Raw genomic sequence first — 115343 nt, 5'->3', positions numbered from 1 at the left:
CCAGGGCATATATGGTTTCAGTGATGGCTCCGCCGATGGATATGATCCGGTCGGGAGAATCGGCGAACGGCCTGCCGGATTCTGAAGCCTCCGCATGGACTGCCTGAGAGACAGGCAGCATGAAAAGTGTCCATAGCAGGAGCCTTAAGCTGTGGTGCTTGTTTAACATGAAGCACGCTCCGAGCCCGTTACATCGAGGGATGCGAGCAGGCTCCTCCAGGACGCAAGTTCTTCTTGTCCCGGTTTGCGTTCACCAAAGAGGGTCAGTATCAGCTCGCGGTCTTCATTGAAACACTCCAATGATGATACGACACCATCGGCAGTGGGGCGGCGGACAATCCAGCAACTGTCTATCTCCTCCGTATTCAGGTGAAGGTTGAAATCAGGATCGAGAACATTGAACCAGGGACCCTTCCGCAACAGCCGGTGAACTGATCCGGTATGAATTTGAACAATACCGCCGTTACCGACAAATACCATGATCGACAGTTGTTGTTCCGCGGCTTGGCTTATTGCCTCCTCGACAGTGTGTACCGGTACTTTCAGGGCATAGTCATCACCCACCAGCGTCAGAGCTTCCAGGCGATCGATACCAAGCTTGTTGAGCATCGCGTTAAAGTGATGCACATCTTTAAGAGATGACCACGGGGTACGAAGCTGTTCTGTGGTGACCTGTCCGGCACCCGGGTAGGTCGGCGGTACTTTGGATTCAGGAGAGAATTTCGGTGCATTCTGCGCGCGAAATTGCTCAATCCAGTTCTGCCAGGCGTCCATGTCGGTATTATCTGTGGCGTAGACTTTGTGAATGGCTTCACCTTCACCGTCGAAAAACTGGATGCTGTGGCGGCATCCGCTGTCATCGCCATTTTTCTTAGGCTTGTCCTTTACTGCAACCGCCACTCGCCAGTGCTTGAAAAAGGTACGCAGATCGATCTCGCCCAAACACAGACCCATGGCGCCGTTACCTGAAACCTTAAAATCGGTATAGACCCCGTGACGTTCGTGAACCACCTGATCGTTACGGGTCAGAGCCATCACCCGTCCGACGGATTGCAGGGCAATCAGCATGTCACCAAAATCTGCTTTCAGTGGTGTTATCTGGTGTTCCAGGCCGGTCAACAACAACTCAAGTTCGCATACTCCCAGTTGTCTGGCGGCGTTGCGGATTCTTAGCCGGGGTTGTTCCTTACGCAGCTCGGACCAAGCTGCTTTGAGGTTTGCCGGCTGTTCCAATACTGTACTCATGAGGCCTCTCCCGGTTTACTCTTCAATTGCCATAAAACGGATGTTGGGGTGGCCGCTTACGCCGGTATCCGAGTAATAGTTGGTGATTTGCAGTTTGTATTTGGCGGCGGCATCGTCATTGGCGTCGGTATCGATCACATAGACCCGGTAGTTGGGCCAGATCTTGTGTTGTCCGGACAGGTCGTAGGCATACCAGGTATTGTTCTCGAATACACCAGCGCTGGTATCAGTACCATAGTAGGCTGTTATATCCCGTCCGCCGGAGGCAATAGGGGCGGTGGCGTTATTGTATTTGGTATCGTCAAACAGCTCAGTAAAGGCATATGGATCTCCCAGCGCGCCACCATTCCCGCTTCCGGACACTCCGCTGTTGGTCCACAGGGTCCAGTTGCGGCCGTCAATTTCTATCTTGAGATCCCAGGAGTCCTGAGTTTCGCAATCCACCGTCGCATCAGCGTCAAAGTCGAAGCAGGCAGTGCCACCGCTGACCGGAACGGTTGCATTGAATGTGGCACTACTCGTGAAGCTGTTTGCAGCTGCGCTCTGGACGTCGAATTCAAAGGTTACGTCGAGATTCCCTCCCGGAACGTAACTCAGGGCTGAGGCATAAAAGCGTGCGTAGCTGTTGCCGGTGTTGGAACGGAGCAGCCAGGCATTCCGGGTGTTCACACTAATGCTGTGGGTGGTCATGTTGTAGGTAAACCAACCCATGTCCAACGTCATGCCACTCAAGGTCCCCGGTATGGCAATGGCGCTGCTTTGGGCATCGGAAGAGAATGTCAGACCGCCGATATTTACACCGGCCAACAGATGCTCTTCTTCAGAGTTTGGTGTAGCGTTCAAAAAGACGTTGGCATTTGGGTCACCACCAGCCGTATAGAAATCATTCTGGGATACCGCCAGAGCGCCCTCAACGTGACCCGGCCCGGAAGACCCTCCGTTCATCTTGATCGACAGACGCCGGAATGCGATATGCCAGGCATTGGAGGTCTCCGCCTGAGCGTCGGTCAGTGCCACCACCTTGCCGGTATCGAGATTGAAGTAGGTATAGGTATCGTTGGCGCTGGCGTCGATGATGACGGAGCTATAAGGCTCGTTTTCATTACCATTGTTCGTCTCATCGTTCGCCAAAGGCGAATTTCCGCTGGAGCACCCCACCATGAGTATGGCCCCGGCCAGTGAAAGCGTCGGCAGGAGATGTCCGGTGGAGGTCGGATTCATTGGAAAGCGCAGGTTTCTATCAGCCATGATAATCAGCCTTCTGTTAGTCATTTGAGTTCATTTTGTTGTTTAGCCCTCGACACGTAGTCCGAGGTAGAAGAAACGACCTTCCTCCGGCCTTTTGTCCCTGTCGGCCTGGGAGAAATCGCGTTGGGTATCGGTCACATTGTCGATGCCACCAAATACGGTAAATGTGCCGTAAACCGGCTGGCTCAGTTTGATATCCAGCGTTGACCAGTCCGGAGATTCCAGACTATTGGTTTCATCGGTGTACTCTTCACTCTGGTATACCCCGTTGAGCAGCAACTCTGTCAGCCATTCGGGGTGTTGATACTTGATCCCGGCCTTGATCTGATGTCTCGGCCGGTTGGGTAGGGTGAGACCTGTGCGTTTGTCTTCACTTTCCAGAAAGGTGTAACCACCATTGATACGCCACTGAGGATTCAGAGGATAAGCCGCTGACAGTTCCACTCCGCGGGTTTCGGCTTCGGCGATATTGATATAGCTGTAGATGGCGACATTATCAGAGTCTGTATGGCTGAAAGCTGTCTCGATCAGATCGGTAATGTCGTTGTAGAAGAAATTGATATCCACATAAGCGCCTTTTCCGTTATTCGCGCCAAAACCCAGTTGCAGACTATTGGATGACTCCGGTTCCAGGTCTGAATTTCCCTGAACCATGTAGCCGATCTGGCTGTGATCGAAAATGTAGTAGCGTTCCTTCAGATTGGGGACCCGATAACCCCGGCCCACACCGGCGCGGGTAAACAGGTTCCAGCTTCCGGCTTTCGTGATTTCCTGGCGCAGATTAAGTTTGGGAGCCACATAATTGCCAAAGCCGCTATCGTGCTGCCAGCGAATGCCGGGTATCACTTCGAGTTTGTCTGTGAGGAAAAGGTCGTCCTGGATAAACCACTCTATGCTTTGACGATCAGTTCCGGGGTCCACCTCTGCAACACCTTCCTTGAACTGCTCGAGGGATTCATAGAAGTATTCCAGGCCACTGGTAAGAAAATGTTCTTCCCACACCAGATTGGACCACTCCAATGTCGTACGACGAGTTTCAAACTCCGCGGAGCGGTGATCCTCTTTATCAGCGGTTGAGACAATATCCTGATAGGTATCGTTTTCAAAACTCTCGCGGAACAGACTGCCTTTCCACTGGCCGCTGTTGCTGTCCACATTAAATCGACCGCCCAGTCTTATCCGGTCAGCATCCTCATCCTTGATTTTGGGAATGATTTTGCCACCGGTGTTGGCGATGGTCTGACTGTTGAGGTCTTCCTTGTACAAGTCTGCATAGATCTCATAACGCTGGGTCTCTGTGGGAGTCCACCCTAAACGTCCGCCTGCGGAATATCTTTCTCCTTCAGCCCCCTCCGTTGTCCAGGTACCGGGGGTTGCATCGAATCCTTCACTGGTTCTCACATCCAGATTCAATACGCTGTACCACTGTGAAGTGCCGGAGCTGATACGACCATTCAATCTGCCGGCGGCAAATTTGGCGGCCGCTCCGTCAGGATTGTCTTCCCCGTAGCTGCTGCCTTCTGCCAATGCTTCGTAATGCACTCCCTGATCCGCAGGCCGGGTAATAATGTTAATGACTCCACCCATCGCGGAACTACCGTAAAGTGCAGAGGTTGCCCCCTTGACGACCTCAATGCGCTCGATGTCCAGGCTACTGATCTGAGTGACATCGACGCTGGAGCCGGTGCTGGCCGCGACCGGCTCGCCGTCGATCAATACCTTGACCCGGTTGCTGTCCAACCCTTGCAGCCAGACTTCATAGCCACTTTTCCCATGAATACGTTTGAGCATCAGTCCGGGAATATCTTCCAGGGCTTCTTTCACGTCTCTGGCATGGTTAGCTTTGATGTCCTCGCGCGTAACGACTTCCGTTTTCACCGGTGAGTCAGATAGCAGCTTTTCTGACTTTGTACCGGTGACGACTACCGGGTTCATATCTACTGCATTAGCAGGGGATACGGTCTCTGCTAACAGAACTGGACTGGCCGACAGAACTAGAGAGAACTGCAGCAAGGAAATTTGCTTCTTCACGGAATCACTCAGAAAATTCAAATCAGTAAATGAGAATCGTTATCATTAAACGAATATTAATAAAGGAAGTCAATAATCATTCGCAAATGAGAATTTATGTTATTTATAAGAGCTTTGTTATTTAGAAGATTGGTGACATGTTGGGGCTGGTGTTATGAAGAGTTGGTGATATGAGGAAAAGCAGGGAGTGATGATAAAAACGTCGTAGGCGATGAGAAGTATTCGATGGAAGCCACTTAATGAGAGGTGGGGGTAAGAGGTTCTGGAGGAATAGAGGTAATGGGGAGGAGATATATTGGGGAGTATAGATGATGGGGAGTATAGATAATGGAGGAGACGTGTCAGGTACCGGTGTAGCAGAGATTGATTGCTCGCCATTGCATCAGCAGTTTGTGGTAACTGCAAACATCCTGGTAAGGATCCTGATTGTCCGGGTGCCTGAGAATGGACTCAATGAGGAGGACGATCTGCTGAGCGGTTGTTGCGCTGTGATGGCGCAAATAGCTACGCAGCTGAAAGCTGAGTTGCAGCTTTAGAAGCTCGATCGAATGATGGGGAACCGAGTGATGAGGCATGAGCACTCCTCTGCGCCGACAAATCGCTGTTGAACATTTGAGAATAATTATCATTGGCATCTATGGGTGTCAAGATCGAATATGGCGTCTTTATGAGTTAGATCAGGAAATGTAAAAATTTGAATTTAATTGTTGCAAATGAGAATCGTTATCAATAAGATCTGTTCTGCATCGTCCCTGATACTAATTTCATACCCGTGCGAGAAGGTATTACCTACGTAAGAGGGACGACTGACGAAATTCAAGGATGAACGCCGGGCAGGGAAGCCTCTCTTCATTCGCCCAAGTTGAAAGTGCAAAGGAAATGAACATGAAATACAGGATGGAGCCGACAATGGGTAGCAATAGTTCTAATTCAGATTCTGAATTTCCAGCCTGGTACAAAAATATCAGGCCCGGCTTACCAGAGATAGCTGTGAGTGCGGTTGTGCTGGTGTTTTTGGCACTTGCCGCGATGTGAGTCGCTACAAAGTCGGATTCTTTTCTACCCTTTCAACGTAAGGGGCTTTCCACCTGCTGACTCAATTAATGATGTTGACTTCTTGAAACTGGAAGTCAAATTTTCCACCCGTGATCTGTCAAAAGGTCAGCTTTTGACTTAAGTCAATTCCATAAGAATGCAAATAAGTATGATTCTCATTAATTTGAAGTTGATGAGAGAGACCGTTACATGCATTCTGCTTTTTCTTTGTTCCGTTATGGTGTGATCCCGGCGATAGCCCTGGTGACTGCGGGTTCTGTGCAAGCACTGGAATACCCTATTGGCGAGCCTCAGGAGGTCAGTGGGCTGGAAATCGCAGCGGTGTATCTGCAACCGGTCGTTATGGAGCCTGCCATGGGGTTGCCGGCCAAAGAAGCGGACATTCACCTGGAAGCAGATATCCAGGCCCTGGAGGACAATCCCAATGGTTTGGTGGTCGGTAGTTGGGTGCCTTATCTGGGGATCGAGTTTGAGCTGACCAAACAAGGGGATGACACCCCTATCAAAGGCGAATTCCATCCAATGGTCGCCAGTGATGGCCCGCACTATGGCTCCAACATCAAGCTGAATGGGCCGGGAAAATACCATCTTACGTTCCTGATCACCCCCCCGACCACCCATGGGATGAGCTTCATGCGTCATATCGATCGTGAGACCGGTGTGGCGGAATGGTTTGCTCCGTTCAAGGTTGAATATGATTTTGTCTATGCCGGCATCGGCAAGAAAGGAGGCTACTGATCATCATGCCGAAAAGCCTGGTTATCTATGTCCTGCTGTTGCTTGGTGTCGCTTTCCGGGCAGGGGCCGCGTTACCAGAAATAGAACTTGAGTTGCAGGATGGAAAGTTGATTCCGGATCGATTGGAAATTCCTGCACGGACCCGGGTCAAAATTATTCTGCGTAACACGGGGCAATCTGCCGCTGAGTTCGAAAGCCTGCGTTTGCGACAGGAAAAGGTTCTGGGGCCGGGCGTGACGTCGTTTGTGGTGATCAATCCGCTGAAGCCCGGGGAATATGAATTCTTCGATGAGTTCCATTTACCAGACGCCAAGGGCGTGATCGTCGTCAAGTAGGAGTCTATTGTGGAGCAGGCTATTTTTATCGTCTGGCGTGAAAGTGTTGAAGCATTGCTGGTGATCGGCATCCTCTACGCCTGGCTGAGTCACCATCAGCGCAGTGGTCTGCGCTACCTGTACCTTGGCGTGGTTGCCGGAATCGCACTGGCGGCAGTATTGGGAATGACGTTGCTTGGGTTACAGCAACTGGTTGACGGTCTTTGGCAGGAGCTGTTCGGCGTCGGCATGTTGTTTGTTGCTGCCGCGCTGATTGTTCATATGGTGTTCTGGATGCGCCGTTACGGTGGCGGTCTGGGAAAACAGCTACAGGACCAGGCGCTGGCAGCGGGGGATGGCTGGGCTCTGGCGATGCTGGCTTGTCTGGCGATTGGTCGTGAAGGCTCGGAGACCGTTATATTCCTATATGGCATGAGTCAGGTACAAAGCAGTATGGGTGACTGGCTGCAGTTTCTGACAGCTATCGGAGCAGGAATCGGTTTGGCGGTGATCACGTGGGCATTGCTGCAACAGGGAACACGTCTTTCCTGGAAGCTGTTTTTCCGCTTTAGCGAGATCATGCTGCTTTTGCTGGCGGGTGCTCTGGTCATCGGAGGCACTGACCGGTTGATCGGGCTCGGGCTGATTCCGGCCGGTATCGACCCTGTCTGGGATACGTCTTCGTTCATTGACGACACTAGTCGAATGGGGGGCATTCTCGCGGCGCTTACCGGATACCGGGCCTATCCTGCATTGACGACTGTTGCCGCCTTTGTTGGTTACTGGATGTTTACCTTGTGGCGATTGAGAGCGGTAAGCCCAGCAGGGCAGAATCGCGCATGACCGCCGAACGCATCATGGCCACCTGCCTGGAAGATGAGCCTCCCAGGTCGTTTATCGAGCGAGCGGGAATATGGTTACGTGACCATCGCTCTGTGATCCAGAAAATTCAATGGGCGGTGGTGTTGCTTTACGCGGCTCTGGTTATCGTGCCCGCCTTCCTTCCTCTTCCTGCCTACTATGCCCATATCTGGGACAACCTGACGCTGTTTGCCCAGTTTTTGTTTTGGGGAATCTGGTGGCCGTTTGTTCTGATCAGCATGGTGTTGTTCGGCAGAGTTTGGTGCGGAGTATTTTGTCCTGAGGGCTCCCTGAGCGAATGGGCCAGCCGCCATGGGCAGGGACGGAGCATTCCCCGCTGGATGCGTTGGCCGGGCTGGCCTTTGGTGGCATTTATCATGACCACGGTATACGGGCAGATGATCAGTGTATACCAGTATCCCAAGGCAGCCCTGCTGATACTGGGAGGCTCCACCCTGGCAGCGATTGTGGTGGGGTTCCTGTTTGGCCGGAATCAGAAGGTCTGGTGCCGCTACCTTTGCCCGGTGAGTGGCGTATTCTCGCTGCTGGCGAAGTTATCCCCAGTGCATTTTGTCGCAGATTCCGGTCAATGGGCACGTTACCGGCAGCAGCATCAACGGCTGCCAAAGGTTCAATGCCCAACCTTCCTGCCACTAAAGCAGTTGGATAGTGCCAGTCCCTGCCATATGTGCGGACGTTGTGCCGACCACCGGAGTGCTATTCAACTCAAGGTGCGTCCTCCCGGCTCTGAAATTTCCAGTGGGGCCACTGAGGCAACCCATTGGGATTTTCTGTTGGTGGTGTTTGGTCTGTTAGGTGTGGCGGTGGGGGCTTTTCACTGGAGTGCCAGTCCCTGGTTTGTCACATTGAAGCAATCTCTGGCTATGGCGTTAATCGAGAATGATTGGATCTGGCCACTGGAAACCCATGCCCCCTGGTGGTTGTTAACCAATTATCCTGATCAGAATGATGCCTTTAATCTGCTCGATGGCGCGGCGTTATTGATCTATATCGCGGCAACCACCTTGGTTTCCGGCGGCGTGTTGAGTCTGTGCCTGGGGTTGGCAAACCGGGTGATAGGAAGATGGTCGTTCCAACGTTTATATCATTTGAGTCTTGGCCTGATCCCGCTGGCAGGTGCCGGAGTATTTCTCGGCTTGTCCGCTTTAACCGTCACCTTGTTGCGTGCGGAGCAACTACCACTGTTTTGGGTGCAGGATGTGCGCGGATTGATATTGGTCGGAGCTGGTGGCTGGAGTCTGTGGCTGGGCTGGAGGATGCTCGGCAACCATGTCAGTGGGTTGCCCAGAGCGACCGCGATGCTGGGATACGCGGTCACGGTCGCCTGGTCGATGCTTGTATGGTGGTGCCTGTTCTTTTACTGGTGAGGGAGTTCAGGATCTGTTAGCAGATCAATTGAACTCCTCCATAAAATCCAGGTTGAACTGATGGCGGACCATGTTTCTGTGGCTGGCCCAGAGCTCAGCGATCTTCTCCTGATTGCATTTCTGCCGATCCACCAGAACACGGGTTTTCAGCTCACCTACTGGCTGTGTGGTGGGGCACTTACTGAACACGAACTGGTTGCTGATCAGATCCATAAAAGGACCGGATTTACTGGTCGGCATGATGAAGATCAGCTGTAACCCCAGCGTCTTGGTAAGGTAATTGATGACTTCACGGGAACGGGTTTCATCCATTTTCGAGAATGCCTCATCAACCAGCACCATACGCAGATGGTTGTCACCCTCCCCAAAGCGGAAAGCCGAGGTAATCGCCGCCGAGCGAATAATGTAGGCCGGTGTTTCCAGCTGACCGCCACTTCCGGTTCCGTATTGCGATAATGGAATCCGCTGTTTGCCTTCGGGTTCTTTGTAGATTTCGTAGTTACGGTAATTTCGATAGTCCGAAATCCGCTCCAGTTCCCGCATGGCTTTTTGTTCGTCATCAGAGAGCAGCATGCCCATCATCCGGTCGCGAACCTTGCTGGCTTTTTTGCTGAGTTCCGCATCAAACAGGGTGGAGCTTTCTCCCAGATTGGGCAGGCTGATGACTTCTTTAAAGAAATCCCAGTATTCCTTGAACTCCGGTACCCAGGTCCAATCGAAGCTGAAGGACTCCCGGTCGGCCCCGAAACGGTGATGCTCCAGTTCCCGGTTCATATCCTCCAGGATCTTTTTACCGTCGTTGATGGCTTGGTAAATGGCATGGCACAGGTGAGTGACGAAGGTATTGTTGAAGGTGGCCTTCAACACCGTCAGCTTCTCTTGCTTCTCCACCAGGATGTTGTTCTTCAGGCGGTTACGGATCATCTCGGCTTCGCGGCAGACTTCACAGATCCGGGTGAAGAAATCCCGGTTATGCAGATGGTTGTAGTCCGGCATGTAGGCGATCTGATCACCAAGCTGACTGCTCTGGTTATGTTCAATGAGCTTGGATTCAAACTGGCGGGCCAGGGATTCGATATTGCTTTGCGACTCCTGAAGTTCCAGATGGAGCTGGTCGCTGCGGATACTCTCCGCCTGGTCATCTGCCTGCTGCAGGCGTTGCTCGAAATCGAAGTCAGGCCACAAAGAAACCAGGGAGCGCAGGTTATCTTCTTTCTCATCCTGGGCTGACTCTGATGTATCCTTGGCATCGCTGAGTCGCTGGCATTCGACTTCAATCTGCTTAAGCTCCGCCAGCAGGCCGCCTTCACGTTTGATCAGGCCTTCTGTTTTTTGCCGCAGGGCTTTGTCCTGGGCTTTGAGGTCAGACAGTTCCTCTTCCAGTTTCTCAAAATCACTGAGATCCAGTTGAGACAGACGCTCCTCCGCTTCACGGAGTTCCCGGTGCAGACCGAGCATGGCCTTGAGGCGATCCGCATAGGTGAGCGGCTTAATCTGATCTATGGCCGCCAGCAACTGTTGAAGATGGCGATAATAATCCGCTGCCTGCTGATGTTCCTGGCGAATCTGTTCCAGCTCCCGCTGCTTGGCTTCCAAAGCCCTTTCCCGTGCTTCCTGGCCGAATACCAGTTCACTGTCGTCAAGGTCGCAACGGAACATACTGTAGGCGCCGGAGCCCAGGCCATTCGCGGTAATACCGCGACGGGTCATGCGTAACTCTTCTTCCGATTTGACTCTGACCACATTGCCGTAGCTGGCGGTCAGGAAATATTTGGCAGTGGCATGAGTGAATTCCATCACATTGATGACGGATGCCTGGTCCAGCTTCATCCTTTCACAGTCCCGGCGGGCCTTCTCACCCTGAATAACGCGGGCACCGTTACCGCCTTTCATATTGCGGACGATTCGAATGGCTTCTGCTTCCCAGTCCGGGTCCACAATAATGGAGTAGCGGGCACCCCCGATATATCCTTCGATGGCTTTCTGCCAGTTGGAATCTTTAACTTCAACAAAGTCACACAGGACACAGGCGTCTGCCTGTGGGCACTCCCGTCGGATGGCTTCCAGGGCCATTTTTACCTGATAGGGATAGGTGACCTGACGTGTTTCCAGGCTGTCGATTTCCGCCTGCTTTTGCAGCCTTTGCTGTTCAAGCTTCTGATTCAGGCTTTCCCGCCGGTGCAGCATTCTGCCCACCTGATCCCGCAGGCTGGTGCCGTCAGCGCGCAGGTCTCCATCGTGCCAGTAGCGCTGCCACTGGTTGGCCTTCTGCTGGATTTGGTAAGCCTGATCCAGATGGTTTTCCAGTGGTGCAATATCCACCCAGTCTTTGCCGAGCAGTGTTGCCAGATCAATCTTGCCCGACTGCCGCATCTGTACAAACTGCTGGGCGTGAAGCTGAAGCTCCCGCTGTCCCAGCGCCGGCAGCTCATTGAGTACCTTGAGGTCTCTCAGCAATGCCTGAATCTGGGCAGTGGCGTCGAAAGCCTTGTCCAGTTGATGATTTTGTTCCAAGAGTTGTGGAGCCTGCTCGTGCAACTGCCGGTTGTGCTGGCTGATGAGTTTTTCCAACTCGTCTTTTTGCTGCAGAGGCTGATGGCCCATGCGTGACGCGGTCAGTTCCAGAAGGCGTGATTCTACTTGTTGGTGACGCCCTTCCAGGGTCGCACGTTCATCCAGATTGGATTGCTTCTCGTCTTCCAGTTCCTTTTGTCGCTTTTTCGCCCCAAGGTAGGCTTGCTGGTCAGACAGATACTGGTGCCGGGCCATAATGTATTGCCAGACATTCAGATCGATCCAGGAATGGATGTAACTTTGTCCATAGGCATTCGCGTCCGACAGTATCTGGATCGCATTCTTAAGCCGGTTGGCTTCACTCTCCATGCCGTGGATGGTTTTCAGCAGATCAGACACCGAACGAATCGCTTCGCCCAAATCCTTTTTCTCCAGGATCTCATTGGCCACAAAATCGTTGATGCTCTTGACCGGTTTGTAAGCCATAAAGCGGGAGAACGCTTTGGCCGCATTGAGGGCCTCGCGCTCAGAGAGTTCGCCGGGTTTGCCTCGAACGATGGCATACAAGCGCTTCAGATAAGCCTTTTTGGTGTCGTACTGCTCGACATCATGGTTTTTTCGCAGACGGGAGATAATTTTTTCCAGCGGCACGACATGGGTGTGACCCTGTTCATTTTCCACCAGGAAGTCACTGAGGTTCAGTTCAGCATTCGGCACGATCAGGAAGTTCAGCTCCATCTGGCGGGCAACCGCTTGATGACCGGCCTTGTCCAGCTGGGCTCTGGTACAGATCACGGCGGTAAAAGGCGCTGCCGTTTCACCCTGGGTCGGGTGAAAGCACACGGCGATATATCCGTCGGTAACACCCAGACGCGCGTAACTGCCGTCATCACACCCCAGAACATAGGACGCCAGTGTCCTGACCTGCTTGCCGCCGCGGCCCCGCTGGGTGGTCTCATCCTGTCCGGGGTTATAGGTAAACAGATAGTCGTGGGCTGCCGTCAGGGCGGTTTGTATGGCATCCGCGGCGGTGGTTTTACCGGAGCCGTTTCCTCCTGAAAGCAGATTGACCGGGCCAAATTCAAATTCGGTGTTAGGAATGTTGCCCCAGTTCACGAGGATAGATTTTTTAAGAAACATAGAGACCGTTCATAGAGTATTGATAAGTCACGGGAGCGTGATCAGATACGGGATTGCAGGAATTCGGACAGAGTCGAAATTTCATCGCGCTATTGTAGTCGTAATGACGGGTGTGACCAAGAGGTGATTGGTTTCCGCTTTTTTGTTTAAGTGACAAATTGTGCGTCTGCAATCACCGGTATGGATGATCAAGGTTCAGTCGGGCCTAGCTCGCATCATGGAATATGATGCCCATGGCATACCGATTCCCTGATCTCAGGCGACTTACTCCGTGTCGCATGTTCACTTTATAAACTCCTCTGGTTCCCTGTACAGGCCTGTGATGTACCGCAAACACCACGGCATCTCCCTGATTGAGCGAAACGACTTCCGGCCTGGATTGCATTCGGGGGCGTTGCTCGGTCATGACGAACTCGCCGCCGGTAAAATCTCTACCCGGTTGGGATAGTTGCACTGCCACCTGCAGGGGAAAAACATGGCTTCCATACAGATCCTGATGCAGGCAGTTATAGTCTCCGGCCTGATATTTCAGTAGCAATGGCGTTGGGCGACACTGACCGACGTTGTGGCATTCGGCCAGGAAGTCATCCAACTGCTCCGGATAACGGGATTCCACTCCCATGGTTTGGTTCCAGCGATTGGCGATCGGGACCAATTTTGGATACAGGCCTGCGCGCAGTTGATCTACCACCGAGGGCAGGGGATATGAAAAATACTGATACTCGCCCAAACCAAAGCTGTAGCGCTGCATGACAATTCTGCTGCGAAACAGCTGTTCCTGGGCATAGAGTTCCTGAAGCTGCCGACAGAGATCTGAATTGAGCAGGTTTTCAAGGACGCTGTAGCCCTGACGGTCTAATTCTGTGGAAACCCGTTGCCAATCGATCTCTGCCACTGTGGTTAGCAGATCGGTGGCTTCAGTGCGTGGCAGCGATTCGACTTCAGCACTCATAATGCTGTGCTCCCTTCGCTTTCCTTATCCAGAAGTGCCTGTTTGCGCTCGACTCCCCAGCGGTATCCGGACAGTGCCCCGTCATTCCGAACAACCCGATGGCATGGAATGGCGACCGCCAGTGTGTTGGCCGCACAGGCCTTAGCGACGGCGCGGGCCGACTTCGGTGAACCAATGCGATTGGCGATCTCAGCATAGCTGGCGGTTTCACCAACCGGGATCGACTGGAGTGCCTGCCAGACTCTTTTCTGGAAAGCGGTCCCTCGAATATCCAGAGGCAGGTTCAGGCCGATGCCCGGAGCCTCAATAAAGCCGACCACTTTGGCGATGATGCCTTCGAAAGCTTCGTCTCCTCCCACAAGGTTGGCCTTGGGAAATTGGTCCTGCAGCTCCCGGGTTAACCTGTCCGGATCGTCGCCGATAAGAATGGCGCATACACCCTGGCCGCTTTGGGCTACCAGAATGGACCCCAGACTGCACTCACCCACGGCAAAATGAATATTGGCCTGGTCTCCCCCACGGCGATAGTTTCCCGGTGACATGCCCAGAATATTCTCGGAACGCTCGTAGAAACGGCTGTTGGCATTGTAGCCGGCGGCATAGATGGCATCGGTAATCGAGTCGCCCTGATGAATATTTTCCCGCACCCGTTTTTCCCGCTGCGCCAGGGCGTAGGCCTTCGGGGTCAGGCCTGTCATTTTTCTGAACAGGCGATGAAAATGATATTTGCTCATGCCCACTTGCTCAGCGAGTTCTTCCAACGTTGGGATAGTCTCTGCAGTCTCCAGCAAGCGACAGGCATGGGTGATTTTGCCGGCCTGTTGTTCGGTGATGGATTTTGTTGCCGGGTGGCAGCGTTTGCAGGGGACGAAGCCTGCCATCTCAGCCTCTTCTATAGAGTCAAAGAAACGAACATTTTCCAGTTTGGGCAGCCGGGATGGACAGGTGGGGCGGCAATAAACACCGGTCGTGATCACCGCATAGAGAAAGGTTCCTTCTGCTGCCGGGTCACGGTTCTGCACCGCAATCCAGCGGCTGTCCTGTTCTGTGAGCTGCTCTTTTGGTTGGAGGTGGGAGGTTGGTTTTGTCATCGCCAGGTTCATGATGATTCCCTACTGTTATTGCATGGTACATCAAACATAAACAGTAGGGGGAAAGAGGGCTCTCCGAACCTTGCTTTTAAATTCTAAAAAGCCAGACCCGACGTCTGGCTTGAATAGTCAGCTGAATGAGTTCTGTGGTGCTAGGCTATATCGGAATTCGCGGGCTCTTCTGTGATGTCGTCCGGCTCTTCTCCACGCAGAACGGCCAAGGCTTCGTCGCTGACAAAATTGACGATTTGCGGACGAATCCGGATCCAGCCTTCGCCGGCATCCAGGTTATCTTCCTGGTTATACTGAATCAGGCGTAATTGGCGAATGCGTTTGAGCAGATTGCGGCGTTCAGTCAGGTTCTCCGGCAGACTGCGTTGCAGCAGGTTCTTCATGGCGATCGCCAAAGCCTCAAAGCTGAGAGTCACTGCGCCGTCATCATCCACCTGACCTTCTCGCAGAGCTTTGTCATATTGGCTGCGCAATACCAGTACCAAAGCCACTTCCTGCTGATTGAGTCGAGCCCTGAGGCCGCTGTTGAACGGCTGATTCACCTCATCGCCCAGCCCTGGCACTTCGGCCCCGGGTGGGTAGGCGCGGACATAATGGAACTGGCGGTCATGCAGCACCCGGATTGCCATGATGCTGAGAAAATCGTCCACCAACGTGTCGATGCGCAGGTAGCGGTCGTATAGCCCCTGTTCCACCTGACTTTCATCCCGGCAGATGATGCTGTAATCCAGTAGTCGCAATACCAGTTCGGTAAATTCGCTGAGTTGCAGACCGCGACGGTCCAGTTCCTGTTCGAGCGTTTGGCTGATAATCATGATACTTAGGCTTCGCCGGATAAATTGTCTGGTGTTTTAGAGCGGACTTCGATGATGAAGTCATCCGCTTGATGTAGATAATCGTTGGTGAGGGTATGACCTGTGGGTTCGATAATGAATTCGTAGTCGCTGGAATTTCCATTGACCGAGGCCAGTTCAATCACATGTGTTGCTGCCAGCAGGTCAGGGGCCGCTTCGATTTTCAGGTTTTTGGTATGCAGACGCTGGCCACCGGAAAGGGCTCGCAGCATAAAGGAGCGGGTATTATCGTCGTGAATGACGAATGCCTGATCCAGTGCATTGCGGATAAACAAATCTTTCCTGGCTCCCTGGTCCAGGTCTTCCAGGTCTGCCACCCGGGTATCCACTTCCAGCTTACGGCGGCCTTCCCGAATCACGATTTGCCTGGGGTCTATCAGGCCGACCTGTAAGTTGGCCATCATCTCGCCCGCCAATTGCAGACGTCGGTTCTGTTCATTCAATGAAGCCTTGGTGAGATCCTGGCATACCTGCACCATGTCGTTGTGGCGTTGGCTGGCAAGGTAACTCATCTGGCGAATGATGATGTCCGCCCGGCGGGTAAAGTTGCGCAGTGCGCCGCGAAGAGCCGGCAGCATGATCTCACAGGCATTCGACAAACGTGTTTCGATTCCGTCCAACAGGCTCCAAAGCAGCGATTGGCCGACTTTCACCTGACCGGGTAATAGTTGGCGCAGCTTGGCTTCCGCCTGGGCTTTGCTGGATTTGGGCAGAGACCGGATTTCCAGTATGAAGCCGGTAATCTCATCCCGGTGTTTTTCCACCGAATCGGCGGAAAGACGAACAGACAGATCAGGTTGAAAGCGCTTGTCCATGAAGTCAAAAAACTCGTCACTGGCTTTTTGAATCAGTGCCGTGACTTCAATTTCTTTCACCAGCTGGCGTTTGCGCTCTTCCAGTTCTGTGATGATGTCTGTGAAATCGCTGATGATACGTTCTGAATACTCGTAGGCATCCAGCAGATCATGCACTTCCCCTTCATCCAGAAACGCCCGCAAGGCATTACGCGTGTTGCGCGTATTGCGGTGACGGGTACGCAATGATGACCCGCTGAGCTCGACAAAAGGTTGGGTAAACAAGCGTCCTGAGCGGGTAAAGTGGTAGCGGGCCTGCAGGCTGACTTCATCAACCTGCACCTCCAGCCAGCCGTTTTCCACAAGATTGTTGAGTATCCACAGTGCTTTATCCCGATCGCTACGGAAACGACTCTTGCTCTGGGAACCGTCGTCAATATCCGGCGAAAATTCACTATCTTCGGCAAAAAGTCCTAATTCATTCTCGAAATCGAGTTCAGGGGCGCGGGCCAGGGCTGTCTGAAAGAGTTCCAGCATCTGTTCCTTACGCAGGGCGTGCCCGTAATCTGCCATGCTGGTATAAAAACGCAGGTACAGCAGCTTCAGGCATTCAACCACCATTTCCCGGTACTTGCTGGTTAACGGACGAAAAAACTGCGCCCGTTCCGGGTGGAAAAATACGTTGTCATTCGATTCTGCCAGATCGGCAGAAACAGGGCGTTGGGGAGAGGATGGTTGAGACATTCAATTGTGCAGGGCTGTGGGCGAACTAAAGCGCCTATTATAGGCGCTTTGTCAGGAAATCCTACCGCTACTTTGTAGTCGTTGGTTAACTGCTTGGTTTGCCTTTGGAAGCTGGTGTTTTTACCGGGTGCCGGAGAGGCACCTGTAGAGCTTACTTCAGGAAAAAGAATGCAGACAGCGCGGCAAACACTATGACAAAACCTATCACGGTATACAACAGTACACCGCCGCCACCGCTACTGGTCTTCTCGGGGGCACTATAGGACGGCTGTTCAGAAGGTTTGGCCGTTTCCGGTTTGGGAGCGGGTTTGGGACGCGGAGCTGCCTTGGCGGCTTTTGCCTGTGCAGGTTTTGACGATGCCGCCGCAGGCGCGCCGATCGAGCCGGGCCGTACAATGGTCAGATCTGAATCATCAATCGGTCCCGTGACGGTGAAGTTCACCACATCGAAGCGCAACTTGTCGCCGGGTTTGGCTCGACCCTGGGTTATCCGTTCACCGTTGAGGTAAGTGCCGTTGGTGGAACCAAGATCTTTGATCAGCAGATAACTGCCCGCTACGGTGAGTTGAGCATGTTGGCGCGACAGGTGGGATACCGGTACGGTGATATCACATTGTTCATCCCGGCCGATAATGACGGATTCCTTGATGGGGTAGAACGATTGTGAGGCCCAACTGGCTGTGGCCTGTAATCCCCATTCATTATGTTCCTGAACCAGAGGTTCTTCGGGCTTGTGTTTGTGCTCGGCAGATGGGTGGACCACTTTCAACTTGGTCTGCCCCAACTGGATCACATCACTTTCCTGGATTTTGACGGCTTTGTTAACGCGCTTGCCGTTTACGCCGACCAAATACTCGGGTTTCAGGTTGAGCAGGTAGAGTTCATCGTCCTTCAGGCGAATTTCTGCGTGAAAGTCTTCGATATTTGGCTGGTCGATGACCACGTTATTGTCGGCGTGCTTGCCAAACCGCAGGCGAGGTTCGACCAACCAGATACTTTCCCGGCTACCGTCAACAAATTGAAGCTTTAACATTTGGCCATCTGCCTCTAGTACCAATCCTGATAAGGGAGGGGCGAGAAATTTTATCCTGCCGTGATTTTTACTTACCAGAAAACTAATCTGGTCTCAGCATATACCGCGATAGGATAAATCCTTCAGTACAACAGTATAGACCAGGATCTAAATCTGAAAACCCATCTATACTGAAGTAATTAGTTAAAATCAAAAAATTTTTTACTCCCAAGATCAGGGATTTGGAAATAATGCAGTCAGCTTTTGCCACCCACATGGGGCAACGTCGACAAAACCAGGATAACGGCCTTTTGGACTCCAGTTTGGGGCTCTATGCCGTCGCGGATGGTGTCGGTGGTGGTGACAGTGGCGAGGTCGCCAGTGCCAGTGTGTGTATGTCGCTTTATAAACAGGTCGTCCAGGGAATAGATCTGGAAGATGCCATTCATCATAGTCACCAACTATTAATGCGTGACCATAGCGGCGGTGAGCGCGGGTATGCCGCCTCCACCATTGTTGCCGTCAGGGAAAATGGCAGTCATTTGCATTTGTCCTGGGTAGGGGACAGCCGGATATATTTGCTCCGCAATGGTGAGTTGAGTCAACTCAGTGAGGATCATTCGCTGGTGGTTCAGCAAAGCAGCAGACTGACGCCCGAGGAAAGCTACCGTATGCGCCATGTGCTTACCCAGGCGGTAGGTGCGGCAGGCGAAAATGGGTTGCAGGTGGATGTCAGGGACGTGGACCGTCAGCAGGGCGATCGATGGCTGCTGTGCAGTGACGGATTGCATGGCGTGGTCAGTGATGCCGAATTGTTAGATTTTCTGAAGGCAGATGGTACAGTGCAGGAAGTCGCCAACCGTCTTGTCCAAAAGGCACTGGACAACGGTGCGGATGACAATGTGACAGTTGTGGTGTTGGACGACGACGAGCCTGTATCAGATGTTGCACGACAAGGAGATGTAATGAATCCCGTGACAGACGATATTCGCAGGGAAAGCGTCAATACGCCGCAACGCCCCTGGCATTACATGGTACTGGGAGGAGTGCTGGCATTGTTGCTGTTTTTGGCAATGATCTGGGGGCTTTGAGACATTGGGTTTTTTGAACAGTTGGGGTGTGAATTGAAACTGTTAGGGAAAGGCGATATCTGATCATGGCTTGGCAGGGGTATAAAATCGTAGGAAAACTGGGAGAAGGTGGAATGGCCACAGTTTACAAGGCCATTCAGGAATCTTTGCAGCGTCCTGTCGCCATCAAGATCATGGCGGCCAATTTAAAAGACCACCCGGAAATCAAAGAACGTTTCGATAAAGAATCTCTTATCATCGCCCGGTTGGCGCATCCTCATATTATTCACGTGATAGACAAAGGCATGACCGGTAAAGGGCGGCCGTATTTTGTCATGGAATATGTGGAAGGCATGTCCCTTGAGGATGCCATCAATCGGGGCAAGCTGGATTTTGCAGCCAAGATAGACACCATGGTGCAGGTTTGCAAAGCGCTGGCCTATGCCCATAAGAACGGCGTTATTCACAGAGACATCAAACCCGGCAATATTCTGATCGATAAGGAATGGCAGGTGCGCATGGCCGACTTTGGTATTGCGCACTTTTATAACCCGGAGGCCGGAGATACCCTGCATACCGAAGCAGAAAGCGTTGTGGGTACTTCTGCCTATATGGCGCCGGAGATACGGGTTAATCCGGAAGCCGCTTCAGTCGAGAGTGATGTTTACGCTCTCGGAATCACCATGTATGAACTTTTCACCGGGGTCTGCCCTCAGAACAATATTCCGCCACCCCGGAAGTTTGAGCCTGACATACCGCCGGGATTGAATGACCTGATCATGCGTTGTCTTGATCCTGATCCGGCAGAAAGGCCCTCTTCAGCCAATGAGGTCAAGAATACCCTGTTGCATCTGTCCCAGGGAGGGCACTTAAGTCGGGCACAAAAAGAACGGGCGGCGTCTAATTCCAAAGGTCTGGAATCGCAGTTTTCTCTTTTGGATGTGTTGAAGGAGAACAAATACTGTTCGGTTTATCTGTATGAGGATCTGGCCAAGAAGAAGCTGATGGTGGTGAAAAAGCTACCGGTGGACGCGCAGGGACTCAAGGAAAATAAGCTGCTGAGCCGGCTGACTCATCCAACCATCGTTCCTATCCTGGGTCTTTCCTATAACACTGAAGGGGTGACCTTGATATCCGAGTATCTCAATGGCGGTTCGCTGGCTGAGCAGATGCTGTCACCAGTGGATGAGTTAGCGATGATGGAATGGGCGTACCAGATTGCTGATGGTTTGGCCTTTGCCCACCGCAACCGGATTTTTCACGGCAACCTGCGTCCTAGCAACGTATTATTCGATAGTGAGCGTCAGGTAAAACTAGCCGATTTTGGTTTGAAAACCCATTACCTGGATTCCGAAGAGCCTAACTGGTATGAAGACCCCAAGGCCCAGGGAGCTTCGAGGGACCTATATAGTCTGGGGGCAATCTGCTATCACGCGTTAAGCGGAAATCCTCCTACATTTCGCAGCAACAGGCTGGTTCGCAGCAAGCGTTTTACGGAATTGTCACCCAGAGTGCAGGAGGTTGTGTCACGACTGCTTGATCCCCAGGAAGATAAACGTTATCCCAATGGCGATATCGTGGTGGCGGATCTGAAAGGCATTGTCAAAAAACTCAAGGAAGAGCAAGCCGAACAGCAGACCAGGGAGCTCAGGAGGAAGGTCAATAAGGCCGCCGCCGAGGTTCGCAAACAGGAACGCCCGCCGATCCGCTGGAAGGCATGGATATTTCGTATCCTAGTGTTGGCGCTGATAGCTGAAGAGGTGGTTTATGGCTATGGCTATCATTATCTAAAGCCCCATGTTCTCCTGTATGTGGAAAAACTGAAGGGTACTGACGCCTACATTGAATGGTCCGGCCAGGGGAAGGACGGTAAGTTGAATTGGTAGTGAGAAGTATCGCTATCGACTGCTCACTAACCAAGTCCTGCCTGAAATAACGCCTGTCGAATGAACACTCAGGCACATTTGTCCAGAGCCTGTGGGGCCACATGACGAATTGCCGTCACTTCGATTAATTTATCTATCTGACTGATCAGATTATTGATCGAGCGGTGACCTGCCACCGAGAAACTCGCCTGATAGAACTCACCCTGCATTTCCAGTTGCAGATCCTGCACCCTGTATCCGCGTACTCTGATCATTCGTAAAAGGCGCTCAATGGCACCGGTCTGGGTGCTGAACTGGCATTGCAACTGGTGGATCTCTGCGGGAGTGTTCATGGTTGTATACCTTCTGTTTGTCTTTGGGGGTTCTGGCTATTTGATTAGTCTGTTTATCCGGTTGCTCTAGTTATCCTACGGTTCCGACCTGTTCGGTATTTCGGGAAGCCGGCTCAATCATTTCATCGTTACCTGCGCCTGGCTTAACGATCGGCCACACGTTGGTATCCGATTCAATGCAAACGTGCAGCAACATGGCCCCAGGGTAGGCGAGTAGTGTTTCAATACCGCGTCGCATCTGATGTCTTTGCTCAATTTTCAGAGAATGTAATCCAAAGGCGGACGCAATGTTGGTGAACTCCGGATTGTCGGATAAATCGATTTCGCTGTAGCGCTGTCCGTAAAACAGCTCCTGTTGCTGTCGGACCATGCCCAGACGCTGATTATCCAGAATGACAATTTTTATCGGCAGGTCGTAACGCATGATGGTGGCCATTTCCTGCAGATTCATCATGAATGAGCCGTCCCCGGAGATATTGATGATTTTGGCGTCAGGCCGGGCAAACTGAGCTCCCATGGCCGCCGGGAGACCGAATCCCATGGTTCCCAGCCCCCCACTACTAAGATGTTGGCGGGGATGGTCGAAGTCCACATACTGTGCTACCCACATCTGGTGTTGTCCTACGTCACAAGCGATGACGGTATCGCTTGGGGCCAGCCGGGACAGCAGGTCCAGAAACTCGGGGCCGTCGATTGGCGCCTGTTCGTCAGGACTGGGAGTGGGAATAAAGCCTTTGCATGCTTTCAGCTCCTGGCAGTGTTGCCGCCAACTATCAATGGGTAACCGGTCGTTGAAATGGTTTTGCATTTGCTGCAAGAGTTCAGGAAGCTCCCCGTGCAATGAACAATCGACCGTCTTTATTTTGTTGAACTCGCTGTGGTCAATATCCAGGTGAACGATCCGGGCGTTGGGTGCAAAACTGGTGGCTTTCCCTGTCGCCCGGTCATCGAATCGAGCGCCGACGGCTATCAGGAGGTCGCAATCATTTACCGCTTCATTTGCCGCCCGCGAGCCGTGCATTCCCAGCATACCGAGATTCAGTGGATGATTTTTACCCGGGTTGCCGATGCCTTTCAGAGTCACTACCTGGGGGATACCCAATTCATTGGCAAAGTTCCGCAAGGCTTCGATGGCGTTGGCGGCAATAACTCCGCCACCGCTGTAGAGCAGGGGCTTTTGTGATCCGGCTATCATGGCGGCGGCCTGGGCTATCAACTCGCTGGTGCTGATGCCTGGTTTAGTACCCGTTTGATCGGCCTCCTTGGTATGAATCTCAACGGAGAGGTTCTGCAGCAGGATGTCCTTGGGGATATCAATCCATACCGGGCCCGGTCTTCCGCTGGTCGCCAACGATATGGCCTGCTGCATGATTTCGGGTAAATCATCTGCAGACTCAACCAGGTAAGAGTGCTTAACGATCCCCAGAGTCATGCCCAGGATGTCGGTTTCCTGGAAGGCATCTGTGCCGATTAATCCAGCAGGCACTTGCCCGGTAATCACCAGCATGGGGATGGAATCCATGAAAGCATTGGCGACACCGGTGATTAGGTTGGTGGCACCGGGACCGGAGGTGGCAACGCAGACCCCCAGCTGTCCTGAAGCTCGGGCAAAGCCATCAGCAGCCAGGGCGGCTGCCTGTTCGTGACGGCAGAGAATGTGTTCGAGGGATGAATCAATTAAGGCGTCATAAAGTGGCATGATACAGCCACCGGGATAGCCGAAGATGGTTCTGGTTCCGTAAGCTTCCAAAGCGTTGATAATTGCTTGCGCGCCGTTCATGGGTCTACCTGTTTATGCTTTTATGTCTGCAATGGTTCTTTCCGCCTGACCCGGGGGCATAAAAAAACCCCCGGTTCTTTCGAAGCGGGGGTTTTCTGAAGTCTTACTTTATTTTTGATTCAGCAACGACAACCCCCGCAATGGTACGACGACCACCACGACTAGGTTGACGACTAGAATCAGGTTTTGCTTCATGGGTTTAAACTTTAGTTACCGTAAAAAATAAAATCGATGAGGCTGAAATATAGTCGTATTTCCCCTGGTTTGACAACCCCAAAGTGCAAAAAATGCTCACGTTGTCAGATTGGAATAAGAACGTGATTAAACTAACAAAAATATTATTGATAAACATTCTCATTTAGATTAAGATCTTTTCAGTGTTTGGTATTGACCATGTTTGGTTAAACATATCTGGTTAAATAAGTATCTACAGAGGATATGCATTCATGTACGTGTGCCTGTGTAAGGGTATTACCGACCGGGATATTCAGCGGGAAGTTGAAAACGGTGCCCGCCGCCTGAAAGACGTTGTTAACAAGCTTGGCCTGGCCAAGGATTGTGCACAATGCGTCACGGTTGCACGCGATGTATTTGAATCTCTCAAGTCCACAGTGCGTGAAGACATGTTTTACGCCGCATCGGTCCCAGCGCCCACAGCTGCCTGATCTCCGAACAGCAATATATCTATGACGCTATTCCGCAATGGAATGGCGCTATATCCTGAATCCATTTCTTTATCCTACCCTTAATGTAAGCAACTAATGTAATCAACATCACCCTCTGCTGAATAACAATCATAGGGGAAGGTATGTCTGTTTCCGAAAAGCCCGTCATCTGGATTACCGGTTGTGCCAATGGTGTTGGTGCACAGTTGGTCAATCACGCCATTAGTCAGGGTTATCTGGTGGTGGCGACCGATATTGATCTGCCAATGCTTGAGATCCGCTGCCGACAGTCAGAATGGCCAGAGGATCAGGTGTTTCTGTCTCGCCTTGATGTGCGGGCGGAAGGCGAGTGGGGGGAATTGTATGATTTGCTCATGCGCAAGTGGGCCCGCTTGGATGTTCTTATCAACAATGCCGGTGTGATTCGACCGGGTTTTCTGAAAGATGTCCCCAGTCAGGATCTGGATTTTCATCTGGATGTGAATCTCAAAGGAGTGGTTCTCGGTAGTCAGATGGCTGTGCGCCATATGCTGAAGACTGATGCCGGCCATATCATCAATATTGCTTCACTGGCTGGTGTTGCGCCGGTTCCCGGTTTGGGGTTCTACAGCGTCAGTAAGGTGGGAGTACGTGCATACAGCCTGATTCTGGCCCAGGAGCTGGCTGAGACCGGCATCGATGTGACAGTGCTTTGCCCGGATTTGATCAAGACAGCAATGTATGATCTGCAGCTGGATTATCCGGAAGAAGCTGCACTGACTTTTTCAGGTGGTCGTGCCTTAACTGTCGAGGAGATTGCCGCTTCGGTGTTTGGCAATATCCTCAGGCACGCACCACTGGAAGTGGCGCTGCCTGTATACCGAGGTTGGCTGGCCAGAATTGCTAATCTGCTGCCAAGTTCCGCAGTGTGGATGTCCCGTCGTTTACGCAAAAAAGGACGTGAGCGGATTTTAACCGTTCGTCAACGGGGTTAATGATTCGCCTGCAGGTAATCGGAGACAAAGGCGAATTCATTCTGCATGGCTTCCTCTGTCTTGCCGGCGACAAACTCTGCCAGTTTTTTTCCAACGATGGGAATTTTGCAGTCAAACTTCAGGGTGATGAGATGGGTGCAACCTTCACCGTCCGGGATCAGTTGAATATCGCCCGTAATAGTGACGGGAACACCTTCGATGGAAACCTTCAATTGGGCGTTATAACCCTGGGATCCATTATATTCCCAGCTTTCCTGCTGGATGAGTGTATTCCAGTCTGCAATGAATTTTTTCAGCATTGCCGGGGCTTCTGCCGGAACTTCTCGAACCACTTTAAGCTGAAAATGCTCTTCTGATTGTGCACACTGCTGGATGTCTATGTTGCGGGAGCCGAGGAATCGCTGTTTTTCCTCGATATGCCTGGGGTTTCCATAGGTTTGATAAACGGTCTCTACACTGTAGGGAAAATGATATTGTCCCTTGATGTTCATCCAATACCTCTTCTTGTTTCAAAGATTTTCTTTTTATGTAAGGGCAGGTGTCTGCTGTTGTGCTTGCATCATGCCTGTATACGACGACGGACTGCCTGATGGTGCCCGGGAACCATAGCAGCACTGGGGGAGAACTGACAACGAGGGATCTTCGGCTTTGTTGCCTGGGTCGCAAGCCTTTGCAATTCAGCTTGACCAATGGGGGAGTGTGTGAGCACCAACCCACCGGATATTGACCGGGTGGGTTGGTGCTAGATCGCTATCAGGCGTTTTGCTCGGCCGTTTGGGAAGCAGTTGATTCCGCTTCGGACTGCACTTCCGTCAGAGCCATCGTGATCTGTTTCTTATCCATATCCACTTGGGTGATAACCACTTCAACAGGTTGCTCCAGGCGGTATTGATGCTTGTCGCCAATGTGCTGGAAGTAGGTGCCATCGAACCGGAATTTCTCTTTCAGCTCGCCCAGGTTGATCAGGCCTTCAATACCGGTGTCATTCAGTCGTACCTGGAATCCGGCACCGTTAGTATGTTGTACGGTACCCTGCAGAGGTTTGCCTGTCAGAGTCTGGGCAAATTCACACTTCAACCAGTTCTCTGCGCCGTTAACCGCATTACGGCCGTTGCGCTGAGCTTCCTGCAGGCGCTCCACCATACGTTCATTGATGCTGGGGCTTTTGCCGCTATTCAACGAAGCCTTGATCAAGCGGTGGACAGTCAGGTCCAGGTATTTCCGGATCGGGCTGGTGAATGTGGTGTAGGACTCCAGTCCCATCCCTGCGTGGGGGGCGGGTGTCCGGCTCAGTGTTCCCCGGGCCAGCAACCGGCTGGCAATCGCTGCCAGAGGGAGTTCGGATTTCTGCACTTCTTCGCTTTGCATCAGAGTCTTGAGACCCTGCCATTGCGTTAGCACGCTGGCGTCGAAGCCAGGGCACTGTTCACTCATGATCTGTTGGATCTGTTCAATCCTTTCTTCCCGGAATCCACTGTGAGCCATATACAAGGCCGGCTTGCAGTGTTCGGCAAGGTAGGCCGCAGCACACCGGTTGGCGGCGACCATAGCTTCTTCCACCACACCGTGGGCGGCATTGCTCACTTTGAGAGCGATATCGGTGACTTTCTTGTTGTCATCCAGTATCAGTCGGTATTCGGGGCGGTCTGGTGTAATCAGGCAATCCTGCTGACGGCGTTGACGCAGGGCATCGGTGACAGCCTTCAATGTGGATAGCTGATCAGAAAATTCGTGGGAGCTCTCTTTTCCATCCAGAACGGATGCGACATCTTCGTAGCTGAGTTTGGCCTTGCTCTTGATGACCGCTTCTTCAATGCGGCTGCTTTCAATGTTGCCATCCGCTGAAATCTGCATGGTGCACATCAGTACCAGACGGTCTTCACCGGCCAGCAGCGAGCAATAATGGTTTGCCAGCCGGGGTGGCAGCATGGGAACAATACGGTCCGGGAAGTAGTGTGTTGCGCCAAGACGACGTGCGTATTTGTCGATATCACCGCCTTCTTCCACCAGACTGGCCGGATCAGCAATCGCCACCTGTAAAGTCCAGCCGCCATTTTCCGCAGCAGCGGCATGAAGCGCATCGTCCATATCCTGGGTGGTTGCTGCATCAATGGTCAGGAATGGCAATTCACGATAATCCACACGGCTTTTTGCCTGTTCTTCGAGAATTTTCTGTGCCCGTTTTTCGTCAAACCGTGCGGGGTTTTTGGCATTCAGGTTGAATTTGGCCAGCATGTAGTCAACGGGTAATCCGGGCTGACCGTCTTTACCGATAATCTTTACCACCTCGGCCTGGGGTTTGCCTTCCTTGAATGGGTGTTGCAAAACCCGGCACAGAATGTAGTCGCCAACCTCTGCCTGCTTCCGCTTTTTGGGCGGGATAAAAATCCAGCGGCTCAAACCGTTAAGATCCGGATCGACAAAATGTCCATTGCCGCGAACCAAATAGCGGCCGACAAAATATTTCAGCTCGCTGTCCAGGCATTCCACTACCTTGGCGACATCGCGACCTTTCTCATCCTGGCTCACTTCCGCCAGGACTTTATCCCCCGGGAAAACTCTTTGCATTTCGTCGGGATTCAGAAATGCCTCCCGCCCTTCTTCCATAGTGACAAACCCAAATCGGCCTGGGCTGCCTTTCACAATACCTTCAAAGCGGTTGTTGGCTTCACGCAGATCCTGTTTGAATTGCTTGAGTTGTGACAATACGTCGGAATTTAACATGGGGAAATGGACACTCTGAATCTATGGACGAGAATTGAAAAAATTGCTCTAGCCTTTCACGGTTTGCGGATCGCACACGTGTCAATTACTGGGAATTTACCGGTGCGAGTTCATAACACGGCGCTCATGTTACTCTGAATAAAGCGGGGGATAAAGTCTCTGAAGCCTTAAATGGCGCGCATATCATGTAAATAAAAGCTTCAAAATGTGCACTTTCCGGCATTAAAAACGATAGCCTTACTCTATATTAAACGAGTGTTTGAATTTCTATTTGGCCGGGATAGGCGTCGAAATTCAAGATAAAAATAACCTCAAAGAACAAAAACTGAACCCAGCCGGATGCCATGTTCGGCAATACGGTGGGCTAAATATAACGATAACAGTTTAATGGAGAACTCTCATGACTGGTGGCATCCGTCGTGCGCTATTGGGCCTGGCGCTTTGTGTGACTGCGGTTTCTGCACAAGCCGCAGAAAAGCGAAACTTCTGTATTTTTGATCCTCTTGGGGCGACCGGTCCCATTTTTAACCTGACCAAAGCAACCAAAGTGAAGGCGCTGGGTTGGGGATATGATCTGGACATGAGTGCTTACACGGATGAAAAAATCGCGTCAGATGATTTTAAGGCCGGACAGTGTGATGCCGTATTGCTGACAGACGTGCGTGCCCGCGAATACAACCAGTTTACCGGAACCCTGGTAGCCGTCGGCGCGATTCCCGGATACAGCGAGCTGGAGACGGTTATGCAGACTTTGGCCAGCTCCAAAGCGGCCAAGCTGATGCTGGAAGGTAAGTATGAGATTGCCGGTATTGCCCCGGCAGGTGCGGTATATGTTTTCCTGCGGGATCGCACCATCGATAAAGTGGAAAAAATTCAGGGCAAGAAAATCGCCACGCTGGATTATGACCCGGCGGCAGTGACCATGGTTCGTCAGGTGGGGGCTTCGGTTGTCAGCGCGACGACTTCAAGCTTTGCAGGAAAATTCAATAATGGCAGCGTGGATGTGGCCTATGCGCCCGCGGTCGCCTACACCCCGTTGGAACTCTATAAAGGCCTGGAGCCAGACGGTGGGATCTTCCACTACAATTTTGCGCAAATGACTTTCCAGGTAGTGGTCCATGCCGATCGCTTCGACCGGGAATTTGCCCAGAATATGCGTGAGTATTATCAAAGCCGGTTTGCTGAATTCATGGAAATTGTGAAGAAAGCGGAAGCGGAAATTCCTGATACGACCTGGGTTCGTCCAAGCCGCGAAGACGCCGAAGGTTTCGACAATATGTTGAAGGAAGTGCGTATCTCCCTGAAGGAAGATGGTATCTATAACCCTAAAGCGTTGAAGCTGATGCTGAAAGTGCGCTGTCACGCTGACCCGACCAAGGCTGAATGCGTTGACGGCCGCGAGTGATTGGATAATCCTCGAACGCTGAGAAGAACCGGCCAATGTGCCGGTTCTTTCGTTTAAAGCGGCCTTATTTCTCGCATTGAGCCTTGATATAGGCTTCAAAAGCGTCTTTTATCCGCAGGAACAAAGTACCCTGGGACGATTTGAGTTTCCTGCCATCCAGCTCTGCGACCGGAAGCAGCCCGGCGCCACTTCCTGTCATAAAACAGGCGTCTGAACTATAGACATCGTAGGTGGTCAGTGAGCGCTCCTGCACCTCAATATCTAGCTGTCGTGCCAATTTCATCACCGTGGCGCGGGTGATACCGCCCAATGCACCGTCGCTGCATGGTGGCGTCAACAAAGCACCATTCAGTTCAATAAACAGGTTTTCGGCCGTGCCTTCAGCAATGCACCCTCTTTCGTTAAGTAGGATGGCTTCATCGGCATTGGCCGCGTTGGCTTCGATTCTCGCCAATACCGAGTGCAGGTAGTTCAGGCTTTTGACCCTGGCATCCAGACCTGATCCTGTCATGCGTCGAATAGTCGAGGTAACCAACTTCATTCCTTCTTCCCTGGCTTTCTGGCTGGCAAGGCTAAGCTGGTCAACGATGATAAACAGGTTCGCTTTGGGGCAATGACGGGGATTCAGGCCCAGGTTTCCTGCACCCCGGGTGACCACCAGGCGCAGATATCCGGATGGCTCTCCGTATTGGCTGATCAATGTCTCAATCGCTGTTTCTATTTCTTCCAGCGTATAGGGCAGCGTCAATTGGATCGCAGTGGCCGAATGCTGGAGACGCGCGAGGTGCTGATCCAGGTGAAGAACCCGCCCATGATAGTACCTTAGGCCTTCGAAAATACCGTCACCATAAAGCAGTCCGTGGTCCAGGACCGGGATAGAGCATTCGGTGGTGGGTTTGATTTCCCGGTTCATCCAACACAGGCTGGTGGCGGTCATTATTGTTCTCCTCAGAAGTAACCAATAAGTAATAGGGGACGGACGTTGTGGATAAATGTTCTAAGCAACCAATAGCGAATAAGTGGCTAATAGCTAATTAGTAACCAGTAGCGATAAACAACAAATTGAAAGTATGCGTGGCTGTTAGAAATCGATATAGATAAAGAAAAATTAAAAAAAAGCGGTACAGTTTGGGGTGGTCTGTTACTTTGTGATGGAAAATACGGAGGAAAGCATGGTGGAAGAGGAGACGAGAGTGCTTTGAAGCGATACGAACTGGTAGCTGAGCAGATAAGGGAGCGCATTCGGGAGGGAGTGTACTCGGCGGGGCAGCGCATTCCTGGGACCCGGGACCTTGTGCAGCATTTCTCTGTCAGTGTTTCCACCGTCATGTCGGCTCAGCGGTTGCTCGAACGTGAGGGCTGGGTGGAGGCGCGCTCACGTTCCGGTTATTACGTCCTGGCCCGGTCTGATTCCGGGCGTCAGCCGAAGGCACAGACGTTCATACCCAAACCGATACTGGTATCAGATCAACGCATGATTATGAAGCTGGTGCAGACGGTTCAGGATCCGTCAGTCCTTGCGTTGGGAGCAGCAGTCCCGGATGTTGAATATTTTCCGCGATTGGCGTTACAGAGGGCCTATCGCAGTGCGCTGCGGCAGCAGGGCAAGCGTCTGGACCAGTACAGCTTTCCACCAGGTATTCTCGAGTTACGTGAAGCATTGGTATCACAGATGGCGGATGCCGGTTGTCCGGTCGGGCCGGAACAACTCACGATCACTGATGGTTGCCACGAGGCATTGAGGCTGGCGTTAAGATCCGTCACCCAGGCCGGGGATGTGGTGGCTGTCGAGTCGCCCACCTACTACGGTGTATTGCAGCTTATCAATGCCCTGGGGCTTAAGGCGCTGGAAATCCCGACGGATCCACAATTGGGAATCAGCCTCAGTGCTTTGAAACTGGCGTTGGATCAATGGCCGGTGAAAGCCGTTCTGGTGATGGCCAATTTCAGTAATCCAACCGGTGCCACTTTGTCTGATCAGGACAAGCTTGCCCTGGTGTCCATGTGCCAGCAGCGGGAAGTGCCCCTGATAGAGAATGATGTATACGGAGAATTGGGGTACAGCGCTCTGAGGCCAAGGGCTCTGAAGAGTTTTGATGATAGTGGCCAGGTACTCTACTGTGCCTCGTTCTCCAAGACCGTATCCCCGGGGTTACGGGTTGGCTGGATCGCAGCGGGTAAATGGCTGGAGCAGGCAAACTATCTGAAGTTTACCAGTAGCCTGGCCACAGCCACCGTACCGCAGATGGCATTGGTCAGTTATCTGAAGGATAGCGATCACAAGCGGCACCTGCGGCACTTAAGCCAGCAATTGCAGGTTCAGATGGAAAAAGCCCGGCAGTGGGTGCAGGATTATTTTCCGGAATCCACCCGAGTTACCCGACCTGCCGGAGGCTTTGTTCTTTGGGTGGAGCTGCCTCCGGTGTATGACAGCGATCGTCTCTATCACCTGGCGTTACAGCAGGGAATCAGTATTGCTCCGGGAAGCCTCTTCAGTCCTTCGGGAAAATACCGTCATTGCCTGCGCTTGAACTGCGCCATTCCTCAGGAAAAATTGCAAAAGGCGTTGTATCAGCTGGGGCAAATTCTGTCCCGGTACGACGGCAGCTGAATTACCAGCCATAACCGAAGGTGGGATCGACGAAAAACATCAATCCGGTAAAACAGGCCAACATCAGAAAACTACTGATAAAAGCATGGAATCCTGTTTTGTAAGCCCCTTCTTCATCCTTTTTTATAACAAAGCGGTAGATGGCCATGCCGCATAGCCCAAGAATAAACAGGGATACTACGGCAAAGCCCCCATTGATGACCTGCATCTTCAGGATAAAGTCCTCGCGGGCTGCTTTAGCTTCGGGAGTTTCATCGGCGTACTCAATAAAGGCCCCGGGGATCAACGGGTGGGCATTGATTTCAATGGTATGGTAGTAGAAAGGCCAGAAGCGTCCACAGCGGGCCAGGATAGGCTCATCAACCTTCTTCGTGGTCAGCGCATTTGCTGCAAACAGGGGAGCCCCACATTTCTGAAACTCGAGGTTGATTTCATCAGGCGTGTTCACCTGTACGCTGCGTTCAACACTGACAGGTGACCAGCCGGTCAGATTGAATAGGGTATATTCCAGCAGGCTTAACCCGTAGGCGATGCCCGCATACATAAACACCAGGAATAACAGACGCCGTAGTACGCTGGCGTGCTTGGAAGTGGTTTCAGTCATGATGGTTGATTCTCGTTGTTATTTTAATGATGAGCCCATCGCTCTGTTGCGCCGATACGTCAACAGATCCTGGAATCAGTGCTCTTGAAATGTATAACGCCATGGAGATAAATCCAATGCGGCTTTGGTTGCAAGAAATGTCTCTCTGGCTTACCAACTGCCTCTCCGGCTCACCAACTACCTTTGGAGTCCGAGCTTTTGATGCCAAGGCTTGCTCCGGTGGCGTCTTGCACAATGGGGCAGTTAACCACAATGTCGGTGCGGTGTATGGTAACCAGTTGCTGCTCTTCAGCTTCCAGAATGGCCTCTTCCGACGTGAGCTGGTGAGGGGCTGTGCCGGGATTCCAGTGGACCTCGTAGAGTAACCACAGTGGGCTGTAGTGCGTGTTTTCGCTTTGAGGGCCAAATGGTTCGGGGGCTGATGGGAAAACGCTTTTAAAGTTGGTTCCCGGAAATCGGTACACGCGTTCGATGGCAGTTTTCAGCCCTGGTGGTTTGGGGTAAGAAGGAAGCGCATCGCGCAGTCGGGGGGCATAAACAGCATTCATTTTGACGGCCATGTCGTGATCGGACACATCAGTGGTGATGTAGTAAACCTTTTGATCTTCAAACCAGCCTTGTACCAGCGGCAGCGTGATTGTCTCTTTACCACCGTTGTATTGACCGAGGCTTTGGCATCCTGACAGGACAAATATCAGGGCTGCCAGTAGTATTGGATATTGTTGGGGAAAGCGGGTTCCTTTCATGGTTTATCACACTCCTTGCGTTCCATGCTCATATTCGTCCATCTGCCAACGCCCTGTCGGAAGATCTATCAAGGTATAAGAATAGACCATATGCCATCCGACGGGTTCCACAGAAGTGGTCACCGTTGAACAAGAACCACCTTCAGACGTGTGAGAACCTCATAGATGCGTGAGGGACCTGCCTACAAAACGCTCTGCCGTATCCCTAGACTTACCGCGGGCATTTCAAGATAATGGCGGCGTCGTCGGTTTGGCGCTCAAAAAACATTCAGGCCTCAAGGCGAATGTTAAGGAGTGCCGCAAGGGAATCCGGAAAAGCCGGAGCTGTCCCCGCAACTGTCAGCGAAGAATCGGGTTCGTCAGACACATGGTCTCATCAGTACGCCCTGTGCAGTAAGTCACTGTCAGAATGATGGGAAGACTGATCCCGGTAAAGACCCGCAAGCCAGGAAACCTGTCGTCGGCCCATCTTCGAGTCCGGAAACGGGGAATTTCCGGGTCAATGACAATCAACATACGGTGTTGGCTGCTCTGATCATGATTGGTTGGCCGGCCTAATGGGTCCTATGCCCCTTATCTCTTCTCATTTTGGAATGGCAGCTTTGCTGCTGTGGAGCCTGACGGGAACTTCAATGGCCCGGGCGGCAGATGTCATGTCCGTAAACCAGTGTGTGGATCAGATGGTTGGTTATCTGGCACCAGATCGGCTGAGTTCCGTCACCTGGTTGAGTCATGAACAAACCAATCTCGAAATTTTCCCGCTGTTGAAGGCCATCCCTGCCAACCATGGCGAAATCGAAGAGGTGATGAACCTGCAACCGGCAATGATTATTGGCGGTCAGTTCGGTGCGCCCGGCCTGAAAAGCCTGGTGAAAAAATTTGGCTACGACTGGCACGAGCTGTCACTGCCGCAAGACCTTGATGCTTTATATCGTAATTGGGAACAACTGGGCGCATGGCTGGGCCAGGAATCCCGTGCCCATGACATGGTTACCCGGCTACAAACCGGACTGGGTGATATTCAGAAGAATCTGGCCCCCTTGAATATTCAGGCGATGGTGGTGAATGCCAACGGTTGGGTGGCGGGGAACGATAATTTTCAGGATGCCTATTTAAGGGCTTTGGGACTGAGCAATATTGCAGCAGAGAGAGGCATTCAGGGCTGGGGGCAGGTCAGTCTTGAGCAATTGATCTATTGGCAGCCTGACCTGATTATCGTACCGGACAGTCTGTTTGGTGGTCAGGCCCGGGCGACACAATGGATGGATCACCCGGCATTGAAAAAGGTGCACAGCCGGTATCCCATGGTCAAGGTAGACGCCGGTTGGCTGAGTTGTGGAACTCCGGCATTGTTGCGGGCCGCTAAAGAGATTCAGCGCCATATTCTTCAGCACGAGAATAATCCATCGGCTTCTGTATTTATTCATCATGTTGTGAACAAAGAGAGTGATCATGTCACGTAGCCTTCTGTTGACGACTCTGACAATGGGGCTACTGGCTGTGATGGCGGTTTCCCTGATGACTGGCCGTGGTGCGGGTCTTACCTGGCCGGGCTGGGATTGGCAGAGCCAACTGATTCTCTGGGAGATTCGCCTGCCCAGGACACTTTTAGCAGCGATCTGCGGAGCGGTGTTGGGAATGGCTGGTGCTGTCCTGCAGGGCTGGCTACGCAATCCACTTGCAGATCCCGGCGTGTTGGGAATTTCTTCCATGTCAGCACTGGGAGCGGTGATGGCCATGTATTTTGGTCTGTTCACAGTGAGCTGGATGGTTCCATTGGCCGGTATCCTTGGGGCCATAGCCGGTTTCTGGATTCTGATCACTCTGATTGGCAAGGAAAGCGGCATCCTGCTGATTGTCCTTGCCGGAGCGGCACTGAATGCCTTCAGTTCGGCGATGACCGCACTTATGTTGAATCTGGCACCCAATCCATTTGCCATGCAAGACATGCTGTTCTGGCTAATGGGATCTTTTGAGCATCGATCCCTGGAACATTTATGGTTAATTGCCCTCCCTGTTCTGATAGGCATGACCTTGCTATACAGATTATCTCCCGCCTTGGATGTCATGGCTCTAGGTGAGGATACGGCTCATTCTCTCGGTATCAGTGGTCGCCGGGTTCTGTGGTCTGTTGGGCTGGGTACCGCTCTGGCAGTCGGCGCTTGTGTGTCCGTCGCCGGGGTGATCAGTTTTGCCGGGTTGGTCGTGCCCCATTTACTGCGTCCCCTGACACAATGGCAACCACGGCTGTTGGTATTGCCAAGCGCTTTGGCTGGAGCATTATTGCTGGTATGCGCGGATGTTCTGGTGCGTATGCTGCCGCCCGGGCAGGAATTGAGAATCGGCGTGGTCACGGCCTTGTTAGGCGGGCCGTTCTTCCTCTGGCTGCTAAGGCACGTGCGTAGGGCAGAGGTGGAATTGTGAGCCGGAATCGGGAACTTCTACTGAATAACGCCAGCTTTGGATATCGGGGGGCTCCGGTCATTGCCGACGCCACTCTGCGATTTCGCGAAGGCTGTGTGACCGCGATACTGGGCAGTAACGGGTCAGGTAAATCCACATTGATGAAAGGCATTCTGGGGCTGGCGGATTGTTTGAATGGCCAGATCAGCCTGGATGGCAGGGATCTGCGACAACTTTCTGATATGGAGCGCGCCCGAACTCTCGCCTATCTTGAGCAGCAGGCAGACTGCCACTGGCCCATGCCGGTGGAGAAAGTGGTAGAACTTGGACGGTATCCCTATCGCCATCATCGACTGCCGGCACAGGATCTCCAGGCCATCGACAGGGCAATGGACATTGCCGATGTCAAGGCCATGGCGGGTCGCAAGGTATCCCAGCTGTCGGGTGGAGAGCGCACCCGGGTCATGCTGGCCCGGGCGCTGGCGGTGGATGCCCCGATATTACTTGCCGACGAACCGGTGGCTGGGCTGGACCCCCAGCATCAACTTTCAGTCATGCAGCATCTGCGCTCGTGGTCCAGTGATGGAAGAATCGTACTGGTGGTGTTGCATGATCTGAATCTGGCTCTGAAGTACTGTGATGAATCAGTGTTGGTGACGCCGGACCGGCAGTTAATCAGCGGTCCAACCGCCCAGGTGGTGAATGAGGAAAATGTCCGCAGGGCATTTGGGGTTCGGTCCCTGGTGGGAAGCCATGAAGGCCAGCCGTATATTCTCCCCTGGGACGTGGAGTCATGCTGACTGCGGCATCATCAAGATGGGGGCCGCCATGGACACTCTTTTCTTGCCTGCTCACGTCCTTGATGGCTCATGGGCTATTAGCCTATTGGTTGGAATCCAGTCCCTTCATGTTAACAACCGAGGGCAGGGAACAAGCCACTATTGAGGTGGCGTTGGCGTTCAATCAGGCTGGGAATAGCGGAGAGCAGAGTCCGATAGAGGAAGATCAACGATCCTCCATATCCGAAAGCCCTGCCTTGAAAGAAACAGTACCGGAAGCTGCAACCGAACCTGCAACTTCGTCGGAACCGGAGGTTGCTCGTTCTCATGAGACATCTGCTCCTGATGACATAGCTGATCGCAGAAACAAGGTCCCGACGGAGGAACCGAAACATTCTCAAAATGCTTCCGCTGTTTCAGAGGCTCCAGTTCAGGAACCTGTCAAAGTAAATGAAGCCCAAAGCAACAAGAGCCCTGAATCGGAACCTCAGATTCAGAGTGCCCATTCAGAGAAAACAGATTCTGGGGATAAGGTCGAGTTACCGGCAGAAAGCCTTGATCAAAGCCTGAACCTGTCACCTCAGGAGAGCTTGAAACGGTCACCTCAGGAAAGCCTGAAACAGGCACCACAGAAGAGCCTGGCGAATTCCGAATTCAGCAATAAGCGATTATCTGAAGAAGCCTTGGGAGAATCACCTGAATCTGCAGCAACTGGTCAGTTGTCTGCGACATCTGTTGCGCCCGCCGAGCCAAGATATGTGATGGGGTCGCCTCTGACGCCGAAACCCGATTACCCGCGCATAGCCCGCAGTAGAGGTTGGGAGGGGGAAGTGATTATCGCTTTGACCATCGCCGATAGCGGACAGGTTGTTGATGCGGAAATACACCGATCGAGCGGTTATGCCATTCTGGATCGTAAAGCGCTGGAGACGCTGCAGCAATGGCGGCTGGCAGCGTCTTCAGAAGGTTCTGGGCAGATTCTGGTGCCTGTCAGATTTGAGCTACATTGATTCAGATGTGAACAACATTGAACCAGATCTGAACAACATTGCAGGACTGTTGAGTTTTAGTCCTGAGTCCGGCGCTGCATTTGCTCGCTGAAATGGTACCCGTCTGAGTCGCTTTGAATCAGATCCTGCAGCAATGACAGGACTACTGCCAGTGCTTTTTCCACGCCTGAATTATGCTGTGCCAGCTGCAGCATGATCTCTTCATCGGCATTGTGATAAACCAATGCCGGTCTTCTGACCGGATGCTCTCCCTTGAACAGGGCTTCCCGCAAACGATAGAGTTCTTTGAAGCAATCCGCAGACTCCGGCGGACGTCCCAGAATCAGGCTGACCCGCTCACGCAGATGTTTCATGTCCTGATCGTCGCTGGTGCCCACCAGCATTTCCAGTTGGTTGCCCACCAGCATTGCGGTACGAGCGCCATAGCGATAGCGTTGCTGGGCGATTTTGAGCAGATCGATCAATACCTTGTTGATGGTGGTGATTGCCGTGTTACGTTCGCTGGTACCGGCCTTGTCAAACCAATTCCATACTTTCTCAAATTCCAGCTCCTGCAGCTTTGGCCAACCATGTTCTGTAGCGCTGAGCCACGCATCGTAGAAGGCTTTTGAATCGAAATCCTGTGCTTCGAAGCGGTGTGCCTGCTTACCTGCGAAGCGGGTGCTGAGGAATTGGCAGGAACCGGGCAATGCCAGGTTCATCCCCAGCAGTAGTTGCTGAATAAATACGCTGGCAGCATGGTAAACCGAGTAGGGTTCTGTTCTTGCATTGAGCGCCTCTACCGTAATCTGGAGTTCGCTGTTGATGGCAATACTGCTGTCCGCAGCATGCATCTGACGGTAGATATCAAAGCTTTCGTTACTCTTTTGCGCCGCTTGCATCAGGTTGATTAACGCACTGGCATCCAGGCTGATCCGGTATTCGCCCAGCTGCCCCCGATATGGGTCTTCAACCACAAAGTCACGGGCAGTGAAGTAGCCCTCCACCAGTTGCCACAGGGAAATAATTTTGGCGGTGGATTCCACCCCGCCGCTGGGAATGGCATTGTGGATCTCAATGGTAATGGTTTCTGTGGTCTGCATTGATTGAACTCCGGATCAATCTGATTATTCTCAATAGCCCCTTGTCCAGGGACAATCTGCTGCACATGTTAGTGCCTGATTAGCAGGAAGCAAGTGAAACGGCTTCAATGCTACGCTCGTTATTGGCAGCAATAGAGCTGATTTCGTCCCAGGTAAGTAGTTTCTCTTTTGCACCTTTATACTGCAATACGGATTCCGAGTTGGTCATGGCTAGGTTTAATGCCGCCCGAATATCCAGCCCCCGGATGATGCCTGCGGTGAACGTTGCGGCAAAGGCGTCACCCGCACCGGTGGTTTCACAAATTTTCAAATCCTGGGTCGGGGTGCCGTGGTAGCAGTGCTCGCGGTCATAGACCCAGGCTCCCCGGGAGCCGTCTGTGATGACAAAATACCGGCAGGGGAGTTTGGCCATTGCCTGCATCAACTCAGGAATCTCAGGCGGGGAATTGGGATCCAGGCCAAGCAGCTTACAGGCCTCTTCCCGGTTCATGACCAGCAGTGTGACGTTATCAATCAACGGCTTAAGCTTTTCATATCCCAGCGCGGCCTGATAGTTACTGGGGTTGAAGGCGACGTTGAAATGTTTGTGGGAAACAATGTCTATCACAGTGTCAAAGCTGTCTTCCAGCATGCTGGAAATATATAGCCATTGGGTATCCAGTTCTGGCACCTCATTTTTGTACAGCTGATCATTTGCCCCTTTGTAGGCGAGGATGGAACGGTCGTCTTCAATACTGTTCAGAATCACGGAAAAGCCGGTCTGACCACCTCGTGGTCCGATAAATTCCACACTTTCACGAGAGAGTTTTTCCAGCACGAAGTCTCCGGCAGCGTCTGCTCCGATTTTTCCCAGAAACCCGGTATTCAAACCCAATCGTGAAAAGGCGACTGCCGTGTTGGTTCCTCCACCGCCGGTAGTGGTATTCAACTCCTTGATCAATAGTTTGCTGCCCAAAGGGAAGGCGATGAGTTCTTCATGGCTGGTGCGGGTGTCGATCTTGATAAGTTCTGAATCTGTATCAGCAAAGTGATCGACGGTTGCGCTGCCAATGGTCACCACGTCAAAGGGCATGTTGGTTTTCCTTGTGTTGGTTGGAAGAGGTCGGAAAAGTCCGCTGCTTTAATGTCAATTTCTAACACTCCGTGCCGTCTAAAACCAGTATTACCTTTCAATGTTACGAGCATAGTCTGATGCAGCGCAGCGGACCTGACATATGTCAAACATCCGGATATATGTGGGGCGATGACCATCCTATCGGATGGCTAGTGAAATAGGCGTTACCAAAAGGTCGAACGGGGAGTGACCAAAAGAAGGCGGTTGATGAAAACCGATGCTTCGCGGTGAACTGATGGCTGGTTTGAACTGCTGATGGTTCGTTGTGAACTAAAGAACACTTGCGCCTACTTCGAATATATTAAATATTTGTACTTTGAGTTGAATTCCAGGATTTCAGCGAGGCATAGACGATTGCCTTGGTGCGAAGGGGGCAGAAGGTTATCAATAAACATCATCATCGGATAATAACAACAATATGGATTGTGTGGGGTTGGTTGGTCTCTTTTTGTACTATGGCGGCCGGAGAGCCACAGCAGCTGAAACTTTATACCCAGGAGTTTCCGCCTTTACAGTTTCTCACGGAGGACGGTGAGCTCTCAGGGTTTGTGGTAGAGACGGTTCAGGAAGTCATTCGAAATATTCAGCCTGACAAGTCGATAGCCATTTCCAGGCTTGAAGTTCTTCCCTGGAAGCGAGCTCTGATGCTGGCAGAAATGGAGCCCAATATTCTGGTTTTCTCCCTTTCGCGTACCCCTGAGCGGGAAGACAAATATTACTGGATTGGGACGGTGGCGCCCTACAGCCTCTCCTTCTATACACTTGCCTCCAGGCATGAGATCAATGCCGTTACACCTGAAGAATTAAAGGGACACGGCTATCGGATCGGCAGTCAGATAGGCAGCAGCCTGGAAGAATATCTAGCCACCCATGGATTCGGAGTTGAGGGTGATTCTTCCTTTATTGACAGCATTACTGAGAACCAACGCAACATTGCCAGGCTTTATCGCGGCTTTGTGGATTTGATTATGTTTTCTGACTACTCGGTGAGACATCGTGCCTGCGATCAGGGATTGAATCCGGATCAGCTGAAAAAAGTGGTCGGCGTGTCTGAACTCTCCAGCGAACTATGGCTGGTGGCCAGTAAAAAGACCTCATTTGATATTGTTCGCCGGTTAGAAGATTCGTTGCAGGAAATTAAGCGTAGCGGGCGCCACAAAACGTTGATGGACAAATATTTCGCTAAATGGGCCAAAACCGCCTGCAAGTGAAAACAGGCTGAAAGTGGGTCACGACAGTCATTGGAGTGTCCCGGCCGGGATATTCAGCCGGGATGATTCTGTTTAGGGATGGTTTTGTATAGGGAGGATCAGACTGTCAGGCCGCCGTCGAGCACTACAGAATGGCCATTCATAAAACTGGATTCGTCAGATGCCAGCCAGGCAAGTGTGCGGGCAACTTCCAGCGGCTCGCCGAGGCGTCGCATGGGGCTGGCGCAACGAATGCTGTTGGCGGTTTTCTCGTCCATCACTTTCAGCGAGCGCTGTACCATGGGAGTGTTTATGAAGCTTGGGCAGACAGCATTGATGCGAATTCCCATGCGGGCATATTCCAGGGCAGCGCTTCGGGTCAAACCGATCACGCCGAATTTACTGGCTGAGTAGGGGGCCAGTGTGGGGGCTCCTTTGACACCAGCAACAGAGGCAAGGTTGATAATGTGCCCATGTCCTTTGGACTGCATGATCTTGATTTGTTCGCGCATGCACAGAAAAATTCCTTTCAGGTTGATATCAATCACCCTGTCGAACAGATCGTCATCGCAATCTGCCAGACGAAGATTGTCATGCTCAATACCGGCACTGTTAATCGCACAGTCCAGGCCCCCGCAAGTGTCCAGAACAAACTGGTGCAGGGCTTTTACCTCGCGGGTATCGGCGACATTGGCCGCTTTAAAGTGAGCTCTTCCTCCCTGTTCTTCAATCAGTGCCGCGACCTGTTCACCGTCTTCGATATTGATATCCGATAACACCAGTTCAGCACCGTGCTGTCCCATCAGTAGTGCGGTTTCTCTGCCGATCCCTGAGGCTGCGCCTGTGATCAGTATGATTTTGTCCTGCAGTGAATAAGCCATATTAGTCCTCAACTTTAAGGAGCAGCGGCGCTCCCATTCCCGGCCGTGTTACGGGTCTTTGATGGTGAGTTAGCTTGGCAGGGGAAAGTCAGAAATAGAATTGGCTAAATTGACACAAACTATGTCGAAATGGTCGTCGGTGTATCTGAGTGTGACGGGTGGGGAACCCGCATCAGGTTCCGTACCCGGTTTCTTCCAGATGTTGGCTCCATTTTTTTAAATCCTGCCGCTCATCCAACTGCCACGGATGGAAATCCCTACGCAGGTATTTCAAAAGCTGAGGCAGGCATTTTCTGATAACACCGGGTTTACCCCACAGATAGTTCAACCCCTTCAGCCAGGTTTTCAGGCTCCAGAGTTTGCCCTCCGTTTTGAGCATGCTGCAGGTATTGAGGAAGGTGTATTTGAAGAAATTATAGGTAACCACAAAGAAGACAATGAAGCGCACTTTGTGGATGCCGATCTCACTCTGGTAAACGTCAAAGGCAACGGATTTGTGTTCAATTTCTTCGATCGCATGCCAGCGCCAGAGTGCCTGCATCCGGGGGCTGGCGCCGTGGAGCCAGTCCGGGTTATTCAGTAAGCCATGTGCCAGTACCGCAGTGTAGTGCTCCGCCGCACAGGTGCCGGCCAGACGAAGATGATTTCGCTTGCTGTAAACGTAGTCCATATGCGCACTGAAACGTTTATCTATGGCATCTAAGTCATAGCCCCGTTGAGCAAGGGCTTCGTTATAGGCTTCATGCTCTTTGCTGTGCAGCCCCTCCTGGCCGATAAAACCGCGGATATTTTCCTGTAGTGCGGGGTCTTTTACCCGGTCGCGATAATTACGGACAGAATCAATAAAATGGCGTTCTCCGCGGGGAAACTGTAGTGACAGTGCGTTAAAGAAAGCGGTTTTGAAGGCGTCTCCGCTGTGCCATAGAGTGGCGAGATCTTCCTTCACGTCAAAATGCAGGTGTCTGGGTCTGATCGTTATAGACTCAGGGGTTTGGTTTGCTGATGAGCCCTTCGCGTGTGCGAAACTCTGATCGTTGTTAATTTTTTGCTGGGCTGACATAAGCATGGACATCCTTCTTCCGGTACCGGTAAAGTTGACATGGTTCACTTTACCCAATTTAGTATGATCCAGTGGTGAACAACAGGTTGCAGATTATTAATCAACAAGTCATTGTCTGTCATGTTTGAAAATGCTGCAGCCTGAGGTGGTTTAAAGTAACTGTTTTCAAGTAGCTGGTTTAACGTAACCGCTTTAAAGTAACTAGAGGCTTTCATAAACCACAAATGGATACCCATAAACATAGCCGCAGGATAATACAACGACCAGTTATTTTTAGCTGAGGCAAAGTTTCCGGGATCCGTCTGACAGTTCGACAACAATAATAACGGCTGACGGGATGCGTGGACATTACATAAATGCGCTCATTGACGTTCTGGAAGAACTCGGTGTAAATCGCCGGGAGTTTCTGCTCAGGTGTCATGTTGAAGAGTCTGAACTGACCAGTGACACCTTGCTGGATCCGGACAGAATCCGGGCCGTTACCGAAACTGCCGTTTCATTGTGTCCCGGGCAGACTTTGGGGCTGGAGGTAGGGCGACGTCTTAATATCAATACGCACGGTCCGCTCGGGTATGCCGCCATGGCCAGTGCGACCTATGCGGATGCGTTGGGAGTCCTGTTAAAGTATTACAAGGTGCAGGCCCCACGGGTCCGGTTTGATATCCGGGACAGGGACGGGTGGATTGAGATTCAAATTGACCCCAGCTACAGCATCGATTCCCAACCCTGGCTGACCACGGAATTTCTTGTCACCAGCATCTACTGCTCCACAGAATTTCTGTTGAGTGGACATTTGACCGGTATTGAAGTCTGGTTCAGCTATCCTCCCCCGCCGCATGAAGCACAGTATTCGCAGATATTCAGGGTGCCGGTAAAGTTTCGTCAGCCGTTTTCCGGTATGTTGATTTCCTCCGAAGTTGCCCGCTATCCACTGCCGTCAGCCGATCCCGCGATGGCTCAGTTGTTTGCCAAGCGCTGTGAAAGTATGCAGCAGATGCTGGCACAGGATAACCTCCCGGATAGAATTCGCCAGATACTCTTTGTCAGTTGCCCTGATATTCCCACACTTTCAGAACTGGCGGAGCGGCTTCACGTCAGTGTCAGCACTTTGCATCGGAAATTGTCTGATAACGGCCGCAGCTATAAAGATCTGGTGGCAGAGGTAAAGCAGCAGCTGGCCAGGCAACATTTGGAAGCCGGGGAATTGACTATTGATGAAATTGCCCATGTACTGGGCTTTAGCGATGCGTCGAATTTCCGCCGGGCCTTTGTTGGTTGGACGGGGATGACACCAAGTCAGTATCGGGATTCAATCGAGTAACCCTGGCGCTTCGGAAACTGCGGACATGCCGGTCATAGCTCAGGTTAGTATAGTATTACCAAATCTTCATGGATTCCCGTTGGTGGAGCGGTGGTAATAAGCTCTTCGCCGGCAGATCAGGCCATTGTGGCCACAAACAGGAGGCAACTCATGGAATTTATAAAAAAAATACCCAAACGATCCGTAACAGAACGATCTGTGACAGGAAGCAAGAGCAGATGGCTGACGTTTATGTTGACTGTCTTTGCGTCCACGGCGGTTGTATCCACTTCGGTGCAAAGCGCGGCTATCCTGGAAGGTGATCGCAGCGTTCCCGCAGAGGCTCGGCAGGGCATGGTGGTGACCAGTCATTTTCTGGCGACTGAAGAGGCATTGAATGTCCTGAAAAACGGCGGTAATGCGGTGGATGCGGCAGTCACTGCTGCTTTCGCGCTGGCGGTAACCCAGCCACGTTCGGGGAATATTGGCGGCGGCGGCTTCATGCTGATTTCGTCAGAAAAAAGTAAGGATGTGACGGCGATCGATTATCGGGAGAAAGCGCCTGCAGCTGCAACCCGGGATATGTATTTGAATGCCGAAGGCGAAGCCGATCCTGAACTGAGCCGTTTCTCCCATTTGTCTTCCGGGGTTCCGGGAACTGTAGCCGGTCTGGCGCTGGCGCTGGAAAAATATGGCACCATTTCTCTGGAAGAAGCTCTGGCGCCTGCTATTCGTCTTGCCTCTGAAGGTTTTGTCGTCACACCCAGGTTCAGTAATGGTATCAAGGACCGGGAAGAGCGCTTAAGAAAGTTTGATTCCAGCCGCAAAGTATTCTTTAAGGCGGATGGTTCTTTCTATGAGCCGGGGGACGTCTTTGTTCAGAAGGACTTGGCCGCGACTCTGACCCGAATTGCCAAACAGGGGGTCAAAGGATTCTACGAGGGTAAAACCGCTGAGCTCTTGGTCGCGGAGATGCAACGCGGTGGTGGTCTTATCACGATGGAAGATCTCAAGAGCTATCAACCGGTGGTCAGAAAGCCGGTTCATGGAACCTATCGCGGCTATGATATCTATTCCATGAGCCCACCTAGCTCAGGTGGAGCCCATATTGTTCAGATTCTGAATATTCTTGAAGGCTATCCCATCAGTGAGTACGGCCATAATTCGGCCAAGACCATACACCTGATGGCAGAAGCAATGAAAAGAGCTTATGCCGATCGCTCCAAATATCTGGGAGACACGGATTTTGTCGATGTACCACTGGCGGGGCTGACCTCAAAATCCTATGCCGAAGAGCTACGCAAGCAGATCAAGATTGATCACATGACCCCCAGCAAGACCATTAAGCCTGGGAATCCTGTTCCGTATGAGAGCAACGAAACCACTCACTTCTCAGTTGTGGATAAGTTCGGTAATGCGGTATCCAATACCTACACCATCAACTTCAGCTACGGCAGTCATATTGTGGTGGATGGTGCCGGATTCCTGCTTAACAACGAGATGGATGATTTCAGTGCCAAGCCCGGCGTGCCTAACGCCTATGGTCTGATCGGGGGAGAAGCGAACAAAATTGAACCGGGCAAGCGGATGTTGAGCTCCATGTCTCCTACCATTGTGAAAAAGGATGGCAAAAACTTCCTGGTGACCGGCAGCCCCGGCGGATCCCGTATTATCACCACAACGTTGCAGGTGATTATGAATGTTATTGACCATCACTTGAACGTGCAGGCAGCCGTCAATGCACCACGCATCCACCATCAGTGGCTGCCGGATGAAATCCGTATTGAGGAGGGTATCAGCCCGGATACGATTGAATTGCTTGAGGGGCTTGGGCACACCGTTACCCAGAAATCGGCCATGGGAGCGATTCAAAGCATTATGGTCGGTGACGACGGCATCTTCTACGGAGGGGCTGATCCAAGGCGCAGCACATCATCAGCCATGGGCTTTTAAGCTTAATAACAAGCCCCAATAAATTGATACGCCAGGATCCAGATCCTGGCGAAATCGCAGAAGCCCCCTAATTCCCAGGTTGAACTCTAGGGATCAGGGGGCTTTTCTTTTGGCCAGCATTGATCGGGGAATATTCTTCAACAGCTTTCCAATCATGCTCCAGGGATAGACCGGTACGGTCGACACTGTGACTTCCTTCTCAATCAGATTGGCCATGATGCCGGCACCGGTGTTCACATCTATCAGAAACGGTCTCTTTTTCAACATGTTGTTCAGAGGCGTATCAATGTAGCCCGGGTAAAGTGTCGTGACTTTGATCGGGGTGTGGTAGAGCTCCGTGGTGAGGGCATCCAGATAGGTGGCGATCGCCGCTTTGGAGGCACAGTAGGCGGCAGAACCCGGCATCCCACGATAGGCCGCAACGGATGAGATACCAACAATATGACCACTATGCTGTTTTTTGAAAATCTCCACTGCAGCATCTATGGTCGCCATGGCTCCGGCGACATTGGTCTGTATGATGGCAAGGTCCTGGTTCAAGTGGCCACTGCCAACAAATGAACCTCCGCCGATCCCCGCATTGGCGATCACGATGTCGAGTTTGCCGAGGCTGTCACGGAGGTCCTGGATTACTGGCTTGATCTGAGCTATTTCGTTGACATTCAGTGCACGGCATTCCACCTGAATGGAGGGATGGGTTGCCTGGATTTGGGCGGCAAGCGATTCAAGGGCTTCCAGACGTCTGGAAACCAGTCCCAAATGATAGCCCCGTCGGGAAAATTCCAACGCAAGAGCTTTGCCGATACCGGAACTGGCTCCGGTGATCAGAACCGTTTTGGCCATTATCAGGTCCCTGTCAGTAGATCGATCTAAATAACCACAGGAAAACTACTTGCGTCGCCCTTGCTGTGTCAGAAGCCAGCTAAAAGTATTCGTTTATTCTGCATAAACGGCACTTCTTCGCCAACTTATTCCTTGTATCAGCCATGGCGACCTTTCCAGAGGCTACCGAATAAGTATGAACAGGCCCTAAGTTATCGATATGAGAGACACGGGTGCATGGGCCGCTCAGCCCTGAGTAACCTCTAGTTTGGCCCTGATAAATTCCGGATGGGGCACATAGAGTAGCTCGGCGGCTTTACGGATAAAGTGTTCCTCATATTTGTCCAGCTCTCCATCAGCGTAAGCCACTCGCCAGAGGTTCACAATAATCTGGTACTTCTGGGAAGGAGTACAGCTTTCGTGAATCAATGAAGTAAACTCATACAATGATGTAGCATGCTCCGCCGTATGGCTGGCGGCTTCAACAACCCCTTTGACTGCTTCAGCTGACAGATGAAAGGTGGATGCGACATAGTCCTCGACGACTTTTAGCTCGCTGTCATCAATGGATTGATCCACTCTTGCCAGTTGAATCAGGAGTGCTGCTGTGACTTGCTCAAGGGCCGGTTGGTTCAGCGGCAACTGGTCCTGAGTGATGAGTTGATCAATCAGGTTTTTCAGACTTTTCAGCATATGTCGTCTGCCTTAAGTTTGATAGCCATTGAACCCACGACGTAACATCGCAACCTGTCTTTCCTGTCCGAACTTTCCTGTCTGACGTAGTATCCTTCAGGCAGGAAAGCGAAAACATTGTTGCATAAGTCACCAAGCGAGCCAATGCTACAGACTCTCTTAATTTGAAACAATTTGTATAACGCTATTCATGAACGGCATAGATGCCGGGCTGCTTTTCTGTTGCCGTTGCCGGTATCAGATAGCTGGCGAATCTGGCTCTTCTTCCAGGGACCTCCATGCCGGGGACGTTTTCTCCCGCAGGCATTCCTGGAACCGCAAGTCCTTTGGCCTCAGGCTTCTCTTCCAGAAAGCGTCGGATATCCTGGGCCGGCACGTGGCCTTCGAAAACATAACCATCCACTAATGCGGTATGGCAGGAAGCAAGCCCGGGGTGCAGCCCGACTTTTTGCTTGATGGCGTTCATATCATGGAGATTATGAACCTCGACATCGAAGCCCGCCTGTTCCATATGCTTGACCCAACCCTCGCAACAGCCGCAACTGGGAGACTTGTAGACGGTCATGGTTTCGGCAGAGGAGGTCTCTGATATCCCTAACATGGAGGCTCCGAGCGCAAATGAAAGGGCTAATCTGGATAAAAGTGGGCGATTCATTGATTTCTCCCTGTATTTTCATTGGGGTATTTCCCCATGAGCAAGGCAAGCTGATCCCGGTCTGAAGCTAATCTCTGGTACCGTGGATCAACCGTTTTATTAAAACGTATTCAGCATAGTTGTGACAGTTGTCAGCAATTAAATAAATTTCAGGGTTCCCTGGTACATCTGCATCTGGCAGGTAAATCGATAGTCTCCTGTAGGTTGTGCCGGGAGCTGTATCGTTTTGGTCTTGCCCAGCGGCAGGTCTTCACTGATGTCCAGATCAGCAAAAACCACTTTCTGTGCACATGGACTCGGATCCTCTCTCAGAAAACTGAGCGAGATAGGCTTGCCCGCCGGGGCTTCTATAACGGCTGGTGAATAGACCCCGTTGGCTACCTTGATGGTAATTTTTCCCGACTCGGCCTTAGTCCCCTTGCTGGGCTTGGCAAGCCAGAACCAGTAAATGACAAAAGCCAATAGAGCCAATCCGATCACATTGACAAGAAGCGTATTCATGAACGTTGACCTCCGGTTGCAGACTTCTGATTACTGGTCTTGAACAGACGCAGGCGATTAGCGTTGCTGACAACGGTGACTGACGACAGGGACATGGCCGCTCCCGCCAGCACCGGGCTCATCAAAATGCCGAAGATCGGGTACAGCAGTCCGGCAGCAATGGGGATCCCAAGTGTGTTGTAGACAAATGCCCCAAACAGATTTTGTTTGATATTTCTGACGGTGGCCTGGGAAACCTCGATAGCGTCAGCCAAGCCGTGCAGGGAGCCACGCATCAGGGTAATATCCGCCGATTCTATGGCGACATCGGTTCCTGTCCCGATGGCAAAACCGACATCGGCCGAGGCGAGTGCGGGCGCATCGTTGATGCCATCACCGGTCATACCGACCTTGTTGGCTTTATTGCCTGAAGTGGTTCTTGCCTTCAGATCTTCAATAACGCGGGCCTTGTCTTCCGGCATAACTTCCGCAATGACCTCATCCACACCTACCTGGTCGGCAATGGCGTGAGCTGTCTTTTCGATGTCTCCGGTCAACATAATGACTCGGATACCGCGGCTCTGCAGACGTTGAATGGCAGCTTTAGAATCAGGCTTAACCTGATCAGCAACCCCGATAACACCAGCCACGGCTCCGTCCACGGCAAGATAGAGAGGGGTTTCACCACGCTCGGACATACGGTTGGCAGCTTCTGAAATTTCCTCGATATTGATGTCGTTCTGCTTCATCCAGCGCTGGTTCCCCAAGAGCAGCGCTTGAGTATCAACCACGCCTTTTACGCCAAGGCCGGAAGCCGTATCAAAGTCACTGACAGGAAGAATGTCCTGCTTGCGGGACTTCGCCGCTTCTACCACGGCAAGCGCCAGAGGATGTTCAGAAACTTTTTCCAGGCTGGCCGCCAACTGCAGAACCCGGGTCTGATCCAGCGAATCAACAGCTGAGATCTCGGTTACTGATGGGTGTCCCTGGGTGATGGTGCCGGTTTTGTCCAATACCATGGTGGTAATTTCGCTGGAGACCTGTAACGCCTGTCCATTGCGAATCAGTACGCCGGCTTCTGCTGCCTTTCCTACACCAACCATGACCGACATGGGCGTCGCCAGGCCCAGGGCACAGGGACAGGCAATAATCAGTACTGTCGTGGCCGCTACCAGCATGTGGGCAATTTTGGGCTCAGGACCGATGTTGAACCAGATTAGCGCTGCAATCACCGCGATACATAACACAACAGGAACAAACACTGCTGAAATACTGTCGGCAAGTCGTCCAATGGGGGGCTTGGCATTCTGGGCCTTTTTCACCATGGCGATAATGTGTGCGAGCGCCGTATCTTTGCCGACTTTAACGGCTTTATATACGAGGGAGCCAGTTTGATTGATGGTACCTGCCGAGACTTGGTCTCCCGCTTTCTTTTCCACGGGAATCGGCTCGCCGGTCAGCATGGACTCATCCAACAGGCTTTTGCCTTCTGTGACTTCTCCATCCACGGCAATCCTTTCTCCGGGCCGTACCCGGATAAGGTCACCTTTCAGTACTTTCTCGACGGAGATCTGGACGTCTTCGCCATCACGGATGACCGTGGCGGTCTTAGCCTGCAGGTCCAGCAGGCGCTTAATCGCCTGGGAGGTTTTTCCACGGGCTCGGATTTCCAGGGCCAGACCCAAATTAATCAGGCCGATAATCATGGCGGAGGCTTCAAAATAAACATGTCTGGCAAGTTCTGGGATCAGGCCCGGAATCGCTGCTACCGCCATGGAATAAATCCAGGCGGCGCCAGTACCGGATGCGATCAGAGTATCCATGTTGGCCGAATGGTTTTTAAAAGCTTTCCAGGCACCGGTATAGAAGTGTCCGCCTGAAATGGCCATGACCGCCAGGGTGATCAGTCCCATTGCCAGCCAGACTATCTGACTGGAACCGGGCTGAACCATCATTTCACCACCTAACAGGCCCCAAGCCATCAGCGGAATACCCAGCCCGAGAGCCAGCCACATGTTGCGGATCAGCTTTCGGTAATACTTCATTTCCTCGGCTTCACGCTCTTCCTGGGCTTTGCCCTCGTCTTCTATTACAGAAGCGCCATAGCCTATGTCCTCAACGGCCGCGATCAGCAGCTCACACCGGGCGGAGCCTTCGACCTCTGCTGTCCGGTCAGCAAAATTGACAGAGGCTTTCTCTACACCCTCTACCGATTGCAGAGCCTGCTCGATTTTGCGTACACAACCGGCACACTTGGCGCCGGTGATATTCAGCTGAGTGGTCACCTTACCGCTGTTCATTCTGATCTTCCTCCCAGTGTTCGATTAACTGGCAGATGGTATGTCCATCCGGGTTTCCGTCCGGCATGGAACTCCAAACGGACATGGCGTCTTTCATGTGGTCTCTGAGTGCCTGCAACTCTTCTATCTGCTGTTCCACTTCCTGAAGTTTGTTTTCAAACAGGTCACGCACCATGGGGCAGGGGGAGTGATGCTGCTCAGACTGCTCCAGAATGGAGGTGATCTCTTTCAGGGTGAACCCCAGTTGCCGGGCCTTTTTGGCAAACTGGAGCCGTTGCAGGTCTTCCCTGCTGTATAACTGATAGCCGTTATGACCATCCCTGGTAGGGGACAGCAGCCCCTGACGGGTATAGAAGCGGACAGTATCCGCTGTCACCCCCGCTTGTCTGGCAAGCTCACTCACTTTTAATTGCATGGTCTGCTCCTGTGGAAGCTGATCAGAATGAGTCTCTGCACTCTCTTTCACCCACTTCCGTACTCTTTTTCATCCACTTCCGTACTTTCTGTCATTCACTTCCGTACTTTCTGTCATTCACTTCCGTTCTCTCATTTAAGCTCAGTTTAAAACCTATGAGTTAGACATAGGTCAAGAGGAAAATGAATGTCGTCTGAACATTCAGAAAGAGAGTGCCGGAACGATGCACAATTTCGTGCGTAGTTATTCTGTTTGGTGCGGTTATGTGGATTTTAATGGTGCTTTTTGGGAATTGGGCATTGCACCAACATGGTGACTATCTGTTTTGAATTAATTTAACCCAATGAAAATCATGATATTTTTAAATCTCTGGCACAGAACTTGGTTTTACCCTGTCAAAACTAGAAGACGGAGTAGACCATGAAATTGACCACCTCATTAAAACAACTGGCCAAGGGGATAGCCTTATCTCTTTGTGTTGTTGCTAGTGCTCAGGCAGTGGAGCCGGAAAAAGAAGAGCTTAAGTTCGGGTTTATTAAATTGACCGATATGGCTCCTCTGGCGATTGCCTATGAAAAAGGGTTTTTTGAAGACGAAGGGCTTTATGTTCAGCTGGAAGCCCAGGCGAATTGGAAGGTTCTGCTAGACCGGGTCATCACCGGTGAGCTGGACGGTGCCCATATGCTGGCCGGTCAGCCTCTGGGAGCAACGATCGGTTTCGGTACCCAGGCCCATATCATCACCGCGTTCAGCATGGACCTGAATGGTAACGGGATTACGGTTTCCAACGATGTCTGGGAGGCCATGAAAGAATATATCCCCATGGAAAATGGTAAACCGGTTCATCCGATTAAAGCGGCTTACCTCAAGAAAGTGGTGGATAAGTACAAGGCTGAAGGAAAGCCATTCAAGATGGGGATGGTATTCCCGGTGTCCACCCACAACTATGAGCTGCGTTATTGGCTGGCGTCCGGGGGCATAAACCCTGGCTATTATGCTCCGAAAAAAGGGGACATCTCCGGCCAGATTGATGCTGATGCATTTCTCTCAGTAACGCCACCGCCGCAGATGCCCGCGACCTTGGAAGCCGGAACCATATACGGCTACTGCGTTGGGGAGCCATGGAACCAGCAGGCGGTATTCAAAGGTATCGGGGTTCCCGTCATTACCGATTATGAGATCTGGAAAAACAACCCGGAGAAAGTATTCGGTGTTTCCAAGGAATGGGCCGACAAATATCCACAAACCCATATTGCTGTTGTCAAAGCAATGATCCGTGCAGCCAAGTGGCTGGATGACAACAACAATGCCAACCGTCCCGAAGCGGTCAAGATACTGTCTCAACCCAATTATGTCGGCGCAGATTACGAAGTGATTGCAAACTCCATGACAGGCACTTTTGAATACGAGAAGGGAGATAAACGTGAAGTCCCGGATTTCAACGTATTCTTCCGTTACAACGCGACCTATCCATATTATTCCGATGCGGTTTGGTACCTGTCCCAGATGCGCCGTTGGGGCCAGATTGCAGAGCCCAAGGATGACAGCTGGTTTATGGATATCGCCAAGAAAGTCTACCGCCCTGACATCTATCGCCAAGCTGCCGAAGAGTTAATCGCCGAAGGCAAATTGAGTAAAGCGGATTTTCCTGACTTTGATAAGGAAGACGGTTTCCGCCCACCGCAAACAGAGTTCATCGATGGGATCACTTTTGATGGACACAAGCCCAACGAATATCTGAACCAGTTCAGCATCGGTCTGAAGGGTGACGAAGTCGTCAAGTAATCACTCACTTATCGTCCTGGCCCATGGCTGAAGACATTTGTCAGCCATGCCGGGATCGGGAGGCAAGCACATATGATCGCACGAGTCGCGCAGAGTCTGGAAAATATTGAATGGGTTGCACCCTGGCTGCGGCTGTTCAAAGGCGAAAACCCGAAAGAGCAGGTGAACGCAATTATAAGAGGGATTGGTGTCCCCATCCTGGCGTTTGTTCTGTTTCTCTGGATCTGGGATGCATCGGCATCGCGGGTGGAAACCTCATTAGGGACTGTTCCCGGTCCGGTCCAGGTATGGCAACAGGCAAAAGGACTGTGGCAGGAACATCTCGCAGAAAGGGAGAAGGCGGATGCCTTTTATCAGCGCCAGGAAGAGCGTAACGCCAAAAAGCTGGCCAAGAATCCGGACGCAGAGGTCAAGTGGCGGGAATATCACGGTCGCCCGACCTACATCGACCAGATTTATACCAGCCTGTATACCGTATTTGCCGGTTTTATCCTGGCGGTGGTCATCGCGGTGCCAATCGGTATTGTCTGCGGTCTCAGCAACACCATGTATACCGCAATCAATCCATTGATACAGATTTTCAAGCCGGTTTCCCCTTTGGCCTGGCTGCCAATTGTCACCATGATTGTCAGTGCGGTTTATGTCTCTGATGATCCCTTGTTTGAGAAGTCCTTTGTCAATTCGGCGATCACCGTCACCTTGTGTTGTATGTGGCCGACGCTGGTGAATACGATTGTGGGTGTTTCAGGGCTTGATAAGGATCTGATCAATGTCAGTCAGGTATTGAGGCTGCCATGGTTCACCAAGGTAAGAAAGGTGGTTCTGCCGTTCGCTGTGCCGATGATCTTTACCGGTATGAGATTGTCCCTTGGCGTGGGTTGGATGGTGCTGATTGCCGCAGAAATGCTGGCGCAGAATCCGGGGCTTGGAAAGTTTGTGTGGGATGAGTTCCAAAACGGAAGTTCCAACTCATTGGGACGCATTATGGTGGCAGTGTTCACCATTGGTTTCATTGGTTTCATCCTCGACCGGATTATGCTCGCAATACAGCGTTCAGTTTCCTGGGATAAAACGGTCGCGGTTCGTTAGCGGCCTGTGTGGGCAAAGATGCATCGCGAAAACGCACTAAACAGGCAAGAAAATTGCTGCCTGAAATAGGCCTCACAATTTTCCGCAGCAGCGAGGCTTTCGATGACATCGAACAGCAGCGTATTAGTTGATTCGAATGGCAACGTATTAATTGCTCGAACGGTAACGTATTAATTGAAAGGAGGACAGCAGATGTCCGCTGAACACCTGATTATCGACCACATCAGTATCGAATTTGATTCCCCCAAGGGTAAATTCAAGGCCTTGGATAACGTTAACCTGAAGATCAAAAAAGGGGAGTTCGTATCCCTGATTGGTCACTCAGGGTGCGGAAAGTCCACGGTGCTCAATATTGTGGCAGGCCTGCTTCAGTCCACAGAAGGAGGTGTGGTTCTGGAGGGTAAAGAAGTTAACGAGCCTGGGCCTGAGCGGGCCGTGGTGTTTCAAAATCATTCTCTGCTGCCGTGGCTTACTTCCTATGAAAATGTGGAGCTGGCGGTGAAGCAGGTCTTCAAGGGTAAGAAGTCCAAGGCTGAAATGCGGGAATGGATTGAGCATAACCTGCGCCTGGTGCATATGGAGTATGCCATGCACAAGAAACCCAGTGAAATTTCCGGTGGGATGAAGCAGCGTGTCGGGATTGCCCGGGCGTTGGCAATGGAGCCGACAGTGCTGCTGATGGATGAGCCATTCGGTGCTCTGGATGCGCTGACTCGTTCGCATCTGCAGGATTCGCTGATGGAAATCCAGCGAGACCTCAAGAACACGGTCATTATGATCACTCACGATGTGGATGAAGCGGTCTTACTGTCAGATCGCATCGTGATGATGACCAATGGACCGGCAGCAACAATCGGCGAAATCCTGGACGTTGACCTGCCTCGCCCTCGCAATCGTTTGGCACTCGCAGACGATTCACACTACAACCATCTACGGGCTGAAGTGCTTCGGTTTCTGCATGAGCGACATGGTAAGAAGGAATTGGATAAAAAACCTGAATCCAAAGCCGGGGAAGAAGCGAAGGGGCTGGATTCTGACCGGGAAGCCGCCTGAGATACCCGGGAGGGATTCTTTATGGCCCTCCCGGAAATTGCGGGTAGTTTTGTTCGTTAAGGGGCTCTTCTGCTCGCAAAGTGGGGCGGAGGGCTTCGTGTAGCTGTAGCTAATGTAGTGGGCGGATGAATGCGGCGATAGGTAAAAATGCGGATTTAACAAAAATTCATTACAGGTAGATAATTATCTGTTTTTCGTTTTGAAAGCTCAGCGTATTTGCTGGCCTGACAGCTTGTTTCCCTACTAAATATCACCCTTTTCTGCCTTGATCTATATCAATATTAACAATTGTTAATTTGTCAGAATCCCCCATCTTTCCAATAGAATTGCGTACGGCCGAGATCTTTTTGAGGGGGAAATGGGCCGTAACACTAGGGTGTGCTGTCACATCTACACCTGTTCCTCACTCCCCTCCAATCGATTCGCCTCTCGGGTACAAGCTACCTTAAATACATTTTTCACAGCTATGGGAAGGGCCTGATTGTGTCTACCAATGCTACTTCGCCGGCGAGTAAGAATAATCTTTCCATCAAGAAAGTTCTGATCGCCAATCGCGGGGAGATCGCTGTAAGGATCGCCCGCGCTTGTAGGGAACTCGGAGTTCGTTCAGCGGGAATCTACACCGATGCTGACCGCTATGCGCTTCACGTTAAAAAAACCGACGAAGCTTATTTTGTGGGAGACGATCCCCTGCAGGGGTACCTGAACCCCCACAAGATTGTGAATCTGGCGGTGGAATCCGGCTGTGATGCGTTGCATCCCGGCTATGGTTTTCTTTCTGAAAATGCTGAATTGGCTGCTATTTGTGAGCAGCGGGGTATCAAGTTTATCGGTCCCAGTTCTGAAGTGATCAGTAAAATGGGAGACAAAACCGAAGCCCGTACCAGTGCGATCCAGGCTGGTGTACCGGTCACACCGGGAAGCGAGGGAAATCTTGCTGACGTGGAAGAAGCCGTTACCTGTGCTGCAGAAATCGGCTATCCGGTGATGCTGAAGGCGACTTCCGGGGGGGGGGGGCGTGGTATTCGTCGTTGTAATGACGAAAAAGAGCTGCGCGCCAACTTTGGCCGCGTGATCTCTGAAGCCACCAAGGCTTTTGGTCGGGCGGATGTGTTTCTGGAAAAATGTATTGTGGATCCTCGCCATATTGAGGTTCAGGTGCTGGCGGATTCCAAAGGCCACACTATCCACCTGTATGAACGCGACTGCTCTATCCAGCGCCGTAACCAGAAACTGATCGAGTTAGCGCCTTCTCCACAGCTCAATGAAGAGCAGCGTGACTATGTTGGTCAACTGGCGGTCAAGGTGGCGCGGGAAGTGGGATACGAAAACGCCGGAACGGTGGAATTCCTGCTAGACCACGACGACAGTTTCTATTTCATGGAAATGAACACCCGTGTTCAGGTAGAGCACACGATTACCGAAGCCATTACGGGTGTGGATATTGTTAAAGAGCAGATCCGTATCGCTGCGGGTGAAGCGCTGCGCTACGCTCAGGAAGATATAACTCACCGAGGCTTCGCTGCCCAGTTCCGAATTAATGCGGAAGACCCGAAAAACGGATTCTTGCCCAGCTTTGGTCGTGTCAGCCGGTATTACTCCCCGGGCGGCCCCGGCGTGAGAACCGACGCGGCGATCTACACGGGCTACACGATTCCACCCTACTACGATTCCATGTGCGCAAAATTGATTGTGTGGAATATGACCTGGGAAGAGCTGCTGGAGCGGTGCGAGCGGGCACTGGAAGACATGCAGATCTTTGGGATTACCACCACGATTCCATACTACAAACAGATTCTGCAGCACCCTGAATTTCAGGCTGCAAAATTCAATACCGGGTTTGTCGAAGCGCATCCCGAACTGACTCACTATTCTGTTAAGCGGCGTCCCGAATCACTGGCGGCCGCATTGGCTGCAGCTGTGGCAGCCCAGGCAAGCCTTTAAGGGAGGATGAACATGACACGTACTATTCAGCTCACTGATGTGGTTTTACGCGATGGGCATCAGTCACTGATCGCAACCCGGTTGCGCACCGAAGATATGCTGCCGGTGGCAGCCAAGCTGGACCAGGCTGGATACTGGTCGTTGGAAGTCTGGGGCGGCGCCACCTTTGACGCCTGTGTGCGATTTCTGAAAGAAGATCCGTGGGAGCGTCTGCGCGCGCTGCGCAAGGCGATGCCGAATACCCGTCTGCAGATGCTGCTGCGAGGGCAGAACCTGTTGGGTTACCGCCATTACTCGGATGATCTGGTGACGGCATTTGTGGAAAAATCTGCGGAAAACGGTATTGATGTATTCCGTATTTTTGATGCCCTGAATGATGTTCGTAACCTGGAAACTGCCATTGCCGCCACCAAGAAGGCGGGCAAGCATGCCCAGGGCACTATCTGCTATACCACCAGCCCTGTGCATAAGGTCGAGGCGTTTGTTGAGCAGGCTAAGCGCATGGTGGATATGGGGGCGGACAGTATTGCCATCAAAGACATGGCGGGGCTGCTGACTCCCCAGGTGACATTTGATCTGGTGTCTGCTCTCAAACAGGATCTCCAGGTGCCGATCTTCCTGCATTCACACTACACTTCCGGCATGGCCTCCATGTGTCAGTTGAAGGCGGTGGAAGCTGGAGTGGATCATCTGGATACCTGTATTTCCTCCTTTGCCGGGGGAACCAGTCATCCTCCCACTGAAACCATGGTCGCTGCGCTGCAGGCAGCCGGTTATCAGGTGGATGTGAAGCTGGATATGCTGGGCGAGATTGCTGACCACTTCCGTGAAGTCCGCAAGAAATATCACCAGTTTGAAAGTGAGTACAACGGCGTCGATACCAATGTGCTGATCAACCAGGTTCCTGGGGGCATGATGTCCAACCTGGCCAATCAGTTGAAAGAGCAGGGTGCGCTGGACCGCATCCGGGATGTCTTTGCTGAGATTCCCAAAGTTCGTGAAGATCTGGGCTTTCCGCCGCTGGTGACGCCTACATCGCAGATTGTCGGTACCCAGGCTGTGATCAACGTTCTGACCAGTAAGCGCTACGAAACCATTACCAATGAAGTGAAGCGCTACCTTCAGGGCTGGTACGGCGCGGCGCCGGCAGAAGTTAACCGTGAGCTGCAAAGTGCGGCGATTGGAAAAGAGGATGTCATCGATTGCCGTCCTGCTGACCTGCTGAAGCCGGAGCTGGAAAATGTGGCGTCTGAGATCAGTGGTATTGCCAAGTCTGAAGAAGACGTTCTGACCTATGCCATGTTCCCGGAAGTTGCCAGACCTTTCCTTGAAGGCCGTAATGCGGGCACTCTCAAGCCAGAGCCTTTGCAGCCTAAGGCCACGGCAGCCGGTGCTTCTGTTGCGACAGAGTTCAAGATCATGGTTCATGGTGAGACATACGATATTCATGTCACCGGTGTCAGCCCTCATGGCGACAACGAGCGTCGTTTCTATATGACGGTTGACGGTGTACCTGAAGAAATCGCGATCGAGTCTACCGGTGAATATACCCGTGGTGGCGGCGAAGGTAAGCGGCCACAAGCAGCAGGCCCAGGAGATGTATCAGCTTCGATGCCGGGCAATATTGTGGATGTCCTAGTAGCGGAAGGTCAACAGATTGCCGCCGGTGAAGCGGTTCTGGTCATTGAAGCCATGAAAATGGAAACTGAGATCAAGGCGGCCATATCCGGGACTGTGAAAGAAATCCTGGTGAAAAAGGGAGATCGGGTCACCCCTGGCGAGTTGCTCGTGCAGATCGACGCCGGTTAATTTCGGTTGTAGATCACTTCGGCACAGGGAAGTGCCAGCGTATTATGTGTTCCCGGATGGCTATTCGGCCATCCGGTCCAGCAGACGATTCACTTCGGTGGCAAACTCCGGTCCCGCATCCTCTTGCAGAAAATGCCCTCCCTTGAGAGTGACATGGGGTTGGCCTTTAGCGCCGGGGACACGTTCCTGAAAGTAGCGGTCTCCACCTCGCATAATGGGATCTCCATTACTGAAGGTGGTCAAAAATGGCTTCTGCCATTGCTGCAGTATTCTCCAGGCCCTTTGATTTTCCTCCGCGCCCAGGGCATCGGGCTCCGTGGGTACCAGCCTGGGGAAAGCCCGGGTTCCGGCCTTGTAACGTGAGCTTGGGAATGGGGCATCATAAGCTCGACGTTCGTCCTCGCTCAGGTTTTTAAAACAGCCGGAATTGACGATTTTGGAAATAGGAAACCAGGGGCTGTAGACCGCAAAGGCCCGCCACGCCTTGAATACAAATGGAACTTTCTGTTCGCCTGTGGGCAGAAAACCGTTACCAACGACAATAGCCGCAAAGCGATTCGGCATCAGGGTGGCCAGCCTCAATCCAAGCAAGGATCCCCAGTCCTGGCATACCAGACAGATATTCTGTAAATCCAGCTTGTCGACAAACTGTCTTAACCATTCAACGTGACCGGCATAACTGTAATCTTCCATTCGTGTGGGTTTATCTGATTTACCGAAACCAATCAGATCCGGTGCGATAACCCGATGTCTGGCACTGGCACAAATGGGAATCATATGGCGGTAGAGGTACGACCAGGACGGCTCTCCATGCACCATGAGGACCGTAAACCCGGATTCGCCCGAGCCCTCATCCACATAATGCATCCGCAGTTCCCCCAACTGCAGGTAGTGGGGAGAAAACGGGTAGTCTGTAAGGTTTTCAAAGCGCTCTTCAGGTGTTCTTATTATGTTCATGGCGGCTCCTCTTTGAAATCTGAGGCCTGGCCATATCACGCCAGGACCTGTTCACACTAATTCAATGCGGTAGTGGACTCAACGGGACGATGAGGGATATGTGCGCTGGTTCAGGCGGGGAACGGCAGTATGTTTTCCAGTCCCTTGCCGTGCTGGATCATGGCATCCAACTCTTCTGACATGCGCTTTCCTGCATCCAGTACTTTTTGCCAGTAGCGAATCCGGGTGTCGGCATCCAGATTTTTAAAATCATTACGGTCTGATATTTTCTGGTAAGGAAGACTGGACACCAATTCAGCGGATGGTGTCAGCAAAACCACATTGTCATAGCTCTGTGGCGATACCTTGCGATACCCCAAACGCTTGTCAAACCAGCCGGGAGTCACCGTCCGGGAAAAATGCGGATAGAGCATCAGGCCGTCATATTCATGAAAAGGCAGATCAAAGTGGTAGTCGATGATTCCACCGTCCCGGTAAATGCCTTGTGGTGCGCCCTCAATATTTTGTATCCCCTGTAATACCAAAGGAATTGATCCGCTTGCCAGCAGAGCGTCTTCTACATTCTCTGCCGTTAGTTTCGCGTACTGGGTATTGAAATCGTTGAACTGATAGTGGCTTTGGGATCCGGCATGAAAAATGACCCGCTCGAAGAATCGACCCAGCCAGGAACGGGATATCGCATTTGCCGTTGCTGCCAGTGCCAGGCCGGCAGTCTGAAGAAGAGGGGCTTCTGAGGCGACTGGTCCATGGCAGCGGTTGGCCAGTATATGCGTATGGATCATCGGGTTTTCTGCGATGTCTCTGGCGCCGTCTGAACCGAGCATGTGCTGTACCATCAGACGGGCCTGATCGGTGATCTGTTTGACACTTGGCTTTGCGGTGTAGGTTTCGTGGGAGTAGTAGTCCGCCAGTCGAGTGATGGCAGCGACCGGGTCCCGTTGTCCGAAGCAGGCCATTTGCCAGGCTCCGGCTGAAGACCCCAGGGTATGCAGTGGGGTTGTCCGTCCCTGAAAAAACTCTCCAAACAGGTAGCAGTCCAGTCCAAACAGAATGAACCACTTTGGCCCTCCGGATGCGGCGGCCATTCCGCTGAAGAGTTCCTGCCGGAAACCTTGCTCCAGGAGCATTTTACGGGCCTTGTTTCCGGCAATAACGGTCAGGGATGAACTCATAGACTTCACTCAGATTTAAAAACGCGAAATCATGCCACTCATTATGGCGGGCAACAAGCGCGTGGCGGAATCGACTCAGAGAAAGGCCGACTTGGCTGTCTGCATGTCCAGCTCGGAGTCCAATACCCGCTCCAGCTCATTGAAGTCGATAGGTTTCATCAATATCCGGTCAAACTGTATTCCCAGTGATTCGGCTTCAATCTGGGCGTTAATGTTGGCCGTTACTACGACAACGGGTGTATCCACCAGATAGGGTTGTGACTTTAATCGTCGATAGACTTCGTAACCGGTTACGCGGGGAAGGTTGAGGTCCAGGAGAATAATGTCGGGTAACGTCTGGGCCGCCACCTCGAGTCCCTGATCCGCGTCAGTCGCGGTAAGCAATTTTAATCCGGGAAATGATGAAAGGTATTGTTCCAACAGTTTCAGGTTCGTCTGGTTATCGTCAATGTAGAGGAGTGTTTTGGCGTCCGGCAGAGGCTCAATGGAGATAGGCTTGCGGTCGACATTTTCCGGCGCGAGAACTTCCTTCACCGGGAAATCCACCCAGAAACGGCTGCCTTCATCTTCCGTGGACTTGAAGCCGATCTCCCCACCCATCAGCATGACCAATTGCTGACACAGTGCCAGGCCTATCCCTGTTCCTTCGATAGTGACGTCATCAGCGAGACGTTCAAAGGGTTGAAACACCTTGCTCTGGTCCTGCTTTCTGATCCCGATACCGTTATCGATGACTTCAATACGCAGGTGGTTATCCCTTTCTCTGCGGCGTAATTCAATTTTGACCCAGCCATCCTTGCGGTTGTATTTGATGGCATTGGTCAAAAGGTTGGTGAGCACCTGTTTGAGACGGGTGTGGTCGACTTCCATAAGATAGTCAAAACGGGTGACAGGCGCATGCAGGGATATGTTTTTCTCGTAGGCGAGCCGATTCACCAGTTTGAAGCACTCATTGATCACTGTCATGACCGAGCAGGGCTCCATACTGATGCCGAGCTGGCCGCTTTCGATTTTTGACAGATCGAGGATGTCATTGATCAGGGAAAGCAGGTGCTCGCTGGCGGTATAAATTTCTATCACATTATCCAGGTGCTCCCGGCTGAGATTCTCATCCTCCATTTTGATGAGCTGGGCAAATCCCATGATGGCATTGAGCGGAGTACGCAGCTCGTGGCTCATATTGGATAAAAAGCGACTCTTGGCTTCACTATTGGCCTCTGCCCGGCGGCGATGGAATTCAGCTTCGGCCCGGTTCTTTTCGGCCCGTTCGATCATCAGGTACAGGAAGATAAAGCCCAGTAGTGAGAGTAGTGCCAGAACCCCCAGTAAAATTTCTGTCGACAGAAATACCGCGGACAGTTGCTTGCGGTTCGACACTATCTGTTCGATTTTGTCGTAGTTGATTTGCAGAGTGAGTTGGTGAGAGCGGTCGAGAAGCGTTTCCAACGCCTTTTCCAGTTGATCCAGGCTATTGGGTTCTCCACTCATGGCCCGATTAACTAAGGGATCAAGGTTCTCTGCCTGGCGAATAATATTCTGGAGCAATTTCTGGGATTTGGGGAGCTGATATATCGCGTCCAGAAACTCTCCATGTTTGAACAGGTCGGTACGGCTAAGTAACAGAGCGTAGCGCAGGTCCAGGTGGGGGAGAATCTCCGGTGTCTGCCTGGCCCGTAAGACGGTGCTGAGCGTCTGGTAGGCCTCGACTTCTATCTGATGGGCCGGCCATGTAATGTCGTCTTTTGCAATTCTGACTTCCAGTGTGCTCTCGCGCAGGTCCATGATCGTAAAGGTGACACTTAAGCCGAGGCATATCAACGTCAGAACAAATACTGCACCCAGGAATATCCTTAATCGGGACAAAGTTGGCACTCCATTGATCTATTGAAAAGAAAGGCGATCTAATTGCCAGATGCATCGTTGATAATAGGTTTCGCTGACCAGCTCAGTATGGTCGTCAAATGGGTAAATCACAAAAATCGGCCCTTTTTCCCGCACACTGATGGTTTTTCCGTCAATTCTGGTTGCCAGTACCACATCGAACTTTTCGAAATCCTCCAATGGAATGTTGATACTGTAATCATTCAAGGCTGTCGCCTTAACCTGTTCTCCACTTGCACCGAGCAGTTTTACCAGATCTCTGGCCAGAGGCCCGGTAAACTTCCGTGGAGCATCATACCAGGGAGTTGAAGTGGTAATCGAAAATTGAGGCAGGCTGTCCAGCATCGTCAGGTCCAGCTCTGCTGCACCGTCGGTATTTGTATTGGAAACCTTTCCACTGACCGTCAGTAAAATACGGCCGGCCGGTGACTCCAGCGGTGCTGACAAGGCCGACAGGCTGGCCATGAGCAAAAATATCAAAAACAGGATGTGGCGGTTAATAGGTTTAGGCATTGGTACCCTTGATATTATTCGTGTAAAGCTTGCATCCTCTAATAATAGCTACAAATTCTCAGCATGTAGTGGCATGAGTATCTGAAGCAGGCGATCAAGTTCCTTTAGTGTTATTTTAGGTTGCCGACACCGATAATGGTACGTTTATAAGGAATGGTTCTCCACCTTACCGGCCAACTCGCCCCAAGGGAATACGATTCGAACAGGATAAACTACAATGATGACACTGGTAATTGGTAATAGGAATTATTCTTCCTGGTCGCTTCGGGCATGGTTGGTGCTGCGTCATAGCGGTATGGATTTCGAAGAAAAATGTATCGCCCTGGATACCCCCGGTTATCGTGACCAAATATATCGATTCTCTGATGCCGGTCGGGTTCCGGTTCTTATTGATGGGGAGCTGACCGTCTGGGACTCCCTGGCCATTGCTGAATATGTGGCAGAGAAAGTACCAGGCCTGTGGCCGGAAAATGCCTTAGACAGAGCTTTGGCCAGAGCCGTCAGCGCCGAGATGCACAGCGGGTTTATGGCTTTACGCCAGGCCTTGCCGATGAACTGCCGGGCCCAAGACCGAAAAGTGGCTCTCAGTAATGAACTTGCCAATGATATTTCCCGTATCGACCGTCTTTGGAATGAATGTCTACAAAGACAACCCCGGATGGGCGGTCTGTTTGGTGAGTGGTCTATCGCCGATGCCATGTTTGCGCCAGTGGTCTTCCGATTTGACTCCTACAACATACAACTGTCCGAGTTGTCTCAGCGTTATGTGGAATGGCAGTTGGAGGATGCGAACATGCAGGAGTGGCTGCGCATGGCGACAGAAGAGTCGGAAGTCATCGAACGGGAAGAGATCGGCTTGTAGTGTCGTCTGTCCGCGGCAACTATGGCGATTATGTAAGATGGAGCAGTTTGACTGGATTATTCTCGAAGCCTATGGGTAGTGTAATGCGATACCGCATGTTGGTCCTTCAGATCCTGGTTATGGTGACGTGTTTTCTTGTTGCCGGGGCCGGACGTGCTGACTGCAAGGATGCAAACCTTCAACTGCAAAGCCTTAAAGCAGAGCAGCAACAACTTATCACCGCACAGCAGAGCTTTGTGGCTATCCGTCAGGGTAAAATACCGCTGACATTTCAACGTGCCCACTTGTTTCCATTCGCTTTGGATGACATGACCTCTCGCAGAGCCTATATGGCTGCCCTGTCCGCACAGGGGGTTAATGTGCCCTTTGAAGCCGTCGAATGTGAAAAGCTGGCTGACGATATCACTGAGGTTCAGGGACAACTGGTTCCGTTGAGGCGGGATGTCGTTTCCATCAGGGAGCACTGGCTGAGATTGCCGTCGAGCCAACTGGCGGCTCTTGAAAGCCTTTTTCACCACTGGTCCGGCAGCAGTGGCTGGGTGATGCAACTACAGTCCTCTGACGCCGCTGTGCCCGATATTACCTCCCTTCGCCACCTTACCCAGCAGTGGCAGCAGCTTAGTGGTCAGTTAGCTCAGCGTCTCAGCTCGGGACCTGTCACTGTTGCTGCAGCCGATTCTCTCTGGCGTGAAATCATGACCTTGCCTGACAGTGTTGCACCGGTGCCGATAGACGCTGATGCTCAGCTAAAGAATATGGCTGACGACATTGAATCTGCGGTGCAGGTGTTAAAAACCATCGCGGTGTATTACCACAATCTGGCTCTCAACAACGATGGCTTGGATACCATGCTGGAGCAGCCGGATCTGGCCTTGGAAGATATCTCCCGGGAATTACACTGGCTGATGCCGGTTCTGCTCATGCGCTTTTTTGAAAATATGCAGTTTGAGCACGAAACCGCCAGTACCCAGGGTCATCTTGTGGCGTTGTATTCAGCTTGGTCAATGCAGCTGATTATGCTGATTGTGGCCATTGTCTTCATGTTGAGACTGGCCACGCTCTCCACCAAAGGAGTGGCTCACCTTCAGCGTCGGATGTTGAGCAGGCTGGGGCATGGTCCCAGTATGCGGATTCTTAACTCTCTGGTATGGGTTATCAAACCCAATGCCGCCTGGCTGGTTATCTGGGGACTGGCGGTATATGTGAGCATGCTGGCCCCCTCCCACTGGCATATTTTCCGTCTGCTTGCCCCCCTGGGGGTGGTTTATGCCCTGTTCCGGGCTGTACGGGTGCTCAGTGAGTGGTTACTGGCCCGTATGCACTCCAGGGTGGACCAGTTTGTTTCCCAGTCAGGGGCTTCCAGGATGCACGATCGGGCCGGCCGGTTTTCTGTGGCGGCGGTTGTGGGATGGGCACTTCTGCAACTGACAGCCGTCGCCGGCGGAGGGATGCTGCACAGCCTGCTGCAAGTGACGCTGAGTGTATTGATGTGGGGGCTCTTGATTGTCACTCTGAGACAGTACTCGCCAATCACGGAAAAATTTATCGCTCACCAGCTGGCACCAGCTAAAGCTGCTGTCGCGGAGGCCGGTTTGAGGAAACCCTGGCTGCTGCTGTTTTGGCCCGCTCTGTTTGTCCTGGCCCAGTTGCGGGATCTTGTACTGAGTCTTCACGGCAAATTATCTCAGTTTGAAAATTACCGGACATTGTCCCTGCGACTGCTTCGATTGCGCCTGGAGACCGCCATAGGTAGCGATGAAGAAGAGAAAGACGCGGAGCTTAACCCATTTCTGGAGAAGTCCTACCGATATTGGTTGCTGGAGCGTGACGAGCAGGAACAGCCTCTGATCACTCTGGAGCAGACACTGACGCTGATCACTGAGCCCGTAAGCCGATGGTTTGAAGGGCATCAACAAGATAATGTGCTGTTACTACATGGAGAGCATGGCGCGGGTAAGACCCATCTCATACGGCAACTGGTCCGTCACCATTCCCAGTGGCTGGTTCAATGGATGGATGTCAGGGCGAAGACCTGTACCTCGGAAGATGTCCGTTTGATGCTTGAGGAGCATGAGAAAGGCTTACCGGATGAATCGAACGGCCAGCAGGAAAAGCGCCTGGTGGTGATCGACCAGACGGAAAATCTCTTACTTGCCCAGACCGGATATTTTGACGGTGTGCGTGAACTGTTCAAGACGTTGCACAGACGCAATCCCCATGTTTTCTATTTGGTGATCATGCATGGCCCGAGCTGGCATTACCTTTGCCGGGTATTCCGGCATGAGCATCCGTTCACTCATGCTGTCAGTATGCCGCGTTGGACCGCGAGTGAGATGCGCAAGCTGATTTTATCCCGTCATCATGCTTCCCGCAGGAAGCTGCAATATGATGATTTGCTTCTATCGGCAATGGCCGGAACGGAAGCATCTTCATTCCGGGCGGCTGATACCCGGGTATTTAATCTGTTGTGGGAGCTTAGTGGTGGTAACCCGGAAATGGCCCTGCATCTTTGGTTGGGAGCCGCCAGTTACGAAGGGCGGGATGTGGTGATTGCTCTTCCCCAGCGTCCTGCGGCAACATTTTTGTCTTCGCTGTCTCTGGATGCCTGCTTTATCTTACTGGCACTGGTAACTCATAAGGCGCTTAACCATGAAGAGCTGGCATTGGTGACGACGCTGTCGTTATTGTCAGTGGAACAAACCATGACAGCCTGTCTTGATCAGGGGGTGGTCAGGACGGATGCCGGCGGTCGTTGGCGCATAACACCGCTATGGTATGGCTCTGTCATTACCCATCTGAGCCGAAAAAACATGGTTTACAGCTAGAGGAAAGCAACAATGGATAGCAAGGCGGTAGATCAACTTGAAATCCTGGGGACCGTGCTGGACCCCGCCAAACTCACTTTGTTTTTGCTGGGGGCACTGTTTCTTTGGGTGGTAAACCGTCTGGTTCGCCATTTAGCGCAAAAACTGATGGAGTCACTGCCCGGTCATCGCTTTGTCATACTGCAGACCGTCACCTTATTCAGCTTTATCTGGTATCTGGGAGGGTTGTATGCCCTGATTGTGGGGATACTACAGCCTCCTCATGAATTGATGCTGGCCCTGGGAGGAAGTGCGGTTGTGGCGGTAGGTTTTGCCCTGAAGGATGTGGCTGCCTCCCTGATCGCCGGGTTGATGCTGCTGTTTGACCGCCCATTTCAAGTCGGGGATCGAGTCAGTTTCGGAGATGTCTACGGCGAAATCGTTAGTATCGGTCTGCGTTCGGTGAGAATTACCACCCTGGATGACAATACCGTGACCATTCCCAACTCCCGGTTTATTACCGAAGTGGTGTCTTCAGGGAATGCCGGAGCCATGGATATGATGGTGGTGACGGATTTCTATCTGGCTCTGGATGCGGATCTGAAGCTGGCTCAGGATCTGGTGCATGAAGTCCTGATTACCAGCCGCTATATCTACTTGAAAAAGCCGGTGGCGTTCACGGTGTCCGAACATCCACTGTCAGACCGCCTTGCTATCAGGTTGAGGGCAAAGGCATACGTATTTGATGTGCATTTCGAAAAAGCATTTCAGTCGGATATTGTGATCCGCACAGAAGCTCTCTTCCAGGCACAAAACATCAAGCGGCCCGGCCGCGATATGGAGCCTGCACCGTCGCCATTGCCGTTACCTATCTACTCCTCAGAAAGCCCGTGAGCTGACCAATCCAACCTTTTTCGTCTTTGGTTTTCTTGCGGGCTTTCCCGGATTTGCTGACTTCTTCCAACAAATGTGTCGGAACGTCATACTTATCCAGATAGGCATCTTCACACTGCAACAGTTTGTCGAATGCCTCAGACTGATCAGACAGTCCGCGTAGCTCACAAATCCTTGTTATAGCAAGTTCGTAAGCTTCATCAAACCCGTGTTTATCAACAGAGACTGATTTAAACAGGGGCTTACGGTCCGGCAGCTTGACCCGTATTTTGAATTCGGTTGCCGGCTTGCGGCCTTCCCGATGACGGGTTTGCAGTTGCAGTCCAACGACTGTGCCATCTTCGTGTATCAGATTATCGCCACTAAGCGCGATGAGTTCACGCACTGCTGTTTGCCATTGCTGTAGGCGCTGGTCAATTTCCTTTGCCTCTTTCATGGCGCGTTTCATCGCCGCCTTGGATGGCCCATCGACCCGAACATAACGCTGTTGTTCGCGGCCGTTAATGGCTCTGGTGATACGAAGATAGGTGCGTGAGCTGTCGTTGCTATCTTTAAATACTGTTATTCCCATGGCAGCAGTTTCACCTTTTCTGACCAATACCAGTGATCAATCCAGTAACAAACCACGTAGAAGCCACTTAGATTGAACGCTATCTACCGTTACGAGATAGCGGCTTTTTCAGATGATGTTCAGGATAATAATTGTCCGACTTTCCACATTTTTCCAGAAATCATCCTCAATTGAAGATAAAAAAAATTAATATGGAAGCATCTTAATGTAACTATATCGCCTTAGATGGAGGCAGAGTGCTTTAAATTCAAGCCTTTAGAGATTATTGCCGTAAATTGGTCGAGAAGTCATGCCAAATAATTTTTTTTAGCGGCAGAACTCAGATATGTGAAATTTCTGGAAGGGAGCTGAAAACGGATGTTGCAGATTGTCCCTGAAATTTGAGCGTTAGCCATAAATGGCAAAATTCTTTCAGGAGAATGATTAATGAATGGTTGAGACTAACTCTTCCGCCTCAGTGGCGGAAGAGATCCTGTCTTGACTACTCCTGTGAAAGAGCCTCTGATCTTTAATGAGAGTAAAATGAGACGAGAATCGTCTAAACGGTATGATGTATGGCCTGTTGCATCGCCGACTGCACCAACCAGAGTGTATAACCACTATACGCGAGCAGCAGTGCAACACCTTCCTTACGGCTGATACGGCCCTGTTTGCCAAAACCGTGGCTGAATACCAGTAACAGCAGCGTCAACACACCCATGACAGGTAAATCTCGGTATAGCACATCCGTGTCGACGCCCAGTGGGTGAATCACCCCGGCGATACCAATAACAGTGAGGGTATTGAACATATTGGAACCGATCACATTGCCGATGGCGAGATCGTGCTCTCCCTTGCGGGTGGCGGCGATGGAAGAGGCAAGCTCCGGTAATGACGTGCCAATAGCAACAATAGTCAGACCGATGATGAGATCTGAAATTCCCAGGCTGGTTGCGATATCCACGGCTCCCCATACCAACAATCTAGAGCTTGCCACCAGAAGCAGCAGACCGAATATCAACCAGAAGAGTGCCAGTTTGAGGCTCATGTGTTCCTGGCTAAGTTCCTGCTCCATTTCTCCCGCGAGAATATCATCGCCGCCTTTCATGCCGGTGTAGATACTCCATCCCATGACGGCGAGGAAAACTACCAGGAGCACGATGCCGTCATTACGGGTAATTTCACCGTCGACCAGTAGAAGCACGGTAAGGGCGCTGATGGCTATCAGGAGAGGGAGTTCCTTGCGAATAATGTTTGATTGAACCACGATTGGGCTGATGACGGCTGTCACACCCAGGATTAATGCGATATTGGTAATGTTCGAACCCAATGCATTACCGAGGGCCAGACCGGGATTTCCCTGGGAAGAAGCCAGTACAGACACAACGATTTCTGGGGCGGAGGTTCCAAAGCCCACAATCACCATGCCGATAAGCAGGGATGACATACCCAGGTGTTTCGCTGTTGCAGCAGCTCCGTCTACAAAACGATCTGCACTCCAGACCAGAATAACCAAACCAACCACAACGGCGGCAATTGCAATTAACATACGTAATCCAGTTTAACTTTAAACAGTGTTCCCGATGGAAGAGTCTTCCAGGGTGTGCCGACATTCCGTGTGAAATTCATGTTCACCCTGGTCGTCAACTGACCCTGGAAGGTAGAAAAGCGGGATGTAATCTAACAAAAGTTAGGTTTTAGCTCTAGGGTCTGATGGCGAAACGTCAACAGACCCTAGCCTATGCGGTCGGATAGGGAGTTTTGGTGAGTCAGGTAAGTGAAGGTGGCATCAGCATTAAGAGGTCTGCTGAAATAATAGCCTTGCACAACGCCGCATGCGTGTTGTTTCAGGAAAAATAGTTGCTCTTTGGTCTCCACGCCCTCAGCCACAACTTCGATTTTCAATTCCCTGGCCATGGCGATAATTGCTTTGATAATGCCCTGGCCCTGAGGATCATTTTCTATGCGCTGTACGAAGGATTTATCGATCTTGAGTTGATCGATGGGTAAATCCCTGAGGGAAGCAAGGGAGGAGTAACCTGTACCGAAATCGTCCATGGATATGCTCAATCCAAGATCTTTCAGGGCTTCCAGCTGGGCCATCTGAATCCGGTTAGACTGCATGATGGCGGTTTCCGTGATCTCCAGTTCCAGAATATTTCCAGGAAGATCATATTCATTTAAAGTTCGGGAGATAAACTCCGCCATCGTACAATTCTCTGAGAACTGGAATGGAGAAACGTTCACGGCAATTCGTCGAGGCGCTACTCCCTGGTCAAGCCACTCCCGGTATTGGCGACAGACTTCCTGGACGACATATTCTCCAACCTGACTGATCAGGCCGGATTCTTCCGCCAGTGGAATAAATTCGGAAGGGGAGATAAATCCCTCCTCGGGATGATGCCACCTTAGCAGAGCTTCGTAGCCGACGGTCTGTTCGTCTTTAATGCGAATCTGCGGTTGATAGTGAAGTTCCAGCCGATGGGTCTGGATGCCCAGTCTCAGGTCCTGGGTCAGTTTATGCTTGCGGAATGCCTCCTCATCAATGCTCTTGTCATAGAACTCATAGCGATTGCGCCCTTTGCGCTTGGACTGATACATCGCGATGTCTGCACACTTGAGAAGCTCCTGGGCATCTGAACCGTTGTTAGGATAGAGACTGATACCTATGGAAGCTCCGAGCTGAAAGTTGTCCTTACCCAGGTAAAAAGGAGGTTGCATGGTGGTAATCAAGCGTTCAGCAATGGTTCCGGCATGTTTTGACTGCTGTAGGTGATTAATCACAATGGCAAACTCGTCGCCGCCAATGCGTGATACTTTGGTTGAGGTGATATGTTGCGAGTAGCTCGCAAAGTCTGCCACGATGTCTTCTCCACGCAGTACGCTGTTAAGACGATCGGCAATCTCCCGTAATATTTTGTCTCCCGCTTCATGCCCCAATGTGTCATTGACCTGTTTAAAACCATCAATGTCGATATAGAGCAAGGCGACCTTGTAATCGTGACGTTTGGCTGCGGAGATGGTTTTCTGCAGGAACACACCGAACGTGTGGCGGTTTGCCAGTCCTGTAAGGTTGTCGTGGTAAGCGATGTAACTGAGCTTCAGGTTCGAAGCGCGTAGATTTCCATCAAGTTCCCGGAATGCCTGTGCAAGTTCGCCGAATTCGTCTTTGCGGGCCAGCATGTGTCGGTATTGAAGGTGTTCCTTTTCTCCCACTTCCATCCGGGAGCGGCTCATGGAGCGGGTGAAATCTGTCAGAGAGGCGATGGGTTTTATCAGCAGGCTGTGCACCACGATCATCAGCAGGACAATAATGGCGGATGTAATGACCAGCGTCAGCCAGGATATTTGCCGGGCGATATCGATGGCACTCTCTCTGAGCTCCGCCATGGGCCAGATAGCGGCGATGTGCAGATTATCCATGACCTGTGTATTGCCTGCGAGATAGCTGTTCCCGCCCACATTGATAGCCGTGGCTGTGGGGCCGAGTGTCAGGGCTGCCTGTAAAATTGGAGCCAGGGATTCATCCTGACGAATTCCTGTGGCATATCGTTCCCCTTCTCCAGATACCATGTAGAGCTTGCCGGACTGACCGATACGCGCTTTCTCTGTTTGCGCAATCAAATCATCAAGGCGGGCAACCAGAACCACATAGCCCGCACTTTCGAACCGGATGTCTGTGTTCCAGTCTGTAAACGTCTGTGCCGAGACGGCTTTAAGCACCACCAGATAGGGGCTTGGCTGATTGTCCCTTGGGGGGATGATGACCGTCAGGTCCTTGGCTCCGTTTTCCAGATAGTCACTGATCAACCTGGGGACGGGAAGAGTCAGTCTGGTTGTTGGATTATCGGCATCCACACGAACCTGTTCGGTGCCCTCCTGGTCATACATCTGAATCGAGACGTATTCCGGGAATACCCGTTGATAGGAGCGAAACAGCTCAAGAAGCGGCCGATAGTAGAGGTAAAATCGCTGACTGGAGCTTTCCAGGTTGAAGTACTGACGTATCAAATGGCTGTGAGTAATCAGGCCGATATTTCCCTGGGCGATGGATATACGGTTGTGAACCCTCTCGCTGGCCAGCTTCATTTCTTCCTGGATACGTAAGTCTATCTCCCGCAACAGGTCGTCAGCCTGCCGATCATAGAAGTGAATGCCGATGAGAATCATGGGCACAACAACGATGGGCAATAGCAGAAGGGTAACTTTGGTTCTAAGCTGCAACATCGTTTAAGGATTAAGTTCCATGAAGTACTTGATCATATCGCGCATTGTGTCGCTGCTTGGAATCTTGTCCACTTCGAGCCCGGCCGACCTTGGCGGGTTGATGATGGGGTTGTCCATAAACTCCTTGGGCAAAATACTCATTGCCGCCGTGTTAGGGGTGGCGTATTGAATATATTCCGCATTCTGCGCGTTGTTTTCAGGATTGTTCATAAAATCGATAAATCGTTTCGCCAGGGGTTTGTGAGATGAACTGTTCAATATGGCGATAGAGTCTGTCCACAAAATACTGCCCTCCCGAGGGATGACAAAATTCAGCTCAGGATGGTTTTCCATGATCGTCATGGCATCTCCGTTATAGGCCATGGCCATCCAGGCTTCGCCGGCCAGAATCTCTGAATCCTCACCAAACAGAATATTGCGATAAGCTCGCACATATGGGCGCTGCTCCAGCATCAGGTTTCGGGCCTGGGCAATATGTTCGGGGTTTTCACTGTGAATCGAGTATCCAAGAGCCTTTAGCGCCATCCGAAAAGTGGTTGAGGCTGTATTGATCACCAGGATCCGATTACGCAGTGATTCCTCCGGTCGGAAGAAATCCATCCAGGAGGTGGGAGCGGACGGGATCTTGTCTTTCCGGTACAGGATGCCGATGCTTCCCCAGCTGTAAGGGACAGACGTGATTTCCTTCTCCAAAGGAGAGTCTGTCAGCGGCATTCTCACATATTTCAGGTTAGGCAGTTCATCGCGAGGATACCGAAGTAGCCAGCCGTGGTCGGAATATGGGCCGGACATGGTTTCGTCAAATACAATCAGGTCAAACCCGCTGCCCTCTGTATTCGCAAGTATGAAATCTCTCTCATCGTCATCTTCATAATAAAGAAAGCGGATATTTGAGTTGGTCTGCTCTTCAAACTGTGTGACCAACTCAGGGTCGATATAGTCTTCCCAAGTCAATACAAGCAATTCTTCTGACCAGGCTGGCCGGGTGAAAATTGCCAGAAGCAAAAGCGCCAGTCGGCCAAGGCTGATAATTCTATTCGTGCATGAGTTAAGCATAAGGTTTCCGGCAGGCAAGACGGTCGTAGCCAGGGAGTAAATAACTGATACAGTATTTCAGTATCTGGTTTATTTGAGTATAGCCAATCAGTTGAATGTTGCAGGCCGTATAACCGGTTCGCAGGATGGAAGGACACTATTCATTTTTGACCGAGCAGCTGACGTTTGACATTTTCGTCAAATGGAGAGCGACCAAGCCAGATAGAAAAGTAGTTTCGTGCAAGATATATATCGTCGAGGGTGGCAAGTGGCTGACCGTTCAGGTCGAGCTTCAGCCCTGTGTTTCGATTGAAACTGATGACATAAACATCGCCGTCGTTCACGGATCGGTATGCCTTGTGAAACTCTTTCAGGAGTGCTTTTTCGGAAGCTTTCAAATCTATGTTGCGCTGCAATATCCGGTTGGCACTTTCGCGAAAGGCCTTGGCCGGAATTTCCCGATAATACCGAAATTCCATGTAAAGGGTTTCGTCAGGGGGGAATGACCAGGTTTGTTCGCAGTTACGCCGATATAACGCACTTTCGCCCACAGTGAAGATTCCATAGGCCTTCAAGTCAGCCACTCCACAACGCTGAAGTTCAGTTCGGCCTATCTTTTGTACGTTGGCAAATTCTTGTATGTCGGTTCGCTCTTGTAAGTCGGCACACTCTTGCAGGTCGAAAGTCTCAGCCATCTGACTCGATTGTGCTGCAGTGAAAGTCGGGTAGGACAGCAGATGAATCATGACGATGTAGAAGGTCATATGAATCTTTCTGAACATGCCTCCACCTCATACCTTATTTCAGTATTCGTTCTCCGGCCCTAATTGAGAACGAATAGCTCTGATAGGGGATCCAATAACAGGCAAATGGGCGTAAAAGCCTTCTGTGCTATCCCAGTAATCCTGATGCAAGGTGATCTGGCCATGTTGGTCAAAGCGTAAGTGAGTCAAACCGATAGACGTAATATCGAGACTTTTCCACAGAACCTTAAACCTTGTACGCATCTGCCAGCGGAGCCACACATCATCTCCATGTGAGGTGGCATCCAGGAATGTCACGGACGTGTCAGAATTCTCTGCCAGGTTCAAAAGATATTTTTGTAGCTGGTTCCTGTCGGTTATGACATGGAAGGTGTCGTTGAAGTAGAGCTTTGGCGCATACACTTTGTCGAGCCGCAAGGCGATGTGATCGCTCTGCATGGAACCGAATAGCTGCATGAAGCCAGCAAGGCGAGGTTCAGAGTCGAGTGACTGAAAGGTTCCGGCGGGCGCCAGTGCAAGGTATTGATCGTAAGCTGGCTCACTGGGAGAACTGATGCACCCGCTGAGTAGGGTCAAGCTTATAAAAAATGTGGAGGTAAGTAACTTTATTGGCTGCTGATATCTATGCATCTTCGTCTGAGCCTTGTAAGACCGTTGATCGACAGCATAGGGATGGTGGAGTGAAAGCTGTGTGAAGAAAATAAATCAATTTCTTCACGTATTTTTCACGTTCGGCTTTTTAGCATTCAGTGAAATGTTCTTTGGTATCAAGTGACGGAAACTAATGAAGCAAAGAGTTCAGCGGTCAAACGAAGCCCTGGTAGTGCAGGAAAACAGATCTGACGGCAATGAAGTCTCAGTAAAGGTTGGTATGTCCAGCAAAGTCGACCGTCGGCAGCACTCTATAGACTGGTTGCGAGTATGGCCGTTTATCTCGCTCCACATTGCCTGTCTTGCAGTGTTTTGGATTGGCTGGAGTGCTGTTGCTATTGGTACGGCGATAGCTCTTTATGTGGTTCGGATGTTTGCTATCACCGCTTTCTACCACCGCTATTTTTCCCACAAATCCTTCAAAACCAGTCGCAGCCTGCAGTTTATATTTGCTGTACTCGGGGCTTCGGCAACCCAGCGAGGGCCATTGTGGTGGGCCGCACATCACCGCTATCACCATCGGACTTCCGATACCTTGGAGGATCCACATACTCCACGCCATGGATTTTGGAGGAGTCATTGTGGTTGGTTTCTAGGGCGTCAATATTTTAGAACCCAAGAAAATCTCATTAAGGATTTCGCCCAATTTCCGGAGCTTAGATGGCTGGATAGATTCGATCTTGTCGTTCCTGTTGTGCTCGGTACCTCACTCTGGTTGGCTGGTGAATATCTGGGCCATGCCTATCCCGATTTGGAAACCAGCGGTCTGCAAATGTTCGTGTGGGGATACTGTATTTCCACGGTGGTATTAATCCATGCCACCCTCTCCATTAATTCTTTCGCCCATCGTTATGGCTCCCGCCGGTACAAGACTTCCGATGATTCCCGCAACAATTTTTGGCTGGCGCTGATCACACTGGGTGAGGGCTGGCATAACAATCATCATCACTATTCAGGGTCTGTACGACAGGGTTTTTTCTGGTGGGAAATCGATATCAGTTTCTATCTGCTGAAAGTGATGCAGTGGTGTGGATTGATCTGGGACTTGCGTCCTGTGCCGGAGCGTAAAAAGTGGTCCCACCAACAGAGGGAATCTGCGGGGATAGCGTCTGGGGAGCTGGTTTCTGGAGAGCTAATGTCTGAAGAGCCGGTATCTGGAAAGCTGGTATCTGGAAAGCTGGCATCTGGAAAACTGGTATCCGGAAGATTAGTGCCAGGGGAGGTGCTGTCATGAAAGTCGCGATTATCGGAGGTGGCATCTCTGGCCTCACCGCTGCTTATTATCTCTCTAGAGATGCTGGGCTTGATAGAGCAGCGGGGTTTAACGGAGGGACAGGAAAACCTTCCTCTGCGCATGACGTGACACTATTTGAAGCAAACGGGTATATCGGAGGGCACACCGATACGCATACGCTTCAGATTGATGAACAGACTGTGTCGGTGGACTCTGGCTTTATCGTGTTTAACGAGCAGAACTATCCTCATTTCACTGAGATGCTCCGGTCCCTGGATGTGTCATGGCAGGACAGCAATATGAGCTTCAGTGCTGTCAATGAAAGGACCGGAATGGAATATGGTGCAGAAGGATTGGAACGCCTGTTTGCCCAACGCCGTAATCTGGTGAATCCCAGCTTTTATCGAATGCTATGGGATTTACTACGGTTTTATCGGGAAGCCCCGGTGATGCTTGAAGAGGGGGACAGGGATGTGACTCTCGGGAGGTACCTGCGGCAGCAGAAATACAGCCGGGTATTTATCGAGAACCACATATTTCCTATGGCCTGTGCACTTTGGTCGGCCTCTGCTGAAATGATCGAGGACTTTCCACTGCATTATTTTGTGTCGTTCATGCACAACCATCGAATGTTGCAATTGAGCGGCCGCCCTCAGTGGAAGACAGTCAAAGGCGGATCGGCCCGATACGTATCTGCCCTTCTTCAACATTTCCCTGGTCAAGTACGGACCTATTGCCCGGTTCAGTCTGTGAATCGGACCGCCGCCGGGGTGACGCTCAGAACAGAGCGATATGGCGTGGAGCATTTTGATGCCGTGGTATTTGCCTGCCATAGCGATCAGGCGTTAGCAATTTTGGATGATCCCTCCATTGCAGAGAAGTCGATTCTGGGGGCAATTCCTTATCAGGAAAATCAGGTGGTCCTACATTCTGATATTCGGCAGATGCCCTCCAACAGAGGAGCCTGGGCCAGTTGGAACGCACGAATTCCCGCCTCATCCAAGCATCGGTGCAATGTCAGTTACTGGATGAATCTGCTGCAGCAGCTACCCGTCGATAAGCCTTTAATCGTCACATTAAACGGGGAGTTGGACGGCGAAGGGAAAATTGATCCTTCAAAGATCTGGGCGGAACGAACCTATCATCACCCGGTATACACCCACGCCTCGCTACGTGCCCAAGAACGAAGGGCAGAGATCAATGGGGCTAATCACACCTTTTATTGTGGTGCGTACTGGGGATGGGGCTTCCATGAGGATGGAGTACGCAGTGCCCTTGATGTTGTGACCATGATCGGGCAGGGGCAGGCTAATGTGGCGGCTTAGTCAGATGTTCCGAAATAGCGCCTCATTCAAACATAGCGCACTGTGTCAGGGTATTGTGCGGCATCGTCGGCATAGTCCGCGCGAACATGTTTTTCAGTATCGCCTGAGCATGGTATGGCTGGATCTCGACGAAGTGAAGAAGATCGATAGCCTGCCATTCTGGTCAGGTGGCAGAAGAAACCTGACATGGTTCAGGCGGTCCGACTATCTGGATCCTCAGGTTCCGGATCTGAAGCAAGCGGTATATCAACGTTTGGAGAAGGTAAATGTGAGACCGCAGCCGGGACGGGTCGTTATGCTGGGTCATCTCCGTCAATGGGGATTCTGCTTTAACCCTGTGGTTTTCTATTTTTGCTTTGATGACGACGAGCGTTTATATGCCATTGTTGCGGAGATAAACAACACTCCGTGGAATGAGCGACACGCCTATGTTCTTCCCGTTCTTTCTGTTGTTCAGCCTGACTCGGCAGAAGATCCACGAATTGTCAGTCTGGAGCCGGGTGCGGACGACTGGCAATACTGCCGCTTTGATTTTGATAAATCCTTTCATGTCTCACCCTTTATGCCCATGGACATGCGTTATCACTGGCGCTTCCGGCTGCACAGGGAAAAAGTCTACGTGCATATGAAGTTGAGTCGACAGCAGGAAGTGATATTCGATGCCAGTCTTGGCCTTGATAAGCAGCGACTGGATGCTTCGCAAGCGCTGAGGGCCAGCTTTGGTTACCCGTTGATGTGTCTCCGGGTATTGGGGGGGATTTACTGGCAGGCATTCAGGTTATGGCGTAAAAAAGTTCCTTTTCATACCCATCCCGCCAAACAGGGGACAAGCTCCCCTAACGATGTTTCCCCAGGCTGCTCATCAACAAATGGCGGGCGTCACCAGAATAGAACAATGAACGGAGGTGTGTAATGTTGCTTGAGACATCAATCAAAGGTACTGAGACGATTGAGACCTGGGGCAGGAAACTATTTCTGCGCCTTTGCACCACATTGGCTGGTGGTGAATTGGTCATCAGGGAAGGTTCGGAGACTTTCTACCTCGGTCAGCCATCCCGGGATGGCTTAAAGGCAGAAATCCTGATTCATCATCCAGGAGCGTATCGCCGGTTGCTAACGGGCGGCAGTATTGGCGCGGCGGAAGCTTTTATGGATGGTGATTGGGAGGCCGATAATCTGACAAGGTTGGTGCAGTTGTTACTTCGGAACCGGTCGCAGTTGGATGCCATGGAAGGAGGCCTCGCAAAACTGGCGGGGGCCTTGGCGAAAATCTGGCATGAGTTTAATCGCAATACAAAGTCCGGGTCGCGAAAGAATATTGCGGCCCACTACGATCTTGGAAATGAGTTTTTCCAACTGTTTCTGGACAGCAATCTCATGTATTCCTCTGCGATGTATGTGACGGGAAAGGAGACATTAGAGGAAGCTTCCATGTCCAAGTTGGATCGTATCTGTCGCAAGCTCGATCTCAAGCCTGAGGATCATCTATTGGAGATTGGTACCGGCTGGGGGGGAATGGCTATCTATGCTGCCCGACATTACGGGTGTCGGGTGACCACAACCACCATATCTGCGGAACAATATAAAGCGGCCCAGGAGCGCGTACAGGCAGGGGGGGTAGGGGACAGGGTCACTGTGCTAAAAGAAGATTATCGGGATCTTACTGGCGGCTACGACAAGGTAGTCTCCATCGAAATGGTGGAAGCGGTGGGACACCACTATCTCAATGGTTATTTCAACAAGATCAATCAATTGCTCAAGCCGGAAGGCATGGCTCTGATTCAGGCGATTACGATTGAAGACCGCCGCTATCAGCAGGCACTGCGGACCGTGGATTTTATCAAACGATATATATTTCCCGGCAGTTTTATTCCCTGTGTCAGCGTACTGACTTCCAGTGCGGCGGCTTGTGGTCTGCGACTTTTTAATCTGGAGGATATCGGCCCCAGTTATGCCAGGACCCTGCAGGAATGGCACAGTCGATTTAATGCTCGTCTGAATGAGGTGCGTGCTCAGGGCTTTGATGAGCGCTTTATCCGGATGTGGCGGTTTTATCTGAGTTACTGCGAAGGGGGCTTTCGGGAGCGAGCGATCAGCAATGTTCAGATGACGCTGGTGAAACCGGATAACCGTCGCGAACAATGGTTGAACGACTGATCTGGCCGGTTTTTCTGGCGAGACTCGGAGCATAGCGAATATGGATACGTCCTCCCTGATTCTAAGTCTTTTTCTGATTCTGCCTCTGTTCGTGGCTGGGTGGTGGATACAGGAACGGCAGCAGGATGCCGGATGGGTGGATGTCCTCTGGGCTTTTTGTGTTGCGGCAGTGGCTGTTTTCTATGTGACCGTCGGTAAGGGTGATTTGAGCCTGAGATTACTCACTGGAGCCATATATCTGCTTTGGTTTGGACGTCTTGGCCTACATTTGACGATCAGACTGTTGGAGAGCGAAGAAGAGGATGGGCGCTATGCACGGATGCGACAGTGGGCCGGAAAGAAATCGTCAGTTGTCTTTCTTGGCTTTTACCTGATGCAAGCAAGTTGGGTTTGGATATTTACTCTGCCGGCATGGCTGTTAGCCGCCGGCCGATGGCCCCCGCTCTGGTGTGTCTCAGCCGCCTTGCTTGTGGTGGTGGTTTCCTGGTGGGGAGAATCTGTTGCGGATGCGCAGCTTCTTGACTTCAAGCGCAACCCATCCAATCAGCAGCAGGTGTGTCGGCAGGGATTGTGGCGTTACAGCCGTCACCCCAATTACTTTTTCGAATGGTGCCACTGGTTTTGTTATCCGCTACTTGGTATTGCGTCCTATGGCGGTGGCTGGCTATGGGCGGCACCTTTGGTGATGTTTATTTTTCTCTATTTTGTCACGGGAATTCCGTTTTCTGAGCAGCAGGCATTGAGCCGCCGGGGAGAAGCCTATCGCCATTATCAGCAAACCACCTCCATGTTTATTCCCTGGAAACCGAAGACTTGATTGAGGGTGGAATCGACATCAACAGGCTATCCGTCTTTTATAGCCGGTATAGCCGGTATAGCCGGTATAGCCGTATAAGTTAACTTCGTCATAAGTGAGGAGAACCGAGATGAATATGATTCAATGGGCAGAAAGGGGCTGGGTGCCGGATTCGCTGATTCGGTTCGGGATCAGGAGGCTATGCCAGGAACGTTTACGTGATGAATCCAAAGCTGTCAGAAATAGCGGCGGTGTCTCCTTTCAGAAACGCTTGGACAATCTGCGTGCCAGCCCCATTGCCATAGAAACTCAGGCCGCCAATCAACAGCACTATGAGGTTCCTGCCGCTTTCTATCAGTTGGTGCTCGGCGACTATCTGAAGTACAGCAGCTGTTACTGGAGTGAAGACGTTACCTGCCTGACTGATGCCGAGCGGGCGATGCTCAGGTTATATTGCGAGCGTGCTGAACTTGAAGATGGACAATCCATATTGGAGCTAGGTTGCGGCTGGGGTTCCCTGAGCCTCTGGATGGCTGAGCAATATCCCGGAGCCAGTATTACGGCTGTCTCCAATTCACATAGTCAACGTCAGTTTATTGAAGAGCAGGCCAGGCAGCGTCAGATTGATAATCTCCGGGTGATTACCTGTGATGTTAATCAACTGACTCTTGACCAGCGTTTTGACCGAGTTGTATCGGTTGAAATGTTTGAGCATGTACGTAACTACCGTGAGCTCTTCGAGCATATTTCGGGTTGGCTGAAGGATGACGGCAAACTGTTTGTTCATATCTTCTGCCATCGCCAATTACTCTATCCTTTTGAGACGGAAGGAGAAAAAAATTGGATGGGGCGGTATTTCTTTACCGGAGGACAAATGCCTTCAGCAGATACTTTTCGTCATTTTCAAGAGCATGTGCATCTGGAAAAACAATGGTATCTGCCTGGTACCCACTACCAGAAAACAGCAGAAGCCTGGCTGGAAAATATGGATAACAACCGGTTAGAGGTTTTAAAGGTTTTTACTGATACTTATGGCAGCGAACAGGCGGAAATGTGGGTGCAGCGTTGGCGGATGTTCTTTATGGCATGTGCGGAGCTGTTTGGCTACAAAGAGGGCAGGGAATGGATGGTATGCCATTATCTGTTCAATCGGCAGAATGCCTCTGTCCAACCGACAAATGAGTCAGCCTAACTGACAGAACTTAGCGGCGAATAACGGATTTTGTATATGGCGAATCAATCCCCGCGCAGGGGTATTCAATCCCGGTTGATCAGAGTTTTTGCGGTGCAGGCCACTCTGGTCAGCCTGGCAACGGCACTGGGAGTATTTGCCGCCTACAAAATTGCCGAGGATATTCTGGTGAAGGAGGCGCTGACCGGTGAAGCGGAGCACTACTGGCAACTAGTGGAGAAAAATGGGGATTATCCACTTCCCAACACCAAAAACATGAGGGGTTACCGGGCGAAAATATCCCGGCTGGATGCTTTGCCTGAAGAGCTGAGTTCCCTTGAGCCCGGATTCGGCAGGCATCCATTTAAAGGAAACACACCTTTGGTACTGGTGTCGGAGCGTGACAGTGAGCGACTCTATCTTATCTTTAAAGAAGAGCAGGTTTCCCGGCTAGCGCTATATTTTGGTGTCGCGCCGCTGACGGTTGTATTGATCCTGATCTACCTCGCTTCCTGGTTCACATTCCGTCAGTCGCAAAGGGTGATATCGCCAGTGGTTCAGTTGGCGAAAGTCGTCGAGGGGACCCGGATTCCGGACAGTGAAACACTTGCCGCCGATCTGAAGCCATTTCACAGTATTGATACCGATATTGATGCTCTGGCGACATCGATCGAACACTTTGCCGCGAGGCTTCACTCATTTATTGAGCGGGAGCGTACCTTTACCCGTGATGCCTCTCATGAACTGAGGACTCCTCTGGCTGTTCTGAAAGGGTCCATGGATGTCCTGGATCAGGCAGAAACATTTTCCGACCAGGGCAGAAGTGTCATGCAGCGTATGCGGAAGACTGTCCAGGACATGGAAGAGCTGATTGAGACGCTTCTATTATTGGCTCGGGAGGAGGATACCTTGTTGGAGGTGTCGCCTATTCTATTGAACGATCTTCTGCCCACGATTATCTCTCAAACCCAAAGGGCCATGGGAACGGCTGAGGATCTGATTGCCTTTGAACAGAGCAGCCTTTTGGAGATTGCGGCTTCCAGCAAGGTGCTGACAATTCTAATGACCAACCTTATACGCAATGCCATTGTCCATGGCACTACCTCGGAATCCCCCAGGGAAAGTGTCAGGATTAAGATCAGTGAGAATTCCGTGACGGTGACAGACAATGGGCCAGGCATGGATGAGGAGCTCATGCGCAAGGCCTTCCAGCCGTTCTTCCGTGGAGCTGCAAATAACCAGGGTCATGGATTGGGTTTAACCATCGTTCAACGCTTGTGTCATCGTTTTGGATGGCAGCTTGATGCTCACAGCATCGTGGGACAGGGGACTTCAATCAGTATTCGATTTCCTGACGCCAGGATTGTCGGGCGCCAGTAGGATATCGAATTAGTCTGCGTTTTTATCTGTGCTCTCTGTGCTCTCTGTGCTCTCTGTGCTCTGGGCTACCAATTTAACCCCAAGCCCTTGCAAGGTATGAATCAGCGGGCTGGAAAACGGCTTGTCCACGGACTTGCGAAGTTGATACAGGTGGCTGCGCAGTGTGTCGCTATCCGGAATCATATCGCCCCAAAGTTCATGTTCCAGCGCCTCCCTGGGAACCAGATTAGGGCTTTCCCGCATTAGAATTTTGAGAATCTTGTAACCTGTCGGTGTCAGGCGAATGTTTTGGCCTTCTCTAACCGCTGTCATGGTTCGGGTGTTGAGCTGTAGCGGTCCAACCTGCAGAATTCGTTCGTCGAGTTCCCCGCGTTGACGCCGGATCAGCGCCTTCAATCTGGCTTCCAACTCCGGCAGGTCGAAAGGCTTGACCAGATAGTCATCGGCACCTTCCCGAAAGCCTCGTAGTTTGTCATCCAATTGATCTCGGGCAGTCAGCATCAGTATCGGTGTGGCGATGCCGGCATCCTCCCGTAGCCTGTGGCATATTTCAAATCCATCGATTCCCGGTAACATGATATCCAGGATCAAGGCATCGTAACGGTTTACCGAACCCAGGTGCAGCGCAGTCAGCCCATCAGCGGCATAATCTACCGTGTAACCGGCGTTCTCCAGGTACAAAATGACCGTTTCTGCCAATGGCCTGTGGTCTTCGACCAATAGAACCGTGGCGGTTGTATTTTCCATGTAAAATCCTAAAAAGCCTTGAGGCCTGTTCCACACTAATTAGCTGAAGGTCTGTATTATCGCTGCTGCAGCCTCCGGTTGATACGCAGGCGCTGATGATTTGGGCTGTATCTCACTGATTCTTTTTTATTCTCATGGTACATTGCCTCGTTTATTTCAGGTATTTGGACAAGTACAGGCTGATATCATGAAGATTATTCACTTTCTCCTACCTCTGGCAGCAGCATTTATGCTCACGGGTTGCGGTAGTGGTGAGGCGGAAAAGGCAACAAAAAATACTGACGGCAAAGGTCGCTTTTTGCTGGAAGTGACGGATGCCCCTGTCGACTATGCTGCAGAAGTTGTGATCCAGTATACCGGTGTGGAATTGAAACCTGCCTCGGGCCGCTCGATCAACTTCGATTTCGATGAACCAAAAAGCGTTGATCTGATCAAAATCACTCAAGAGGGCGTTCCAGAACGACTCTTGTTCGAGCGTATTCCGGAGGGTGAGTACTCTTGGTTTCGATTTAAGGTTAACGATAGTTCCTATATCAAGCTTAGTAGTGGCGAAACACATCCGTTAACTATTCCCAGTGGCAGCGAATCAGGGCTGATAGTGAATGAGACCTTTAATGTGGTGCAGGATAATGCTGCTGGATTTATTGTTGATTTTGACTTGCGTAAATCAGTGGTTGAGGCCAGTGGGAACTATTACCTGAGACCTGTTCTTCGTGCCGCGGCTATTAAAGAGGCAAATCTTCTGTCGGTGGAAGTAGCGCCTGAAATTATTGCTGATCAGTGTGAGCTAGATCCTTCAGAATATGCTGGTACGGTTTACCTGTTTTCAGGAAAGGATGTTATCCCTGATGATGTGGATTCCTCTGCAGACACTGCCCCGATTATGACGGCGCCGGTACACTACTCACAAAGTAAAGACCCTGACCTGAAAACTCCTTATGATGCATACTTTGCGAGATTTTGGTCAATTCCTAAAACGGAATATACCGTAGCCTATACTTGTTATCGTGATGATGACCCAGAAGCGGATGATCCTGGCATGGTGTTCGCCGGTCAGACACTTAATCTTGAAGATGACCTGTTTGTGCCTTCTGATCTCAATGTGATCGTTAAGCTTGAGCCATGATGAAACTGAAGTTCGCCAGGCAAATTCCACCCTCCTTCTACGCCCCTGAATGATAGATGGGAGAGGATGTATTCTTTTACTTCCTGGGGAACTATTGAGACATAAGCAAGTGTCTTTAACAGGAGAATAACAATGAAGAAGCATTTGATGGTGTCGGCATTGGCTGCCACTTTGATATTCACCGGATGTGCCACAACCGGCAAGCGTGATTTGAGCCAAAGTGTTTATCTGCGTGGCCAGTTTGCCTGGTGGGATGCCTTGGATGAGTACAAGGTCAAGCGGGTCAGCAGTGATGTCTATATGGCCAGCGCTGAATTGACCGCCGATGGTCAACCTTATGAAATGAAGTTTGGTGATGCTGGCTGGACCTCTGGTACCAACTGTGGGTATTTGAGCCAGGCAGAAGATCAGGTGTTGGAGTTTGGTAAGAAGTCCAAAGCGAATTGTTCATCAGTATTTGAGAACTTCAAGTTTACGCCGCCTGAGACCGGCACCTATAACTTCTATCTGGATGTAAGTGGTGAAGTTCCCTTGGTATATGTGGAATCATCTAACTAAAGTCTTGTTTTAAAAGTCTTCCTACTTTCAAAAAAGCGGCCTCAAGGGCCGCTTTTTTTATTTCTGGTTCTTAACGGCGTCTATAAAGACAGTTCTGGCTGTTTTTGAACCATTGGCCTCTGCATCATCCACAAGACGCATGGCTTCTTCAATATTGCCGTCAGTAACTGCCTGCTTGATCAGCTCGTTGGTCTGCTCTTCTACCGATATGTTGGCAGATTCCGGGACTTTGACTGTGGTGTTCGCCGAAGGAGTCGCTTTACCAACATATTTGGCATAGATGGATATCAATCCCATCGCCGAGTGTTGTGCCACGGGGTCATCAATTTCAGGCGGGACACGGTTAGTGGCCAGGGCAAACTGTTTGGCCGGGTGAATCATGGTGGTGGTATTCATACGCTGTTGATCGGTTGTATAAATCAGGAGGTACTTTTCATCCTTAAATCCACCGACTGAAGAGATGGTTGCTTCCAGTCTTTCACCGTTGACCAGATCGGCGCTTTTATAAACGAATTCTTTATCTGCTTTCCGGACTTCCTGGAAGTTGCTATCCAGCAAGGTTACCGTGGGCGAAAATACCCTGTCCTCAGCAGCAATACTGCTGATTTCGATGTCAATAGGGCGGTTACTCTCGGGGATGATAAAAGCAGTAACAAAGCTCTTTCCTGAGTCAAACTGATAGGACTGTGAAGCCGAATTAAATTCAACAACTTTCGTCTCTTCAATGGGTAATGCTTGGTAGGCTATATCAGAATATTGATCGCAACATATTGGAGCATCATCCAATGCCTTGTTAGCGGCACCAATTGGTAGGGATGCATTTGCCATCATAATAGGAGACTTTTTCCACCCGGATTGACATCCGGTCACTCCCAGCAGGCATATCAGTGCCAAAACGAAACTGTGTTTCATGCTTATCTTCTCGACCTTTTTATTATGCTGGAAACAACAAGCCCCCGAAGAACGGGGGCTGTTCATACATTAGCCTGCTAGCTTACCACCAGGCTTCTGCTTGTACACCAAAGTTGATAACGCTGTCTTCGCCGCCATTGAAGATACCGCTGGTATCTTTTCCGCTGGCGTCACTCGAATCGTTGCTGATTGAGCTTACGAAAATACGGATTTCAGGACGTGCCCAGTAGCTGGGGCCTGCGGACCAGGCTTGTGCCAGTGTGATTTTGGACAGCTGGGTTTCTGCGCCATCATCGTCTGCATCAAAATAACCAACTTCCAGAATGGTTCTGGTGTGGTCAGTCCACTTATACATAGGCCTTGCTGAAACGCTCCAGAAAGAACGGTCGTCCTTTAGGGTGTCGTCTTCGAAGTTGGCATAAATGGCCGAGTAGCCAAGTTCGATTTGGCTGGATGGTTTGATTACGCCCCAGTCGATCAGGCGATAGCCTTTGCCGCCCTGGTCCAGACCGCCAAGCCAGTTACCGGATCCAAAATCACGCATTGGCTGACCAAAGCCTTCATGACCATATTGGAAAACCACCTTGTTGAAGCCGCTCATCACAGGAGTGGAAAGCTCGCCGGTAAACAGAGCAGAAATGTCGTCTTTGGAACCGGCATCTTTTTCGGCATCTGTCAGCTCAGGTTTTGCCACGTCCAGACCCAGCTCAAGGGTGCTGCTACCAACAGGTAGACCTGCATAGCGGAGGTCCAGGGTGTTCTGGTTGCTGTAACCGTTGGTCCATGCGATAGAGACCTTGCCTGGGCCAGCATCGATGCCTTCAATACCAGCACCTGGGCCGGAAATGTCCCAGTAATAGAAGTCAATGTGGTGAATATCATGTCTTTGATAGTAACGTTTACCGGCCCACAGGGTGGCTTCTGGAGCAAAGCCGAGGAGTCCCTTAGCCTGAACATTCATCTGGCGCAGAGCGATATCGCCGGAATCATCGCCAGCGGCCAGTGATTCATAATCACCGGTCTGGTCAGTTTTATAGGCCAGCATGGTTTCAACTTTAAAAGTTTTACCGTCGCGATTGTAAACTTCCTGTGCCAGTCCGAGCTCTGCATAAGTTTCGCATTCATTTCCCAAGCGGCCCACGGTTTTAACATCAACACACTGTTGATCACCGTCATCACTCATTCCAATCCCTGAGCGAGCATAGCCATGCCATTCCACAGCACCGGCATTCATCGCCATTACAGCAGCCAATGCGGTTGCCATAGGCGCGATCCTGAACACACATTTGTTGTTATTGTGTCTCATTGTCTTCTTCCTGCTCTTATTACTGTTATCTAGGTTAAGTACTGCATTACCTTTTTATGAGTTAAGAACTTGAGTTCTCTTGCAGTAACGCAGTGCCCGATTTGTACGTTTTGCCAGAAGGACAAAATCGCAAATTGGATAGCCTCATACTCGACAATGAAAAGATTTGTTACATCCTCCGAGGGGTAACTTTTTAGGGGGGAGGAAATGGGGGGAGTGGGGGCGTAGTGGGTGTAGTAGATAAAACAGCTTAAGAATCCGCTCCCTAGTCTGAGAGCGGATATCGGCCAGAATCAGATTTCGCTGGGGAATCTGGTAGGTTTCAGGCTGTCTTTGATGCGTTTGAGATGATCATGGAAGTCTGTGCCTCTCTTAAGAGTCACACCGGTAGCCAGGATATCTATGACCGCCAGATGGATGATGCGGGAGGTCATGGGCATATAGACGTCAGTGTCTTCAGGTGCGGTGACTTCAATTGCGACGGTACATTCTTTGGATAGTGGTGAGTCTGGAGCGGTGATGCCGATGACTGAAGCTCCTCGTTCCCTTGCGATTCGTGCCACTTCGACCATTTCACGGGTACGCCCGGTGTAGGATATGGCCACTATCGCATCGCCGGTATTGGCAGCTGCCGCCACCATGCGTTGCATAAGAAAATCATCGTAGGCGGTAACCGGTATATTGAAGCGAAAGAACTTGTGTTGGGCATCAATAGCCACCGGGGCGGAGCCTCCCATACCCAGGAAAGAAATCTGCTTCGCCTGGATCAGATAGTCTATGGCCTGTGATATTGCACGGGTATCAATAGATTGGCGGGCTTTATCCAGTGCGGCAATGGTGGTCAGGAATATCTTGTCGGTGAATTCCTGGACGGTATCGTCCGCTTCTACATTTTGACTGACATAAGGCGTGCCGCTGGCAAGGCTCTGGGCCAGACGAATCTTGAAGTCTGGGAATCCGCTGGCGGCAAAGTTGCGACAGAATCGATTGACGGTCGGTTCACTGACATGAGATGCCCGGGCGAGTGCCGCGATGCTGTAGCGTGTGGCAGCCTTAGGATCGCGCAGTATGACCTCTGCTACTTTGCGTTCGGACTTGTTCAGGTCTTCAAGGCGTTGCTGGATGGTTTCCAACAAATTGCCAGGGTTCATTTCATTCATGTTGCATCCAGATAGTTGCCCGGTATTGCTCCGGTAACCAGATTGACACTGGTTAAGTGTTTATTATGGCTATTGTTAAAGATGTAGTGAATTTACCACATTTTTTTAGGCAATGTATTGGATCACTTACCAGGATTATGGTGTGTGAATTGCAATCGATGATTCAGAAAGAAGTCATTGCACGGCAATGAACGGATTTGCGGGCGACGAGCAGATGGTCAGAGTTCGGACGGTGGATTCAGGAACCCTAAAAAAGGATATTTTCATGGCGGAGGGTTAAAAAGGAGCCATAATTTTTAAGTGACAAGCTGGTTTTATATAAGCGTGAAATAACTTTTATGTAGTAATAAATATAAAATTATTTCAAAAATAGCCTTGATAAATTCCATTTCATGGCTGAAAATTGCGGATAATTACTACGAAACGAATATAAGATGAATATATCAACAACACAGTGTGATTTCGTACTTTTTGGGGCGTTGGGTGATTTGGCTCAGCGCAAACTGTTTCCTGCTCTTTATCAGCTGGAGCGGTCTCAATTACTGCATGAGGACATGCGTATTCTGGCCTTGGCCCGACAGGAAGTTGACGAGGCGGCGTTCAAGGCTGAAACTCTGGAGAAGCTGAAGGAGCGTATACCGGAAAATCAGCGGGATGCGGACTCCATCAAGCGGTTCTTCAGCAAAGTTGAGTATATGCGTCTGGATTTTCTGGCCCCTGAAGGCTATGAGCAGCTGAAGGCCTGGAAGTCTGAAACAGATGCGCCTCTGCTTCTATATATGGCAACACCACCTTCTATCTATGGTGGAATCGGAGCCAATCTTAAATCCAGCGGCTGTATCGAACGGTCCACCCGTGTTGTGGTTGAGAAGCCCATCGGACATAGTCTGGAATCTTCGCACGAGATCAATAGTCAGCTGGCAGAATACTTTGATGAAACCCAGCTCTATCGTATTGATCACTATCTAGGTAAAGAAACAGTGCAAAATCTGATTGCACTGAGATTTGCCAACAATCTGTTTGAAACCCAGTGGAACCAGAAATACATCTCCCATGTTGAGATCACGGTGGCTGAAAAAGTCGGTATTGAGGGGCGCTGGGGTTACTTCGACAAAGCCGGACAATTGCGGGATATGGTGCAGAACCACCTGCTGCAGTTGTTGTGCCTGATCGCGATGGATCCACCTTCTGATCTTTCCGCTGATAGTATCCGGGACGAAAAAGTTAAAGTGCTTAAAGCTCTGAAACCAGTGACTCCTGACATGATGGAAAGTCATATGGTTCGTGGCCAGTACACGGCTGGGAACATCGACGGTAAGTCTGTTCCAGGCTATCTGGAAGAAGAAGACGCCAATCAAGGTAGTTCTACCGAGACCTTCGTAGCGATCAAAGCTGAAATCTGTAACTGGCGTTGGGCGGGTGTGCCATTTTATATGCGCACGGGCAAACGCATGCCGGAAAAGCTGTCGGAAATCATTATTCATTTCAAGCCGGCACCACACTACATCTTCGATCCGGATCAGAAGCATATTGCCAACAACAAACTGATCATTCGTCTGCAGCCTGATGAGGGAATATCTCTACAGGTGCTGACCAAGGATCAAGGGTTGGATAAGGGAATGCGTCTGCGTCAGGGACCACTTCAACTTAGTTTCTCTGAGGCTTTCAAGACTGGCCGGGTGCCAGATGCCTATGAAAGGTTGTTGTGGGAGTTCATCAAAGGAAATCAGTATCTGTTTGTGCGCCGGGACGAAGTTGAGTGGGCTTGGCGGTGGATCGATCAAATAATCTCTGGATGGGAAGAGCTGGGATTAGCGCCCAAGAAATATGCCGCGGGTAGCTGGGGGCCGGTATCCTCCATTGCCATGATTGCTCGTGATGGCAGGAGTTGGTACGAAGATGCGTGATTTAAATTTCCCGCAAGGGGTTGGATTAAACACTGCAGAGGATCGCCAACAGCTTGCAGAACAGCTGGCCGGTCAGGTCGCTGAGTGGCTTCGGGAAGCGCTTGCCAGCAAGGATCGGGCTCTTTTGGTTGTTTCCGGTGGCAGGACTCCGGTGGCTTTTTTCGAGGCGCTCTCAAAAGAGCAATTGCCGTGGAGTCGCGTTGATATCACGTTGGCCGATGAGCGCTGGGTGAATGAAGACGATCCGGCCAGTAATGCTGCGTTGGTTAGAAAGCATCTCGTATCCAACTTTGCGTCCGATGCAAATTTTATCCCATTGAAAACGCCAGAGCAGGCACCAGAATCGGCGATTGAGGCTCTCGATTCTGAGCTTCGGAATTTGAGCTGGCCAATTGATGTGTTGATTCTGGGTATGGGGAATGATGGTCACACTGCTTCTCTGTTTCCCGGAACCAGTGGATTGGCTAATGCCATGACCACTGATAGAAAGTGCGCAGTGGTAACGCCTTTGGATGCTCCTCATGACCGTATGACGCTGGCTTATCCGGTCCTGTCTGCTGCAAGGCACACAGTGCTGCATATCACTGGTGAGGACAAATCTGCCACCATGACAAAAGTGCTGGCAGATTTGAACGCGGTGGAAAAAATGCCGGTACGTGGATTTATTGGGTCAGGATTGGAAATTTACTGGAGTCTCTGACCAAGACCCGGGATGAGAATCACGGGATTATAACTAAATAATGAAAATGGAAGCCCTTAAGGGCTTCGCCAGGGCAAGTTGAAATAATTCAAGGCTGGATCTTTGGAACTGGTCGCTACGAAAGAGAGCAAAATTATGACAAACCAAGCATACCCACAACATCTGCAAGAGCAGCTGGATAAAATTGTTTCCAGTTGTCCGCTGGTGCCGGTGATCACTATAGATCGTCCGGAAGATGCGTTGCCTTTGGGTAAGGCGCTGGTTGAAGGTGGTTTACGGATTCTGGAAATCACACTGCGTACCCCTTATGGGTTGCAAGCCATTAGCGACCTGCGAGCTGCACTCCCGGATGTGTGGGTCGGAGTGGGCACGGTGGCGACTAAAGCTCAATTTGAAGCGGCGGAAGCGGCAGGCGCGCAATTTGTTATCACTCCCGGTTCAACTTCTGAGCTGTTGGAATATGGAATGACGGCAAAAATCCCTCTTTTGCCGGGAGTATCCTCTCTGTCAGAAGTGATGGAAGGTTACCGATTGGGATATCGGACATTTAAGTTTTTTCCAGCAGAAGTTGCTGGAGGTGTTTCTGCATTGAAAGCTTATAGCGGTCCGTTTCCGGATATAAGTTTCTGCCCGACGGGTGGAATCACTCTGGAGAAGGCTAAAGATTATCTTGCGTTGTCAAACGTCAATGCGGTTGGTGGTTCCTGGTTAACACCCAAGGACGCCATCGCAGCAGGCGATTGGGCGCAACTCCGATCTATTGCCGAGAAGAGCCTGGCAGCTGTGAAGTGAAAGGTTCTTTTTGGGGATAGTACGACCCTCCCTCATTGCGCAAGCAATATTTTTAACCCGCCAATGGCGGGTTTTTTTTGCTTCTCTTTAGCGGGATGTCAGCTCCGACGAAAGTCAGAGTGAAGAACTCCGGAAGAGCATCAATATCCGGGCGGGTGTGCCGTAATCATTCGTGAAATGTACGGCACTCTCCACGGAGGGGTCCATATCGGTCTAGTCTTCCACCGATATGGAGTCTGCTCTTAGAGTGTCTGCACCGATCACTGTCAGACCTTCAGCGACAATCAGGTCTCCTACAACAATGCTACTGGCGTCTACGTCGGTCGTGTCGATGGTGATGCCCATGACTGTCAATGTGTCGGCTGTCTTGGCTGTGACGGTTCCCTTCACTAGGACTCCACTGCTGGATTGACGGCGAGTCAATCTGCTAACACTTACAGTGCCTCCCTGGAAGTTGCCCTGCACGTCAATCCAATCCCCTTCTTCGATATCTTCGAAAGTGAAGAATCTTAGTCGACCAGTGCCTGTGTCCTGGAAAATGGTCGTGCTATTCGTCTCCACTGTGACACCGAGCAGGGTGAGAGTGTGAGCAGTTGTATTGATGTTGCTGGCTTCCGCCCTCAGCTTGTTTTTGGGGTTAGATTTAATCGTGACCTTGGAGGCTTGCAGTACGCCATCAGTGTCAATTTCCCCCTCTATTTCCAGACGGATACCGTTTGCGAGATCGGATTCGCTTCCATTGCTAAAGTCGGCATCACTGGCATTCACAATCACTCCGCTGACAGTAAAGTCGGCGCTGGAGTTGAAGTCTGTGATGACGCCTTCTATTTCTACGTTATCACCATTTTCAAAGCCGGCATCTTTAGACTTAATCCGTACCTGGGTTGCAACCAAAGTTGCGCCATTAAATTCCGTGCCCTTGACCTCAACCAGACTGCCATTTTCCAATGTGGCAGAGGCTGGCACTACAACCGCGCCATCATAATCAACGTTTTGTGTACCAATGGTGAATTCTTTGAGCAGCGTATCAATATTGCCGACGATACCTTCAACCTCAAGTTTGTCACCATTGGTGTGGCTGTCTGCCAGCTTTTCGATGCGTGTCGCAATAATAGAATCTCCGGCAGTAAAGCCGCTGACACTGATGACAATGCCAGCCGTCAGTCCGTCATAGTCGACATTTTCAAGAACGGTGTCGTCAGTCACTGTTACTTCAATGCCTAAGGCAGTCAGTACGAGCAGGCCATCAACAGTATTGGTGCTGCTAATTGGACCTTCGAGATTTTGGTCAAATACGACACTGTTCGCGTCACCGGTTTTCCCGTTGCGATTAACGGTACCTTTTACCAGCACGACCATGCCAAGACTTAAAGAGTCTTCTGGTTGTGATGAGGTGTTGTCGATCGTTATATTTGCGCTGTTGGTGTCATATTCCACGCCATTGACAAATACGCTGCCAAAGGCGGTAACACTGCCCATTGAGGCCACAGGGGCTCCGGTGCCTTCGATGCCTCCATTGCTGGCGACTGATCCACCGCCTGAACCACCGCCGCAACCTGAAGACAGGACAATGCCCAGAACGCAGGCGAATAAGATGAGCTGTCTAAAGATCATCATGTCTTGTCTCCGGTTGATTTCCGCTTTGGTTTAACAGGTTTTTCCTCGGCGCAGGGTAGGGCTTCTTCAAAATAGTAAAGTCCAATTCCCGCCCGGTAATTGCGTGAAGTTGTAGGCTCCTGATCGGAAGTGTTTTGGGCATCGACCCGGGACAGCCACTTGTTGGTTTTTTGTAAAAACTCTTCAGCTTCTTCCTTGCTTCTCTGGCGAATGATATCCATAACGTCCTCGGGAAGATTGGTATAGGCAACAGTACGTTGTACTCGTGTATCTGGTGGGGTGTGAGACAAGTTGTGGCCAAAGGTTGCCATGATGTCAGATGCTGCACGCCCCATAATTTGGAATTTCTCCTCCAGGTCCTCTTGGGGGATATATCCCTGTGTCACCAATTGTACCTCATTATCCTGTCTTTCAACTTGTCCTAATCGTAACAGTTCGTCTAAAACCGCACGCCAGGGAACATCGCCACTATAGCGTCTGACAAGATCGCTGAAGCTGGGGGAATCCCCTTCAATTTGCAGGGTGGCTGGCTGTCCGTCTTGCTGGTATCGGTCATCCTGAAGCCAGCCGTTTACCACTCTGTATGCGCGGTTGACGTCGGCTGCCTGACCGGTTTCTGCGGGATTTGGTTCTTTCTGTAGGCGTGCGATTTCCTTCCGGTTGATTCCGGTTAGTACTGACACACGAGAAATGCTTTGCTTGCGATCCGGCAAAGCAAGATCCTCTGCCGCTGCATCTATATATGCCCGGCGAGCCAGATCGCTGAATTCAGCATAAGACACTCCCTGCTTTAAGAGTGTCAAAACCAGCGGCCGAAGCATTCGATATACAGCTGAATAAATCGCCTGTTTCAGTCGTTCATTCATAAATTTGGGAAAATTCCACCAACACCATGGACATTAGGTCCGATTTTATACAAAATTTAAATTAATTGGGAAAAAACTCCCAAAAAATAACCAAAATACACATAATGATAAATATGGGTTACAAAGAGATACTTTGATATGGCGAGACTTTATAAGAAGTTGGCGCCAGCAGCAAAACTACTTTGTATCCACTTATTGTAAACGCATTAACGGGCCCTGGAAGTATCAATACTGACAAAGTCGGTAATGTTTCGCATTTTGGGCGTGAATAAATAATGGAGGTTTAGATGTATAAGTGGATTGTTGTCTTATTCTGTGCGTTCTTCGCCGCATGTGGCGGCGGGGGCGGTAGTGGGGGAACTGACGACTCCGGTAGTGTGAGTAGCTCAGCTTCTTCCGATACCTATGCCAAAGTGGGCTTGGTATTTACTGATGCAACCTCTCAGGAATACAAGAGTGCAGAGGTTACTTTTACCAAGGCCGAGTTAGTCGGCGATGATGGGCGGGTCACTTTGTTCTCAGGGGAGCAAACCCTGGACCTGCTGAAACTTCCTGACTTTTATGAGTTTGTGGATACGGCTGAAGTGCCGCCGGGGGATTATCAGTCTGTCTGGATTACTGCAACCAAAGTGACTTTGACGACGGAGGACGACTCAGGGAACGATGTCGTGAAGGAGGCAAAGCTGCCCTCCGGGGTTATCAAGGTGTTGTCCAAAAGTGGCTTTAGCGTTGCTCCTGGTGATGTTCTTTTCCTCGAAATCGACTTCGACATGAATAAAGCGCTTAAGCTGACCGAGACGGGTAATGGCAAGATTATCCTGCGGCCGGTTGTGTTTGCGAATATCTACTCACAGCCTCCGAGAGATAAGTTCATCCGCTTACATGGTGTTGTTGAGAATATTGAGGGGCTGACATTCGATTTGTGTCAGACCCAGCTCATTACAGACTCTGTTAATCCACTTTCTGGTTCCGAAGAACATTGCTTCAACATAGTTACTGACGAGGCTACGGGTATTTTTGGAAGCTCTGGTCTTCCGTTGGAAGAAGATCTGCAAGAGGGAGACTCGATTACTGTCATCGGTCGACTGTCAGCCATGTTGAGTTCTCTACCTGATATACCTAACGGACAATTGCCGCCACCCGGCATGTGCCGTATCTGGTATTTGGATTTGGAGCCGGGTCAGCAGCTTGCTCCGGTCGATTGTGATGATATTGATGCGGTTCCCGAGAATGCTGTTGTCATCGGTCATGAAGGTCTCAAGACCGCATTTCTCTTTTCGGTTCATGCATACACCATTGAGGAAGGCCCATTAACTGCCTTTTCTCGATACTCCGGTTTAGTGATGACTCCGGTGGACGAGATTTCTTCACAATTTGAGTTTGATGTTGATGACGGTCAGGGGATCGATGCTACCTCATCATTGCCCGTTCAATTGTTCGAGAAGACGCGGATCTTCTCCGATGACGGTATGGAGATGGGGATAGAGGATGTTACTGCTGGTCGATCGGCACGTATCGACGCGGTTTTCTCAATATCAGATACAGAGCCTGATGTGCTGCGTTCGCCTTTTGTCCTGTTGGCTGGCGATGCTGAAGATCAGGATATGCTGGAAGGGACTGTTGTCACCTTGGACGAGTTGTCCGGGATGATTGAAGTCCAGACTGAATCATTGGAGACGGTCATTGTTGATGCCGGTGAGGCCAGAGTCTTCCTGATCACTGATTCGGAATCAGCATTCTCAAGTGAGGAAATCTCATTGTCAGAAGCTCCTGTAGGTACTGCTATTGAGGCTTTTGGCGAAGAAGATGAATTATCAGGCAATTTTATTGCTGAGGTGGTGTTTATAAAGGCTGAATAGAGCCGTCCGTTTCATTTCGTTGTCAAAAATATTGCCGTATTTAGGCTCAGGTTGCGTTGATCAAAGTACTCCCGTTGCAATCTGGGCCTTTTTTTATGCCTTTGGAAAGCTATCCTGCAAGAATCTGCAGGCAAAAAAAGAGCAGGGTAGGATGGGACTCCGGAACCCTGCTGAAGTCACTCTGATTGCGAGTGCGAGAGTGTGAACTTGAAAAGCCTGCCGGAGTAACCTGTCCGGCTGCAGGTATCAATATTCTTGCGAGCTGGTTATTGAATCTTGTCGCCTACCCGTACAATTTTCATCGTATTGGTGCCGCCCTGGGCGTTGACGTAGTCACCCTTGGTCATAATGACCAGGTCGCCATCTCTGACAACTCCCATTTTTACCAACTCATTGACCGTCAACTGATTGATTTCCGCATGTGGATGCTCATCAGAGTTAAAGGCAACAGTTTGGACGCCGCGGAATAAGGTCACCCTATGCTGGGTCTCGTGATGACGAGAGAAGGCGTAGATGGGCAGAGGTGACTTTATTCTCGACATCAGGAGCGGTGTTGCACCGGTTTCGGTCATGCAGATGATGGCTTTAATGCCTTGCAAATGATTCGCGGCATACATAGCGGAAAGGGCGATCGCCTCATCCACTTTTGCCATCGCCTGATTGATTCGGTGTTTGGACACATGAGTCGATGGGTGTTTTTCTGCGCCGACACAAATGCGTGCCATCGCTGCCACAGCTTCAGTGGGGTATTCACCAACTGCGGATTCCGCCGACAACATGACGGCATCGGTATAATCCATCACGGCATTGGCGACGTCGGAAACCTCTGCGCGGGTTGGCATGGGGCTGTTAATCATTGACTCCATCATCTGGGTGGCTGTAATCACCACGCGATTCAGAGTACGGGCACGGGAGATGATGTGCTTCTGCACGCCCACCAATTCAGCGTCTCCAATCTCAACTGCCAGGTCACCACGAGCGACCATCACGGCATCAGAGGCCAATATGACTGAATCGAGAGCTTCGTCATTATCCACCAACTCTGCACGTTCGATTTTAGCGATAACGCCTGCTTTTGAGCCTGCTTCTGCCAGTAGTTGCCGGGCTTCGTGCATATCCTCAGCGCAGCGTGCGAAAGATACAGCGACATAATCTGCGCGCAGTTTCGCAGCAGTGACAATGTCTCTTTTGTCCTTGTCTGTCAGAGCATTGGCCGAAAGACCGCCGCCTTTACGGTTCAGGCCTTTGTTATTCGACAGTTTGCCGCCGATCAAAACCCGGCAGCCGATTTCATAACCGATAACGTCTTCAACCGCCAGTTCCAGTCTGCCGTCGTCCAGCAATAGGATATCACCAGGTTTAACGTCGCTGACCAGTTGTTCGTAATCGATACCGACGCGGTCAATATCTCCAGCGTCTTTATCCAGTTTGGCGTCCAGGACAAATCGTTGTCCTTTGGCCAGATTGATTTTACCGTCAACAAACCGGGAAATACGAAGCTTGGGGCCTTGCAGGTCTGCCAGAATGGCTACAAACCGATTGTTTTTTCTTGCAAGTTCCCGCACCAGCTCGGCGCGAGCGATATGATCTTCTGCCTCCCCGTGAGAAAAGTTCAAGCGTACCACATCAACGCCAGCCTTAATGATGGCGTCGAGGGATTCTGGGGTGCTGGTCGCAGGACCTAGGGTCGCGACGATCTTGGTGCGGCGTAACATCTTATATTTCCTCTACTAATGGGTCTCTCACCGGTATAAAACGCAGGTAAACTCTCAGAATTCAACGGACAGCGTTGTCTGAGTTACTTGGCTACCTTCATCAATGCCAGCGTATTGTCCAGCATCCGGTTGGAGAATCCCCATTCGTTGTCATACCAAGCCATTACCTTGACATGACGACCTTTTACCTTGGTCTGGTTGGCATCGAAGATGCTGGAAAAGGCTGAATGATTGAAGTCAGTAGAGACCAGTTTTTCATCGTTATATCCGAGGATAGATGAATTCTGGGAAGCTTCACGAAGAATTTGATTAATTTCTTCTTTGCTGGTGTCTCTGTTGGCTACAAAGCTGAAGTCCACCAGGGAAACATTGATCGTAGGTACACGAACAGCCATGCCGTCCAGTTTGCCATCCAATTCAGGTAGAACCAGTCCGATTGCTGCAGCAGCACCGGTTTTGGTCGGGATCATGGATTGTGTGGCAGAGCGCGCACGATACAGATCCTCATGATAAACGTCAGTCAGTTTCTGGTCGTTGGTGTATGAGTGAATGGTGGTCATCAGACCGCTTTCAATACCCACGGAGTTCTGCACGGCCTGAGCGACAGGAGCCAGGCAGTTGGTGGTGCATGAAGCGTTGGAGATGATTTGGTGTTCAGCAGTCAGGATGTTGTCGTTAACACCGAAAACAACGGTAGCGTCTACATCTTTGCCTGGGGCTGAGATAATGACTTTCTTGGCGCCGGCTTCTATATGGGCTCCAGCAGTTTCTTTGCTGGTGAAGAATCCGGTGCACTCGTAAACAACATCAACATTGAGTGCTGTCCAGGGAAGTTGTTTAGGGTCGCGCTGAGCGAGGATAGCTATGCGATCACCATTGACAGTCATTGACTCGGCATCATGGCTAACTTCGCCGGAGAAGCGGCCGTGGACTGTGTCATACTTTAAAAGATGTGCATTGATGGCTGAATCGCCGAGATCATTGATGGCAACTACCTGGATGTCTTGGCGGTAGTTGTTTTCGTAAAGGGCACGAAGTACGTTGCGACCAATACGACCGAAACCATTAATAGCTACTTTAATCGTCATCACGAACCTCCTGGAGGTAAAGTTGAGCTGTTGTTATTGTGAGATGTAGTAAATATAACAAAATAATTTTTGATTTGATAGGTCTTCAGCATGAAAATGTTGTTTATATCTTGTAATATTACCTACAAATAGGTTTCTGAAACTGACAGAAATCAAGAATTCAATGCCGAAATCAGGCATCGCAGTCATTATTTCGGCCTCAAAAGTAGTGACAGCCAGATTTATCGATAGCATTAACAAGTATTTGTAAGAAACTTACGAATCGATGAACAAAAATATCAGCGAGTGAATTGATCATGCATGCAACAGTCCAGAGTGTTACCCAACGGATTATTGAAAGAAGTCGGCCAACCCGGGAAGCGTATCTGGCCAGGCTTGAAAGCTTGAAAAGTCAGTCTCCCCAGCGTGGAGTTTTATCCTGCGGTAATCTGGCACATGGTTTTGCAGCCTGCAGTCAATCAGAAAAAGATGTTTTGCGCCTGATGAACAAGGCTAATGTGGCTATTGTATCTGCCTACAACGATATGCTTTCCGCCCATCAGCCTTATGACACCTATCCGGATATTATCCGTCGCGCGGTGAGTGAGATGGGTTCTGTAGCCCAATTTGCCGGCGGTGTGCCAGCTATGTGCGATGGCGTTACCCAAGGGCAGCCGGGTATGGAGTTGAGTTTGTTTTCCCGCGACAACATCGCCATGGGAACTGCCATTGCCCTGAGTCATAACATGTTTGATGCGATGCTGTTATTGGGTATCTGCGACAAGATTGTCCCAGGCATGTTGATCGGAGCGTTGAGTTTTGGTCACCTTCCTGGAATTCTGGTTCCGGCTGGTCCAATGCCTACCGGTATTCCTAATAAAGAGAAGCAACGTATCCGCCAACTGTATGCTGAGGGCAAAGTTGGTAAGGATGAGCTGCTGGAGTCGGAAAGCAAGTCTTACCACAGTCCGGGAACCTGTACTTTTTACGGGACCGCTAACAGTAATCAGTTGCTGGTTGAAGTGATGGGCCTGCATCTACCCGGTGCTGCCTTCGTTCATCCCAATACTCCTTTGCGCGACGCTCTGACAGCAGAGGCTGCCCAGCAAATCGTTCGTCTTTCAGCGCCGAATGGCGGAAAGCTGGGCTTAGGGCAGATCGTTGATGAAAAAACGATCGTTAACGCTCTTGTGGCACTTCTATGTACCGGTGGTTCCACTAACCACACTATGCATTGGGTGGCAATTGCCCGGGCGGCCGGAATTATCATTGATTGGAATGACTTTGATGAGTTGTCATCAGTTGTTCCTTCGTTAACTCGGATTTACCCCAACGGGCAAGCGGATGTAAATGCATTCCATGAAGCGGGTGGTACTCCCTTCCTTATTAGAGAGCTGTTGGGAGCCGGCCTGCTGCACAACGATGTGAAAACGGTGATGGGTGAAGGTCTTGACCGGTATGCCCAAGTGCCGGCATTGGAGAATGATCAGGTAGTCTGGAGCCCTGCTGTGGAATCGTCCCAGGATGACACCGTTTTACGTCCTGCTTCGGAACCTTTTGCTCCAGACGGTGGATTGAAGGCACTGCAAGGAAATCTTGGACGTGGTGTGATCAAGGTGTCGGCTGTGGCCCAAGAACATTGGGTCGTGGAAGCGCCAGCAGTGGTATTTGAAGATCAGGACGAAATGGCTGACGCTTTCAAGCGTGGCGAGCTGGAACGTGACTTTATTGCTGTCGTCAGATTTCAGGGGCCCAAGGCCAATGGCATGCCCGAATTGCATAAGTTGACCCCTTATCTTGGCGTTCTGCAGGACCGCGGTTTTAAAGTGGCGCTGGTGACAGATGGGCGTATGTCCGGAGCTTCCGGCAAAGTACCTGCTGCCATCCATGTATATCCTGAGGCCGCTAATGGTGGTGCTCTGGCGAAGATCCAGAACGGTGACCTTGTGCGTTTGGATGCCAAGGCTGGAACCCTTGAGCTACTGGTTGAGGAAGCCGAGCTTTCTCAGAGGCCTCTGGCGCAAGTGGATCTTTCCAGTCGCAATGTCAATTTCGGGCGTGAGTTATTCGGTGCCATGCGGCAAAATGCAGGCAATCCCGAGCAGGGAGCATCTGTATTCTGGAGCGGTGTCGATGAGTAAGCAAGAATTTGCCTTGGTTGGTGATATCGGCGGGACGAATGCCCGCTTTGCCTTGGTAGAACCTGGATCAACCAACCTGCAACATATTGAAGTATTGCCCTGTGCGGACTATGACAATCTCGATGGAGCCGTGCTGGATTATCTGGAGCGTTGTCAGGTTACGGACGTATCGGAAGCCAGCATCGCCTTTGCCTGTCCGGTGCACAACGATATCGTCAAGATGACGAACAATCACTGGGTCTTCTCTAAAAAGGAAGTGCAAAGCAAGCTTGGGTTGACCTCTTTTAAGTGTATTAATGATTTTACTGCCATGGCACTTGGGGTTCCGCATATCGCCGCAGACCAGCTTATTCAGGTCGGCGGGCTAGAAGCCGAAGATGACAGGGTGATGTCTGCGCGGGCCCGATTAGTCATTGGCCCGGGGACGGGCCTGGGAGTCTCAGGGCTGGTTAAAACCCGGGCGAACTGGGTGCCTTTGTCTACAGAAGGCGGGCATGTCAGCTTTGCGCCAACCACCGATTTGGAAATTTCGGTACTCAAAGTGTTGATGGAGCGTTTTGATCGTGTATCCGTGGAGAGAATTCTCTGTGGTGATGGGTTGGTGAACTTATATCAAAGTCTGGCTCAGGTCACCTCCCGGGAATCGAAATACCATAAGCCCTCGGAGATTACTGACGCTGCGCTCAAAGGCGAAGATGAGTTGGCTGAACAGACACTTGCCATGTTCTGCAAAATATTTGGTCAGGTGGCAGGGGATGCTGCTTTAACGATTGGTGCCTTGGGTGGAGTTTATGTCTGTGGGGGAATTATCCCTCGGTTTACCGATTTCTTTAAAAGCAGTGGCTTCCGGGAAGCTTTCGAGAATAAGGGGCGGATGCGGGGATATCTGGAATCCATTCCGGTCTTTGTTGTGATGGAAGCCTACACCGGCCTGTTGGGGGCGGCAGAAGCTCTGGCCAACTCTGAAGTTTAGTTATCAGAAGTGTAGATAGAAACGGACGGTGCAAGCTGAGAGTTTGCACCGTCTATATACAGGATGTGGCCAGCATCCAGGTGACGGCATCCTTACAATGGATTTCTGTCGTATCAAAAAGCGGCAGATGGGTGTGCTCGGGTTGAATCAATAGGCCAATTTCCGTGCAACCCAGAATGACACCTTCCGCGCCCTGTTCGCCTAATTCCTCAATCACCTTTCTGTAAAAGCTCTGTGATTCCGCAAGCGTTTTTCCCTGGCACAGTTCCTCGTAAATGATCCGATTGACCTCAAGTTGTTGATCCTGAGAGGGAACCAGTACATCCACCTCTGCCTTCTGCCGCAACCTCTCTTTATAAAAATCCATCTGCATGGTGAAAATCGTGCCCAGCAAGGCAACTCTCTTAATGCCCTGATTCTGAAGACGGCGCGCGGTGGCATCGGCGATATGAAGCAGGGGGATTTTGATGGCTGATTCCACTTCATCTGCGACCTTGTGCATGGTATTGGTGGCGATTAACACACCTTCGGCGCCGGCCTGTTCAAGTGTCCGTGCTGTATCTGCCAACCTTTCGCCCAATGCCTTCCAGTTCTGTGCGACCTGAAGTTGTTCGATGTCAGCAAAATCATAACTGCTAAGCAAAAGTGAGGCTGAGTGTAGGCCCCCCATCTGATTTCTGACGCCCTGATTGAGTTTTTGATAATAGGAAACTGTTGATTCCCAGCTCATGCCTCCAATAACGCCCAGCGTTTTCATTAAATACTCCTTTTATTATTTGTTTTAGTCATTGTTTGCTATAGGGGATTTGGCAGCTGCTTTCAGGTTGCCTCAGGGTTTGCTCGCGGGTACATAGGGGATAATCGGTATAGCTTGAAAATCCCGGTTTTACGATGGTTGGTGTAGGGGGAGTGGAAGTAAAGAGGGCGGTGAATAACCGCCCGAATGATTGTCGTTTCTTCAGACTTCCCGGTATTCAACTTTATTTTCAAAAACCACGATTTTGGAACGGCCGGCGAGCCAGTCCCGATCATAGGGGGAGATAAAGTAAACTCCGGTTATAAAGAGATAAAACACGCCAAACAGGTAAGAATAGGCAAAGGTGGCAATACCGATAAACAGAACTGCGGCGACCAGCAAATAATTTTTCAGCTCGCCAAAGTCGACGGCGGCAGTCTGCTGAATCTGATTGAACAGAATGAAAATTCGCGTGGTGGTATATACCGAGAGGGTAAAAACGGCAAACAGCAGCAGCGAATGCCCATTAATTCCATCGAAAACAAAGTTGGCTATGGAGAAGAACAGTGATACCTGCGCCAGTCTGGCAGGGGTTTTATCTGTAAGTAGCATGAGGAAACTCCTGTACCTGCATCATTTCTCGGGGCAAAAACTATTCTAGTTCAATTTTTTGTGAGAGGGATGAACACTTTGTCATATTAGCTGCGCCGCTTATGCGATAGTACCCATCAGCTAAGCCCCGGATGGGAACTGTCTGGGGGAGTACTACTCCCCCCCAATACGCCTTGGGGATTAAAAACAGGGATGATGCAGGTGGTGCCTTAATCTAGGAGTATCGGCATACACAGTATAGCCCCTGGTGTTCGATACCATCTGTGCTGAATGCCCCAATGCATTGATATCGTAGATGGCAGTGGTAGAACGCCAGCTTGTGGACAACAAAAATAACTCATAGCGAGGTAAGAAGCATGAAAGCTTGGAAAAAGCTGGTCGGCACTGTTGCCGCCTCAATGGTCGTCTCTGCGGGGATGATCTCAGCTGCTCACGCAGATATTGAGGAAGGAAAGCTGGTTGTCTGGATCAACGGTGACAAAGGCTACAATGGTCTACAGGAAGTGGGCAACTGGTTTGAAAAGGAGACGGGAATTGCAGTGACCGTCGCTCATCCTGACAGCGTGACTGACAAATTTCAGCAGGCTGCAGCTACCGGTAATGGACCGGATATTTTTATCTGGGCACATGACCGTTTTGGTGAATGGGCCAAATCCGGTTTAATCACGCCAATCAATCCCTCCAAAAAATCCAAAGACGAAATCGTTGATTTTACCTGGGATGCGGTTACCTGGAACGGCCAAGTGTACGGTTATCCCCTGGCAATTGAAGCCGTGGGACTGATCTACAACAAAGATCTGGTGCCAGAACCCCCCAAGACCTTTGAAGAAATGGAAGCACTGGACAAGAAGCTGAGTGCTGACGGCAAGAAAGCCATTTTGTGGGATTACAACAACACTTACTTCTCCTGGCCGTTATTTGCCTCAAATGGCGGATACCCTTTCAAGAAAACTGATGCAGGGTATGACATCAAGGATACTGGTGTTAATAACGATGGTGCCAAAGCTGCTGCCAACATGATCAAAGACCTGATCGACAAAGGGGTAATGCCCAAAGGTGCTGATTACGGCGTAATGGACTCCAAGTTCAACAAAGGCGAAGTGGCTATGGTCATCAACGGGCCTTGGGCCTGGGGTAACTTGAAAAAGAGCGGCATCAACTTTGGCGTGGCCACTATCCCGAGCATCAAGGGTGCGCCAGGCAAGCCTTTTATCGGTGTAACCGCTGCCACAATTAACTCGGCCAGCCCTAACAAGGAACTTGCCATTGAGTTTATTGAAAACTACATGACCTCCCTTAAAGGTCTGAAAATGATCAATGATGACGTGCCACTTGGTGCCGTTGCCAATAAGCAGTTCATGTCTGAGCTGTCTTCTGATCCCAACATCGCTGCCACCTTCAAAAACGCAGAGCTGGGTGAACCCATGCCGAATATCCCTGAAATGGGTGCATTCTGGTCTTCGATGGGGCCGGCACTGCAAAACATCACCTCCGGCCGTCAATCTGTGGATGCTGCACTGGATATGGCAGCAAAACGTATTACACGTTAATCCATACGTTATGACAGGGAGCTACGGCTCCCTGTCGACTGCCTGTTTAAACTATCATTAATTCATTACACGGGGCTTTTCCATGCACAGCCACGCCCTTTCGACATCAGTTGCTGAACGCAAGCGAATTATGAATACCAGTATCTTTAAGTGGGCCGCACTTGGCGCGACATTCCTCCTGGCACTCTATCTGACTGTGGTGTTGTACGCACAGGATCAATTCGCCTTTGCCGTGCTGTTTCTGGTTGTCATCGGGTCTGCGTTGTACATTTTCAGCTCTAACAAGGCATACGCTCACCGATACATCTATCCCTCTATCGCGGGTATGGTGGTGTTTGTCATATTTCCACTGATTTATACCATCGGTATCGGCTTCACCAACTACAGTGCCAGTAACCTGCTCAGCTTTGAACGGGTGCAGGAACACTTGCTGTCTCAGCAATACCAGACAGGTGATGAACGTTATAACTTTAAGGTTTATCCACAGGGCGACCAGTATGTTTTACAACTGGAATCTCCCTCCGGAGAATTGGTTGAGACCCCATCCTTTAGCGTGACGGCTGATGAAGAGATTGATCTGACACTGCAGCCGGCTGAATCAGCTCCTGATGTTGCTCCGCTGGGGCTTAAGGACATCGTGAAGCTAAAGAATGATCTGCGTCAGTTGGAACTGGTCACTGCCGACGGAAAGAGTCTGCGCCTGGCAGGCCTCAGAAATTTTGCGGCGATGAGTGCGGCTTTTACTCTGGAAGCGGACGGTAGTCTGTATGACCAGCGCAATAAAGTGGCTTATTACCCTAATGACGAAATTGGATTTTATCAAAATGCTGATGGTGCAACCCTTTCCCCTGGCTGGACGGTGACCATTGGCTGGGATAACTATTTGAGGGTGATCACGGATGAGAGTATCCGCGAGCCATTCCTGCAGATCTTTGTCTGGACGATCGCTTTCGCATTGCTCACGGTAGTGTTTACTCTCGCGCTTGGCTTATTGCTGGCAAATATCCTGCAGTGGGATCAGATCGGAGGTAAGGGTTTTTACCGGATGATGTTGATCCTGCCTTATGCTGTACCGGCATTCATATCGATACTGGTATTTAAAGGTCTGTTTAACCAGAACTTTGGTGAGATCAATCTGGTACTGGAAGGGTTGTTCGGTATCCGTCCGGATTGGTTCAGTGATGCGGGGCTGGCCCGCTCCATGATCGTGATTGTGAATACCTGGTTGGGCTATCCCTACATGATGTTACTTTGCATGGGATTGTTACAGGCAATTCCACGGGATTTATACGAAGCATCAGCGATGGATGGGGCAACGCCTTTGGACAACCTGTTCAAAATCACATTGCCGCAAATTATCCGTCCACTGGTGCCGCTTCTGATTGCCAGCTTCGCCTTCAATTTCAATAATTTTGTTCTGATTGCCCTGCTCACCGGCGGAGCTCCCGACATTATTGGAGCCACGACACCGGCCGGTACTACTGATCTGTTAGTCAGCTATACCTATCGCATTGCGTTCCAGGACTCCGGCCAGAATTTTGGTCTGGCAGCAGCCATCGCGACCGTCATCTTCCTGTTGGTGGGGTCCCTGTCGCTGCTTAATCTCAAGCTGTCCAAGGTGAAGGTTTAGTTAGGAGTTTATCGTTATGGCCATGGTTCAACCCAAATCCGTCAAATATCGTGTCTGGGCGACCCATCTTGGGCTGCTGTGTTTTATCATGATTATTGTCTTTCCGTTGCTGATGGTCGTATCCATCTCTTTCCGCACGGGAAATTTTGCTACCGGTAGTCTGCTTCCTGAAAATCCATCGCTGGAGCATTGGTCGCTGGCCTTGGGAATTCCCTATACCCAGGCTGACGGGACCGTATTGCAACCACCATTTCCTGTACTGTTGTGGCTTTGGAACTCCATCAAGATTGCCACCATATCAAGTGGTCTGATTTTGCTGCTTTCCACCACCAGTGCTTATGCTTTTGCCCGTATGCGCTTCAAGTTCAAAGGGGTCATCCTGAAGTCCATGCTGATCTTCCAGATGTTCCCGCCGGTGTTGTCATTGGTGGCGTTGTATGCGTTGTTTGATGAAATCGGTAACCATGTGAGCTGGCTGGGGATCGATACGCATGGAGCGGTGATTCTGGCATCACTTGGCGGTATGGCGTTGCACATATGGACCATCAAAGGTTACTTCGAATCCATTGACCGTTCATTGGAAGAAGCCGCCATTGTTGATGGAGCCACCACCTGGCAGGCTTTCCGCTATATCCTTCTGCCTTTGTCGGTGCCCATCCTGGCAGTGGTGTTCATCCTGGCGTTTATCATGAACATCATGGAATACCCCATTGCCTCTATTCTTCTGTTGAATGTCGACAACCTCACGTTGGCTGTGGGTGCTCAACAATACCTGTATGAACAGAATTACCTCTGGGGCGACTTTGCCGCTGCAGCGGTGTTATCCGGTTTACCCATCACATTAATTTTCCTCTATTGCCAGAAATGGATCGTCGGCGGGCTGACGGCCGGAGGAGTGAAAGGGTAATCGCGCAAAACTTTTTTTCGTCTTCCTTTTGTTGCGCGTACCCGGTCGGGAGATGAACTCCCGGACCGGGTCTTTTTTGTTAAGGACATCCGGTATCCCTGTTAAAAACTGTGATAGATTTGCATTTTGGTATTGGCAAATTGATCGTTTATCAGGGAACTACTCACTATGCGAAAACTGCTCACAGCCGGACTCCTGTTATGGCTGGCCGGATGTTCTGCCTTTGAATCCAGGCCGCTTTACATGGCCAAGGAGGGAAAGCGTCCTCATGGATACAGCGAGATTCAGCTGTCGGAGCGACAATATCAGGTGACTTATGAAACCTATGAAAAGATCAGTTTTGCCGATGCTGAGAACTATGCTCTGAAGCGGGCCGCGGAATTAAGTGTTGATCACAAGGCGACAGGGTTCGACGTCTTGGAAAAAGCCTGCTTTAACGATTATATAACTGAAGAAAGTGCCGAGATTGCACCCGTTCAACGAACTGCGACATTTGGCTCCGATGCCGGTCCGATCTCAATCCCTATTGACGAGCCATATTTTCCCTCTGTCACCCATTCATACGAGGTGAGGAAGTGTGTCCTGAAAGTCGAGCTGCTGGACACCTTGTGAGTGAAGACGTTGAGCTGTGAAGTCGTGAATACACCAAACTGTCATCTGCCTGTGGCACTTTTTTGTTCAATCCTATTTGACGTTTAATGCTTTATGAACCAGATTTAATTTCATTGTCTACTTTATGGGCAGTTCAAGGACTCAAACTATTTTGAACGCAGCCCGGTGTGGAGAAATGAATTAGCCAGAGGTTGGCTGGTCGCTATTGGGTAATGTCGGCGTTTGGTTACCAATAGTATGCTCGATACAAGCGCTGGGATCGAACGAGAAAGTGTGATGAACATATATGTGGGAAACCTGCCCTATCAGGTAACGGAAGATGATCTGCGTGAAGCATTTGGTGCTTTTGGTGAAATCAGCCGTTGCAATGTAATCCGCGACCGGGAAACTGGCAAATCCAAAGGATTCGGATTTGTGGAAATGCCTGATGGGGGACAAGCTGAAGCTGCTATTCAGCAATTGAATGACAGCAACATTCACGGACGTAACATGAAAGTCAATGAAGCCCGTCCGAGAGAAGAAAAGCCCAGACGAAATTTCCGGCCCAGACATTAGATTCCAGCCTTACGGTTACTGTCGGCAGATATCAGGTGTGCTACGGCCGCCTGATTCGCTCAGGTGGCTGCGAGCAAGGCTTGTAATTGTGCGAAAGAATCGGTCTGTCCCGGGGCGGAAGGTGCAATAGCGCCTTCAATTTGCTCGAAATATTCCCGGTGTTGCTGGTTGATGGCTAATCCCTGATTAAAGACCCTGTTAGTGTTGGTAATCAGGTCGTGCATGATATCGCAGATCGCCTGCTCCTGGTTTTCCGTCAGTCCGAGGTAATGTAATGCATCGGTGATTTGTTCATTGGTGTACTCGGTAACGGTCACGATCTCATTGGTGATCACCATGTAGCTCTCTTCCAGATCGGTCAGAGCCGTTAGCATGCGTCTGGAAAGATCTTGTAGTACCTGCATTCTGAGTTCCACTTCCAGTGCGTCATCAAGTGCTCTTATTCTGGCATCGGAGCCCTGCAACAGGGCAAATATATTGTCTCTGATCTTGCCGCAACGTATTTCATCTTCTATCGGCATGTTCTTGATCAGCAGGGAAATATGGCCGTAGTTGCAGAATAGCCTTTTCCCTGACTGATGGAATCTTGAGCCGGTGGAAAAGTGAGTTAACAGCTGGGTTTCCAGCTCCCTTGCGATACCGCTGCGCTCCATATTTTTTGTTTCAAAGCGGCCGCGAATCTGCAGGCTGCAATTCAGACCATAATAATCAAGTGCCTGAAACAGCAACTGTCCAAGCTGATCAAAGTTATCGCAATGATTGACCTCCAGCAGAAACTGGATGTTGTTACCCAGGTCGCTGGTATCGGTCATCGCACTCATGGCAACTTCGTTCGCCAACCTGAGCTGCGATTTTAATTGCCGGTTGGCAATCCGGTTAAGAACAGCCTTATGAATGCGAGTGACTAATTTTTTGCTGGAACTGTCTGTATCCAGAACATCATCGGCACCGGCGTCCAGGAAGCTCATCATGGTGTTGGCGTCAGGCGCTTCCAGACATACCAGACAAGGCGGTGTCTCATCCAGCTCCAGTTCTGTGATCTGTTGCAGAATGGCTAGTTGTTCCTGATGAGTGAGCGGTTGGCACAGCAATAGGGCATCCAGTGGAGGGGATGCTCCGACTCTGGCAGCAATCTGTTCCCCGTCGCATACCGTAAAATGTAGTGTGGCACTGCATGCGTGTTGTGTTTTCCCGGAGAGTTCTCCACACAATCCAATTTCGTATGGTGTTCCCATTAGGCTGCTCCTGGTTCCTTTATGCCTTGAACTTAGCGTAGATCAACCTGGGTGAATTACCAAGACAGTCCCTTTTGCCATTTTTTCGGGTAAAAGAAATAGCCTAGCTTTGCAGTCGGGAATTTTGAGCTATAGTTTTTTAGTGCAGGATGAATCAGCCCCCAGTCATTTTTCGATAGCATTATGCTTAAGGTTGAAGATATGAATGAAGGTACGTCCAACAAAGGAAGGGGAGGGGGAATCCTGATTGCACTTTCCGTACTTGTCGTGCTCATATCGTGGTTTCTTCCCTCATCTATTGCTACCTGGACTTTTTCCGTTTCGACGGCACTTGCCATAGCTTCCACCTGGTTTTTTCGCCCTTCAGATCAAAGTGAGGAAGCGACTTCACAGGAATTATCTCTTGATCACGAACGTAAGAAGTTAACCCACAACATTTCAGACTATTGCGAAAGTTCCATAGATGAAGTGCGAAGTTCATCCGAAGAGTTGAACAATATTATTTCCAGCAATATAGAAACGCTTAGCCACTCTTTTGTTGAACTCAGTGACAGTTCCAAGCAGCAGAGCGAGTTGGCGTTTGAAGTTCTCGCGAGAGTAAAAGGGGACAACAAGGACAAGGCTAAAGCTGGAAAGGATACGCCTCAACAGAGGCTTTCGATGGAAGAGTTTGCTGAATCTTTAGACCGAATTATCGGTACCTATGTTGATCTTCTTGTGAATGTCTCGGAGAAGAGCGTTAACGCCGTGCATCGAATTGAGGACATGGTGGGACAGCTCGATCAAATGTTCGCTTTGCTAGGTAATATCCAGGAAATTGCGGATCAGACGGACCTTCTGGCGCTCAATGCTGCAATCGAAGCGGCCAGGGCGGGTGAGGCGGGCAGAGGGTTTGCCGTTGTCGCTGATGAGGTGCGTCGGCTGTCCCGTGGCTCCAGTGAACTGAATACCCAGATTAAAGGCAAGGCCAGTGAAACCAAAAACGCGATCAGTAAAGTCCGGGAAATCGTTGGAGACGTGGCCTCTCTGGATATGAAAGAAGCCCTCAACGGAAGGGGGTATGTAGAGCAGATGATTCAGGAGCGCTCCGAAATCAATGTGGAAATCAATGAAGCGGTCGCGCACATGGTTGAGCTTTCCACGCAGATTAAGCGTTTGGTGGATACCAGTGTCCAGGGTTTTCAGTTTGGCGATATCGCAACGCAGGCATGCAGCAGGCTGACGAGAAGGATGGAACTAATCCACAGTGTGCATAACATTTTACAAGAGTTATCCAAAGGCAAGAGCCTGACCATCCAGGATTATGAACGCTTACAACAGCAAATGCAGACGATGATGAATGTTGATATGGGCATACATGGATCGGACCGTGCAAAAGCAAGCGGCGATGATATCGAATTGTTTTAGGGAGTTTGCAGTTTCCTCATTTTAATTAATCAGCAAATTCATCAGGGAGGTTCATTATGACGATTGAGTCCCGGGCTTCATCGGACGGCAGGAAAGTCACCATCGATATTCGTGGAAGATTTGATTTCAGCCAGATATCTCAATTCCGTAGCTCCTATGAATCAAAGAACAAGGATGCGGAGTTTGTTGTTGATTTGCGGCAGACCGAGCACATAGACAGCTCTGCGCTGGGAATGCTGCTCAATATGCGAACATTTCTTGGTGGCGATACGGCGCAGATAAGCATTGTGAATTGTTCACCTGGTATCAAGAAGATCTTTGAGATTTCGAGATTCGATAAGAAATTCTCAATTTCCTGACATTTATTTTCAATCACCCGACACGGGTTTCAATCGCCTGATAACTAGTTTTCAGTCTCCTGAAAAAAAAGGGAAACGGGGCATGGAAATACTGATTGCAGAGGATGAGGAATTCTGCCGCCAACTGCTGGTAATGGAGTTGGAAGACTTCGGGCATGTCTGCCATGTCGCAGAGAACGGAGCCCAGGCCCTGGAAATCTGGCGCGATACCAAGCCAGACCTGATTCTAATGGATATGCTGATGCCGGTCATGGATGGCTACACGGCCGCTCGGGCAATCAAGGAGGAGCAGCCTGGAGAACATGTCCCTATTATTTTTTTAACGGCTCTTTCTGATGAGGAGGAGTTGGTTCAAAGTCTGGAAGTCGGCGATGATTTCCTGGTCAAACCGATCAATTTCAATATTCTTCGAGCAAAAATTCAGGCCCATGAACGAACTCTCAACCTGAACCGTCAGGTGCTGATGCAGAACAAGGAACTGGAATACTTTCGTTCGCGTGTCCACAGCGAATATGACATGACCCGTCACCTGATGGAGGCTGCGCAAAAGGCCAATGCGACGGATGTTCCCGGGATTGATATGCATTGTACCGCCGCCTCTTTCTTTAGCGGTGATCTGGTGTTGCTACAGGACAAATGGGATGGCGGAGCCTATTTTCTCATCGGTGACTTTACCGGTCATGGGTTGACCGCCTCTATCGGCTCCATTCCGGTTACCCAGGCATTTCGAACCATGAGTCGGCGAAATTTGTCGGTGGGCGAAATTGTTAGGGAGTTAAATCAGATCCTGAAGCGTTTTTTGCCCGGCTCGATGTTTTTTTGTGCCACTGTGGGAGAAATCAATCAGGCCAGAAACCGCATTGAAATCTGGTGTGGAGGGTTGCCTGATGCGTTCCTGATCGAAGGCAACGAGGTACGTCGATCTATCAAGTCGACCCATATGCCACTCGGCATTATGGGGGACGACGAGTTTGAAGCTGATACTGAAATTCTGTCACTTAATGGCGATAATCGATTGCTGTTCTATACCGATGGGGTCACTGAGTGCAGCAATGCGGACGGCGAAATGTTTGGCGAGGAAGGGGTGATTTCTGTCGTTCAGCACAGCCAGGGCCGGATATTGGATGCCATGCTGCAAGCCGTATACGAGTTCAATTCCGATCTTCAGGATGACCTGTCTCTGATCGAAATCACCTGCATGGAAAAGGGAATCGCCGCAGATGATGGAGAAGAAGTGGATAATATCAATCCACTGGTGGACATCGGTTTACCTTCAGTTTCGCTAGAGTTTTCGTGGTGGCCTACCCAATTGCGCACCAGTGATCCTCTCATGATTGTCAGGCAGTGGTTAAGTCAGCATATGGCGATACGTCCAGAAAAAGAAGTTGTATTTATGGTGATTGCTGAGCTGTTCAACAATGCGGTTGATCATGGTGTTCTGAATTTGTTTTCAGACGTGAAGAGTGAGGAAGGCGGATTCGAAAAATATTACAAAAATCGGCAGAGACTTTTACAGGACTTGAAGGATGGCTGGGTGCGTATGGAGCTGACGATCAGCAGCCAGTTACCTATGTCTCTATGCGTCGAGGTATCTGATAGTGGCCAAGGCATATCTCCGCTGAATCTTGATCTGGAAGACAGTGATGATGCTTTCGGGAGAGGGTTACCCATGGTGAAGGCTATCTGCAGAGAACTGAAATTTAATACAGGTGATCATCATGTCAGAGCCGTCATTGATCTGAATAGCTGAAGCATCAGTATATTGAGATTGGGGTGGAGGTTTCCTGTTCTGAGTCATGAATATTCAGCGCTCCCGGTCCGTGTGATATGAGTGGTTGCTGCTATCCTGATACAACGAGGTCAAATTTTGTTCGGAGAATAAGGGGAGAATATGGCTAAGATTCTTGCAGTGGATGATTCCGCCTCCATGCGTCAGATGGTCGCGTTTACCCTGAAAGGTGCAGGGTATCAGGTGGATGAGGCATCCAATGGTCAGGAGGCTTTGGGAAAGGCCAAATCCAACAAATACGACCTGGTGATTACTGACGTTAACATGCCGGTCATGGATGGGATTACGTTGATTAAAAATCTGCGTGCCGAAGCCAGTTATAAGTTTACTCCGTTATTGATGCTGACCACCGAATCCGGAGCAGACAAAAAAAGTGAGGGTAAAGCCGCCGGGGCTACCGGCTGGATTGTGAAACCTTTTAATCCGGACCAGTTGGTCTCCACTATCAAAAAAGTTTTGGGCTGAACAAACATTTGCCTGACCATTTGAGGGTCAGGAAAGCACGGAGTAGCTTATGAGTGTTGATGTTACCCGTTTTCACAGTGTCTTCTTTGAAGAGAGTGATGAAGCTGTCACTGAAATTGAATCAGGTCTGCTGAATCTGGACGTTACTGCTGTTGATTCTGAGGCGATCAATACAATATTCCGCGCAGCGCACTCCATCAAAGGAGGTAGTGCGACGTTCGGCTTTCAACAGGTCGCGGCCTACACGCATGTCATGGAAAATCTCCTGGATGACATTCGGGCTGGAAAGCGATCGATCAGCCAGGACATTGTCGATGTATTATTGGGATCCGTCGACGCATTGAGACATCTGTTGACCTTTGCAAAGAAGGGTGAACAGATGGATGTGCAGGTATTGCAAGATTACCTGCACCCCCTGGAACTGATCATGTCAGGAGGAAGCGCCGCTCCTTCACCCGAAGCTCCCGCTGATGCTTCGTCTGCCACACAGACGGATGAGGACGTGCTGATTGGCTGGCGAATCGTATTTACACCGCATAAGGAGATGATGCTTCGCGGTAACGACCCGTTACGCTTGATTCGGGAGCTGGGAGAACATGGTCCGCTAGAAGTAATCTGCGATACGGCGCAGATGCCCGAGTGGGAATTATATGAGCCCCTCAACAGTTATCTGGGCTGGACTTTGAATCTGAAAGCCCCGGTGGAGCGGGCGGTCATTGACGATATATTTGCCTGGGTCGAAGATGAATGCGATCTGGCATTGGTGCCGATACTTGAAACAAGCGCGCCGATACTCGAAACAAACTCAAAGGTAGCCGAAGAGAAAAAAGATTCGCCGTCCCCGTCGCAGGAAGTGTTAGAACCTGCCATCAGCACCCCGGAACCAGTCCAGGACATTTCCCCGAAGAAAGCGCCAACGGCGAAATCAACAGCGACGTCATCGACGGAGAGTCAGTCCATCAGAGTCGACCTGGGCAAAGTGGATGCTTTGATCAACATGGTCGGGGAGCTGGTGATCACACAATCCATGCTGAATCTTCTCAGTGAAGATGAAGCGCT

At 50.9% G+C, this 115343-nt stretch carries 100 protein-coding genes and 1 riboswitch (2 of these 101 cut by a window edge); of the genes, 51 read left to right on the top strand and 49 right to left on the bottom strand.

The genetic code is table 11. The features are described from left to right. The 5 genes from BTA51_RS03070 to BTA51_RS29860 all read right to left on the bottom strand — a co-directional run. A protein-coding gene (locus BTA51_RS03070; protein WP_094705910.1) for a hemin ABC transporter substrate-binding protein crosses the window boundary here: on the bottom strand, positions 1 to 169 show its start. The gene continues 716 nt to the left of window position 1, outside the view; 169 of the gene's 885 nt are visible here — the first part of the coding sequence; it begins with the start codon at positions 167 to 169; its stop codon lies off the left edge, out of view. Beyond that, on the bottom strand, positions 163 to 1245 hold the full coding sequence (locus BTA51_RS03065; protein WP_094705909.1) for a hemin-degrading factor: 1083 nt from the start codon (positions 1243 to 1245) through the stop codon (positions 163 to 165). The genes BTA51_RS03070 and BTA51_RS03065 overlap by 7 nt, the downstream gene beginning before the upstream one ends. A 15-nt stretch (positions 1246 to 1260) precedes the next feature. Beyond that, positions 1261 to 2493, bottom strand: a complete 1233-nt coding sequence (locus tag BTA51_RS03060; protein WP_246840898.1) for an HmuY family protein — start codon at positions 2491 to 2493, stop codon at positions 1261 to 1263. Positions 2494 to 2535: 42 nt separating this feature from the next. Further along, a complete protein-coding gene (locus BTA51_RS03055; RefSeq protein ID WP_246840897.1) occupies positions 2536 to 4524 on the bottom strand; it encodes a TonB-dependent siderophore receptor in 1989 nt (662 codons plus the stop codon). 341 nt (positions 4525 to 4865) lie between these two features. Beyond that, the gene (locus tag BTA51_RS29860; RefSeq protein WP_141215516.1) at positions 4866 to 5099 is read right to left on the bottom strand and encodes a hypothetical protein; all 234 of its coding nucleotides are present in this window, start codon (positions 5097 to 5099) and stop codon (positions 4866 to 4868) included. A gap of 247 nt (positions 5100 to 5346) precedes the next feature. On the opposite strand from BTA51_RS29860, the gene BTA51_RS30105 reads away from it, so the two are divergent. The 5 genes from BTA51_RS30105 (at position 5347) to BTA51_RS03030 (ending at position 8881) form a co-directional block, all read left to right on the top strand. Next, complete coding sequence (locus BTA51_RS30105; protein WP_168188028.1) at positions 5347 to 5559, top strand: hypothetical protein; 213 nt, start codon at positions 5347 to 5349, stop codon at positions 5557 to 5559. 210 nt (positions 5560 to 5769) lie between these two features. After that, positions 5770 to 6318, top strand: coding sequence for an iron transporter (locus tag BTA51_RS03045; protein WP_094705907.1), 549 nt, complete (start codon positions 5770 to 5772; stop codon positions 6316 to 6318). A gap of 5 nt (positions 6319 to 6323) precedes the next feature. Next, positions 6324 to 6653: a cupredoxin domain-containing protein gene (locus BTA51_RS03040; RefSeq protein ID WP_094705906.1), complete on the top strand. Its 330-nt coding sequence runs from the start codon at positions 6324 to 6326 to the stop codon at positions 6651 to 6653. A 9-nt stretch (positions 6654 to 6662) separates the two neighbouring features. Beyond that, positions 6663 to 7475: an FTR1 family protein gene (locus BTA51_RS03035; RefSeq protein ID WP_094705905.1), complete on the top strand. Its 813-nt coding sequence runs from the start codon at positions 6663 to 6665 to the stop codon at positions 7473 to 7475. After that, positions 7472 to 8881, top strand: coding sequence for a 4Fe-4S binding protein (locus tag BTA51_RS03030; RefSeq protein ID WP_094705904.1), 1410 nt, complete (start codon positions 7472 to 7474; stop codon positions 8879 to 8881). Before BTA51_RS03035 ends, BTA51_RS03030 begins: the two co-directional genes overlap by 4 nt. A 24-nt stretch (positions 8882 to 8905) precedes the next feature. Here the strand turns inward: BTA51_RS03030 and BTA51_RS03025 are convergent, their stop codons facing one another. The 6 genes from BTA51_RS03025 to BTA51_RS03000 all read right to left on the bottom strand — a co-directional run bounded on the left by BTA51_RS03025 (position 8906) and on the right by BTA51_RS03000 (position 18015). Further along, positions 8906 to 12535 (bottom strand): ATP-binding protein, encoded by a 3630-nt coding sequence (locus tag BTA51_RS03025; protein ID WP_094705903.1) that lies wholly within the window; start codon positions 12533 to 12535, stop codon positions 8906 to 8908. Positions 12536 to 12740: 205 nt separating this feature from the next. Next, positions 12741 to 13487: a 2OG-Fe(II) oxygenase gene (locus BTA51_RS03020; protein WP_094705902.1), complete on the bottom strand. Its 747-nt coding sequence runs from the start codon at positions 13485 to 13487 to the stop codon at positions 12741 to 12743. Beyond that, positions 13484 to 14590 (bottom strand): bifunctional DNA-binding transcriptional regulator/O6-methylguanine-DNA methyltransferase Ada, encoded by a 1107-nt coding sequence (gene ada, locus BTA51_RS03015; protein ID WP_094705901.1) that lies wholly within the window; start codon positions 14588 to 14590, stop codon positions 13484 to 13486. Before ada ends, BTA51_RS03020 begins: the two co-directional genes overlap by 4 nt. 140 nt (positions 14591 to 14730) lie before the next feature. Continuing rightward, positions 14731 to 15405, bottom strand: coding sequence for a DUF4194 domain-containing protein (locus BTA51_RS03010; RefSeq protein ID WP_094705900.1), 675 nt, complete (start codon positions 15403 to 15405; stop codon positions 14731 to 14733). A 5-nt stretch (positions 15406 to 15410) separates the two neighbouring features. Next, complete coding sequence (locus BTA51_RS03005) at positions 15411 to 16982, bottom strand: Wadjet anti-phage system protein JetA family protein (RefSeq protein ID WP_094705899.1); 1572 nt, start codon at positions 16980 to 16982, stop codon at positions 15411 to 15413. Between the two features lie 151 nt (positions 16983 to 17133). After that, complete coding sequence (locus tag BTA51_RS03000; RefSeq protein WP_094705898.1) at positions 17134 to 18015, bottom strand: FHA domain-containing protein; 882 nt, start codon at positions 18013 to 18015, stop codon at positions 17134 to 17136. A gap of 230 nt (positions 18016 to 18245) precedes the next feature. Between BTA51_RS03000 and BTA51_RS02995 the strand changes: the two genes are divergently transcribed. Beyond that, positions 18246 to 19085 (top strand): PP2C family serine/threonine-protein phosphatase, encoded by an 840-nt coding sequence (locus BTA51_RS02995; protein WP_094705897.1) that lies wholly within the window; start codon positions 18246 to 18248, stop codon positions 19083 to 19085. Between the two features lie 65 nt (positions 19086 to 19150). Continuing rightward, on the top strand, positions 19151 to 20950 hold the full coding sequence (locus tag BTA51_RS02990) for a protein kinase (protein ID WP_094705896.1): 1800 nt from the start codon (positions 19151 to 19153) through the stop codon (positions 20948 to 20950). A gap of 68 nt (positions 20951 to 21018) precedes the next feature. Here the strand turns inward: BTA51_RS02990 and BTA51_RS02985 are convergent, their stop codons facing one another. Together BTA51_RS02985 and ilvG are read right to left on the bottom strand one after the other, a co-directional pair. Then, entirely contained in the window at positions 21019 to 21282 is a 264-nt protein-coding gene (locus tag BTA51_RS02985) for an ACT domain-containing protein (RefSeq protein ID WP_094705895.1), read from the bottom strand. Positions 21283 to 21352: 70 nt separating this feature from the next. Next, a complete protein-coding gene (gene ilvG, locus BTA51_RS02980) occupies positions 21353 to 23062 on the bottom strand; it encodes an acetolactate synthase 2 catalytic subunit (protein WP_094705894.1) in 1710 nt (569 codons plus the stop codon). A 446-nt stretch (positions 23063 to 23508) separates the two neighbouring features. Between ilvG and BTA51_RS02975 the strand changes: the two genes are divergently transcribed. Both BTA51_RS02975 and BTA51_RS02970 read left to right on the top strand, forming a co-directional pair. Next, positions 23509 to 23727: a (2Fe-2S)-binding protein gene (locus tag BTA51_RS02975; protein WP_094705893.1), complete on the top strand. Its 219-nt coding sequence runs from the start codon at positions 23509 to 23511 to the stop codon at positions 23725 to 23727. Positions 23728 to 23870: 143 nt separating this feature from the next. Next, positions 23871 to 24701 (top strand): SDR family oxidoreductase, encoded by an 831-nt coding sequence (locus tag BTA51_RS02970; RefSeq protein WP_094705892.1) that lies wholly within the window; start codon positions 23871 to 23873, stop codon positions 24699 to 24701. On the opposite strand, the gene BTA51_RS02965 is transcribed toward BTA51_RS02970, so the two are convergent. Further along, the gene (locus tag BTA51_RS02965; protein ID WP_094705891.1) at positions 24698 to 25192 is read right to left on the bottom strand and encodes a DUF2505 domain-containing protein; all 495 of its coding nucleotides are present in this window, start codon (positions 25190 to 25192) and stop codon (positions 24698 to 24700) included. The genes BTA51_RS02970 and BTA51_RS02965 overlap by 4 nt on opposite strands. A gap of 262 nt (positions 25193 to 25454) precedes the next feature. Then, on the bottom strand, positions 25455 to 27425 hold the full coding sequence (locus BTA51_RS02960) for a ribonuclease R family protein (protein WP_094705890.1): 1971 nt from the start codon (positions 27423 to 27425) through the stop codon (positions 25455 to 25457). A 400-nt stretch (positions 27426 to 27825) separates the two neighbouring features. Between BTA51_RS02960 and BTA51_RS02955 the strand changes: the two genes are divergently transcribed. Then, positions 27826 to 28830, top strand: coding sequence for a putative solute-binding protein (locus tag BTA51_RS02955; protein WP_094705889.1), 1005 nt, complete (start codon positions 27826 to 27828; stop codon positions 28828 to 28830). Positions 28831 to 28894: 64 nt separating this feature from the next. On the opposite strand, the gene BTA51_RS02950 is transcribed toward BTA51_RS02955, so the two are convergent. Then, positions 28895 to 29767, bottom strand: coding sequence for an aminotransferase class IV (locus BTA51_RS02950; RefSeq protein WP_094705888.1), 873 nt, complete (start codon positions 29765 to 29767; stop codon positions 28895 to 28897). Between the two features lie 261 nt (positions 29768 to 30028). Between BTA51_RS02950 and BTA51_RS02945 the strand changes: the two genes are divergently transcribed. Beyond that, complete coding sequence (locus BTA51_RS02945; RefSeq protein ID WP_246840895.1) at positions 30029 to 31441, top strand: PLP-dependent aminotransferase family protein; 1413 nt, start codon at positions 30029 to 30031, stop codon at positions 31439 to 31441. Position 31442: 1 nt separating this feature from the next. Here BTA51_RS02945 and BTA51_RS02940 read toward each other — a convergent pair whose 3' ends face one another. Further along, positions 31443 to 32045 carry a hypothetical protein gene (locus BTA51_RS02940; protein ID WP_094705886.1) on the bottom strand — a complete coding sequence of 201 codons (603 nt, stop codon included), beginning with the start codon at positions 32043 to 32045 and terminating at the stop codon, positions 31443 to 31445. 170 nt (positions 32046 to 32215) lie between these two features. Then, positions 32216 to 32791 (bottom strand): hypothetical protein, encoded by a 576-nt coding sequence (locus BTA51_RS02935; RefSeq protein ID WP_094705885.1) that lies wholly within the window; start codon positions 32789 to 32791, stop codon positions 32216 to 32218. A gap of 264 nt (positions 32792 to 33055) precedes the next feature. After that, positions 33056 to 33268, top strand: a riboswitch (cobalamin riboswitch). A gap of 89 nt (positions 33269 to 33357) precedes the next feature. On the opposite strand from BTA51_RS02935, the gene BTA51_RS02930 reads away from it, so the two are divergent. The 4 genes from BTA51_RS02930 (at position 33358) to BTA51_RS02915 (ending at position 36983) form a co-directional block, all read left to right on the top strand. Further along, positions 33358 to 34254 carry an ABC transporter substrate-binding protein gene (locus tag BTA51_RS02930; RefSeq protein WP_094706049.1) on the top strand — a complete coding sequence of 299 codons (897 nt, stop codon included), beginning with the start codon at positions 33358 to 33360 and terminating at the stop codon, positions 34252 to 34254. Beyond that, on the top strand, positions 34244 to 35215 hold the full coding sequence (locus BTA51_RS02925; protein WP_094705884.1) for an iron ABC transporter permease: 972 nt from the start codon (positions 34244 to 34246) through the stop codon (positions 35213 to 35215). Before BTA51_RS02930 ends, BTA51_RS02925 begins: the two co-directional genes overlap by 11 nt. Then, positions 35212 to 35994: an ABC transporter ATP-binding protein gene (locus BTA51_RS02920; RefSeq protein WP_094705883.1), complete on the top strand. Its 783-nt coding sequence runs from the start codon at positions 35212 to 35214 to the stop codon at positions 35992 to 35994. Before BTA51_RS02925 ends, BTA51_RS02920 begins: the two co-directional genes overlap by 4 nt. 107 nt (positions 35995 to 36101) lie before the next feature. Further along, complete coding sequence (locus BTA51_RS02915; RefSeq protein ID WP_168188027.1) at positions 36102 to 36983, top strand: energy transducer TonB; 882 nt, start codon at positions 36102 to 36104, stop codon at positions 36981 to 36983. Positions 36984 to 37039: 56 nt separating this feature from the next. Here the strand turns inward: BTA51_RS02915 and BTA51_RS02910 are convergent, their stop codons facing one another. Both BTA51_RS02910 and BTA51_RS02905 read right to left on the bottom strand, forming a co-directional pair. Continuing rightward, complete coding sequence (locus BTA51_RS02910) at positions 37040 to 38065, bottom strand: hypothetical protein (protein ID WP_094705881.1); 1026 nt, start codon at positions 38063 to 38065, stop codon at positions 37040 to 37042. Positions 38066 to 38144: 79 nt separating this feature from the next. After that, entirely contained in the window at positions 38145 to 39137 is a 993-nt protein-coding gene (locus BTA51_RS02905; protein WP_094705880.1) for a carbohydrate kinase family protein, read from the bottom strand. A 497-nt stretch (positions 39138 to 39634) separates the two neighbouring features. Here BTA51_RS02905 and BTA51_RS02900 point away from each other — a divergent pair, with 497 nt between their 5' ends. Further along, a complete protein-coding gene (locus tag BTA51_RS02900) occupies positions 39635 to 40390 on the top strand; it encodes an ABC transporter substrate-binding protein (protein ID WP_094705879.1) in 756 nt (251 codons plus the stop codon). A 98-nt stretch (positions 40391 to 40488) separates the two neighbouring features. Here BTA51_RS02900 and BTA51_RS02895 read toward each other — a convergent pair whose 3' ends face one another. Together BTA51_RS02895 and BTA51_RS02890 are read right to left on the bottom strand one after the other, a co-directional pair. Further along, complete coding sequence (locus BTA51_RS02895; protein WP_094705878.1) at positions 40489 to 41250, bottom strand: SDR family NAD(P)-dependent oxidoreductase; 762 nt, start codon at positions 41248 to 41250, stop codon at positions 40489 to 40491. A 172-nt stretch (positions 41251 to 41422) separates the two neighbouring features. Beyond that, complete coding sequence (locus BTA51_RS02890; protein ID WP_094706048.1) at positions 41423 to 42310, bottom strand: metal-dependent hydrolase; 888 nt, start codon at positions 42308 to 42310, stop codon at positions 41423 to 41425. A gap of 337 nt (positions 42311 to 42647) precedes the next feature. On the opposite strand from BTA51_RS02890, the gene BTA51_RS02885 reads away from it, so the two are divergent. Next, the gene (locus tag BTA51_RS02885) at positions 42648 to 43631 is read left to right on the top strand and encodes an AraC family transcriptional regulator (RefSeq protein ID WP_094705877.1); all 984 of its coding nucleotides are present in this window, start codon (positions 42648 to 42650) and stop codon (positions 43629 to 43631) included. 231 nt (positions 43632 to 43862) lie between these two features. Beyond that, positions 43863 to 45563, top strand: coding sequence for a gamma-glutamyltransferase (gene ggt / locus BTA51_RS02880; protein WP_246840904.1), 1701 nt, complete (start codon positions 43863 to 43865; stop codon positions 45561 to 45563). Between the two features lie 93 nt (positions 45564 to 45656). On the opposite strand, the gene BTA51_RS02875 is transcribed toward ggt, so the two are convergent. The 6 genes from BTA51_RS02875 to BTA51_RS02850 form a co-directional block, all read right to left on the bottom strand. After that, positions 45657 to 46406, bottom strand: coding sequence for an SDR family oxidoreductase (locus BTA51_RS02875; protein WP_094705875.1), 750 nt, complete (start codon positions 46404 to 46406; stop codon positions 45657 to 45659). A 225-nt stretch (positions 46407 to 46631) separates the two neighbouring features. Then, positions 46632 to 47078 carry a TerB family tellurite resistance protein gene (locus tag BTA51_RS02870; RefSeq protein WP_094705874.1) on the bottom strand — a complete coding sequence of 149 codons (447 nt, stop codon included), beginning with the start codon at positions 47076 to 47078 and terminating at the stop codon, positions 46632 to 46634. Positions 47079 to 47262: 184 nt separating this feature from the next. Continuing rightward, complete coding sequence (locus BTA51_RS02865) at positions 47263 to 47733, bottom strand: DUF411 domain-containing protein (RefSeq protein WP_210404748.1); 471 nt, start codon at positions 47731 to 47733, stop codon at positions 47263 to 47265. A 138-nt stretch (positions 47734 to 47871) separates the two neighbouring features. Further along, positions 47872 to 48234, bottom strand: coding sequence for a cupredoxin domain-containing protein (locus BTA51_RS02860; protein WP_094705873.1), 363 nt, complete (start codon positions 48232 to 48234; stop codon positions 47872 to 47874). Further along, positions 48231 to 50513: a heavy metal translocating P-type ATPase gene (locus tag BTA51_RS02855; RefSeq protein ID WP_094705872.1), complete on the bottom strand. Its 2283-nt coding sequence runs from the start codon at positions 50511 to 50513 to the stop codon at positions 48231 to 48233. The genes BTA51_RS02860 and BTA51_RS02855 overlap by 4 nt, the downstream gene beginning before the upstream one ends. Then, positions 50500 to 50928, bottom strand: coding sequence for a MerR family transcriptional regulator (locus tag BTA51_RS02850; RefSeq protein ID WP_094705871.1), 429 nt, complete (start codon positions 50926 to 50928; stop codon positions 50500 to 50502). Before BTA51_RS02850 ends, BTA51_RS02855 begins: the two co-directional genes overlap by 14 nt. A gap of 420 nt (positions 50929 to 51348) precedes the next feature. Here BTA51_RS02850 and BTA51_RS02845 point away from each other — a divergent pair, with 420 nt between their 5' ends. The 5 genes from BTA51_RS02845 (at position 51349) to oadA (ending at position 58608) form a co-directional block, all read left to right on the top strand. After that, entirely contained in the window at positions 51349 to 52713 is a 1365-nt protein-coding gene (locus BTA51_RS02845) for a CmpA/NrtA family ABC transporter substrate-binding protein (RefSeq protein WP_094705870.1), read from the top strand. Between the two features lie 72 nt (positions 52714 to 52785). Beyond that, a complete protein-coding gene (locus tag BTA51_RS02840; RefSeq protein WP_094705869.1) occupies positions 52786 to 53802 on the top strand; it encodes an ABC transporter permease in 1017 nt (338 codons plus the stop codon). Positions 53803 to 53994: 192 nt separating this feature from the next. Then, positions 53995 to 54855: an ABC transporter ATP-binding protein gene (locus BTA51_RS02835; protein WP_094705868.1), complete on the top strand. Its 861-nt coding sequence runs from the start codon at positions 53995 to 53997 to the stop codon at positions 54853 to 54855. A gap of 528 nt (positions 54856 to 55383) precedes the next feature. After that, positions 55384 to 56799: an acetyl-CoA carboxylase biotin carboxylase subunit gene (locus tag BTA51_RS02830; RefSeq protein WP_371333171.1), complete on the top strand. Its 1416-nt coding sequence runs from the start codon at positions 55384 to 55386 to the stop codon at positions 56797 to 56799. Between the two features lie 6 nt (positions 56800 to 56805). After that, complete coding sequence (oadA, locus tag BTA51_RS02825; RefSeq protein ID WP_371333169.1) at positions 56806 to 58608, top strand: sodium-extruding oxaloacetate decarboxylase subunit alpha; 1803 nt, start codon at positions 56806 to 56808, stop codon at positions 58606 to 58608. Positions 58609 to 58668: 60 nt separating this feature from the next. On the opposite strand, the gene BTA51_RS02820 is transcribed toward oadA, so the two are convergent. From BTA51_RS02820 to BTA51_RS02805, 4 genes are all read right to left on the bottom strand, one after another. Continuing rightward, positions 58669 to 59565 (bottom strand): haloalkane dehalogenase, encoded by an 897-nt coding sequence (locus tag BTA51_RS02820; protein WP_094705866.1) that lies wholly within the window; start codon positions 59563 to 59565, stop codon positions 58669 to 58671. Between the two features lie 110 nt (positions 59566 to 59675). Beyond that, complete coding sequence (locus BTA51_RS02815) at positions 59676 to 60737, bottom strand: hypothetical protein (RefSeq protein WP_094705865.1); 1062 nt, start codon at positions 60735 to 60737, stop codon at positions 59676 to 59678. Between the two features lie 75 nt (positions 60738 to 60812). Next, entirely contained in the window at positions 60813 to 62609 is a 1797-nt protein-coding gene (locus BTA51_RS02810) for an ATP-binding protein (protein WP_246840894.1), read from the bottom strand. A gap of 9 nt (positions 62610 to 62618) precedes the next feature. Beyond that, the gene (locus BTA51_RS02805) at positions 62619 to 63131 is read right to left on the bottom strand and encodes a hypothetical protein (protein WP_094705863.1); all 513 of its coding nucleotides are present in this window, start codon (positions 63129 to 63131) and stop codon (positions 62619 to 62621) included. Between the two features lie 217 nt (positions 63132 to 63348). Between BTA51_RS02805 and BTA51_RS02800 the strand changes: the two genes are divergently transcribed. From BTA51_RS02800 to BTA51_RS02790, 3 genes are all read left to right on the top strand, one after another. Then, positions 63349 to 63993 (top strand): glutathione S-transferase family protein, encoded by a 645-nt coding sequence (locus tag BTA51_RS02800; protein ID WP_094705862.1) that lies wholly within the window; start codon positions 63349 to 63351, stop codon positions 63991 to 63993. Positions 63994 to 64076: 83 nt separating this feature from the next. Beyond that, positions 64077 to 66818 carry an ATP-binding protein gene (locus tag BTA51_RS02795; protein WP_210404747.1) on the top strand — a complete coding sequence of 914 codons (2742 nt, stop codon included), beginning with the start codon at positions 64077 to 64079 and terminating at the stop codon, positions 66816 to 66818. A gap of 12 nt (positions 66819 to 66830) precedes the next feature. Next, positions 66831 to 67691 (top strand): mechanosensitive ion channel family protein, encoded by an 861-nt coding sequence (locus BTA51_RS02790; RefSeq protein ID WP_094705860.1) that lies wholly within the window; start codon positions 66831 to 66833, stop codon positions 67689 to 67691. On the opposite strand, the gene BTA51_RS02785 is transcribed toward BTA51_RS02790, so the two are convergent. The 6 genes from BTA51_RS02785 to BTA51_RS02760 form a co-directional block, all read right to left on the bottom strand. Continuing rightward, on the bottom strand, positions 67666 to 68262 hold the full coding sequence (locus tag BTA51_RS02785; protein WP_246840893.1) for a hypothetical protein: 597 nt from the start codon (positions 68260 to 68262) through the stop codon (positions 67666 to 67668). The genes BTA51_RS02790 and BTA51_RS02785 overlap by 26 nt on opposite strands. A 538-nt stretch (positions 68263 to 68800) precedes the next feature. Then, positions 68801 to 69790, bottom strand: coding sequence for a calcium/sodium antiporter (locus BTA51_RS02780; RefSeq protein ID WP_094705858.1), 990 nt, complete (start codon positions 69788 to 69790; stop codon positions 68801 to 68803). 185 nt (positions 69791 to 69975) lie between these two features. After that, complete coding sequence (locus BTA51_RS02775; RefSeq protein WP_094705857.1) at positions 69976 to 72468, bottom strand: EAL domain-containing protein; 2493 nt, start codon at positions 72466 to 72468, stop codon at positions 69976 to 69978. Positions 72469 to 72471: 3 nt separating this feature from the next. Beyond that, the gene (locus BTA51_RS02770; RefSeq protein ID WP_246840892.1) at positions 72472 to 73524 is read right to left on the bottom strand and encodes a spermidine/putrescine ABC transporter substrate-binding protein; all 1053 of its coding nucleotides are present in this window, start codon (positions 73522 to 73524) and stop codon (positions 72472 to 72474) included. Between the two features lie 140 nt (positions 73525 to 73664). Further along, a complete protein-coding gene (locus BTA51_RS02765; RefSeq protein ID WP_094705855.1) occupies positions 73665 to 74285 on the bottom strand; it encodes a chalcone isomerase family protein in 621 nt (206 codons plus the stop codon). Positions 74286 to 74306: 21 nt separating this feature from the next. Next, on the bottom strand, positions 74307 to 74723 hold the full coding sequence (locus BTA51_RS02760; protein ID WP_246840891.1) for a nuclear transport factor 2 family protein: 417 nt from the start codon (positions 74721 to 74723) through the stop codon (positions 74307 to 74309). 328 nt (positions 74724 to 75051) lie between these two features. Between BTA51_RS02760 and BTA51_RS02755 the strand changes: the two genes are divergently transcribed. The 7 genes from BTA51_RS02755 (at position 75052) to BTA51_RS02725 (ending at position 82981) form a co-directional block, all read left to right on the top strand. Continuing rightward, entirely contained in the window at positions 75052 to 76152 is a 1101-nt protein-coding gene (locus tag BTA51_RS02755) for an acyl-CoA desaturase (protein WP_246840890.1), read from the top strand. Next, positions 76149 to 77477: an NAD(P)/FAD-dependent oxidoreductase gene (locus tag BTA51_RS02750; protein ID WP_094705853.1), complete on the top strand. Its 1329-nt coding sequence runs from the start codon at positions 76149 to 76151 to the stop codon at positions 77475 to 77477. The genes BTA51_RS02755 and BTA51_RS02750 overlap by 4 nt, the downstream gene beginning before the upstream one ends. Next, a complete protein-coding gene (locus BTA51_RS02745) occupies positions 77464 to 78390 on the top strand; it encodes a DUF1365 domain-containing protein (RefSeq protein WP_094705852.1) in 927 nt (308 codons plus the stop codon). Before BTA51_RS02750 ends, BTA51_RS02745 begins: the two co-directional genes overlap by 14 nt. Further along, positions 78390 to 79634 carry a cyclopropane-fatty-acyl-phospholipid synthase family protein gene (locus BTA51_RS02740; protein ID WP_094705851.1) on the top strand — a complete coding sequence of 415 codons (1245 nt, stop codon included), beginning with the start codon at positions 78390 to 78392 and terminating at the stop codon, positions 79632 to 79634. Before BTA51_RS02745 ends, BTA51_RS02740 begins: the two co-directional genes overlap by 1 nt. A gap of 40 nt (positions 79635 to 79674) precedes the next feature. Next, entirely contained in the window at positions 79675 to 80451 is a 777-nt protein-coding gene (locus BTA51_RS02735; RefSeq protein ID WP_094705850.1) for a DUF1295 domain-containing protein, read from the top strand. A gap of 109 nt (positions 80452 to 80560) precedes the next feature. Further along, positions 80561 to 81622, top strand: coding sequence for a cyclopropane-fatty-acyl-phospholipid synthase family protein (locus tag BTA51_RS02730; RefSeq protein WP_094705849.1), 1062 nt, complete (start codon positions 80561 to 80563; stop codon positions 81620 to 81622). A gap of 36 nt (positions 81623 to 81658) precedes the next feature. Then, positions 81659 to 82981: a HAMP domain-containing sensor histidine kinase gene (locus BTA51_RS02725; RefSeq protein WP_094705848.1), complete on the top strand. Its 1323-nt coding sequence runs from the start codon at positions 81659 to 81661 to the stop codon at positions 82979 to 82981. 9 nt (positions 82982 to 82990) lie between these two features. On the opposite strand, the gene BTA51_RS02720 is transcribed toward BTA51_RS02725, so the two are convergent. Continuing rightward, positions 82991 to 83728: a response regulator transcription factor gene (locus tag BTA51_RS02720; RefSeq protein ID WP_094705847.1), complete on the bottom strand. Its 738-nt coding sequence runs from the start codon at positions 83726 to 83728 to the stop codon at positions 82991 to 82993. 187 nt (positions 83729 to 83915) lie between these two features. On the opposite strand from BTA51_RS02720, the gene BTA51_RS02715 reads away from it, so the two are divergent. Then, on the top strand, positions 83916 to 84854 hold the full coding sequence (locus tag BTA51_RS02715) for a DUF4382 domain-containing protein (protein WP_141215515.1): 939 nt from the start codon (positions 83916 to 83918) through the stop codon (positions 84852 to 84854). 132 nt (positions 84855 to 84986) lie between these two features. Beyond that, positions 84987 to 85412 carry a hypothetical protein gene (locus BTA51_RS02710; protein ID WP_094705845.1) on the top strand — a complete coding sequence of 142 codons (426 nt, stop codon included), beginning with the start codon at positions 84987 to 84989 and terminating at the stop codon, positions 85410 to 85412. A 57-nt stretch (positions 85413 to 85469) separates the two neighbouring features. Here BTA51_RS02710 and BTA51_RS02705 read toward each other — a convergent pair whose 3' ends face one another. The 3 genes from BTA51_RS02705 to BTA51_RS02695 form a co-directional block, all read right to left on the bottom strand. Beyond that, a complete protein-coding gene (locus BTA51_RS02705; RefSeq protein ID WP_168188026.1) occupies positions 85470 to 86324 on the bottom strand; it encodes a MalM family protein in 855 nt (284 codons plus the stop codon). Positions 86325 to 86406: 82 nt separating this feature from the next. Next, positions 86407 to 87630, bottom strand: coding sequence for a maltoporin (locus tag BTA51_RS02700; RefSeq protein WP_256385695.1), 1224 nt, complete (start codon positions 87628 to 87630; stop codon positions 86407 to 86409). Positions 87631 to 87923: 293 nt separating this feature from the next. Beyond that, positions 87924 to 88790 carry a MurR/RpiR family transcriptional regulator gene (locus BTA51_RS02695; protein ID WP_094705843.1) on the bottom strand — a complete coding sequence of 289 codons (867 nt, stop codon included), beginning with the start codon at positions 88788 to 88790 and terminating at the stop codon, positions 87924 to 87926. Between the two features lie 434 nt (positions 88791 to 89224). Between BTA51_RS02695 and zwf the strand changes: the two genes are divergently transcribed. From zwf to BTA51_RS02680, 3 genes are all read left to right on the top strand, one after another. Next, positions 89225 to 90697 (top strand): glucose-6-phosphate dehydrogenase, encoded by a 1473-nt coding sequence (gene zwf, locus BTA51_RS02690; protein ID WP_094705842.1) that lies wholly within the window; start codon positions 89225 to 89227, stop codon positions 90695 to 90697. Beyond that, positions 90690 to 91397, top strand: coding sequence for a 6-phosphogluconolactonase (gene pgl / locus BTA51_RS02685; protein WP_094705841.1), 708 nt, complete (start codon positions 90690 to 90692; stop codon positions 91395 to 91397). The genes zwf and pgl overlap by 8 nt, the downstream gene beginning before the upstream one ends. Before the next feature lie 135 nt (positions 91398 to 91532). Then, positions 91533 to 92189: a bifunctional 4-hydroxy-2-oxoglutarate aldolase/2-dehydro-3-deoxy-phosphogluconate aldolase gene (locus BTA51_RS02680; RefSeq protein ID WP_094705840.1), complete on the top strand. Its 657-nt coding sequence runs from the start codon at positions 91533 to 91535 to the stop codon at positions 92187 to 92189. Between the two features lie 213 nt (positions 92190 to 92402). On the opposite strand, the gene BTA51_RS02675 is transcribed toward BTA51_RS02680, so the two are convergent. Both BTA51_RS02675 and BTA51_RS02670 read right to left on the bottom strand, forming a co-directional pair. Beyond that, positions 92403 to 93806: a DUF5666 domain-containing protein gene (locus BTA51_RS02675; protein WP_094705839.1), complete on the bottom strand. Its 1404-nt coding sequence runs from the start codon at positions 93804 to 93806 to the stop codon at positions 92403 to 92405. Further along, positions 93803 to 94672: a DUF6502 family protein gene (locus BTA51_RS02670; RefSeq protein ID WP_094705838.1), complete on the bottom strand. Its 870-nt coding sequence runs from the start codon at positions 94670 to 94672 to the stop codon at positions 93803 to 93805. Before BTA51_RS02670 ends, BTA51_RS02675 begins: the two co-directional genes overlap by 4 nt. Positions 94673 to 94959: 287 nt before the next feature. Between BTA51_RS02670 and BTA51_RS02665 the strand changes: the two genes are divergently transcribed. Next, a complete protein-coding gene (locus tag BTA51_RS02665) occupies positions 94960 to 96531 on the top strand; it encodes a DUF4382 domain-containing protein (protein ID WP_094705837.1) in 1572 nt (523 codons plus the stop codon). Positions 96532 to 96797: 266 nt separating this feature from the next. Here the strand turns inward: BTA51_RS02665 and pyk are convergent, their stop codons facing one another. After that, positions 96798 to 98246, bottom strand: a complete 1449-nt coding sequence (pyk, locus tag BTA51_RS02660; protein WP_094705836.1) for a pyruvate kinase — start codon at positions 98244 to 98246, stop codon at positions 96798 to 96800. An 83-nt stretch (positions 98247 to 98329) separates the two neighbouring features. Continuing rightward, positions 98330 to 99334: a type I glyceraldehyde-3-phosphate dehydrogenase gene (gene gap / locus BTA51_RS02655; RefSeq protein ID WP_094705835.1), complete on the bottom strand. Its 1005-nt coding sequence runs from the start codon at positions 99332 to 99334 to the stop codon at positions 98330 to 98332. A 296-nt stretch (positions 99335 to 99630) separates the two neighbouring features. Between gap and edd the strand changes: the two genes are divergently transcribed. Next, positions 99631 to 101454 (top strand): phosphogluconate dehydratase, encoded by a 1824-nt coding sequence (gene edd / locus BTA51_RS02650; RefSeq protein WP_094705834.1) that lies wholly within the window; start codon positions 99631 to 99633, stop codon positions 101452 to 101454. After that, positions 101447 to 102427: a glucokinase gene (locus tag BTA51_RS02645; protein ID WP_094705833.1), complete on the top strand. Its 981-nt coding sequence runs from the start codon at positions 101447 to 101449 to the stop codon at positions 102425 to 102427. The genes edd and BTA51_RS02645 overlap by 8 nt, the downstream gene beginning before the upstream one ends. A gap of 52 nt (positions 102428 to 102479) precedes the next feature. Here BTA51_RS02645 and BTA51_RS02640 read toward each other — a convergent pair whose 3' ends face one another. After that, the gene (locus BTA51_RS02640; protein ID WP_094705832.1) at positions 102480 to 103184 is read right to left on the bottom strand and encodes an aspartate/glutamate racemase family protein; all 705 of its coding nucleotides are present in this window, start codon (positions 103182 to 103184) and stop codon (positions 102480 to 102482) included. Positions 103185 to 103385: 201 nt separating this feature from the next. Continuing rightward, a complete protein-coding gene (locus BTA51_RS02635) occupies positions 103386 to 103775 on the bottom strand; it encodes a hypothetical protein (RefSeq protein ID WP_094705831.1) in 390 nt (129 codons plus the stop codon). Positions 103776 to 104131: 356 nt separating this feature from the next. On the opposite strand from BTA51_RS02635, the gene malE reads away from it, so the two are divergent. From malE to BTA51_RS02610, 5 genes are all read left to right on the top strand, one after another. Beyond that, complete coding sequence (gene malE / locus BTA51_RS02630; protein WP_094705830.1) at positions 104132 to 105325, top strand: maltose/maltodextrin ABC transporter substrate-binding protein MalE; 1194 nt, start codon at positions 104132 to 104134, stop codon at positions 105323 to 105325. Positions 105326 to 105407: 82 nt separating this feature from the next. After that, positions 105408 to 106955 (top strand): maltose ABC transporter permease MalF, encoded by a 1548-nt coding sequence (gene malF / locus BTA51_RS02625; RefSeq protein ID WP_094705829.1) that lies wholly within the window; start codon positions 105408 to 105410, stop codon positions 106953 to 106955. A gap of 16 nt (positions 106956 to 106971) precedes the next feature. Next, the gene (malG, locus tag BTA51_RS02620) at positions 106972 to 107862 is read left to right on the top strand and encodes a maltose ABC transporter permease MalG (RefSeq protein ID WP_094705828.1); all 891 of its coding nucleotides are present in this window, start codon (positions 106972 to 106974) and stop codon (positions 107860 to 107862) included. 168 nt (positions 107863 to 108030) lie between these two features. Then, positions 108031 to 108474 carry a hypothetical protein gene (locus BTA51_RS02615; protein WP_094705827.1) on the top strand — a complete coding sequence of 148 codons (444 nt, stop codon included), beginning with the start codon at positions 108031 to 108033 and terminating at the stop codon, positions 108472 to 108474. A gap of 237 nt (positions 108475 to 108711) precedes the next feature. After that, positions 108712 to 109029: an RNA-binding protein gene (locus BTA51_RS02610; RefSeq protein WP_094705826.1), complete on the top strand. Its 318-nt coding sequence runs from the start codon at positions 108712 to 108714 to the stop codon at positions 109027 to 109029. 59 nt (positions 109030 to 109088) lie between these two features. Here BTA51_RS02610 and BTA51_RS02605 read toward each other — a convergent pair whose 3' ends face one another. Next, the gene (locus BTA51_RS02605; RefSeq protein WP_094705825.1) at positions 109089 to 110264 is read right to left on the bottom strand and encodes a hypothetical protein; all 1176 of its coding nucleotides are present in this window, start codon (positions 110262 to 110264) and stop codon (positions 109089 to 109091) included. Positions 110265 to 110465: 201 nt separating this feature from the next. Here BTA51_RS02605 and BTA51_RS02600 point away from each other — a divergent pair, with 201 nt between their 5' ends. From BTA51_RS02600 to BTA51_RS02580, 5 genes are all read left to right on the top strand, one after another. After that, positions 110466 to 111671, top strand: a complete 1206-nt coding sequence (locus BTA51_RS02600; protein WP_210404745.1) for a methyl-accepting chemotaxis protein — start codon at positions 110466 to 110468, stop codon at positions 111669 to 111671. Between the two features lie 56 nt (positions 111672 to 111727). Continuing rightward, entirely contained in the window at positions 111728 to 112030 is a 303-nt protein-coding gene (locus BTA51_RS02595) for an STAS domain-containing protein (RefSeq protein ID WP_094705823.1), read from the top strand. Between the two features lie 82 nt (positions 112031 to 112112). Then, positions 112113 to 113780: a fused response regulator/phosphatase gene (locus BTA51_RS02590; protein WP_094705822.1), complete on the top strand. Its 1668-nt coding sequence runs from the start codon at positions 112113 to 112115 to the stop codon at positions 113778 to 113780. 141 nt (positions 113781 to 113921) lie between these two features. Then, a complete protein-coding gene (locus BTA51_RS02585; protein ID WP_094705821.1) occupies positions 113922 to 114284 on the top strand; it encodes a response regulator in 363 nt (120 codons plus the stop codon). Between the two features lie 49 nt (positions 114285 to 114333). Next, positions 114334 to 115343, top strand: partial view of a chemotaxis protein CheA gene (locus BTA51_RS02580; protein ID WP_094705820.1) — the 5' end (the start) only. It continues 1087 nt past the right edge of the window; only the first 1010 of its 2097 coding nucleotides appear in the window; the start codon lies at positions 114334 to 114336; its stop codon lies off the right edge, out of view.

Origin of the sequence: Hahella sp. CCB-MM4, from assembly GCF_002260525.1 — a bacterium.
Classification (GTDB): Bacteria; Pseudomonadota; Gammaproteobacteria; order Pseudomonadales; family Oleiphilaceae; genus Hahella.
Note: the sequence above shows the minus strand (reverse complement) of the source record. Positions and strands in the feature narration are given on the sequence as shown.

Excerpts from the sequence above, each read along its gene's own strand:
- pgl (WP_094705841.1), top strand. The coding sequence starts at position 90,690 with ATGCGTGATTTAAATTTCCCGCAAGGGGTTGGATTAAACACTGCAGAG.
- BTA51_RS02640 (WP_094705832.1), bottom strand. The coding sequence starts at position 103,184 with ATGAAAACGCTGGGCGTTATTGGAGGCATGAGCTGGGAATCAACAGTT.
- BTA51_RS02915 (WP_168188027.1), top strand. The coding sequence starts at position 36,102 with ATGTTAACAACCGAGGGCAGGGAACAAGCCACTATTGAGGTGGCGTTG.
- BTA51_RS02870 (WP_094705874.1), bottom strand. The coding sequence starts at position 47,078 with ATGCTGAAAAGTCTGAAAAACCTGATTGATCAACTCATCACTCAGGAC.
- BTA51_RS02735 (WP_094705850.1), top strand. The coding sequence starts at position 79,675 with ATGGATACGTCCTCCCTGATTCTAAGTCTTTTTCTGATTCTGCCTCTG.
- BTA51_RS02955 (WP_094705889.1), top strand. The coding sequence starts at position 27,826 with ATGACTGGTGGCATCCGTCGTGCGCTATTGGGCCTGGCGCTTTGTGTG.
- gap (WP_094705835.1), bottom strand. The coding sequence starts at position 99,334 with ATGACGATTAAAGTAGCTATTAATGGTTTCGGTCGTATTGGTCGCAAC.
- BTA51_RS02895 (WP_094705878.1), bottom strand. The coding sequence starts at position 41,250 with ATGGCTTATTCACTGCAGGACAAAATCATACTGATCACAGGCGCAGCC.
- BTA51_RS02700 (WP_256385695.1), bottom strand. The coding sequence starts at position 87,630 with ATGAGACACAATAACAACAAATGTGTGTTCAGGATCGCGCCTATGGCA.
- BTA51_RS02610 (WP_094705826.1), top strand. The coding sequence starts at position 108,712 with ATGCTCGATACAAGCGCTGGGATCGAACGAGAAAGTGTGATGAACATA.
- BTA51_RS02800 (WP_094705862.1), top strand. The coding sequence starts at position 63,349 with ATGATGACACTGGTAATTGGTAATAGGAATTATTCTTCCTGGTCGCTT.
- BTA51_RS02680 (WP_094705840.1), top strand. The coding sequence starts at position 91,533 with ATGACAAACCAAGCATACCCACAACATCTGCAAGAGCAGCTGGATAAA.
- BTA51_RS02820 (WP_094705866.1), bottom strand. The coding sequence starts at position 59,565 with ATGAACATAATAAGAACACCTGAAGAGCGCTTTGAAAACCTTACAGAC.
- BTA51_RS02785 (WP_246840893.1), bottom strand. The coding sequence starts at position 68,262 with ATGGGAATAACAGTATTTAAAGATAGCAACGACAGCTCACGCACCTAT.
- BTA51_RS02970 (WP_094705892.1), top strand. The coding sequence starts at position 23,871 with ATGTCTGTTTCCGAAAAGCCCGTCATCTGGATTACCGGTTGTGCCAAT.
- BTA51_RS03000 (WP_094705898.1), bottom strand. The coding sequence starts at position 18,015 with ATGTTAAAGCTTCAATTTGTTGACGGTAGCCGGGAAAGTATCTGGTTG.
- BTA51_RS03005 (WP_094705899.1), bottom strand. The coding sequence starts at position 16,982 with ATGTCTCAACCATCCTCTCCCCAACGCCCTGTTTCTGCCGATCTGGCA.
- BTA51_RS02905 (WP_094705880.1), bottom strand. The coding sequence starts at position 39,137 with ATGCCCTTTGACGTGGTGACCATTGGCAGCGCAACCGTCGATCACTTT.
- BTA51_RS29860 (WP_141215516.1), bottom strand. The coding sequence starts at position 5,099 with ATGCCTCATCACTCGGTTCCCCATCATTCGATCGAGCTTCTAAAGCTG.
- malE (WP_094705830.1), top strand. The coding sequence starts at position 104,132 with ATGAAAGCTTGGAAAAAGCTGGTCGGCACTGTTGCCGCCTCAATGGTC.
- BTA51_RS03030 (WP_094705904.1), top strand. The coding sequence starts at position 7,472 with ATGACCGCCGAACGCATCATGGCCACCTGCCTGGAAGATGAGCCTCCC.
- BTA51_RS02760 (WP_246840891.1), bottom strand. The coding sequence starts at position 74,723 with ATGCAGCTATTCGGTTCCATGCAGAGCGATCACATCGCCTTGCGGCTC.
- BTA51_RS02600 (WP_210404745.1), top strand. The coding sequence starts at position 110,466 with ATGAATGAAGGTACGTCCAACAAAGGAAGGGGAGGGGGAATCCTGATT.
- BTA51_RS02730 (WP_094705849.1), top strand. The coding sequence starts at position 80,561 with ATGAATATGATTCAATGGGCAGAAAGGGGCTGGGTGCCGGATTCGCTG.
- BTA51_RS02595 (WP_094705823.1), top strand. The coding sequence starts at position 111,728 with ATGACGATTGAGTCCCGGGCTTCATCGGACGGCAGGAAAGTCACCATC.
- BTA51_RS30105 (WP_168188028.1), top strand. The coding sequence starts at position 5,347 with ATGAACGCCGGGCAGGGAAGCCTCTCTTCATTCGCCCAAGTTGAAAGT.
- malG (WP_094705828.1), top strand. The coding sequence starts at position 106,972 with ATGGCCATGGTTCAACCCAAATCCGTCAAATATCGTGTCTGGGCGACC.
- BTA51_RS02875 (WP_094705875.1), bottom strand. The coding sequence starts at position 46,406 with ATGGCCAAAACGGTTCTGATCACCGGAGCCAGTTCCGGTATCGGCAAA.
- BTA51_RS02840 (WP_094705869.1), top strand. The coding sequence starts at position 52,786 with ATGATCGCACGAGTCGCGCAGAGTCTGGAAAATATTGAATGGGTTGCA.
- BTA51_RS02780 (WP_094705858.1), bottom strand. The coding sequence starts at position 69,790 with ATGTTAATTGCAATTGCCGCCGTTGTGGTTGGTTTGGTTATTCTGGTC.
- BTA51_RS02635 (WP_094705831.1), bottom strand. The coding sequence starts at position 103,775 with ATGCTACTTACAGATAAAACCCCTGCCAGACTGGCGCAGGTATCACTG.
- BTA51_RS02935 (WP_094705885.1), bottom strand. The coding sequence starts at position 32,791 with ATGAAAGGAACCCGCTTTCCCCAACAATATCCAATACTACTGGCAGCC.
- BTA51_RS02770 (WP_246840892.1), bottom strand. The coding sequence starts at position 73,524 with ATGCTTAACTCATGCACGAATAGAATTATCAGCCTTGGCCGACTGGCG.
- BTA51_RS02795 (WP_210404747.1), top strand. The coding sequence starts at position 64,077 with ATGCGATACCGCATGTTGGTCCTTCAGATCCTGGTTATGGTGACGTGT.
- BTA51_RS03025 (WP_094705903.1), bottom strand. The coding sequence starts at position 12,535 with ATGTTTCTTAAAAAATCTATCCTCGTGAACTGGGGCAACATTCCTAAC.
- BTA51_RS03065 (WP_094705909.1), bottom strand. The coding sequence starts at position 1,245 with ATGAGTACAGTATTGGAACAGCCGGCAAACCTCAAAGCAGCTTGGTCC.
- BTA51_RS02985 (WP_094705895.1), bottom strand. The coding sequence starts at position 21,282 with ATGAACACTCCCGCAGAGATCCACCAGTTGCAATGCCAGTTCAGCACC.
- BTA51_RS02755 (WP_246840890.1), top strand. The coding sequence starts at position 75,052 with ATGAAGCAAAGAGTTCAGCGGTCAAACGAAGCCCTGGTAGTGCAGGAA.
- BTA51_RS02705 (WP_168188026.1), bottom strand. The coding sequence starts at position 86,324 with ATGAAACACAGTTTCGTTTTGGCACTGATATGCCTGCTGGGAGTGACC.
- BTA51_RS02890 (WP_094706048.1), bottom strand. The coding sequence starts at position 42,310 with ATGTCAGCCCAGCAAAAAATTAACAACGATCAGAGTTTCGCACACGCG.
- BTA51_RS02925 (WP_094705884.1), top strand. The coding sequence starts at position 34,244 with ATGTCACGTAGCCTTCTGTTGACGACTCTGACAATGGGGCTACTGGCT.
- BTA51_RS03010 (WP_094705900.1), bottom strand. The coding sequence starts at position 15,405 with ATGATTATCAGCCAAACGCTCGAACAGGAACTGGACCGTCGCGGTCTG.
- malF (WP_094705829.1), top strand. The coding sequence starts at position 105,408 with ATGCACAGCCACGCCCTTTCGACATCAGTTGCTGAACGCAAGCGAATT.
- BTA51_RS02950 (WP_094705888.1), bottom strand. The coding sequence starts at position 29,767 with ATGACCGCCACCAGCCTGTGTTGGATGAACCGGGAAATCAAACCCACC.
- BTA51_RS02645 (WP_094705833.1), top strand. The coding sequence starts at position 101,447 with ATGAGTAAGCAAGAATTTGCCTTGGTTGGTGATATCGGCGGGACGAAT.
- BTA51_RS02775 (WP_094705857.1), bottom strand. The coding sequence starts at position 72,468 with ATGTTGCAGCTTAGAACCAAAGTTACCCTTCTGCTATTGCCCATCGTT.
- BTA51_RS02990 (WP_094705896.1), top strand. The coding sequence starts at position 19,151 with ATGGCTTGGCAGGGGTATAAAATCGTAGGAAAACTGGGAGAAGGTGGA.
- BTA51_RS02590 (WP_094705822.1), top strand. The coding sequence starts at position 112,113 with ATGGAAATACTGATTGCAGAGGATGAGGAATTCTGCCGCCAACTGCTG.
- BTA51_RS02675 (WP_094705839.1), bottom strand. The coding sequence starts at position 93,806 with ATGATGATCTTTAGACAGCTCATCTTATTCGCCTGCGTTCTGGGCATT.
- BTA51_RS02940 (WP_094705886.1), bottom strand. The coding sequence starts at position 32,045 with ATGACTGAAACCACTTCCAAGCACGCCAGCGTACTACGGCGTCTGTTA.
- BTA51_RS02930 (WP_094706049.1), top strand. The coding sequence starts at position 33,358 with ATGCCCCTTATCTCTTCTCATTTTGGAATGGCAGCTTTGCTGCTGTGG.
- BTA51_RS03020 (WP_094705902.1), bottom strand. The coding sequence starts at position 13,487 with ATGAGTGCTGAAGTCGAATCGCTGCCACGCACTGAAGCCACCGATCTG.
- BTA51_RS02855 (WP_094705872.1), bottom strand. The coding sequence starts at position 50,513 with ATGAACAGCGGTAAGGTGACCACTCAGCTGAATATCACCGGCGCCAAG.
- BTA51_RS02670 (WP_094705838.1), bottom strand. The coding sequence starts at position 94,672 with ATGAATGAACGACTGAAACAGGCGATTTATTCAGCTGTATATCGAATG.
- BTA51_RS02740 (WP_094705851.1), top strand. The coding sequence starts at position 78,390 with ATGTTGCTTGAGACATCAATCAAAGGTACTGAGACGATTGAGACCTGG.
- BTA51_RS02900 (WP_094705879.1), top strand. The coding sequence starts at position 39,635 with ATGGCGGCCGGAGAGCCACAGCAGCTGAAACTTTATACCCAGGAGTTT.
- BTA51_RS02805 (WP_094705863.1), bottom strand. The coding sequence starts at position 63,131 with ATGCCTAAACCTATTAACCGCCACATCCTGTTTTTGATATTTTTGCTC.
- BTA51_RS02845 (WP_094705870.1), top strand. The coding sequence starts at position 51,349 with ATGAAATTGACCACCTCATTAAAACAACTGGCCAAGGGGATAGCCTTA.
- BTA51_RS02745 (WP_094705852.1), top strand. The coding sequence starts at position 77,464 with ATGTGGCGGCTTAGTCAGATGTTCCGAAATAGCGCCTCATTCAAACAT.
- BTA51_RS02960 (WP_094705890.1), bottom strand. The coding sequence starts at position 27,425 with ATGTTAAATTCCGACGTATTGTCACAACTCAAGCAATTCAAACAGGAT.
- ada (WP_094705901.1), bottom strand. The coding sequence starts at position 14,590 with ATGAACCTGGCGATGACAAAACCAACCTCCCACCTCCAACCAAAAGAG.
- BTA51_RS02750 (WP_094705853.1), top strand. The coding sequence starts at position 76,149 with ATGAAAGTCGCGATTATCGGAGGTGGCATCTCTGGCCTCACCGCTGCT.
- BTA51_RS02790 (WP_094705860.1), top strand. The coding sequence starts at position 66,831 with ATGGATAGCAAGGCGGTAGATCAACTTGAAATCCTGGGGACCGTGCTG.
- ilvG (WP_094705894.1), bottom strand. The coding sequence starts at position 23,062 with ATGAACGGCGCGCAAGCAATTATCAACGCTTTGGAAGCTTACGGAACC.
- BTA51_RS02885 (WP_094705877.1), top strand. The coding sequence starts at position 42,648 with ATGCGTGGACATTACATAAATGCGCTCATTGACGTTCTGGAAGAACTC.
- BTA51_RS02835 (WP_094705868.1), top strand. The coding sequence starts at position 53,995 with ATGTCCGCTGAACACCTGATTATCGACCACATCAGTATCGAATTTGAT.
- BTA51_RS02585 (WP_094705821.1), top strand. The coding sequence starts at position 113,922 with ATGGCTAAGATTCTTGCAGTGGATGATTCCGCCTCCATGCGTCAGATG.
- BTA51_RS02695 (WP_094705843.1), bottom strand. The coding sequence starts at position 88,790 with ATGAATGAAATGAACCCTGGCAATTTGTTGGAAACCATCCAGCAACGC.
- BTA51_RS02710 (WP_094705845.1), top strand. The coding sequence starts at position 84,987 with ATGAAGAAGCATTTGATGGTGTCGGCATTGGCTGCCACTTTGATATTC.
- BTA51_RS02605 (WP_094705825.1), bottom strand. The coding sequence starts at position 110,264 with ATGGGAACACCATACGAAATTGGATTGTGTGGAGAACTCTCCGGGAAA.
- BTA51_RS02865 (WP_210404748.1), bottom strand. The coding sequence starts at position 47,733 with ATGAATCGCCCACTTTTATCCAGATTAGCCCTTTCATTTGCGCTCGGA.
- BTA51_RS02720 (WP_094705847.1), bottom strand. The coding sequence starts at position 83,728 with ATGGAAAATACAACCGCCACGGTTCTATTGGTCGAAGACCACAGGCCA.
- BTA51_RS03040 (WP_094705906.1), top strand. The coding sequence starts at position 6,324 with ATGCCGAAAAGCCTGGTTATCTATGTCCTGCTGTTGCTTGGTGTCGCT.
- BTA51_RS02975 (WP_094705893.1), top strand. The coding sequence starts at position 23,509 with ATGTACGTGTGCCTGTGTAAGGGTATTACCGACCGGGATATTCAGCGG.
- BTA51_RS02715 (WP_141215515.1), top strand. The coding sequence starts at position 83,916 with ATGAAGATTATTCACTTTCTCCTACCTCTGGCAGCAGCATTTATGCTC.
- BTA51_RS03045 (WP_094705907.1), top strand. The coding sequence starts at position 5,770 with ATGCATTCTGCTTTTTCTTTGTTCCGTTATGGTGTGATCCCGGCGATA.
- zwf (WP_094705842.1), top strand. The coding sequence starts at position 89,225 with ATGAATATATCAACAACACAGTGTGATTTCGTACTTTTTGGGGCGTTG.
- BTA51_RS02850 (WP_094705871.1), bottom strand. The coding sequence starts at position 50,928 with ATGCAATTAAAAGTGAGTGAGCTTGCCAGACAAGCGGGGGTGACAGCG.
- pyk (WP_094705836.1), bottom strand. The coding sequence starts at position 98,246 with ATGTTACGCCGCACCAAGATCGTCGCGACCCTAGGTCCTGCGACCAGC.
- BTA51_RS02615 (WP_094705827.1), top strand. The coding sequence starts at position 108,031 with ATGCGAAAACTGCTCACAGCCGGACTCCTGTTATGGCTGGCCGGATGT.
- BTA51_RS02860 (WP_094705873.1), bottom strand. The coding sequence starts at position 48,234 with ATGAATACGCTTCTTGTCAATGTGATCGGATTGGCTCTATTGGCTTTT.
- edd (WP_094705834.1), top strand. The coding sequence starts at position 99,631 with ATGCATGCAACAGTCCAGAGTGTTACCCAACGGATTATTGAAAGAAGT.
- oadA (WP_371333169.1), top strand. The coding sequence starts at position 56,806 with ATGAACATGACACGTACTATTCAGCTCACTGATGTGGTTTTACGCGAT.
- BTA51_RS02995 (WP_094705897.1), top strand. The coding sequence starts at position 18,246 with ATGCAGTCAGCTTTTGCCACCCACATGGGGCAACGTCGACAAAACCAG.
- BTA51_RS03060 (WP_246840898.1), bottom strand. The coding sequence starts at position 2,493 with ATGGCTGATAGAAACCTGCGCTTTCCAATGAATCCGACCTCCACCGGA.
- ggt (WP_246840904.1), top strand. The coding sequence starts at position 43,863 with ATGTTGACTGTCTTTGCGTCCACGGCGGTTGTATCCACTTCGGTGCAA.
- BTA51_RS02965 (WP_094705891.1), bottom strand. The coding sequence starts at position 25,192 with ATGAACATCAAGGGACAATATCATTTTCCCTACAGTGTAGAGACCGTT.
- BTA51_RS02910 (WP_094705881.1), bottom strand. The coding sequence starts at position 38,065 with ATGCAGACCACAGAAACCATTACCATTGAGATCCACAATGCCATTCCC.
- BTA51_RS02815 (WP_094705865.1), bottom strand. The coding sequence starts at position 60,737 with ATGAGTTCATCCCTGACCGTTATTGCCGGAAACAAGGCCCGTAAAATG.
- BTA51_RS02665 (WP_094705837.1), top strand. The coding sequence starts at position 94,960 with ATGTATAAGTGGATTGTTGTCTTATTCTGTGCGTTCTTCGCCGCATGT.
- BTA51_RS02765 (WP_094705855.1), bottom strand. The coding sequence starts at position 74,285 with ATGTTCAGAAAGATTCATATGACCTTCTACATCGTCATGATTCATCTG.
- BTA51_RS02725 (WP_094705848.1), top strand. The coding sequence starts at position 81,659 with ATGGCGAATCAATCCCCGCGCAGGGGTATTCAATCCCGGTTGATCAGA.